The sequence below is a fragment of the Streptomyces massasporeus genome (assembly GCF_014648995.1).
Taxonomy (GTDB): domain Bacteria; phylum Actinomycetota; class Actinomycetes; order Streptomycetales; family Streptomycetaceae; genus Streptomyces; species Streptomyces massasporeus.
Genome location: NZ_BMSE01000006.1, coordinates 111,557 through 225,067, shown reverse-complemented (window position 1 = coordinate 225,067; position 113,511 = coordinate 111,557). Strand labels below are relative to the sequence as shown.

At 71.0% G+C, this 113,511-nt stretch carries 98 protein-coding genes, 4 tRNA genes and 3 pseudogenes (2 of these 105 only partly in view); 54 read left to right on the top strand and 51 right to left on the bottom strand.

All coding sequences use genetic code 11. The features are described from left to right. Together rpsR and rplI are read left to right on the top strand one after the other, a co-directional pair. A protein-coding gene (gene rpsR, locus IE153_RS16785; RefSeq protein WP_003949403.1) for a 30S ribosomal protein S18 crosses the window boundary here: on the top strand, positions 1-161 show its 3' portion. Its footprint begins 76 nt before the window's first position; 161 of the gene's 237 nt are visible here — the last part of the coding sequence; the start codon falls outside the window, past its left edge; its stop codon occupies positions 159-161. Between the two features lie 18 nt (positions 162-179). Then, on the top strand, positions 180-626 hold the full coding sequence (rplI, locus tag IE153_RS16780; RefSeq protein WP_030847101.1) for a 50S ribosomal protein L9: 447 nt from the start codon (positions 180-182) through the stop codon (positions 624-626). 172 nt (positions 627-798) lie between these two features. On the opposite strand, the gene IE153_RS16775 is transcribed toward rplI, so the two are convergent. Further along, entirely contained in the window at positions 799-2,136 is a 1,338-nt protein-coding gene (locus tag IE153_RS16775) for an MATE family efflux transporter (RefSeq protein ID WP_189590489.1), read from the bottom strand. Positions 2,137-2,596: 460 nt separating this feature from the next. Between IE153_RS16775 and dnaB the strand changes: the two genes are divergently transcribed. Together dnaB and IE153_RS16765 are read left to right on the top strand one after the other, a co-directional pair. After that, complete coding sequence (dnaB, locus tag IE153_RS16770) at positions 2,597-4,078, top strand: replicative DNA helicase (RefSeq protein WP_189590488.1); 1,482 nt, start codon at positions 2,597-2,599, stop codon at positions 4,076-4,078. Between the two features lie 73 nt (positions 4,079-4,151). Further along, complete coding sequence (locus tag IE153_RS16765) at positions 4,152-5,537, top strand: serine hydrolase domain-containing protein (RefSeq protein WP_189590487.1); 1,386 nt, start codon at positions 4,152-4,154, stop codon at positions 5,535-5,537. A 57-nt stretch (positions 5,538-5,594) separates the two neighbouring features. Here IE153_RS16765 and IE153_RS16760 read toward each other — a convergent pair whose 3' ends face one another. Beyond that, positions 5,595-6,047 carry a GNAT family N-acetyltransferase gene (locus IE153_RS16760; protein WP_189590486.1) on the bottom strand — a complete coding sequence of 151 codons (453 nt, stop codon included), beginning with the start codon at positions 6,045-6,047 and terminating at the stop codon, positions 5,595-5,597. 58 nt (positions 6,048-6,105) lie between these two features. Next, the gene (locus IE153_RS16755) at positions 6,106-6,570 is read right to left on the bottom strand and encodes a MarR family winged helix-turn-helix transcriptional regulator (protein ID WP_030849956.1); all 465 of its coding nucleotides are present in this window, start codon (positions 6,568-6,570) and stop codon (positions 6,106-6,108) included. A 142-nt stretch (positions 6,571-6,712) separates the two neighbouring features. On the opposite strand from IE153_RS16755, the gene IE153_RS16750 reads away from it, so the two are divergent. Both IE153_RS16750 and IE153_RS16745 read left to right on the top strand, forming a co-directional pair. Then, positions 6,713-7,921 (top strand): MFS transporter, encoded by a 1,209-nt coding sequence (locus tag IE153_RS16750; RefSeq protein WP_189590485.1) that lies wholly within the window; start codon positions 6,713-6,715, stop codon positions 7,919-7,921. 67 nt (positions 7,922-7,988) lie between these two features. Next, entirely contained in the window at positions 7,989-8,411 is a 423-nt protein-coding gene (locus IE153_RS16745) for a GlcG/HbpS family heme-binding protein (RefSeq protein ID WP_189590484.1), read from the top strand. 85 nt (positions 8,412-8,496) lie between these two features. Here the strand turns inward: IE153_RS16745 and IE153_RS16740 are convergent, their stop codons facing one another. Beyond that, positions 8,497-9,360: a GNAT family N-acetyltransferase gene (locus IE153_RS16740; protein WP_189590483.1), complete on the bottom strand. Its 864-nt coding sequence runs from the start codon at positions 9,358-9,360 to the stop codon at positions 8,497-8,499. Positions 9,361-9,953: 593 nt separating this feature from the next. Between IE153_RS16740 and IE153_RS16735 the strand changes: the two genes are divergently transcribed. Further along, positions 9,954-11,558 carry a globin domain-containing protein gene (locus IE153_RS16735; RefSeq protein WP_189590482.1) on the top strand — a complete coding sequence of 535 codons (1,605 nt, stop codon included), beginning with the start codon at positions 9,954-9,956 and terminating at the stop codon, positions 11,556-11,558. An 8-nt stretch (positions 11,559-11,566) separates the two neighbouring features. Here IE153_RS16735 and IE153_RS16730 read toward each other — a convergent pair whose 3' ends face one another. From IE153_RS16730 to IE153_RS16710, 5 genes are all read right to left on the bottom strand, one after another. Further along, positions 11,567-12,049 (bottom strand): NUDIX domain-containing protein, encoded by a 483-nt coding sequence (locus IE153_RS16730; RefSeq protein ID WP_189590481.1) that lies wholly within the window; start codon positions 12,047-12,049, stop codon positions 11,567-11,569. Positions 12,050-12,241: 192 nt separating this feature from the next. Continuing rightward, the gene (locus tag IE153_RS16725; RefSeq protein WP_189590480.1) at positions 12,242-13,147 is read right to left on the bottom strand and encodes a LysR family transcriptional regulator; all 906 of its coding nucleotides are present in this window, start codon (positions 13,145-13,147) and stop codon (positions 12,242-12,244) included. Positions 13,148-13,342: 195 nt separating this feature from the next. Next, complete coding sequence (locus IE153_RS16720) at positions 13,343-14,548, bottom strand: cystathionine gamma-lyase (protein ID WP_229829018.1); 1,206 nt, start codon at positions 14,546-14,548, stop codon at positions 13,343-13,345. Beyond that, entirely contained in the window at positions 14,545-15,036 is a 492-nt protein-coding gene (locus tag IE153_RS16715; protein ID WP_189590479.1) for a low molecular weight protein-tyrosine-phosphatase, read from the bottom strand. The genes IE153_RS16720 and IE153_RS16715 overlap by 4 nt, the downstream gene beginning before the upstream one ends. Positions 15,037-15,042: 6 nt before the next feature. Beyond that, positions 15,043-15,420: a phage holin family protein gene (locus IE153_RS16710; protein WP_189590478.1), complete on the bottom strand. Its 378-nt coding sequence runs from the start codon at positions 15,418-15,420 to the stop codon at positions 15,043-15,045. Between the two features lie 60 nt (positions 15,421-15,480). On the opposite strand from IE153_RS16710, the gene IE153_RS16705 reads away from it, so the two are divergent. The 4 genes from IE153_RS16705 (at position 15,481) to IE153_RS16690 (ending at position 17,765) form a co-directional block, all read left to right on the top strand. Next, positions 15,481-15,798: a cupin domain-containing protein gene (locus tag IE153_RS16705; RefSeq protein ID WP_097217849.1), complete on the top strand. Its 318-nt coding sequence runs from the start codon at positions 15,481-15,483 to the stop codon at positions 15,796-15,798. Positions 15,799-15,963: 165 nt separating this feature from the next. Beyond that, complete coding sequence (locus tag IE153_RS16700; protein ID WP_020271174.1) at positions 15,964-16,176, top strand: DUF5326 family protein; 213 nt, start codon at positions 15,964-15,966, stop codon at positions 16,174-16,176. A gap of 321 nt (positions 16,177-16,497) precedes the next feature. After that, entirely contained in the window at positions 16,498-17,232 is a 735-nt protein-coding gene (locus IE153_RS16695; protein WP_268251810.1) for an IclR family transcriptional regulator, read from the top strand. A 98-nt stretch (positions 17,233-17,330) separates the two neighbouring features. Continuing rightward, positions 17,331-17,765 (top strand): SsgA family sporulation/cell division regulator, encoded by a 435-nt coding sequence (locus IE153_RS16690; RefSeq protein WP_030849994.1) that lies wholly within the window; start codon positions 17,331-17,333, stop codon positions 17,763-17,765. A gap of 118 nt (positions 17,766-17,883) precedes the next feature. Here IE153_RS16690 and IE153_RS16685 read toward each other — a convergent pair whose 3' ends face one another. After that, a complete protein-coding gene (locus IE153_RS16685; RefSeq protein WP_189590477.1) occupies positions 17,884-19,623 on the bottom strand; it encodes a YibE/F family protein in 1,740 nt (579 codons plus the stop codon). 254 nt (positions 19,624-19,877) lie between these two features. On the opposite strand from IE153_RS16685, the gene thiC reads away from it, so the two are divergent. Next, complete coding sequence (gene thiC / locus IE153_RS16680) at positions 19,878-21,680, top strand: phosphomethylpyrimidine synthase ThiC (RefSeq protein ID WP_229829017.1); 1,803 nt, start codon at positions 19,878-19,880, stop codon at positions 21,678-21,680. A gap of 275 nt (positions 21,681-21,955) precedes the next feature. On the opposite strand, the gene IE153_RS16675 is transcribed toward thiC, so the two are convergent. Both IE153_RS16675 and IE153_RS16670 read right to left on the bottom strand, forming a co-directional pair. Further along, a complete protein-coding gene (locus IE153_RS16675) occupies positions 21,956-24,418 on the bottom strand; it encodes a caspase, EACC1-associated type (protein WP_189590476.1) in 2,463 nt (820 codons plus the stop codon). Continuing rightward, positions 24,415-24,771, bottom strand: coding sequence for an effector-associated constant component EACC1 (locus tag IE153_RS16670; protein ID WP_189590475.1), 357 nt, complete (start codon positions 24,769-24,771; stop codon positions 24,415-24,417). The genes IE153_RS16675 and IE153_RS16670 overlap by 4 nt, the downstream gene beginning before the upstream one ends. A 192-nt stretch (positions 24,772-24,963) precedes the next feature. Between IE153_RS16670 and IE153_RS42370 the strand changes: the two are divergent. Next, positions 24,964-25,098: pseudogene (locus tag IE153_RS42370) on the top strand (thiamine biosynthesis protein ThiC); the annotation flags it as partial. Positions 25,099-25,218: 120 nt separating this feature from the next. Here the strand turns inward: IE153_RS42370 and IE153_RS16665 are convergent. From IE153_RS16665 to IE153_RS16655, 3 genes are all read right to left on the bottom strand, one after another. Continuing rightward, positions 25,219-26,085 (bottom strand): hypothetical protein, encoded by an 867-nt coding sequence (locus IE153_RS16665; protein ID WP_189590474.1) that lies wholly within the window; start codon positions 26,083-26,085, stop codon positions 25,219-25,221. Positions 26,086-26,268: 183 nt separating this feature from the next. Continuing rightward, positions 26,269-27,357 carry a metallophosphoesterase gene (locus IE153_RS16660; protein WP_268251802.1) on the bottom strand — a complete coding sequence of 363 codons (1,089 nt, stop codon included), beginning with the start codon at positions 27,355-27,357 and terminating at the stop codon, positions 26,269-26,271. Between the two features lie 299 nt (positions 27,358-27,656). Then, on the bottom strand, positions 27,657-28,769 hold the full coding sequence (locus IE153_RS16655; protein ID WP_189590472.1) for a LacI family DNA-binding transcriptional regulator: 1,113 nt from the start codon (positions 28,767-28,769) through the stop codon (positions 27,657-27,659). A 431-nt stretch (positions 28,770-29,200) separates the two neighbouring features. Here IE153_RS16655 and hisC point away from each other — a divergent pair, with 431 nt between their 5' ends. Next, entirely contained in the window at positions 29,201-30,280 is a 1,080-nt protein-coding gene (gene hisC, locus IE153_RS16650; RefSeq protein WP_031107548.1) for a histidinol-phosphate transaminase, read from the top strand. Between the two features lie 76 nt (positions 30,281-30,356). Here hisC and IE153_RS16645 read toward each other — a convergent pair whose 3' ends face one another. Further along, entirely contained in the window at positions 30,357-30,749 is a 393-nt protein-coding gene (locus tag IE153_RS16645) for a cyclophilin-like fold protein (RefSeq protein ID WP_189590471.1), read from the bottom strand. Between the two features lie 150 nt (positions 30,750-30,899). Here IE153_RS16645 and IE153_RS16640 point away from each other — a divergent pair, with 150 nt between their 5' ends. The 4 genes from IE153_RS16640 to IE153_RS16625 all read left to right on the top strand — a co-directional run bounded on the left by IE153_RS16640 (position 30,900) and on the right by IE153_RS16625 (position 38,280). Beyond that, positions 30,900-32,408: a cytochrome ubiquinol oxidase subunit I gene (locus tag IE153_RS16640; protein ID WP_189590470.1), complete on the top strand. Its 1,509-nt coding sequence runs from the start codon at positions 30,900-30,902 to the stop codon at positions 32,406-32,408. 20 nt (positions 32,409-32,428) lie between these two features. Then, positions 32,429-33,433 carry a cytochrome d ubiquinol oxidase subunit II gene (gene cydB, locus IE153_RS16635; RefSeq protein ID WP_189590469.1) on the top strand — a complete coding sequence of 335 codons (1,005 nt, stop codon included), beginning with the start codon at positions 32,429-32,431 and terminating at the stop codon, positions 33,431-33,433. 12 nt (positions 33,434-33,445) lie between these two features. Next, the gene (cydD, locus tag IE153_RS16630) at positions 33,446-36,934 is read left to right on the top strand and encodes a thiol reductant ABC exporter subunit CydD (RefSeq protein WP_189590468.1); all 3,489 of its coding nucleotides are present in this window, start codon (positions 33,446-33,448) and stop codon (positions 36,932-36,934) included. A gap of 272 nt (positions 36,935-37,206) precedes the next feature. After that, positions 37,207-38,280 carry a M23 family metallopeptidase gene (locus tag IE153_RS16625; protein WP_189590467.1) on the top strand — a complete coding sequence of 358 codons (1,074 nt, stop codon included), beginning with the start codon at positions 37,207-37,209 and terminating at the stop codon, positions 38,278-38,280. Between the two features lie 19 nt (positions 38,281-38,299). On the opposite strand, the gene IE153_RS16620 is transcribed toward IE153_RS16625, so the two are convergent. From IE153_RS16620 to IE153_RS16605, 4 genes are all read right to left on the bottom strand, one after another. Beyond that, complete coding sequence (locus IE153_RS16620; protein WP_229829016.1) at positions 38,300-39,169, bottom strand: HAD hydrolase family protein; 870 nt, start codon at positions 39,167-39,169, stop codon at positions 38,300-38,302. Positions 39,170-39,308: 139 nt separating this feature from the next. After that, positions 39,309-40,211 (bottom strand): LLM class flavin-dependent oxidoreductase, encoded by a 903-nt coding sequence (locus IE153_RS16615; RefSeq protein ID WP_189590465.1) that lies wholly within the window; start codon positions 40,209-40,211, stop codon positions 39,309-39,311. Positions 40,212-40,294: 83 nt separating this feature from the next. Next, positions 40,295-40,843, bottom strand: a complete 549-nt coding sequence (locus IE153_RS16610) for an RNA 2'-phosphotransferase (protein ID WP_189590464.1) — start codon at positions 40,841-40,843, stop codon at positions 40,295-40,297. A gap of 184 nt (positions 40,844-41,027) precedes the next feature. Then, positions 41,028-42,785, bottom strand: a complete 1,758-nt coding sequence (locus IE153_RS16605; protein WP_189590463.1) for an SDR family oxidoreductase — start codon at positions 42,783-42,785, stop codon at positions 41,028-41,030. A gap of 180 nt (positions 42,786-42,965) precedes the next feature. Between IE153_RS16605 and IE153_RS16600 the strand changes: the two genes are divergently transcribed. The 6 genes from IE153_RS16600 (at position 42,966) to IE153_RS16575 (ending at position 47,175) form a co-directional block, all read left to right on the top strand. Next, a complete protein-coding gene (locus IE153_RS16600) occupies positions 42,966-43,934 on the top strand; it encodes an ABC transporter ATP-binding protein (protein ID WP_189590592.1) in 969 nt (322 codons plus the stop codon). Beyond that, entirely contained in the window at positions 43,924-44,841 is a 918-nt protein-coding gene (locus IE153_RS16595) for an ABC transporter permease (protein ID WP_189590462.1), read from the top strand. The genes IE153_RS16600 and IE153_RS16595 overlap by 11 nt, the downstream gene beginning before the upstream one ends. Continuing rightward, entirely contained in the window at positions 44,838-45,749 is a 912-nt protein-coding gene (locus IE153_RS16590) for an ABC transporter ATP-binding protein (protein ID WP_097217810.1), read from the top strand. Before IE153_RS16595 ends, IE153_RS16590 begins: the two co-directional genes overlap by 4 nt. Positions 45,750-45,758: 9 nt before the next feature. Then, the gene (locus IE153_RS16585) at positions 45,759-46,478 is read left to right on the top strand and encodes an ABC transporter permease (RefSeq protein ID WP_189590461.1); all 720 of its coding nucleotides are present in this window, start codon (positions 45,759-45,761) and stop codon (positions 46,476-46,478) included. A 100-nt stretch (positions 46,479-46,578) separates the two neighbouring features. Then, positions 46,579-46,806: an SGM_3592 family protein gene (locus IE153_RS16580; protein ID WP_189590460.1), complete on the top strand. Its 228-nt coding sequence runs from the start codon at positions 46,579-46,581 to the stop codon at positions 46,804-46,806. Positions 46,807-47,088: 282 nt separating this feature from the next. Continuing rightward, positions 47,089-47,175 (top strand) — tRNA-Ser (locus IE153_RS16575). A gap of 78 nt (positions 47,176-47,253) precedes the next feature. On the opposite strand, the gene IE153_RS16570 is transcribed toward IE153_RS16575, so the two are convergent. The 9 genes from IE153_RS16570 to IE153_RS16530 all read right to left on the bottom strand — a co-directional run bounded on the left by IE153_RS16570 (position 47,254) and on the right by IE153_RS16530 (position 57,181). Further along, a complete protein-coding gene (locus tag IE153_RS16570; RefSeq protein ID WP_189590459.1) occupies positions 47,254-48,072 on the bottom strand; it encodes an HAD family hydrolase in 819 nt (272 codons plus the stop codon). Beyond that, the gene (gene serS / locus IE153_RS16565; protein ID WP_185008331.1) at positions 48,069-49,346 is read right to left on the bottom strand and encodes a serine--tRNA ligase; all 1,278 of its coding nucleotides are present in this window, start codon (positions 49,344-49,346) and stop codon (positions 48,069-48,071) included. The genes IE153_RS16570 and serS overlap by 4 nt, the downstream gene beginning before the upstream one ends. 541 nt (positions 49,347-49,887) lie before the next feature. Then, complete coding sequence (gene pheA, locus IE153_RS16560; protein ID WP_189590458.1) at positions 49,888-50,820, bottom strand: prephenate dehydratase; 933 nt, start codon at positions 50,818-50,820, stop codon at positions 49,888-49,890. Positions 50,821-50,882: 62 nt separating this feature from the next. Further along, positions 50,883-52,172 carry an iron uptake transporter deferrochelatase/peroxidase subunit gene (efeB, locus tag IE153_RS16555; protein WP_189590457.1) on the bottom strand — a complete coding sequence of 430 codons (1,290 nt, stop codon included), beginning with the start codon at positions 52,170-52,172 and terminating at the stop codon, positions 50,883-50,885. Between the two features lie 6 nt (positions 52,173-52,178). Further along, positions 52,179-54,215 carry a copper resistance CopC/CopD family protein gene (locus IE153_RS16550; RefSeq protein WP_189590456.1) on the bottom strand — a complete coding sequence of 679 codons (2,037 nt, stop codon included), beginning with the start codon at positions 54,213-54,215 and terminating at the stop codon, positions 52,179-52,181. A gap of 13 nt (positions 54,216-54,228) precedes the next feature. Then, positions 54,229-54,708: a copper chaperone PCu(A)C gene (locus tag IE153_RS16545; protein ID WP_189590455.1), complete on the bottom strand. Its 480-nt coding sequence runs from the start codon at positions 54,706-54,708 to the stop codon at positions 54,229-54,231. Beyond that, positions 54,705-55,358 carry an SCO family protein gene (locus tag IE153_RS16540; protein ID WP_189590454.1) on the bottom strand — a complete coding sequence of 218 codons (654 nt, stop codon included), beginning with the start codon at positions 55,356-55,358 and terminating at the stop codon, positions 54,705-54,707. The genes IE153_RS16545 and IE153_RS16540 overlap by 4 nt, the downstream gene beginning before the upstream one ends. Positions 55,359-55,449: 91 nt before the next feature. Next, on the bottom strand, positions 55,450-56,190 hold the full coding sequence (locus tag IE153_RS16535) for a YcnI family copper-binding membrane protein (protein WP_189590453.1): 741 nt from the start codon (positions 56,188-56,190) through the stop codon (positions 55,450-55,452). Positions 56,191-56,359: 169 nt separating this feature from the next. Then, complete coding sequence (locus tag IE153_RS16530) at positions 56,360-57,181, bottom strand: hypothetical protein (RefSeq protein WP_189590452.1); 822 nt, start codon at positions 57,179-57,181, stop codon at positions 56,360-56,362. A gap of 244 nt (positions 57,182-57,425) precedes the next feature. Here IE153_RS16530 and IE153_RS16525 point away from each other — a divergent pair, with 244 nt between their 5' ends. After that, positions 57,426-57,890 (top strand): ATP-binding protein, encoded by a 465-nt coding sequence (locus IE153_RS16525; RefSeq protein ID WP_189590451.1) that lies wholly within the window; start codon positions 57,426-57,428, stop codon positions 57,888-57,890. Positions 57,891-57,994: 104 nt separating this feature from the next. On the opposite strand, the gene IE153_RS16520 is transcribed toward IE153_RS16525, so the two are convergent. Then, the gene (locus IE153_RS16520; RefSeq protein WP_189590450.1) at positions 57,995-60,988 is read right to left on the bottom strand and encodes a glycine--tRNA ligase; all 2,994 of its coding nucleotides are present in this window, start codon (positions 60,986-60,988) and stop codon (positions 57,995-57,997) included. A gap of 228 nt (positions 60,989-61,216) precedes the next feature. Here IE153_RS16520 and IE153_RS16515 point away from each other — a divergent pair, with 228 nt between their 5' ends. Continuing rightward, a complete protein-coding gene (locus tag IE153_RS16515; protein ID WP_189590449.1) occupies positions 61,217-62,035 on the top strand; it encodes a triphosphoribosyl-dephospho-CoA synthase in 819 nt (272 codons plus the stop codon). 73 nt (positions 62,036-62,108) lie between these two features. Here IE153_RS16515 and IE153_RS16510 read toward each other — a convergent pair whose 3' ends face one another. After that, the gene (locus IE153_RS16510) at positions 62,109-63,572 is read right to left on the bottom strand and encodes an aminopeptidase P family protein (protein WP_189590448.1); all 1,464 of its coding nucleotides are present in this window, start codon (positions 63,570-63,572) and stop codon (positions 62,109-62,111) included. Between the two features lie 76 nt (positions 63,573-63,648). After that, positions 63,649-65,163, bottom strand: coding sequence for a PP2C family protein-serine/threonine phosphatase (locus tag IE153_RS16505; protein WP_189590447.1), 1,515 nt, complete (start codon positions 65,161-65,163; stop codon positions 63,649-63,651). Positions 65,164-65,667: 504 nt separating this feature from the next. Between IE153_RS16505 and IE153_RS16500 the strand changes: the two genes are divergently transcribed. Then, positions 65,668-66,333: a bifunctional DNA primase/polymerase gene (locus IE153_RS16500; RefSeq protein WP_189590446.1), complete on the top strand. Its 666-nt coding sequence runs from the start codon at positions 65,668-65,670 to the stop codon at positions 66,331-66,333. Between the two features lie 55 nt (positions 66,334-66,388). Beyond that, on the top strand, positions 66,389-67,081 hold the full coding sequence (locus tag IE153_RS16495; RefSeq protein ID WP_189590445.1) for a TrbL/VirB6 family protein: 693 nt from the start codon (positions 66,389-66,391) through the stop codon (positions 67,079-67,081). Between the two features lie 232 nt (positions 67,082-67,313). Here IE153_RS16495 and IE153_RS16490 read toward each other — a convergent pair whose 3' ends face one another. The 3 genes from IE153_RS16490 to IE153_RS16480 all read right to left on the bottom strand — a co-directional run bounded on the left by IE153_RS16490 (position 67,314) and on the right by IE153_RS16480 (position 70,158). Then, the gene (locus tag IE153_RS16490) at positions 67,314-68,303 is read right to left on the bottom strand and encodes a DUF5926 family protein (RefSeq protein ID WP_189590444.1); all 990 of its coding nucleotides are present in this window, start codon (positions 68,301-68,303) and stop codon (positions 67,314-67,316) included. Positions 68,304-68,522: 219 nt separating this feature from the next. Continuing rightward, the gene (locus IE153_RS16485; protein WP_097217770.1) at positions 68,523-69,161 is read right to left on the bottom strand and encodes an ATP-binding protein; all 639 of its coding nucleotides are present in this window, start codon (positions 69,159-69,161) and stop codon (positions 68,523-68,525) included. Positions 69,162-69,330: 169 nt separating this feature from the next. Then, entirely contained in the window at positions 69,331-70,158 is an 828-nt protein-coding gene (locus IE153_RS16480) for a glycerophosphodiester phosphodiesterase (RefSeq protein WP_189590443.1), read from the bottom strand. A 288-nt stretch (positions 70,159-70,446) separates the two neighbouring features. On the opposite strand from IE153_RS16480, the gene IE153_RS16475 reads away from it, so the two are divergent. The 4 genes from IE153_RS16475 (at position 70,447) to IE153_RS16460 (ending at position 73,345) form a co-directional block, all read left to right on the top strand. Further along, on the top strand, positions 70,447-71,874 hold the full coding sequence (locus IE153_RS16475) for a S1C family serine protease (RefSeq protein ID WP_189590442.1): 1,428 nt from the start codon (positions 70,447-70,449) through the stop codon (positions 71,872-71,874). A gap of 63 nt (positions 71,875-71,937) precedes the next feature. Then, positions 71,938-72,024: transfer RNA gene (locus tag IE153_RS16470), tRNA-Ser, on the top strand. Positions 72,025-72,153: 129 nt separating this feature from the next. Continuing rightward, positions 72,154-72,534: a hypothetical protein gene (locus IE153_RS16465; protein ID WP_189590441.1), complete on the top strand. Its 381-nt coding sequence runs from the start codon at positions 72,154-72,156 to the stop codon at positions 72,532-72,534. A 40-nt stretch (positions 72,535-72,574) separates the two neighbouring features. Beyond that, positions 72,575-73,345: a glycosyltransferase family 2 protein gene (locus IE153_RS16460; protein ID WP_438817922.1), complete on the top strand. Its 771-nt coding sequence runs from the start codon at positions 72,575-72,577 to the stop codon at positions 73,343-73,345. Here IE153_RS16460 and IE153_RS16455 read toward each other — a convergent pair. The 3 genes and pseudogenes from IE153_RS16455 to IE153_RS16445 form a co-directional block, all read right to left on the bottom strand. Then, a pseudogene (locus IE153_RS16455) lies at positions 73,340-74,102 on the bottom strand (PIG-L deacetylase family protein). The gene IE153_RS16460 and the pseudogene IE153_RS16455 sit on opposite strands and share 6 nt — an antisense overlap. Before the next feature lie 9 nt (positions 74,103-74,111). Further along, positions 74,112-74,339, bottom strand: coding sequence for a ferredoxin (locus IE153_RS16450; protein ID WP_189590440.1), 228 nt, complete (start codon positions 74,337-74,339; stop codon positions 74,112-74,114). A gap of 94 nt (positions 74,340-74,433) precedes the next feature. Continuing rightward, positions 74,434-74,925, bottom strand: coding sequence for a hypothetical protein (locus IE153_RS16445; RefSeq protein ID WP_229829015.1), 492 nt, complete (start codon positions 74,923-74,925; stop codon positions 74,434-74,436). 412 nt (positions 74,926-75,337) lie between these two features. Between IE153_RS16445 and IE153_RS16440 the strand changes: the two genes are divergently transcribed. Then, positions 75,338-79,591, top strand: coding sequence for an nSTAND1 domain-containing NTPase (locus tag IE153_RS16440; protein ID WP_189590438.1), 4,254 nt, complete (start codon positions 75,338-75,340; stop codon positions 79,589-79,591). A gap of 201 nt (positions 79,592-79,792) precedes the next feature. On the opposite strand, the gene IE153_RS16435 is transcribed toward IE153_RS16440, so the two are convergent. The 4 genes from IE153_RS16435 to IE153_RS16420 form a co-directional block, all read right to left on the bottom strand. Further along, on the bottom strand, positions 79,793-80,365 hold the full coding sequence (locus IE153_RS16435; protein ID WP_189590437.1) for a GNAT family N-acetyltransferase: 573 nt from the start codon (positions 80,363-80,365) through the stop codon (positions 79,793-79,795). Between the two features lie 67 nt (positions 80,366-80,432). Then, positions 80,433-80,972 carry a DinB family protein gene (locus tag IE153_RS16430; protein ID WP_189590436.1) on the bottom strand — a complete coding sequence of 180 codons (540 nt, stop codon included), beginning with the start codon at positions 80,970-80,972 and terminating at the stop codon, positions 80,433-80,435. A gap of 9 nt (positions 80,973-80,981) precedes the next feature. Beyond that, positions 80,982-81,476: a hypothetical protein gene (locus tag IE153_RS16425; RefSeq protein WP_189590435.1), complete on the bottom strand. Its 495-nt coding sequence runs from the start codon at positions 81,474-81,476 to the stop codon at positions 80,982-80,984. Positions 81,477-81,513: 37 nt separating this feature from the next. Further along, positions 81,514-82,380: a bifunctional DNA primase/polymerase gene (locus IE153_RS16420; protein WP_189590434.1), complete on the bottom strand. Its 867-nt coding sequence runs from the start codon at positions 82,378-82,380 to the stop codon at positions 81,514-81,516. 333 nt (positions 82,381-82,713) lie between these two features. On the opposite strand from IE153_RS16420, the gene IE153_RS16415 reads away from it, so the two are divergent. The 6 genes from IE153_RS16415 to IE153_RS16390 all read left to right on the top strand — a co-directional run bounded on the left by IE153_RS16415 (position 82,714) and on the right by IE153_RS16390 (position 88,174). Continuing rightward, on the top strand, positions 82,714-83,040 hold the full coding sequence (locus IE153_RS16415) for a hypothetical protein (protein WP_189590433.1): 327 nt from the start codon (positions 82,714-82,716) through the stop codon (positions 83,038-83,040). A gap of 161 nt (positions 83,041-83,201) precedes the next feature. Further along, positions 83,202-84,116, top strand: coding sequence for a bifunctional MaoC family dehydratase N-terminal/OB-fold nucleic acid binding domain-containing protein (locus tag IE153_RS16410; RefSeq protein ID WP_189590432.1), 915 nt, complete (start codon positions 83,202-83,204; stop codon positions 84,114-84,116). Further along, on the top strand, positions 84,113-84,496 hold the full coding sequence (locus IE153_RS16405) for a MaoC family dehydratase (protein WP_189590431.1): 384 nt from the start codon (positions 84,113-84,115) through the stop codon (positions 84,494-84,496). Before IE153_RS16410 ends, IE153_RS16405 begins: the two co-directional genes overlap by 4 nt. After that, positions 84,493-85,665: a lipid-transfer protein gene (locus tag IE153_RS16400; RefSeq protein ID WP_189590430.1), complete on the top strand. Its 1,173-nt coding sequence runs from the start codon at positions 84,493-84,495 to the stop codon at positions 85,663-85,665. The genes IE153_RS16405 and IE153_RS16400 overlap by 4 nt, the downstream gene beginning before the upstream one ends. A 133-nt stretch (positions 85,666-85,798) precedes the next feature. Beyond that, entirely contained in the window at positions 85,799-86,359 is a 561-nt protein-coding gene (locus IE153_RS16395) for a SigE family RNA polymerase sigma factor (RefSeq protein ID WP_031108631.1), read from the top strand. 126 nt (positions 86,360-86,485) lie between these two features. Further along, positions 86,486-88,174, top strand: a complete 1,689-nt coding sequence (locus tag IE153_RS16390; RefSeq protein ID WP_189590429.1) for a long-chain fatty acid--CoA ligase — start codon at positions 86,486-86,488, stop codon at positions 88,172-88,174. An 83-nt stretch (positions 88,175-88,257) separates the two neighbouring features. On the opposite strand, the gene IE153_RS16385 is transcribed toward IE153_RS16390, so the two are convergent. Then, entirely contained in the window at positions 88,258-89,460 is a 1,203-nt protein-coding gene (locus tag IE153_RS16385) for an MFS transporter (RefSeq protein WP_189590428.1), read from the bottom strand. Positions 89,461-89,590: 130 nt separating this feature from the next. Here IE153_RS16385 and IE153_RS16380 point away from each other — a divergent pair, with 130 nt between their 5' ends. After that, positions 89,591-90,169 (top strand): TetR/AcrR family transcriptional regulator, encoded by a 579-nt coding sequence (locus IE153_RS16380; RefSeq protein WP_189590427.1) that lies wholly within the window; start codon positions 89,591-89,593, stop codon positions 90,167-90,169. A gap of 57 nt (positions 90,170-90,226) precedes the next feature. On the opposite strand, the gene IE153_RS16375 is transcribed toward IE153_RS16380, so the two are convergent. Both IE153_RS16375 and IE153_RS16370 read right to left on the bottom strand, forming a co-directional pair. Then, positions 90,227-94,978 carry a hybrid sensor histidine kinase/response regulator gene (locus IE153_RS16375; RefSeq protein WP_189590426.1) on the bottom strand — a complete coding sequence of 1,584 codons (4,752 nt, stop codon included), beginning with the start codon at positions 94,976-94,978 and terminating at the stop codon, positions 90,227-90,229. 586 nt (positions 94,979-95,564) lie between these two features. Further along, positions 95,565-96,083, bottom strand: a complete 519-nt coding sequence (locus tag IE153_RS16370; protein ID WP_438817921.1) for an SSI family serine proteinase inhibitor — start codon at positions 96,081-96,083, stop codon at positions 95,565-95,567. 185 nt (positions 96,084-96,268) lie between these two features. On the opposite strand from IE153_RS16370, the gene IE153_RS16365 reads away from it, so the two are divergent. Beyond that, a tRNA-Ser gene (locus tag IE153_RS16365) sits at positions 96,269-96,359 on the top strand. Between the two features lie 198 nt (positions 96,360-96,557). Next, a tRNA-Arg gene (locus tag IE153_RS16360) sits at positions 96,558-96,630 on the top strand. A gap of 155 nt (positions 96,631-96,785) precedes the next feature. Here IE153_RS16360 and IE153_RS16355 read toward each other — a convergent pair. From IE153_RS16355 to IE153_RS42730, 3 genes and pseudogenes are all read right to left on the bottom strand, one after another. Continuing rightward, positions 96,786-97,085 carry a hypothetical protein gene (locus IE153_RS16355; RefSeq protein ID WP_031102606.1) on the bottom strand — a complete coding sequence of 100 codons (300 nt, stop codon included), beginning with the start codon at positions 97,083-97,085 and terminating at the stop codon, positions 96,786-96,788. A gap of 148 nt (positions 97,086-97,233) precedes the next feature. After that, positions 97,234-97,389, bottom strand: a complete 156-nt coding sequence (locus tag IE153_RS41630) for a hypothetical protein (RefSeq protein WP_229829014.1) — start codon at positions 97,387-97,389, stop codon at positions 97,234-97,236. A gap of 70 nt (positions 97,390-97,459) precedes the next feature. Next, positions 97,460-97,519: pseudogene (locus IE153_RS42730) on the bottom strand (hypothetical protein); the annotation flags it as partial. 947 nt (positions 97,520-98,466) lie between these two features. On the opposite strand from IE153_RS42730, the gene IE153_RS16345 reads away from it, so the two are divergent. The 4 genes from IE153_RS16345 (at position 98,467) to IE153_RS16330 (ending at position 102,254) form a co-directional block, all read left to right on the top strand. Beyond that, positions 98,467-99,681 carry an ice-binding family protein gene (locus tag IE153_RS16345; protein WP_189590424.1) on the top strand — a complete coding sequence of 405 codons (1,215 nt, stop codon included), beginning with the start codon at positions 98,467-98,469 and terminating at the stop codon, positions 99,679-99,681. Between the two features lie 332 nt (positions 99,682-100,013). Further along, complete coding sequence (locus IE153_RS16340) at positions 100,014-100,256, top strand: hypothetical protein (RefSeq protein ID WP_189590423.1); 243 nt, start codon at positions 100,014-100,016, stop codon at positions 100,254-100,256. A 303-nt stretch (positions 100,257-100,559) separates the two neighbouring features. Further along, positions 100,560-101,849 carry a hypothetical protein gene (locus IE153_RS16335; RefSeq protein ID WP_229829013.1) on the top strand — a complete coding sequence of 430 codons (1,290 nt, stop codon included), beginning with the start codon at positions 100,560-100,562 and terminating at the stop codon, positions 101,847-101,849. A 138-nt stretch (positions 101,850-101,987) separates the two neighbouring features. Next, on the top strand, positions 101,988-102,254 hold the full coding sequence (locus IE153_RS16330; protein ID WP_189590421.1) for a hypothetical protein: 267 nt from the start codon (positions 101,988-101,990) through the stop codon (positions 102,252-102,254). Between the two features lie 16 nt (positions 102,255-102,270). Here the strand turns inward: IE153_RS16330 and IE153_RS16325 are convergent, their stop codons facing one another. Further along, positions 102,271-102,747: a MarR family winged helix-turn-helix transcriptional regulator gene (locus IE153_RS16325; protein ID WP_097217696.1), complete on the bottom strand. Its 477-nt coding sequence runs from the start codon at positions 102,745-102,747 to the stop codon at positions 102,271-102,273. Positions 102,748-102,842: 95 nt separating this feature from the next. Here IE153_RS16325 and IE153_RS16320 point away from each other — a divergent pair, with 95 nt between their 5' ends. The 8 genes from IE153_RS16320 (at position 102,843) to IE153_RS16285 (ending at position 112,888) form a co-directional block, all read left to right on the top strand. After that, positions 102,843-103,238, top strand: coding sequence for an HGxxPAAW family protein (locus IE153_RS16320; protein WP_189590420.1), 396 nt, complete (start codon positions 102,843-102,845; stop codon positions 103,236-103,238). 72 nt (positions 103,239-103,310) lie between these two features. Next, positions 103,311-104,183 carry a DUF2797 domain-containing protein gene (locus IE153_RS16315; RefSeq protein ID WP_189590419.1) on the top strand — a complete coding sequence of 291 codons (873 nt, stop codon included), beginning with the start codon at positions 103,311-103,313 and terminating at the stop codon, positions 104,181-104,183. Between the two features lie 106 nt (positions 104,184-104,289). Next, positions 104,290-105,030, top strand: a complete 741-nt coding sequence (locus IE153_RS16310) for a response regulator transcription factor (RefSeq protein WP_189590418.1) — start codon at positions 104,290-104,292, stop codon at positions 105,028-105,030. Then, on the top strand, positions 105,027-106,625 hold the full coding sequence (locus tag IE153_RS16305) for a sensor histidine kinase (protein WP_189590417.1): 1,599 nt from the start codon (positions 105,027-105,029) through the stop codon (positions 106,623-106,625). Before IE153_RS16310 ends, IE153_RS16305 begins: the two co-directional genes overlap by 4 nt. Before the next feature lie 14 nt (positions 106,626-106,639). Continuing rightward, on the top strand, positions 106,640-108,100 hold the full coding sequence (locus IE153_RS16300; protein ID WP_189590416.1) for a bifunctional glycosyltransferase family 2/GtrA family protein: 1,461 nt from the start codon (positions 106,640-106,642) through the stop codon (positions 108,098-108,100). After that, positions 108,097-110,265 carry an ArnT family glycosyltransferase gene (locus tag IE153_RS16295; RefSeq protein ID WP_189590415.1) on the top strand — a complete coding sequence of 723 codons (2,169 nt, stop codon included), beginning with the start codon at positions 108,097-108,099 and terminating at the stop codon, positions 110,263-110,265. Before IE153_RS16300 ends, IE153_RS16295 begins: the two co-directional genes overlap by 4 nt. 116 nt (positions 110,266-110,381) lie before the next feature. Continuing rightward, a complete protein-coding gene (locus tag IE153_RS16290; protein WP_189590414.1) occupies positions 110,382-111,878 on the top strand; it encodes an MFS transporter in 1,497 nt (498 codons plus the stop codon). A gap of 143 nt (positions 111,879-112,021) precedes the next feature. Continuing rightward, complete coding sequence (locus IE153_RS16285; protein ID WP_229829012.1) at positions 112,022-112,888, top strand: TetR/AcrR family transcriptional regulator; 867 nt, start codon at positions 112,022-112,024, stop codon at positions 112,886-112,888. A gap of 1 nt (position 112,889) precedes the next feature. Here IE153_RS16285 and IE153_RS16280 read toward each other — a convergent pair whose 3' ends face one another. Together IE153_RS16280 and IE153_RS16275 are read right to left on the bottom strand one after the other, a co-directional pair. Then, positions 112,890-113,360 carry a PPOX class F420-dependent oxidoreductase gene (locus IE153_RS16280; protein ID WP_184909848.1) on the bottom strand — a complete coding sequence of 157 codons (471 nt, stop codon included), beginning with the start codon at positions 113,358-113,360 and terminating at the stop codon, positions 112,890-112,892. Between the two features lie 10 nt (positions 113,361-113,370). After that, positions 113,371-113,511, bottom strand: partial view of an STAS domain-containing protein gene (locus IE153_RS16275; RefSeq protein WP_229829026.1) — the end only. Its footprint extends 153 nt past the window's final position; 141 of the gene's 294 nt are visible here — the last part of the coding sequence; its start codon lies off the right edge, out of view; the stop codon is at positions 113,371-113,373.

The following is a 113,511-nucleotide window of genomic DNA, read 5'->3' as shown; positions in this document are numbered from 1 at the left end:
ACAAGGACACGAACATGCTGCGGAAGTTCATTTCCGACCGCGGCAAGATCCGTGCCCGCCGCGTGACCGGCAACTGCACGCAGCACCAGCGTGACGTCGCCACGGCTGTGAAGAACAGCCGTGAGATGGCGCTGCTGCCCTACACCTCCACCGCGCGATAAGGGAAGGGTGACCGACTCATGAAGATCATCCTCACCCACGAGGTCTCCGGCCTCGGTGCCGCGGGCGATGTCGTCGACGTCAAGGACGGTTACGCTCGCAACTACCTGATCCCGCGGAAGTTCGCTATCCGCTGGACCAAGGGTGGCGAGAAGGACGTCGAGCAGATCCGTCGGGCTCGCAAGATCCACGAGATCCAGACCATCGAGCAGGCCAACGCTGTGAAGGCCCAGCTCGAGGGTGTCAAGGTCCGTCTGGCCGTTCGCTCCGGCGACGCCGGTCGTCTCTTCGGTTCCGTCACGCCGGCCGACGTCGCTTCCGCGATCAAGGCCTCCGGTGGCCCCGAGGTCGACAAGCGCCGCATCGAGCTCGGCTCGCCGATCAAGACGCTGGGCGCTCACGAGACGTCCGTGCGTCTGCACCCCGAGGTTGCCGCCAAGGTCAACATCGAGGTCGTCGCGGCCTGAGTGCCGCGTCTGCTGCAGCAGTAAGCGAAGGGGCCGCACCCTGGAGGGTGCGGCCCCTTTCGTGTCCGTTGGGCGCCTGCATACCGAGGGGCGTCCTTGTTTCACGTGAAACGCCGCGTTCGTGGAGCGCGCCGTGTTTCACGTGAAACAGGCAGCGTTTCACGTGAAACGGTCAGCGGGTCGCGCCTGTGACGATCCAGCGCCCCGAACGTGCACGGATCCACAGCGTCAGCATCCGCACGGTCATCATCAGCGTCATCGTCGCCCAGAGGGCAGTGAGCCCACCGCCCAGTACGGGGACCAGCAAGGCCACCGGCGTGAACACCGCCAGCGTGAGCAGCATGGCCCAGGCGAGGTACGGACCGTCACCGGCGCCCATCAGGACTCCGTCCAGCACGAAGACGATGCCGGAGATCGGCTGGGAGAGGGCGACGATGATCAGGGCGGGCAGCGCCACATCCTTGACCCACGGGTCACTGGTGAACAGCGGCAGGAATGCTGGTCGGGTGATGACCACCAGTACGCCGAGGACGACCCCGACGGCGATGCCCCACTCCACCATGCGCCGGCACGCGTCCCGGGCGCCCTGGGAGTCACCGGCTCCGAGGTACCGACCGATGATGGCCTGCCCCGCGATGGCGATGGCGTCGAGGGCGAAGGCCAGCAGGTTCCACAGGGAGAGGATGATCTGGTGGGCGGCGATGTCGGCGTCCCCGAGGCGGGCGGCGACCGCCGTGGCGATCATCAGGATCGCCCGCAGGGAGAGGGTGCGCACCAGCAGAGGCACACCGGCTTGTGCAGACGCCCTGATCCCGGCGGCATCCGGGCGCAGCGAGGCGCCGTGCTTTCGCGCTCCTCGCAGAACGACCGCGAGGTAGACCGCGGCCATGCCGCACTGGGCGATGACGGTGCCCCACGCGGAACCGGTGATCCCCAGACCGGCGCCGTAGACAAGCCCGGCGTTGAGGGCGCCGTTGGCGACGAAGCCGGCGATGGCGACGTAGAGCGGGGTCTTTGTGTCTTGCAGGCCGCGCAGGACGCCGGTCGCCGCGAGGACGACGAGCATGGCCGGTATGCCGAGCACGGAGATACGCAGATACGTGATCGCGTAGGGGGTTGCCGCGTCCGAGGCGCCGAAGAGGTCCACGAGGTGGGGTGCCGTCGGCAGTGCGACGGCGGCGACGGCGGCGCCGAGGAGCAGAGCCAGCCAAATACCGTCCATGCCTTGTCGGATGGCGGCTTGCAGGTCGCCCGCTCCGACACGACGGGCAACCGCCGCTGTTGTGGCGTAGGCGAGGAAGACGAAGACGCTCACGGCGGTCATCAGCAGGGCCGAGGCGATGCCGAGGCCGGCGAGTTGGGCCGTGCCCAGATGGCCGACGATGGCGGTGTCGGTCATGAGGAAGAGGGGCTCGGCGACGAGGGCGCCGAAGGCCGGAAGGGCCAGTGCGACGATCTCGCGGTCGTGCTGTCTCCGGCCGGCTCGGCGGCGCACGGGGGCCTGTGTCATGTGCACCAATCTAATCGTCCACAGGTAAGAGATGCAAAGCTTTTACGACCCTTACGTTCCGTCCTGGGGTGCGCACTGCTGTGCACTGTTCGAGGCGATCTTGGTCCGGTTGGGGAAGTTTTTCTTCTGCACAGCCCGTGGACGGCGAAGTCGCAGGTCAGGATGGTTCCTCTCGGGAAGGGCGTCGCTTGTTCACAGGCCTGTCCACCGGGTCGTGCACAGGTTTCGCGGAGTTCTCCACAGCATCTGGGCCGTCGTCCACATGGCCTGTGGATAACCAGATTGGCTGACGGTGCCGAGGGGCCTACGGTAGTCCGGCGCCCGCTCCGTCCGCCGGTTCTCGAAACGCTACAAAACCGGCGCGTGCCAACCGGAGTTGGGCCTCTTATTTGTCAGTGCCGTGCCGTAGAACAGAGGGGCACGGCTAGGTCTGCTTCGGCGGACGGGAGGAGGTGGCTCGGTGAGCATTTCCGAGCCCTTGGACGACCCGTGGGCCGACAGCGGGCCCAGCGATCGTCTACCCGCTTCCCGTCGGCGGGGTGACGGAGCCCGGGGCCGCGACGAACAGCACGAGCGCGGCAGGGACAACGGGGCGTGGGACGGCGGATCGGCCCCGTCGTTCGAGCGGGTTCCCCCGCAGGACATCGACGCCGAGCAGTCCGTCCTCGGCGGCATGCTCCTGTCCAAGGACGCCATCGCCGACGTCGTCGAGATCCTCAAGGGCCACGACTTCTACAAACCGGCCCACGAGACGATCTACCAGGCCGTTCTCGACGTCTACGCCAAGGGCGAGCCGGCCGACCCCATCACGATCGCGGCCGAGCTCACCAAGCGCGGCGAGATCAACAAGGTCGGCGGGGCCTCGTACCTGCACACCCTCGTCCAGACGGTGCCCACGGCGGCCAACGCGGCGTACTACGCGGAGATCGTCCACGAGCGGGCCGTCCTGCGCCGCCTGGTCGAGGCCGGAACCCGCATCACGCAGATGGGATACGCGGCCGACGACGACGTCGACGAGATCGTCAACCGTGCCCAGGCAGAGGTCTACGCGGTCACCGAGCAGCGCACGAGCGAGGACTACCTGCCGCTCGGCGACATCATGGAGGGCGCGCTCGACGAGATCGAGGCCATCGGCTCGCGCAGCGGCGAGATGACCGGCGTGCCCACCGGGTTCACCGACTTCGACTCGCTCACCAACGGTCTGCACCCCGGGCAGATGATCGTCATCGCGGCCCGTCCCGCCATGGGCAAGTCGACGCTGGCCCTGGACTTCGCCCGGGCCGCGTCGATCAAGCACAACCTACCCAGCGTCATCTTCTCCCTGGAGATGGGGCGCAACGAGATCGCGATGCGTTTGCTGTCCGCAGAGGCCCGCGTCGCCCTTCACCACATGCGGTCCGGCACCATGACGGACGACGACTGGACACGTCTGGCGCGCCGGATGCCCGAGGTCTCGTCCGCACCCCTCTACATCGACGACTCTCCGAACCTGTCGATGATGGAGATCCGTGCGAAGTGCCGTCGGCTGAAGCAGCGCAACGACATCCGGCTCGTGATCATCGACTATCTCCAGTTGATGCAGGCCGGGGGCTCCAAGCGCTCCGAGAGCCGTCAGCAGGAGGTCTCGGACATGTCCCGGAACCTCAAGCTCCTGGCCAAGGAGCTGGAGGTTCCGGTGATCGCGCTCTCCCAGCTCAACCGTGGTCCCGAGCAGCGCACGGACAAGAAGCCGATGGTGTCCGACCTGCGTGAGTCGGGCTCCATCGAGCAGGACGCCGACATGGTGATCCTTCTGCACCGCGAGGACGCGTACGAGAAGGAGTCGCCCCGCGCGGGCGAGGCGGACATCATCGTGGGCAAGCACCGAAACGGCCCGACGGCGACGATCACCGTCGCCTTCCAGGGCCACTACTCGCGGTTCGTGGACATGGCGCAGACCTGATCCGCCCCGACCTCACCGGCCCTGCCCCCGAATGTGCTCGACGAGGGGATGTCGGGCCAGGTGGACTGGGCCCATGACGACATCTCAGGGAGAACTGCTTCCCGGCACGCGTCGCGCTCTGCTGCACCGTATCGCCGTCGCACAGGCCGAAGGGCGGGCCCCATCGCTCGTCGCGGCCGTCGTGCGGGACGGGACGACGGTGTGGACCGGCGCACGGACCTCGGTGGACGGGCACGCGCCGGACGAGAACGTGCAGTACAGGATCGGTTCGATCACCAAGACCTTCACGGCTGTTCTCGTGCTGCGGCTGCGCGACGAGGGCGCACTGGATCTCGGGGACCCACTCGAGAAGCATCTGCCGGGCACCGGTGTGGGGGAGGCGACCGTCGCCGAGCTCCTCGCGCACACAGGCGGGCTGGCGGCCGAGACGCCGGGGCCCTGGTGGGAGCGCAGTCCCGGATCCCTGCGGCCCGAGCTCGCCGACGTGCTGGGCGAGCGGCCTCTGCTGACCTCGCCGGGCCGCCGGTTCCACTACTCGAACCCGGGCTATGCCCTGCTCGGCGCGCTCATCGAGAAGCTCCGCGGGGCTCCCTGGGAGGACGTGCTTCGGCGTGAAGTACTCGAACCCCTGGGGCTGCATCGCACGAGCACACGACCGCAGGCACCCCATGCGGGCGGCTGGGCCGTTCATCCCTGGGCCGATGTGATGCTTCCCGAACCCACCGAGGATCTGGGTCGCATGGCTCCGGCAGGTCAACTCTGGTCGACGACGGGTGACTTGGCGCGGTTCGCGGTCTTCCTGGTCAACGGCGACGAGCGGGTGCTGAGTGCCGAGTCGCTGCGGGAAATGAGGACACCGGCCGCGCCTCACGAGGCGGCGGACGTGGCGAGCGGCTACGCCTACTGCCTGGGCATGGAGATCCGGCGACGGAACGGACGGTCCCTCGTCGGACACACCGGTTCGCTGCCCGGTTTCCTCGCGTGCCTCATGATCAGCGTCGAGGACGACGTTGCGGCGATCGCCCTGGCCAACTCCACGTCGGGACCGCTGCTGTTCTCCGTGGCCGCCGACCTGGTCCGTATCGTCGCCGAGGCGGAGCCGCGTATCCCGGCACCGTGGAAGCCGCTGCGTGAGGTCGACCCGTCGTTGCTGGAGCTGACGGGGCAGTGGTACTGGGGGACGCACGCCTTCGCGCTGCGGCTGACGGCCGACGGGCTGGTCTCGCTCGGGCCGCTGACCGGCGCCGGCCGTCGCTCGCGGTTCCGCCCGAACGGTGACGGCGCATGGACGGGACTGGAGGGCTACTACGCCGGCGAGCTCCTGAAGGCCGTACGGCGGCCGGACGGGTCCGTGAGTCATCTGGACCTCGGCTCGTTCGTATTCACGCGTCAGCCGTACGACGAGGGGGCTCCTGTGCCGGGTGGTGTCGATCCCGAGGGATGGCGCGGCATCAGTTAGGTGGTGAGATGCGTGGGCGCCCTGTTTCACGTGAAACAGGGCGCCCACGCACACCAGTCACAACTGGAGTTTGAAGCCTGTGTGGGAGGCCGTGAACCCGAGCCGCTCGTAGAAGCGGTGAGCGTCGGCGCGGGTCTTGTCGGAGGTCAGCTGGACCAACTGGCACCCCTGGCCCCGGGATTCTTCGATCGCCCACTCGATGAGCTCGGTTCCCAGGCCGCTGCCGCGCTCGTCCGCGTGGATGCGCACCCCTTCGACGATCGACCTGGTCGCGCCGCGTCGGGAGAGTCCGGGAACGATCGTGAGCTGGAGCGTGCCGACGACCCTGCCCTCCCTGACCGCCACCACCAGGCGCTGGTTCGGGTCGGCGCTGAGCCGCTCCAGCGCGGACAGGTACGGGGCGAGGTCGTCCGGTGACTCGCGCTGTGCGCCCAGTGGGTCGTCCGCGAGCATTCCGACGATCGCCGGCACGTCGTCAGCGACGGCGGCACGTATTTCAAGATCTCCCATGGCCGCACCCTACGCAGAGACAGTCGCGTGCGGAGAGGTGATCACGCAGGGGCGTGTTCTAGGCGGGCACCGGAGCCTTCAGTGTCTCCACGACCCGGACCAGAGGGGCCAGCTCGGGGTTCTTCGCCGCTTCGTCGAGGGCCTCGCGCAGGGCGGCGTCATTGGTCGGCCGGGCCGCTTCCAGCAGCTCAAGACCTGCCGCGGTGACGTTCGTGTAGATGCCCCGGCGGTCGGTGGGGCACAGGTAGCGCTCCAGGAGACCGCGGTCTTCCAGCCGGGTGACCAGGCGTGTGGTGGCGCTCTGACTGAGGACGACCGCGTCGGCGACCTGCTTCATCTGCAGATGCCCGCCGTCTCCGTCGTGCTGCCTGCTCAGCACATCCAGCAGGGAGTACTCCCGCGCGCTGAGGTCGTGCCCGGCCTGCAGGGCGCGCTCGATGTGGGCCTCGATCCTCCCGTGGAGCAGGGAGAGGGCGCACCAGCTCTGGGCGAGAGCGGTGAGCGCGGGGTCCGTCGCTGTCATTGGCGTTTCCTCCGTCCCGGAGCGGCTGCCACCCAGGATAGAGCACGACCGCAATTGACGGCGGTTGCCTATAGCCCGCGTGTGCAACTATTGTGGACGCACGCAAAGCGCTCCTGCAATCGTCTGGGAAGGTAACCCCTCCATGCCTCTCGCGCTTCTGGCCCTCGCGATCGGGGCCTTCGGGATCGGAACGACGGAATTCGTGATCATGGGCTTGCTGCCCGAGGTCGCCGGCGACTACGGGGTCTCCATCCCCACGGCCGGATACCTGGTGACCGGCTACGCGCTCGGCGTCATGTTCGGCGCCCCGCTGATGACCGTGCTCGGCACCAAGATCTCCCGCAAGCGGATGCTGATGCTGCTGATGGGCCTGTTCATCGTCGGCAACCTGCTCTCGGCATTCGCCCCGGCCTTCTCCGTCATGCTGATCGGGCGGATTGTCGCCTCGCTGGCCCACGGCGCCTTCTTCGGCATCGGCTCGGTCGTCGCGGCCGACCTCGTCGCCCCGGACAAGAGGGCCGGAGCCATCGCGATGATGTTCACCGGTCTGACCGTCGCCAACGTGGTGGGCGTTCCGCTGGGCACGCTGGTCGGGCAGTCCGTCGGCTGGCGGGTGACCTTCGGCCTCGTCGCCGCCCTCGGTGTCATCGGTCTGGCCGGCATCGCCCGGCTCGTCCCCGACATGCCCAAGCCCGAGGGCGTGCACCTGCGGCACGAGCTGGCCGCGTTCAAGAACGTGCAGGTCCTGCTCGCGATGGCCATGACCGTCCTCGGCTTCGGCGGAGTCTTCGCGGCCATCACCTACATCGCGCCGATGATGACCCACGTCGCAGGCTTCGCGGACGGCTCCGTCACCTGGCTGCTGGTCCTCTTCGGCCTCGGCATGGTCGGCGGCAACCTCGTCGGCGGCAAGTTCGCCGACCGTGCCCTGATGCCCATGCTGTACGTCTCCCTGGGCGCCCTGGCCGTCGTCCTGGCGCTGTTCACCCTCACCGCCCACGACAAGCTGCTGTCGGCGATCACCGTCGTGCTGATCGGCGCCCTGGGCTTCGCCACCGTCCCGCCGCTCCAGAAGCGGGTCCTCGACCAGGCGCACGGTGCCCCGACGCTGGCCTCCGCCGTGAACATCGGCGCCTTCAACCTCGGCAACGCGCTGTCCGCATGGCTCGGCGGCCTCGTGATCGCGGCCGGCCTCGGCTACACCGCCCCCAACTGGGTCGGTGCCGCCCTGGCAGCCGGGGCACTGGTCCTGGCGCTGCTCTCGGCCGCCCTGGAGCGTCGTGCCGCTGGCTCCAGCACCGTCGTCACGGGGTCCGCGCCGGCCGAGCGGCGGGCCGCTGCCCACCACTGAGCAACCGGATCGCCCGACGCACCCCACGATCCGGCCCTACCAGCAAGTCCTCCAGGAGAACCCCCTCATGAGCACCACCACCGCTGTCGCCCCGCTGTCCACCCAGGACGCTGACGCCCTCGTCACCGCTGCCCACCGTGCCGCGGAGGCCGCAGGCGTCACCGTCAGCGTCACCGTCCTGGACGCGGGCGGCCATCTGCTCGCCTTCCGGCGGGACGACCGCGCCGTACTGATCTCCGGCGAGACCAGCACCCGCAAGGCCTACACGGCCCACCAGCTGAACGCGCCCACTGCCGACCTGGTCGACGCGGTACAGCCCGGTGGTCTCTTCCACACGCTGCCGACCGCGCTCGACCGCCCCCTGCTGTTCATCGCGGGCGGTGTGCCGGTGCAACGCGATGGCCGCCTGATCGGCGCGATCGGCGTCGGCGGCGGTGCCCCGGAGCAGGACCACGGCTTTGCCACGGCCGCCGTGGAGGCCCTCGCCTGACCGGGCTCTTTCAGCGCGAGGCCCCTCAGTGCGGCGACGCCGGCTCCCCGATCCCGGGGAGCCGGCGTCGCCGTATCGAGACGCGTCAGCCCGCCGCGACCGTGACCGGCGCGAACCGCCGGGTCCAGTCTCCGGGCAGCTCGGTGATTCCGTACGACATCACCGAGTTGAAGGCGACGGACTCCAGGCCGCGGTCCTTCACCCACGCGAGGAGCTCCTCGTGGCGCACGTCGATGTCGGTGCGCAGGGGGCGGTCGGTGTGGGCGGCGAGGGAGGCGATCAGCGCTTGGGCCACCGGCGTGTCGCGTGCGATGAGCGGGCCGACGACGTGGGTGTCCATGTTGGGCCAGGCGGCCGCGTACCCGATGATCCGCCCGCCCTCCTCGGCCACCCGCAACTGATCGGCGAAAGCGGGGAGTCGGGTGACGATGTGCGTGCGGTCGGCCCCGAACACCTGCTCGTCGAGGCGGAGGATCGCGGTGAGGTCCTCGGCAGTGGCGGCCCGGGTGGCGACCCTCGGCTCCGGTCCACCGGGAGTGAAACGCCCGGTGACCATCTCGGCCCGTCCGGTGACCTTGAACCCCAGTTCCTCGTAGAGGGGGCGGCCGTTCGGCGTCGCGTGCAGGGTGAGGGGCGTGGTGCCCCTGGCGGAGACGACGTGACGCATCAGGCGACGTCCCACACCCTGCCGTGCGTGCCGTCCGGCGACCAGGACCATGCCGATCGCGGCGAGGGAGGGGTTCTGGGGCCCGTACTCGGTGACGACGCAGGCGCTCACGAGACCGCCGTCGGGGTCATCGATGCCGTAGCCCGTCCCGGCCGTGAGGAGGAAGCCCCACTTGTGCTCCTCCCGTGGCCACCCCCGGTCCTCGGACAAGTCGGCGCAGGCGGCTTGATCGCGGAGCGTCAAACGGCGGATGGGCAATGAGACAAGGGAAGGAGTCGACACGCAGGTCAGGCTGTCTGACCCGGGCCCCTGGCGTCCACCTCTTTCAGAGGAGTCATGCGAGCTTTTGGCCAGTTGTCACCGCCCGCACACGTCGCGGACCACCGCTGCGTGTTTCACGTGAAACACGTGAGAACACCGGATGTCCGATCGAGGCGTTGAACGGGGTCTTCTTGTCCAATATTTGACGGACTTGAAGATTCGCCGCGTGCCCGTATTCGTGACGAGGAGAGGGGGGACTTGTGTGCGAGGCGGTGGCCGGTAGGGTCGACTCCGGTTCGCATCCGGGATGGGACGCCCCGCCCCGTGTGGGCCGAGCGCAGGGCAAAGCAGCCTAACGGGACGGAGAGATCGAAGACCCGCGTTTCCGGGTATGCGACGGAAACGTCCTGACGAGTGGGAAGCTCGATGAGAGTTACTGCGGCCAATGTCACACTCTCGCCTTACTTGTCCGTACGGAGCCGTAATACGGGTTGAATGTGGCCGCATTGGCCGCGACAAGGATGGGAACGCAGACCGTCCACGGGGGAAAGCAGGCACCTTCCGACTGGGGAAGTGCGCAGACCGACCGAAAGATGCTCGAGGCGAGGCACACCATGGACGCTCCGACCACCACGTCGGCCGACAACGGCACTTCTGGCGGCGGGGGCGGCTGGTTCACACCCCGCAAGAACCCGACGACGGCGCCGGACAGCGACGCCGGAACCGCAGACAGGCCGGCAGAAGGGCGTCGACCGGCCGCGATACGCCCGGTGGGCAGGCCCGGGGCCGCCCCGGAAGCACCGGCGGACGACACCCCCACGGCCCCCGCCGGCGCGAGCACCGGTGCGCCGGACCAAGGGCGTGAAGCTCCGGAGTCGATACCCCGGTCCGCCCCTCCCGCCGCACAGCACGCCCCGACCCCCGCGGCATCGAGCCTTGCCACCGACACGTCGCCGGGCCCCGTACCGACAGCGCTCACCCCGACGCCCTTCGCCTCCACCGTGGCTCCGCCGCCCACGACTGCCGCCGAGGAGCATGTTCCCGCCCAGCGGCCCGACCCGGTGCCGCCCGCAGAAGAGGCCACCCCCACGCCGGCCGAAGCGGGGTCCCCGGACGCTGTCCTCATTCGCCGCGCCATGGCCGAGGTCGCCCCGGTCTCCGACAAGGTGACGTCGTACTTCTACGCCCTGCTCTTCGTCCGCCACCCCGATCTGCGGTCGCTGTTCCCGGCCGCGATGGACACCCAGCGGGACCGGCTGCTCAGGGCGCTGCTCACGGCCGCCGAACACATCGACAACAAGGACGTCCTCGTCGACTACCTGCAGAACCTCGGCCGGGGCCACCGGAAGTACGGCACCCGGGCCGAGCACTATCCGGCCGTCGGCGAGTGCCTGATCGGCGCACTGAGCAAGTACGCCGCCGGGGTCTGGAACCCTGAGATGGAGGCGGCCTGGGTCCGCGCCTACACCACGATCTCCCAGGTCATGATCGACGCGGCGGCCGCGGACGCACTGCGCGCCCCGGCCTGGTGGTACGCCGAGATCGTCACGCACGACATGAGAACTCCGGACGTCGCGGTCGTCACCGTCCGACCCGACCAGCCGTACCCCTTCCTCGCCGGGCAGTACACCAGCCTGGAGACGCCCTGGTGGCCCCGGATCTGGCGGCACTACTCCTTCGCCTCGGCGCCCCGCTCCGACGGTCTGCTGTCGTTCCACGTGAAGGCCGTCCCGGCGGGCTGGGTCTCCAACGCCCTGGTGCACCGCGCCCGCCCCGGCGACATCATCCGGCTCGGTCCGCCCGCGGGTTCCATGACTGTGGACCACACCACCGACAGCGGCCTGCTCTGCGTGGGCGGTGGCACGGGCATAGCGCCCATCAAGGCCTTGGTGGAGGACGTCGCCGAGCACGGCGAACGCAGGTCCGTCGAGGTCTTCTACGGGGCCCGCACCGACCACGACCTGTACGACATCGACACCATGCTCCGCCTCCAGCAGACCCATCCGTGGCTCTCGGTCAGAGCGATCATCGACCAGCAGGCGAACCAGCAGTTGCCGGACGCCGTACGCGCCTACGGGCCGTGGAACGAGTTCGACGCCTACCTCTCGGGCCCGCCCGGGATGATCCGCAGCGGTGTGAACGCCCTGCGGGACAGCGGCATCCCGTCGGACCGCATACGGCACGACTCCGTAGAGGAACTGGTCGCTGCCGGAAGCTGACCCGCGTCTCAGCCCAGGTCGGGCGCATGCATCGCCAGGACGCCCTCGATGTTGCCGTCCAGGTAGTGCCGCAGCGACAGCGGGACGAGATGGACGGACGCGATCCCGACCCGGGTGAAGGGCACGCGCACGATCTCGTACTCGCCGACCGGCGCGTCGACTTCGGGGCCGTGGCGCAGGGACGGGTCCATGGACTCCAGACGGCAGACGAAGAAGTGCTGCACCTTCACGCCGGTCGCGCCGCCGTCCTCCCCGATGTGCTCCATGGTGTCCACGAAGCAGGGCACCACATCGGTGATCTTCGCGCCGAGTTCCTCGTACACCTCGCGGTGCAGGGCGTCGACGACGGTCGAGTCGCTGGGTTCGACTCCACCGCCAGGGGTGATCCAGTAGGGATCCACACCCGGCTTGGTGCGCTTGATCAGGATCAGGTCGGCACCGTCCAGCAGAATGGCGCGGGCGGTGCGCTTGACCACGGGTCGGACGGTCATGAGTGAAATGTGGCCCGGCTGGTTCCACGTGAAACATCGCGAAATGTCACCGGCCGAGCTCCCAGAGTGAAGTGCGCTCCCGAGCGCCCCGGCCGGTCGGTCGAAGCCGCCCCTGAGGGCCCCTGCGCGAGTCGGCCGAGGTCGCGCCTTGGGGGCCTCAGCACCAGTCGCCCCCAGCCACGCCTGGGGGCCTCAGCACCAGTCGGCCGAAGCCTGCTGCAACCACTCGTGAGCCCGCGCGATATGGGGCATGGCGAGCGTCCCGGTGCGGACCACCAGGAAGTACGTGCGCAGCGGTGGCACGGCCGGTTCGTACAGGGCGACGACATCGCCCCGCTCCAGCGCCGCGGCGCAGAGGTAGCGGGGCAGAACCGCCAGCCCGGCGCCCGCGACCACGCAGGTCAGGACCGCACGCAGGTCGGGGACGATCACGGTGCCCGGGACGGCCGGAGGCGAGTCGAAGACGGAGGCCCAGTAGCGGGAGACGAACGGCAGCGACTCGTGCACCTCCACCACAGGCATCTTCTCGAGGGCCGGTTCCGGCCTGCGGTCCGGCTCACCGGTGCCGGTCTGCTCGGCCCAGCGCGGGGCGGCGACCAGGACGTGCTCCTCGTCGCAGAGCGCAGTCGCCGTGAGCAGGGCGCCGCGCGGCTGGGCCGTACTGATGGCCAGATCATGATGCCCGGCGGAGAGCCCCTCCAGTGTTTCCTCGGCGGTCCCGAAGGACGCGCGCAAGGCGAAGCCCTGTCCGTCCTCGCCGGTCAGCTCGGTGAGGGCGGGCAGGGCTCGTTCTGCCGTGAACTCCGGTGGACCTGCGAGGTGCAGCGTCCGTAAGGAGGAGTCGACGTCGAGGCCGGTCTCGGTGATCTCCACCAGGGCGTCGAGATGGGGTGCGGCCTTGTGAGCGAGTTCGTCGCCGATGCTCGTCGGGGTCACGCCTCGGGCCTGTCGCAGGAACAGGGGGCGGCCCAGCTGCCGCTCCAGCGTCCGTATCTGCGAGGTGACGGCAGGTTGGGAGAGACCGAGCAGTGCGGCGGCGCGGGTGAAGGAGCCGGCCCGGTGCACGGTCACGAAGGTCCGCAGCAAGGCCAGATCCACCGCACACACTCCCTCTTCGGCCCCCGCTCCGGTACCCGGCCGCGCTCAACTATAAATAAGTCGATAGGTCTCTGTCGCTACTGTGATTGGACACTGACAGAGAGTCAACTAGCCTTGGTCGCGCGGTTCTTGCGCGCGGAACCGGGGGACGGTCCGAGCCACGAGGGGGGAGGCTCGGACCGTCCGTGACGATGGTCAGGCGGTCGACGTGTCCAGCGCCCGCAGCACATCCGCCACCAGGTCCTCCGGATCCTCGGCACCGACCGACAGGCGGATGAAGCCCTCCGGCACCGCGTCCCCGCCCCAGCGTCCACGCCGTTCGGCGGTGGACCGCACCCCGCCGAAGCTCGTCGCGTCGTCCACGAGCCGCAGCGCGTCGAGGAAGCGGTCGGCACGCTCGCGTGTGGGCAGCGTGAACGACACCACGCACCCGAAGCGCCGCATCTGGCGCGCGGCGATCTCGTGCGAGGGGTCGTCGGGAAGCCCCGGGTATCGCAGTCCCGTCACCTCGGGCCGCTCGCGCAGCGCCTCGGCGACCGCCAGGGCCGTTGCGCTCTGCCGGTCGACCCGCATCTGGAGCGTCGCGATCGACCGGTGCGCGAGCCAGGCCTCCATGGGCCCGGGAATCGCGCCGACGATCTTGCGCCAGCGACGCACGGCGGCCATGGCCTCGGCGTTCCGGCCGACGACATAGCCCAGGAGGACGTCACCGTGACCGGTGAGCTGCTTGGTGCCACTGGCCACCGAGAAGTCGGCGCCGAGCTCCAGCGGACGCTGGCCGAGCGGTGTAGCGAGGGTGTTGTCGACGGCCACCAGGGCACCACGCGCGTGTGCCGCATCGGCGAGCCGCCTGATGTCGCACACGTCGAGCCCGGGGTTCGACGGGGTCTCGATCCACAGCAGCCGTGCACCGTCGAGGACGTCCAGCTGGGCGTCGCCGCCCGTCGGCGCGGTGCGCACCTCGATGCCGTACGCCTCCAGCTGCGCGCGGACCAGCGGCAGCGCCTGGTAGCCGTCGTCGGGCAGGACGCACACGTCGCCGGTGCGCAGCTGGGAGAAGAGCACCGCCGAGATCGCGGCCATGCCGGAGGCGAAGACGAGCGTCTCGACACCGTCCTCGCCGGGCGCCTCCAGCTCCCCGACGGCGTGTTCCAGCAGCGTCCAGGTCGGGTTCTCGTCGCGGCCGTAGGTGTAAGGGCCGGTCGGGTCTCCCGGCAGGTGGAAGTGGGCGGCGAACACCGGGCCGGGCAGCGTGGGCTCGTGCTTGACCGGCTCGGGCAGCCCGGCCCGCACCGCGCGCGTACCGTCTCCGCCGCCCACGGCCGACTGGCCCGCGGCGCCCGCCACCTCGTCAGCGGCGCCCGCCACCTTGTCCGCGGCGCCCCTTGCGGAATCCCTCATGCCGCCTGTCCCTCCACGTCCTCGCGCACTGCGGCGAGCAGACCGACGCTCGCCGCCTCCACCATCTCAAGACACTCCTCGAAGCCGTCCATGCCCCCGTAGTAGGGGTCCGGTACGTCGAGGTCGTCGCCGGCGGCGGGGTCGTACGAGCGCAGCAGCCGCACCTTCTCCGCGTCCTCCTCCGTCGGCGCGAGCCGGCGCAGGGCCCCGAGGTGGCCGGAGTCGAGGGCGATCACCAGGTCGAGGCGGGAGAACCAGGACGACCGGAACTGCCGGGCCGTGTGGCCGCCGTCATAGCCGTTGTCCTCCAGGACGGCCACCGTACGCGGGTCGGCCCCGTCGCCCTCGTGCCAGCCACCCGTGCCGGCGCTGTCGACCTCCACCAGCTCGTCGAGACCCGCCTCCGCCACCCGCGCGCGGAAGACGATCTCGGCCATCGGGGAACGGCAGATGTTGCCCGTGCAGACGAAGCAGACCCGGTACGTCATGTCCGCTCAGTCCCCGTCGGGCAGCACGACGTGCAGCGCCCAGGAGACGACCGAGATGATCAGACCGCCCACGACGGCCGTCCAGAAGCCCTCCACGTGGAAGCTCAGGTCGAGGTTGTCCGCCAGCCACGAGGTGAGCAGCAGCATCAGCGCGTTGACGACCAGCGTGAACAGACCGAGCGTCAATATCAGCAGTGGCAGGCTCAGGAGCTTGACGACCGGCTTGACCAGAAAGTTCACCAGACCGAAGAGCAGCGCCACGATGAGCAGGGTGCCGATCTCCTTGCCCGTGCTGTCGCCGGTCAGGGTGATCTTGTCGAGCAGCCACACGGCGACCGCCAGGGCGCCCGCGTTGGCGATCGTCTTGACTAGGAAATTCATCATGTGTCTGATCGTGGCAGACCTGATCGGACGCGGGCACAAGAGGCAGGGGCGGACAAGGCGATGAAGGCATTCCGGCTGGATGAACTGGAGGCGGAGCGCGCCGCCAACGAAGGCGCCTACCTGCAGTTTCTGCGGGAGCAGAACATGTCGGTCGGCTTGTACGCCCTCGACGCGGGCGAGCAGGATCCACAGAAGCCGCACAATCAGGACGAGGTCTACTTCATCGTGAGCGGCCGTGCGGCGATCACCGTCGGTCTGGAGACGACCCAGGTGGCGCGCGGCAGCGTGATCTACGTGCCGGCGGGCGTCGCCCACAAGTTCCACCACATCACCGAGGACCTGAGGGTGCTGGTGGTGTTCTCTCCGCCCGAGAGGTGACGGGCCGCCTCAGGGTTCCCTAGGGGTTCGGTCAGGGGAGGACAAGGGGTGCGAGGCGCCCGTTCGACCCCCTCCCGGACCTAGCATCGAGTGCAGGACATCAGAGATCCAGAAGGACCGACAGGACCCGGCACTCGAACGGGCGGAGAGGTAAGGACGAGGGCGATGCGAGAGATCTTCACGGGGCTGCCGTGGTGGGTGAAGTGGATCGCGGTGCCGGTCATCGCCCTGGTCGTGTTCGGCGGGCTGATCGCCAGTGTGGTCGGGTTCGTCATCGGACTGCTCTTCAAGGTGCTGGTCTTCGTGGCGCTGGTCGGCGGACTGATCTACGTCGTACGGAAGTTCACGTCGAGTTCCTCGTCGCGCAGCGACTGGTGAGACGCGTGGGAAACCGGTGGGGGTAGCGGGAAACGCCTGGAATCACCGGTTCCCTCGGGCGAGGGAAGTTTTCCGGCGGGGCCGTCTGTACGCGGTGACAGGCGAATAGAGTCCGGAACTCGACGCGGGGACTTCCCCGCGAGCGGCATTCACCCCCACCCGTGTTCCTCCGCACGGGCTGCCCCCTCGCGCTTCGGGAGAGCCCCCTTGGTCCCGGCTGACACCGCCCCCGTCCACCTCCGTACCGTCCCCGCGCAACCTCGCTCGGCGGCACCTTCCGGGCCACCACCCTCCTCCGCACCACCGCCTCCGCCGACTCTCATCGGATCCGTGCAGCGCGCGATGCGCCTGCTGGAGACCGTCGCCGGGCACGAGTACGGTGCTCCCGCCAAGCAACTGGCCCGCGAGACCGGGCTGGCACTGCCCACCACGTACCACCTGTTGCGCACGCTCGTGCACGAGGGCTATCTGCGCCGGGACAAGGGCCTGTTCTTCCTCGGTGCGGCCGCCGAGCGGCTGAGCAGCAGCGGAGCGCGGCAGAAACGTCGCAGCACGGTCGTCGACGCGCTCGCCCACTGGCGGGACGTCCTGGGCGTGCCCGTGTACTACGCGGTCTACCGCGAGGGCGAGATCGAGGTCATGTGCGTCTCCGACAGTCCGGGCACCCCGGCGGTCGAGGAGTGGGCCGACTTCCGGGAGACCGGGCACGCGCACGCCATCGGCCAGTGCCTGCTGTCCCAGCTGGACGAGGAGGCCCGCCGGGACCACCTCGACCGCTACCCGGTGCAGCCCCTCACGCCGTACACGGTGCGCGACAACCACAGCCTGCTCCGGCGCCTGGAGCGGATCCGGCGCATGGAACCGGTGACCGAGCGTCAGGAGTACGCCCTGGGCACGGTCTGCGCCGCGATTCCGCTCACGCTCGGCACCACGGCAGCGACGATGGCGATCTCACTCCCCGCACACCAGGCCGATCGGTTGCTGCCCGCGGCCCGGCAGTTGCAGGCCGAGATCGGGGCACGGCTCGGCTCGCTCGCGCTCTGTATCAGTATGTGAAAACTCACTCCTTGTGATCTGCTGTGTACGTTCAGCAAGATTCCACCAAGTGTCAGAGGTTCGTTCCCGGCCAGTCACGGCGAATGACGGGGTTATCGATGCGCGAGTCCGTACAAGCAGAGGTCATGATGAGCTTTCTCGTGTCCGAGGAGCTCTCCTTCCGCATTCCGGTGGAGCTGCGCTATGAGTCCAGTGATCCCTATGCCGTTCGGCTGACGTTCCATTTGCCCGGTGATGCCCCAGTTACATGGGCTTTCGGGCGGGAGTTGCTGATCGACGGTGTGGGCCGGCCGTGCGGGGAGGGCGATGTGCGGGTCACGCCCGTCGACCCCGACGCGCTGGGCGAGGTGTTGATCCGGCTTCAGGTGGGCAGTGACCAGGCGTTGTTCCGGTCGTCGACGGCACCGCTCGTCGCTTTTCTCGACCGCACGGACAAGCTGGTGCCGCTGGGACAGGAGGGCTCGCTCGCCGACTTCGACGCGCACCTCGACGAGGCGCTGGACCGCATCCTCGCCGAGCAGGGCGCTGGTTGAGACATGGGCCCGGCGGCACGGTGGAGTAACGCTTCACCGGATGCCGCCGAACCGTGCAGGAACGCTTCTTCCTGCGATCTTCGTATGACCGGGCGATCTTCTCGCGGGTTGGGCGACCTCAGCGCTTGCGGCGCCGGCCCCTTCCCCCGCGCGCGGTGACGGCAGAGGCTTCCACAGCCGGCTCCGTGCCGGGGCGGTCGGCGGAGACCACCAGCGCCGCCAGAGCCGTGGTGACCGGCACCGAGGCGACCAGGCCGATCGAACCGACCAGCGTGCGCACGATCTCCTCCGCGACCAGCTCGCTGTTGGCGACCGTCCCCACACTGCTCTGCGCGATCGAGAACAGCAGCAGGAGCGGCAGCGCGGCACCCGCGTAGGCGAGGACGAGCGTGTTGACGACCGAGGCGATGTGGTCGCGGCCGATCCGGATGCCCGCGCGGTAGAGCCCGCGCCAGCCCATCGAGGGGTTGGCCTCGTGCAGCTCCCAGACCGCCGAGGTCTGCGTGACCGTCACGTCGTCGAGCACGCCCAGCGAGCCGATGATGACGCCGGCGAGCAGCAGACCGCTCATGTCGATCGTCGGGTAGAGGCCGTGGATCAGCCCGGTGTTGTCGTCGGTGTTGCCGGTCAGGGCCGCCCAGTCGATGAACACCGAGCCGAGGACGCCGATCAGCAGCAGCGAGATGAGGGTGCCCAGCACGGCCACCGATGTCCGGGCGGACAGGCCGTGGCACAGGTACAGGGCGATGAGCATGATGGCGCTGGCGCCCACCACGGCCACGACGAGCGGGTTCGAGCCCTCCAGGATCGCCGGCAGGATGAAGAAGTTCAGCACCATGAAGCTGATCGCCAGCGCGACCAGGGCCATGACGCCCCGCAGCCGTCCGACGACCACGACGGCGATCGCGAAGATGCCGGCCAGCAGCCCCATGGGCAGACGGCGGTTGATGTCGGTGACCGAGTACTGCAGGTCCTTCGGCGCCGAGGGCTCGTAGGCGACCACGACCTCCTGGCCCTCGTGCAGCTGGCGGGACTGGTCGGGCTGGACGATCTCGGTGAACGTGCGGCCCTTGTCGTCGCCGCTGTCGACCCGGATCGTCGCCCGCTTGCAGGTGCCCTTCTCCTGCTGCACCGCGGAGGAACCCTCGGCGGTGGAGGTGTCGCCGGTTGGCGGGACGCCCGAAGCGCCGGCCTCCTTGCAGCTCACCTCGACCACCTTGGTGACCGTGGCGTCCTGAGTCTGCCGGTCGAAGCCGACGCCGGTGCGCTCGTGCGACGGAGCGCCGCCCGGCCACAGCACGGCGAGACCGACCAGGACCGCCGCGGCGAACGGGATCAGGATCGCCGCGATGACCTTGCGCAGATGCCGGGAGACGGGCGTGGCCGGACCGTGGTTGTGGCTGTGGGAGTGCCCGTGCCCGCCACCCGGGGCGGGACCGGGTCCGTTCCCGTCACCCGGGGCGGGACCGGGTCCGTGCCCGTGTCCGTCGTCCCCGCCGTGACCGTGTCCGTCGCCCCCGCCGTGACCGTGCCCGCCACCTCCACGGGGCCCTGAACCGTACCCGCCACCGGGGCCCTGGCCGGGCCCCTGCCCACCGGCGGGACCGCCAGAGCCACCGTGGCCACCGGACGGCCCGGCACCCTGGCCTCCGCCGGAGTCCGGCCCGTACTCACCACCGGAGCCGGGACCGAAACCCGCGTCACGCCCGTACCCCAGCCCGGGGCTCTGCCCTCTGCTCGGCCCGTGCCCGGCCGGGGCGGCGAAATCATGGCCGTCACCACGGTCGTTGCCGCTTCCGGCGCCGGATCCGCGGGGCGGCTCGGGCGGTGGGTAGGGGGGACGCTGCGTCGTGGTCACCGCCCGATCATCGCAAGAACGAGGGGGGCCCTCTGTTCACCGCGCCAGAATTGCCGCTAGCGTGGAGGCACCTTTTGTACACGCGGGAGCTCGGAGCACCGGGCTGAGAGGGCGCTGACCTCCGTCCCAGCGATGTTTCACATGAAACATCGCCGGACTCGAGTGATGTTTCACACGAAACGTCGCCGGACGGAAATCGCTGCGTCGACCGCCGAACCTGTTACCGGGTAATGCCGGCGTAGGGAGTAGGTCTCATGACCAGCAAGGACGCACGCACGCCTGCCTCCGTTCAGGACGAGAAGTCCGAGGAGGCCGGGAAGTCCATCGGCTGGCACAAGGCGTATGTCGAGGGCACCCGCCCCGACCTGCGCGTGCCGGTCCGTCAGGTGCACCTCACCAACGGCCAGTCGGTCACGCTGTACGACACGTCGGGCCCGTACACCGATCCGCTCGTCGACACCGACGTCCGCAGGGGACTGTCGCCGCTGCGCGAGAACTGGATCATCGCCCGCGGCGACACCGAGGAGTACGCGGGCCGTCCCGTCCGTCCCGAGGACGACGGCATCAAGCACACCTCGCCCCGGGGCGGCCTGCGCAACCTGGACGCGGTCTTCCCTGGCCGGCCGCGCCAGCCGCGACGCGGTAGGACCGGACAGGCGGTCACGCAACTCGCGTACGCCCGCCGCGGCGAGATCACCCCCGAGATGGAGTACGTCGCCATCCGGGAGAACGTGGCGCCGGAGGTCGTGCGGGACGAGATCGCAGCGGGCCGGGCCGTGCTGCCGGCCAACGTCAACCACCCGGAGATCGAGCCGATGATCATCGGCAAGCGGTTCCTGGTGAAGGTCAACGCCAACATCGGCAACTCGGCGGTGACGTCCTCCATCGAGGAGGAGGTCGAGAAGATGACCTGGGCGACCCGCTGGGGCGCCGACACGGTCATGGACCTGTCCACCGGCCGCAACATCCACACCACGCGCGAGTGGGTGCTGCGCAACTCCCCCGTCCCCATCGGCACCGTGCCGCTCTACCAGGCTCTGGAGAAGGTCGACGGCCGGGCGGAGGAGCTGACCTGGGAGATCTACAAGGACACGGTCATCGAACAGGCCGAGCAGGGCGTGGACTACATGACGGTCCACGCGGGTGTGCGCCTGGCGTACGTGCCGCTGACGGCGAACCGCAAGACCGGCATCGTCTCCCGCGGCGGCTCGATCATGGCCGCCTGGTGCCTCGCGCACCACAAGGAGTCATTCCTGTACGAGAACTTCGAGGAGCTCTGCGAGATCCTCGCCGCGTACGACGTCACCTACTCGCTCGGGGACGGCCTCCGGCCCGGATCGATCGCGGACGCCAACGACGAGGCGCAGTTCGCGGAACTGCGCACCCTCGGGGAACTCAACCGGATCGCGAAGCGTTTCAACGTACAGACCATGATCGAGGGCCCGGGCCACGTCCCGATGCACAAGATCAAGGAGAACATCGACCTTCAGCAGGAGATCTGCGATGAAGCTCCGTTCTATACGCTCGGCCCGCTGACCACGGACGTCGCACCGGCGTACGACCACATCACCTCCGGCATCGGTGCCGCGATGATCGCCTGGTGGGGCACGGCGATGCTGTGTTACGTCACGCCCAAGGAGCACCTGGGCCTGCCGAACCGTGACGATGTCAAGACCGGCGTCATCACGTACAAGATCGCCGCCCACGCAGCCGACCTCGCCAAGGGGCACCCGGGTGCGCAGGAGTGGGACGACGCGCTGTCCGACGCCCGTTTCGAGTTCCGGTGGGAGGACCAGTTCAACCTGGCCCTCGACCCGGACACGGCACGGGAGTTCCACGACGAGACCCTGCCTGCCGAGCCGGCCAAGACGGCTCACTTCTGCTCGATGTGCGGTCCCAAGTTCTGCAGCATGAAGATTAGCCAAAGCATCACAGAGCGGTTCGGTGGCGCGACGGCTGAGGGGGCGGCGGCTGAGGAGGTCGCCGAGGGGATGCTCCAGAAGTCGAAGGAGTTCGCGGCGAGCGGTAACCGGGTGTACTTGCCAATCGCAGAGTGACACGCAGGAAGGCGCCGTTCCGGGATGGCTCCGGTTCCCGGGACGGTGCTTTGTCGCGTGGGCCATGGGAGGAGCGACAGGGCTACTGAGGAAGTCGCGAGGCTTGACGCCAGACGCGCGAAGGTACTGAGCGTGAATGAGGCTTTGTGGCGTGCTCCTGATCCCTAGGCGGTTGCTGGCGAGTACCGCGGCGTCCTGGGCAAAGCCAGGCCCGCGCCGTTGTAGTAATAGCGGCCGGCAATATAGATGCCGGGCGGTTATGGCGGTGTGGCGAGCTATGCGTCGAGACCGAGCTCATCGAGAGCCTGCTGACTGAGAGTGGCCCACTGAGTCATGCCTATCTCGGCGTATAGGTCCCTTGCTGCGCGGAAGTTTTCGTTGGCCTCGTCGTACTGGTCTTGTGCTTGGTGGATGTCGCCTAGGCCTTTGGTGGCGTTGGCTTGGCCGCGGCGGTTGCCGATGCTTTCGTAGATGGTCAGGGCGGTCTGGTAGGCGGTGGCTGCTTCGTCGTACCGGCCCTGCGCCTGGTGGATGTCGCCCAGGCCCTGGGTGGCATCGGCTTGGCCGAGGCGGTCGCCGATGCTCTTGTAGATGGTCAGGGCGGTCTGGTAGGCGGTGGCTGCCTCGTCGTACCGGCCCTGCACCTGGTGGATGTCGCCCACGCGGCAGGTGGCGTCCGCATGGCTAACCGATTCGGGGGCTGTGGTGGTAAGGACGGCCTGGAAGAGTTGCTCGGCTTCGATGTACCGGTCGTCGAGGTAAAGAGACGTGCCGAGAGCCCATAGGAACTCGGGGGTTCCCGGCCAGTTGTCTGTGAGGGCTGTGCGTGCGGCGGCCTGGAGTTCCTGTGCGTGTGTGTGGAGCCACTGGCGCGGGCGGCGTATTTTCTGGTCACAGTCAGCCCCGTTGAATGCATCCACAGCCAGATCGAGTCCAGTGTGCAGATGGTCATAGAGACGCTGCCTGCTGGCGCGTTCCTCGCCTTGCGTAGCGTGGTGCGCAGCTGTCTTGTGGGCGTACGTGAGGCTGAGGTCGTGGAGGCTGTAGCGGCCATTCTTGCGGATCAGCAGTTGTTCGATCTCCGTCAGCCGGACCTCTACTTCATGTTCGGGGCGCTGAGCCATGGCTGCCAGGGAGCCGGGGCTGAAATCGGGGCCTGGGTGCCAGGCGCAGTGATGGATCAGGCTACGTAGGTCGGCGTCGAGAGCCGTGTAGGCCGCGGTGAAGGCGGCGCGTTCGGCGTCATCGAGGCTGGGGAAGGCAGCGTAGCGGTCTGGGCCGGTCAGGGAGGCAAGGACAGCGGCTGGGGAGGCGCCGCGCAGCAGGGAGGTGCCGATCGGGCCCAATGCCAGGGGCTTGTGGTTGATGCGCTCGGCAATCTCACCGAGATGGCTCGTGTCTTGGGGAATGCCCATCTTGTGCCAGGCGGCGATGCAATCGTCGGCAGGCAGCGGTGGCAGTTCGCAACGCCAGTGGGCGTTCAGCTCGGGCAGTTCGGAGCGACTGGAGATCACGACCATGCAGGGTGAGTCGGCGGAGGGCAGTAGAGGGCCCAGTTGCCTGGCGTCGCGGGCGTTGTCCAGCAGGAGCAGTACGGGACGGTGTTTCAGGAACAGGCGCCAGGTTTCGGTGCGTGCAGTCACGTCTGCGGGGATGTGCTCGGGGCCGTAACCCATGTGATGGAGTTGCTCGGCGATGACCATGTGAGGGTCACGGGGTTGCTCGTTGGGTGTCCAGCCGCGCAGGTCGACCTCCAGACAGCCGCCGGGGTAATGACGCGCCATGCGGGCGGCTGCGGCCCGGAGCAGCTCGGTTTTGCCCTGGCCGCCGCGCCCGTGCACGACGCACAAAGCGGCGGGCTGCCCTGCCATTTGCTCCAGTGCCGCGATCTGATCTTGGCGGCCGGTGAAGTACCGGCTGGTCGGATAGACGGTGTGCACAGGGGCGCGGGTGGTGTGGCCTGGGGTGTGTGGGGTGTGAGCGCGGTTGGCGGCAAGAGGGATGCGGTGGCCGCTGTCACGGGTGCTCATCCGGGGCACTGGCACCTGATGGCCCTCTACCGTACGACGCGCTAGTCGCCCACATAGGGCCTCGTGGATGTCGGCCATGGTGAGCGCAGACAAGTGCTCTCCGCGTCGTCCGTCGGACATTTCGCCGTCTAGGCCGTCGCGAAGGATGTGGATCAGTTCCCGTGTGAAGAGGCTTCCGTCGGGCAGACACAAGGAGCGCTCGGTTTCGGCGGCCGAAGTCAACACGCAGGCGCCGCTGATCTCGAAATCCGGCGAGGCCATACTGCCTGGCTGCCCGTCCATGTGCAGAGCAGCACCGCTGAAACAGCAGTCCACGATGACGACCTTGTGCCGGGCTGGGGAGTGGGCCACGATGGCCCGTATCTCGTCATAAGCCACCGAGCGGTGTGGCCGGTCCGACCGCGAAGCTTCGGTGCCCAGCAACAGGCTTCGGCCGTCACGGCCGAAGTGCCCATGGCCGGCGTAGTACACGACCAGCAGTTCACGCGCGTGGTCCGCAGCGTCCTGCACGGCGTCCAGCAGATCCTGCGGTGTGCTGTTGGCAGGCACCGCCACACAGTGTTCGCCGGAAAAACCGCCCGCGTCATCCGCGATCAGTAGATCCCGCAGGGCAGGTACGTTGTGGCGTACCCCGTCCAGGTTGGCAAGATGCTGGTAGGCATGGACGCCGAACAGCACGGCGCGGGATCCGGATTGGTCCAGCGTCATTCCGACGTTCCGGAGTCGGAGCTGTCACCGTCCAAACGGCGCAGCAGATCAGCCAGTTCTTCCGGGGACAGATGGCCGATGTCGACCGTGCTGTTCCCATGGACCATGGTCCGCGCACCGCTGGTCGGCCCTGTTGGCCTTGTGGTGCGCCACGTGGCGTAGGCCACGGCAAAGCTCGCAATGTTCGTGGCGTTGCCGAGAACCACATCCAGTGCTTCCAGCACCCCCATGGTCGGCCCATCGCCGGTCATCGGCTCAACCGGAAGCCCGGCTGCCTCCGGGTCACGGCTTAGCCATGAACGAAGATCCGTCAGCGCCTGTTCATCGCCCTCGGCTAACACTCGGATGCGCATATCCCACCGTTTTCGACCTGTATCGCTTCCCCGTAATGTGCTCAGGGTAGCGGCGACTCGACGCTCAGGAACCGGATCGCCAGGATGAAGTCCAAAGCGCCGATCAGCCGTGCCCAACGGCCGTTGTTGCGATGCTCGAGAGATGCGCGACCCAACCGCCTCATCGCCACATGTGACTCGTGTCTGATGTCGTCGAGCATGAAGATCTCGCAGGACATCCGTCGTGAACACGGCGGCACCCGGAACGAGATCGAGGAGGGCATGGCCCTGAAGTCGAAGGAGTTCGCGGCGAGCGGGAACCGTGTGTACCTGCCCATCGCGGACTGACCCGGCCGCGCACAGGCTCGGGGGCCGTTGGTCCCCCGGCCTGTGGGTCCGTCCACTCGGGTCCGCCCACGCTCGGGTCGGCCCACTCGGATGCGCCCCCTCGGACGGGCTCGACGGGTGCTACTCCGGCTGGTGCTCCGGACCTCCGAAGTCCGGGCTGCTGTAGTCCGGACTGCTGAAGCTGGGGCGTGAGCCGCGGTCGCCGTCGTCCGGGCTGGTGAATCCCGGGCGGTCGTAGCCGAGGTGGGGCATGCGGCTGACCGGCGTCGACGACGGCGTGTGGTGCAGCGCGGCGGCCGCGCCGGGGTCGACGAGTGCCTCCCGCAGGAAGGGCAGGATGCCGCGTTCCAGCAGGGCCTCGTGCCAGGCCTCCTTGGCCTGGGCCACCTCGCCCCGCAGTTCGCCGTACGACCCGCCTTCGGCCGTGGGCTTGTTGCGCAGGGCGGTGAGCAGCAGCCCCACGGCGGCGACGAGGATCGCGACCGCGGTCACCGCGCCGAACACCCAGCCCGTGGTGAGCATGGTCCGGGCGAACCCCTGCTCGGGGTCGAGCATCCGCAGGATGTAGCCGACGAGCAGGAAGATCGCCGCGGCGGTTCCGGCCAGGACGGGTGCGAGCACGGCGACGACGGCGACGGCGCCCGCGCCGGCGGTCTCGGCGACCCCTCCCACGGTCGCGGCGAGCCCCGAGGCGCCCGTACCCGGTTCGGAGGAACCGGATTCACGCAGGGCCGGTGATCCGGCCGACGCCGGTTGACGCAGTTCGTCGCGGACCTTGACGTAGTGCTGGTACTCGGTCGACGCGGCTGCCGTGATGAGTGCGGTGGCGTTCAGCGCCATGGTGCGCAGCTGTTCGGGGTTGAGGCGCTGTCCTACAGCGGCCAGTTCCGGACGGTGTGGTGCGGAGCGCAGCGCCTCATCGAGGATCCGCTCGTATTCCTGGCGGTCCTCGCTCAGCAGGTGCTGCGGAACGCTGTTCATGTGCATCCCCCGATGCTCCGTAGGGCTTGGGGCTCGGCATGCTGACGAGCCGTCGGGCAGAAACGGAGGGGAGCCTGCTACGGATAAGCCGATGGTAGAGCGGCGACGGTATGCGGTGACAGGGGGTTTACCGAAATTGGCCCCTCACCGGCCCGGTCCTCCGACCGGGAGCGCCTGCCCGGTGAACGTTCACGTATCCAGCGGCAGTTGCTGGACCAGCAGCTTTCCGGCCATGGTCACGCCGCCGTCCATGGCGATGGCGAGTCCGTCGGCGTAGACGTGCGGTCCCTCGATCACGGGGTCGCGGTTGTCCTCGTCGTCCTCGGAGCCGACTTCGCCCAGCAGATACGGAATCGGGCTGTGCCCGTGAACGATGCGGGCGCCGCCGTACGTATCGAGCAGGGAGCGCACGGCGTCGGCGCCACCCTCGTCGCGGAAGGAGAACCGCTTGGTGAACTTGCGGAACAGGTCCCAGACCTCGTCCGCGTCGTTGCGGGTGATCGTCTCGCGGACGGTGTCGTTGACCTCTTCGATGGAGCGGCCGTAGTCGAGGTAGGCGGTGGTGTCGGAGTGGACGAGCAGGTGGCCGTCGACCTCCTCGACGGCGTCCAGGCGGGACATCCACTGCAGGTGGTGGTCCTGGAGGCGGTCCATGTCGGTCTTCTGGCCGCCGTTGAGCAGCCAGGCCGCCTGGAAGGTGGCGGTGCCCGCGCCGGAGTTGACGGGGGTGTCGCCGAACCGCTTCGCGCCCAGCAGCAGCAGCTCGTGGTTGCCCATGAGCGCCTTGCAGTAGCCGCCGGCCGCGGCGGCCTCGGCGGACAGCCGCATCACCAGGTCGATGACGCCGATGCCGTCGGGGCCGCGGTCGGTGAAGTCGCCGAGGAACCACAGCCGGGCGGTGCCTGCGCACCAGCTGCCGGCGGCGTCGAGCAGGCCCTTCTCCTGGAGGGCCGACACCAGCTGGTCGAGGTAGCCGTGCACGTCACCCACGACGTACAGCGGGCCCTGCCCGGTGGAGGCCTGCGGGGCGGCGGTCTCGGGGTCCACGGTCACCTGGACAGTGTCACCCCGGTTGACGACGGGAAGGTCGCGCTGGGTCGGCGTGTACCCCTCGGGGTAGGTCTCCTCGGGGGGCGGGGCGACCTCGCCGGGGTGGACGCTGTGAATGTGCGGACCGGCCTCGTGGACGTACGCGGGCACCCGGAAGTCGCGCAACGTCGCCGTCCGCTCCACCTCGGGTCCCTGACCGGCCCCCTGAGTCATCGACCCCTCCACCATCGCGCCGCATTGCACCGCATCGGACTGCCTGGTCGTAGCGGCCCGCGGGTGTCGTGGGCCCATCATAGGAATGCGGATCGCGCCATGTGATGACCCAGGGGTGGTGAATCAGAGCAAGAGTCCAGTTCGCCGCGGCTTTCGCCCCGATTGCGCCGGGCTTTGACCACCGTGTGACCGTCCTCGCTCTTCTTCTCTTCGCGAGAACGATCCCTTCTCTCCGGGGGACCGGCCCTGTTTCTCCCCAGGAGTACGACCTTCCATTGACTCGGGTGCGGGCCTGAAGGACCGCACCCGGGGGCCTACGTCCCCTCGGGTGACCGCGGCGGGCTGACCGTCGTGCGCGGCGGGCGTCGCTGGGACGAGGTGCGCACGATCAGCTCCGTCGGTATCACCTGCTCCACCGGGTGGTCGGAGTCCACTCCCTCGATGGCATCGATGAGGAGCTGGACCACCGCCGTGCCGATGCGGCGCGGTTTCAGGGAGAGCGTGGTGATGGGCGGCTCTGTGTTGGCGTACACCGTGGACTCGCTGCAGCAGACCAGCAGCAGGTCCTCGGGGACGCGCAGGCCGTAGCGGCGGGCGGCGGCGAGCAGGTCGGTGCCGTTCGGGTCGAACAGTCCGTAGACCGCGTCGGGCCGGTCGGGCCGGGCGAGGAGCCGGTCGGCGGCGACGGCGCCCGCGCAGGGATCGTGCGCCGGGTAGGCCTCGTACACCGGATCCTGGCCGACGCGCTCGCACCAGCGCAGGTACGCGGTGGTCGACAGGTGGGTGTACGTGTCCGTGGTCGTGCCGGTCAGCAGGCCGATGCGGCGGGCGCCGGCGTCGGCCAGGTGGTCGAGGATGCCGAGGACGGCGGCCTCGTGGTCGTTGTCGACCCAGGCCGTGACCGGCAGCGCACCGGCCGGCCGGCCGTCGGAGACGACCGGCAGTCCTTGCCGGACGAGTTCGCTGACGACCGGGTCCTGGTCGGAGGGGTCGATGACGACCGTGCCGTCCAGGGCGACGTTCGACCACACGTCGTGGCGGGACGTCGCGGGCAGGATGACGAGGGCGTAGCCGCGGGCGAGCGCGGCGGAGGTGGCGGCCCGCGCCATCTCGGCGAAGTACGCGAACTCCGTGAAGGTGAAAGGTTCATCCCCGTACGTGGTCACGGTCAGGCCGATGAGTCCCGACTTGCCGGTACGAAGGGTCCGGGCCGCGGCCGAGGGCCGGTAGCCCAGCCGGTCGGCGACTTCCCGGACATGGCGCCGGGTGGTGTCCGGGAGCCGACCCTTGCCGTTGAGGGCGTCGGAGACGGTCGTGATGGAGACTCCGGCGGCGGCGGCCACGTCTCTGATGCCGGCCCGACCCGGCCGACTGCCTCGCCGTGAGGTTTCCGCGCGGCTCACCTGGTGCTTCCCTGCTGCTGTCATGGCGAGCCGATAGTAGGGCTCTTGCGGTGGGGTAGTGCGGACGCATATGCACACGTTGACAGGCACGTTTCTGCATGATCATTTAACCCCAATTGCTTGGGAAACCAAGGGTGTTGAGCGCTCTCAAGCCAGTACGTGTCTTGTCGGCACGCACAGGCCTGTCGAGGGGGTGATGTTGCGAAGAGGTCTCAACTCACCTGCACGGGGGATGCGCGCCACGGCGTGCACCACCGGCGCATAGATATATGTGCAGCGCGCCCCCGGATTCGTACGCCTTGGTGTGGTGATGCCCCTGATGCCGGTGGGACGGACGAGGTCGGAGCCGGCCGCTGGGTCGTGGCTATACGCAGCGGCGCTGAATCCTCATAAGGTGAGCAGTATTGGATGTCGGCGGCGGTCATGGGCCGCCGGTCTTCACGAGGAGGACTGCGGTGAGCGAGACGAGCCCCAAGCTGCGCGCCGAGCTGGAGGGGATCCCCACCTACAAACCGGGCAAGCCCGCCGCGGCAGGTGGTCCGGTGGCCTACAAGCTGTCCTCCAACGAGAACCCGTATCCGCCGCTGCCGGGCGTGATGGAGAGCGTGACGGCGGCGGCCGGCAACTTCAACCGCTACCCGGACATGGCCTGCACGGGGCTGATGAACGAGCTGTCCGAGCGGTTCGGAGTGCCCCTCTCCCATCTGGCCACCGGCACCGGTTCGGTCGGCGTCGCCCAGCAGCTGATCCAGGCCACCGCAGGCCCCGGTGACGAGGTCATGTACGCCTGGCGGTCCTTCGAGGCGTACCCGATCATCACGCAGATCAGCGGCGCGACGTCGGTCCAGGTGCCGCTGACGCCCGGGGATGTGCACGACCTCGACGCGATGGCAGACGCGATCACCGACCGCACGCGCCTGATCTTCGTCTGCAACCCCAACAACCCGACCGGCACGGTGGTACGGCGGGCGGAGCTGGAGCGCTTCCTCGACCGGGTCCCGAGCGATGTGCTGGTGGTCCTCGACGAGGCCTACCGCGAGTTCATCCGCGACCCCGAGGTGCCGGACGGCCGTGAGATCTACCGCGACCGGCCCAACGTCTGCGTCCTGCGGACCTTCTCCAAGGCGTACGGCCTCGCCGGCCTGCGCGTCGGTTTCGCCATCGCCCACGAACCGGTGGCCGCGGCGCTGCGCAAGACGGCGGTGCCGTTCGGCGTGAGCCAGCTCGCGCAGGAGGCGGCGATCGCCTCACTGCGGGCCGAGGACGAACTGTTCGGCCGGGTCGGCTCGCTGGTGTGCGAGCGCACGCGCGTGGTCGACGGGCTGCGCTCGCAGGGCTGGACGGTGCCCGAGACCCAGGCCAACTTCGTGTGGCTGCGGCTGGGGGAGCGCACGGTCGCGTTCGCGCAGGCGTGCGAGCAGGCGGGTGTGGTGATCCGGCCGTTCCCGGGCGAGGGTGTGCGGGTGACGGTCGGGGAGGCCGAGGCGAACGACATCTTCCTGAAGGTGTCGGAAGGGTTCCGCAAGGAGCTGTAGAGCTCAGGCAGTTGCGGTGGAGGGCCCGCGAGGAGCGGTGAGGCTCCGCAGGAAGCGGCAGGGCTCCGCAGCCAGGTCAGGCGTCCAGGAGTTCCACGCGCACAGGGTCGCCGTCCCGCACGGTCGCAAGCAGGCCCGGGTCGCCGTCGAGGCGGCCCAGGACATTGCACGGGCCGGCGAGGCGGCACTCGTCGCCCCGTGAGATCGGCGTGGGTCCGTAGGGGAGGGCGAGGGCGTCGCCGTCGGTCCAGAAGGCGAGGGTGCCCGGCTCTACGACCTCCCGGGCGCCTGTTTCACGTGAAACCGACACCCCCGTGTCGAAGTACACCTCCTCGCCCCAGGTGCGGGCGGTGGAGACGAGGGGCAGCGCCTTGACCAGGGCCTGGCTGGTTGGAGTGTCGTCGAGCGACGCGTCGAGATGGCCCGCGGGCCAGGAGATCCGTATCTGAACCGATGTCGGTGTCTGCATGCCGTTGATTCAACAATATGTTGAAGTTCGGGCCAAGAGGTCGATTGTGACGGGGGAGACAGGGGGGCCCCCTCCAGGGCTCGAAAGTCCGTGCTGCATAATGGCTTGTGAATGTGAACGCTTTCACAAGCGTAGGTAAGGAGCGGCGACGTGGACCTGGCTCTGGCGCCGGAGACCCTGGCGCGATGGCAGTTCGGCATCACCACCGTCTACCACTTTCTGTTCGTCCCCCTGACGATCTCGCTGGCCGCGCTCACGGCCGGTCTGCAGACGGCCTGGGTGCGGACGGAGAAGGAGAAGTACCTCCAGGCGACGAAGTTCTGGGGCAAGCTCTTCCTGATCAACATCGCGATGGGCGTGGTCACCGGCATCGTGCAGGAGTTCCAGTTCGGCATGAACTGGTCCGACTACTCGCGCTTCGTCGGTGACGTCTTCGGTGCGCCGCTGGCCTTCGAGGCCCTGATCGCCTTCTTCTTCGAGTCGACCTTCATCGGTCTGTGGATCTTCGGCTGGGACAAGCTGCCGAAGAAGATCCATCTGGCCTGTATATGGATGGTCTCGATCGGCACGATCCTGTCGGCCTACTTCATCCTCGCGGCCAACTCCTGGATGCAGCACCCGGTGGGCTACAAGATCAACGAGGCGAAGGGCCGGGCCGAGCTCACCGACTTCTGGCTGGTGCTCACCCAGAACACCGCGCTGGCCCAGGTCTTCCACACGCTCACCGCGGCGTTCCTGACCGGCGGCGCCTTCATGGTCGGCATCGCCGCCTTCCACCTGGTCCGCAAGAAGCACGTCCCCGTGATGAAGACCTCGCTGCGGCTGGGCCTGGTCACCGTCGTGATCGGCGGTCTCCTCACCGCGATCAGCGGCGATGTGCTCGGCAAGATCATGTACCAGCAGCAGCCCATGAAGATGGCCGCGGCCGAGGCGCTGTGGGACGGCGAGAAGCCGGCCCCCTTCTCGATCTTCGCCGTCGGCGACGTCGACAAGGGCCACAACAAGGTCGCCATCGAGATCCCCGGCCTGCTCTCCTTCCTCGCGAAGGACGACTTCACCTCGTACGTGCCCGGCATCAACGACGTCAACAAGGCCGAGCAGGAGAAGTACGGGCCCGGCGACTACCGGCCCAACATCCCCGTGGCCTACTGGGGCTTCCGGTGGATGATCGGCTTCGGCATGACGTCGTTCGCCATCGGCCTGGCCGGGCTCTGGCTGACCCGCAAGAAGTTCATGCTGCCGCAGCACCTGAGGGTGGGCGACGACGAAGTGCCGCATCTCGTGCTGCTGCCGAAGAAGGCGCTCGGCCCGACCCTCACCAAGTGGTACTGGCGCATCGCGATCCTCACCCTGGGCTTCCCACTGATCGCCAGCTCCTGGGGCTGGATCTTCACCGAGATGGGCCGCCAGCCGTGGGTGGTCTACGGCCTCTTCCAGACCCGCGACGCGGTCTCCCCCGGTGTCTCCCAGGCCGAGGTCATCACCTCGATGGTCGTCTTCACCACGCTGTACGCGATCCTCGCCGTCATCGAGGTCAAGCTGCTGGTCAAGTACGTCAAGGCGGGCCCGCCGGAGCTCACCGAGGCCGACCTCAACCCGCCCACGAAGATCGGCGGCGACTCCCGTGACGCCGACAAGCCGATGGCCTTCTCGTACTAGGCCGAGGGAGCTGCACAGTCATGGAACTGCACGACGTCTGGTTCGTCCTGATCGCCGTCCTGTGGACCGGCTACTTCTTCCTGGAGGGCTTCGACTTCGGGGTCGGGGTGCTCACGAAGCTGCTCGCCCGCAACCGGCCCGAGAAGCGGGTGCTGATCAACACCATCGGACCCGTCTGGGACGGCAACGAGGTGTGGCTGCTCTCGGCGGGCGGCGCGACCTTCGCCGCCTTCCCCGAGTGGTACGCGACGCTCTTCTCCGGCTTCTACCTGCCCCTGCTGCTCATCCTGGTCTGCCTGATCGTCCGCGGTGTGGCCTTCGAGTACCGGGTGAAGCGGCCCGAGGAGAACTGGCAGCGCAACTGGGAGACGGCGATCTTCTGGGCCTCGCTGCTGCCCGCGTTCCTGTGGGGAGTGGCCTTCGCCAACATCGTGCGGGGTGTGAAGATCGACCAGGACTTCAACTACGCCGGCGGCGTCCTGGATCTGCTCAACCCGTACGCGCTGCTGGGCGGTCTGGTCACGCTGTCGCTGTTCACCTTCCACGGGACGGTGTTCGTCGGGCTCAAGACCGTCGGGGAGATCCGGGAGCGGGCGCGGAAGCTGGCGCTGCGCGTCGGGCTGGTGACCGCCCTGCTGGCGCTCGCCTTCCTGCTGTGGACACAGTCCGACCGGGGTGACGGTGCGTCGCTCGTGGCGATGGTCGTGGCCGTGGCATCGCTCCTCGTGGCCCTGGTCGCGGCCCGGTCCGGGCGTGAGGGCTGGGCGTTCGCGTGGTCGGGACTCACCATCGTGGCCGCGGTGGCGATGCTCTTCCTGACGCTGTTCCCGAACGTCATGCCGTCGACGCTGAACCCGGACTGGAGCCTGACGGTCACCAACGCCTCGTCCAGCCCGTACACGCTGAAGATCATGACCTGGTGTGCCGGGATCGCCACCCCGGTCGTCCTGCTCTACCAGGGCTGGACGTACTGGGTGTTCCGCAAGCGGATCGGTACGCAGCACATCGCCGAGACCGTGCACTGAGGTGTGTTTCACGTGAAACCAATCGATCCGCGTCTGCTCCGGTACGCCCGTGCCACCCGGGTCTTCCTGGTGGCGGTCGTGGCCCTGGGAGCCGTAGGGGCGGGGCTGGTCATCGCGCAGGCGATGCTCATCGCCGAGGTGGTGGTCGGAGCGTTCCAGCACCGCATGGCGGTGTCCGACCTCGGCACTCCCCTGCTGCTGTTGGCCGCCGTCGCGGTCGGACGGGCGCTGGTCGGCTGGCTCACGGAGCTCGCCGCGCACCGTGCCAGCGCGGCCGTGAAGTCCGAGCTGCGGGGACGGCTGCTGGAGCGTTCCGCCGAGCTGGGGCCGGGCTGGCTGAGCGGGCAGCGGACCGGTTCGCTGGTCGCCCTGGCCACCCGGGGCGTCGACGCCCTCGACGACTACTTCTCGCGGTACCTGCCGCAGTTGGGTCTCGCGGTGGTCGTGCCGGTGGCGGTCCTGGCGCGGATCGTCACCGAGGACTGGGTGTCGGCGGCCATCATCGTCGGCACCCTGCCGCTCATCCCGGTCTTCATGGTGCTGATCGGCTGGGCGACCCAGTCCCGGATGGACCGTCAGTGGCGGCTGCTGTCGCGGCTGTCCGGGCACTTCCTGGACGTCGTCGCCGGGCTGCCGACGCTGAAGGTCTTCGGGCGGGCCAAGGCGCAGGCCGAGTCCATCCGACGCATCACCGGCGAGTACCGGCAGGCGACCATGCGGACCCTGCGGATCGCCTTCATCTCCTCCTTCGCCCTGGAACTGCTCGCGACGATCTCGGTGGCGCTGGTCGCCGTGACGATCGGCATGCGGCTGGTGCACGGCGAGATGGACCTGTACGTCGGCCTCGTCATCCTGGTCCTCGCGCCCGAGGCGTATCTGCCGTTGCGCCAGGTCGGGGCGCAGTACCACGCGGCGGCGGAGGGGCTCGCCGCCGCCGAGGAGATCTTCGAGGTCCTGGAGACACCCGTCCCGGCGTCCGGATCCGCGGCCGTACCGGAGGGTGCGCTGTCGTTCGAGGGCGTGACCGTCCGGTACCCGGGGCGGTCGACGGACGCCGTCTCGAACGTGTCCTTCGGTGTCGAGCCCGGGGAGACCGTCGCGCTGGTGGGGCCGAGCGGCGCCGGCAAGTCGACGCTGCTGAGCGTCCTGCTGGGGTTCGTGCGCCCGGCCGAGGGTCGGGTGCGGGTCGGGGAGGTCGACCTCGCCGATGCCGACCTCCAGCAGTGGCGCTCCCGGATCGCGTGGGTGCCGCAGCGCCCGCATCTGTACGCCGGGACGATCGCCGAGAACGTACGGCTGGCGCGGCCCGGCGCCGACGACGACTCCGTACGGCGGGCTCTGCGGGACGCCGGGGCACTGGACTTCGTCGACGCGCTGCCCGAGGGCGTCGACACCGCGCTCGGCGAGGACGGCGCGGGCCTGTCCGCCGGGCAGCGGCAGCGGCTCGCGCTGGCCAGGGCGTTCCTCGCGGACCGGCCCGTGCTGCTGCTCGACGAACCGACGGCGGCGCTGGACGGGGCCACCGAGGCCGAGGTCGTGGCCGCGGTGCGGCGCCTCGCGGCCGGACGGACGGTCCTGCTGGTGGTGCACCGGCCGGCGCTGCTGGAGGTCGCGGACCGGGTGGTGCGGCTCGAGGAGCCCGAGCCCTCCGCTGCCTTGCCCGCGGCGCCCGCCGTGGCCCGGGGGGCCGGGACGCGGTCCGACGAGATCGAGCTGCGCGCTCCGGCTGAGCCCGTCGAAGAGCAGGCCTCAGGCGATGTCCTCGCACGCGTCCGCGCCATGTCCGGCGCCCGGCGAGGACGCCTGGGACTCGCGCTGCTGCTCGGGAGCCTCGCGCTGGGGAGTGCCGTGGGGCTCATGGCCACCTCCGGGTGGCTGATCTCGCGGGCCTCGCAGCACCCGCCCGTGCTGTATTTGATGATGGCCGTCACCGCCACGCGGGCGTTCGGGATCGGGCGTGCCGTCTTCCGGTACGCCGAGCGGTTGGTGTCGCACGACGCCGTGCTGCGGATGCTGGCGGACACCCGGGTCGCGGTGTTCCGCAGGCTGGAGCGGCTGGCGCCGGCCGGGCTGCGCCGGGTCCGCCGGGGGGATCTGCTCTCCCGGCTGGTCGCGGACGTGGACGCGCTGCAGGACTACTGGCTGCGGTGGCTGCTGCCGGCCGGGGCGGCCGTCGTCGTGTCGGCCGCGTCGGTCGGCTTCACGGCATGGCTGCTGCCCGAGGCCGGGGCGGTGCTCGCGACCGGGCTCCTGGCGGCGGGGATCGGCGTGCCGTTGATCACCGGCGCGGTGGCCCGGCGGGCCGAACACAGGCTGGCGCCCGCCCGCGGCGTGCTCGCGACGCGGGTGACCGACCTGCTCACCGGCACCGCGGAACTGACCGTTGCCGGTGCGCTGCCCGCGCGGGCCGCCCGGACGCGCGAGGCCGACGGGGTACTCACCCGGGTCGCCTCGCGTGCCGCCACCGCCACGGCCCTGGGCGACGGCCTCACCGCGCTGATCTCCGGACTGACCGTCACGGCCGCCGCCCTGGTCGGCGCGCAGGCGGTCGCCGCCGGGCGGCTCGACGGCGTGACCATGGCCGTCGTCGTCCTCACCCCGCTCGCCGCCTTCGAGGCCGTGCTCGGGCTGCCGCTCGCCGTGCAGTACCGGCAGCGCGTGCGCCGGAGCGCGGAGCGGGTGTACGAAGTGCTGGACGCCCCGGAGCCCGTGCGGGAGCCGGAGCGGCCCCGGCAGGCGCCCGCGTCGCCGTTCCCGCTCGTCGTCGCGGGGCTGACCGCCCGGCACGCCGGGCAGGGCCGGGACGCGCTCGCCGGGCTCGACCTGACCCTCGAGGAGGGTCGCCGGATCGCCGTGGTCGGCCCTTCCGGCTCCGGCAAGACCACGCTCGCGCAGGTGCTGCTGCGGTTCCTGGACGCTCAGGAGGGCTCGTACACGCTGGCGGGTGTGGACGCGTACGGGCTGCGCAGCGACGACGTCCGGGGCCTCGTCGGGCTGTGTGCGCAGGACGCGCACCTCTTCGACAGCTCGCTGCGCGAGAACCTGCTGCTCGCCCGGAAGGACGCCGGCGAGGAGCACCTGCGCGCCGCGCTCGGCCGCGCCCGGCTGCTGGACTGGGCCGACAGCCTGCCTGACGGACTCGACACGCTCGTCGGCGAACACGGGGCGCGGCTGTCGGGAGGGCAGCGGCAGAGGCTGGCGCTGGCCCGGGCACTCCTCGCCGACTTCCCCGTCCTGGTGCTGGACGAGCCCGCCGAACACCTCGACCTGCCGACCGCCGACGCGCTCACCGCCGATCTGCTGGCCGCCACCACGGGCCGCACGACGCTGCTCATCACGCACCGGCTGGCGGGCCTCGAAGCGGTCGACGAGGTGATCGTGCTGGACGAGGGACGGGTGGTGCAGCGCGGACCGTACGCCGAGCTGCTGGCGGCGGACGGGCAGCTGCGGGGGATGGCGGAGCGGGAGGCGGCGGCGGAGTCGCTGGTGGGGGCGCGGTAGGCCCTCGACCCCGGCGCCTTGACCTCTGCGCCCTTGACCCTGGCGCCTTGAACTCGGTGTCATCGCCTCTGCGCCCTTGACCCCGGCGCCTTGACCTCCGTGCCCTCGACCTCGGCGCCTTGGCCCCGGCGCCCTCGACCCCGGCGCCCTCGCCTCGGCGCTCTCGGCCGGCGGTCGGAGACGGTGCGCACTGGGCCGTTCGGCGCAGCCGGTCCCCCGGCCGTACGACGTGAACAGGACCGGGTCGGCAGTGTTGGGCGACGATCGCTGACATGCGCTCATATCGCCGTCATCGGCTGCTCGTTCCGGTCCTGCTGTGCGCGCTGGCCGTGCTCGCGGCGCGGCCGACGGCGGCCGGCAAGGACCCCGGGAGCGACACCGGCACCGGCATCGGCCCGGCCACCGGCCTCAGCGCCGAGGTCGTGCGGCTGTACGAGGAGGCCGCGGTGGCGACGCAGCAGTACGAGGCCGGGCGCAAGGAGGCCGAGGGCCAGCGGGCCGAAGCCCAGAGGGCGGAGGCCCTCCTGGACGCGCAGCGGCGGCACATCGCCGCCCTGCACGAGGATCTGGGCCGGATCGCGCGGGCGCAGTACCGCAGCAGTGGGGGGCTGCCGGTGGCCGCCCACATGATCCTGGCCGACAGTCCCGAGGGCCTGATGCGAGGTCAGCACGCCTTCTCGCAGGCGGATCTCGCGGTGAACAACGCGATCTCCAAGAACAAGCGGGCCGAGGCCCGGCTCGCGGCGGACGAGGCCAGGGCCGCGGCCCAGTGGCAGGCGCTGGAGAAGCGCAACGTCCAACTCGCCGCTCTGAAGACGGACATCGAGCAGAAGCTGGAGACGGCCCGCTCGGAGCTCCAGGGACAGGCGGACGCGGCGGTCGCTGCCGGTGCGTGCCGCGGGGCCGTCCGGCTGGACCAGCCGGAGACGGGCTTCACCGACGGCGACTGGGTCGCGCCGGTCGAGACGTACGAACTGTCGGCGTCCTACGGCAGTGGCGGTGCGCGGTGGTCGAACCGGCACACCGGTCAGGACTTCGCGGTACCGATCGGCACTCCGGTGCGGGCGGTGGGGGCCGGACGGGTCGTGAAGGTGTCCTGCGGCGGTCCCTTCGGCATGGAGATCGTGCTCAAGCACGCAGGCGGCTACTACACGCAGTACGCCCATCTCGCTTCCATGGCGGTCGACCAGGGAGAGCGCGTCAGCCCCGGGCAGTGGATCGGCCAGTCGGGCACCACGGGCAACTCCACCGGGCCGCACCTGCACTTCGAGGCCCGGGTCACACCGGAGTCGGGCTCGGCGGTGAACCCGGTGTCGTGGCTGTCGGCGCGCGGGGTGTCCCTCTGAGACACCCCGGCCGCGGCGGCTACGGCAGTTCCGTCAGCAACTGCTCGATCACGACGGCCACCCCGTCGTCGTTGTTCGCGACCGTCCGGCCCGAGGCGGCGGCGATCACGTCCGGGTGCGCGTTGCCCATCGCGTACGACCGGCCCGCCCAGGTCAGCATCTCCACGTCGTTCGGCATGTCGCCGAAGGCCACGACCTGCTCGTGCGAGATGCCGCGCTCGGCACAGCACAGGGCGAGGGTGCTGGCCTTCGACACCCCGGGGCCGCTGATCTCGAGCAGGGCACTGGGGCTGGAGCGGGTGACGTTGGCGCGATCGCCGATGGCGAGGCGGGCCACGGTCAGGAAGGCGTCGGGGTCGATCTCGGGGTGGTAGGCGAGGATTTTCAGCACCGGCTCCGCGGCGGCCGGATGGTCCGGGCCCAGCAGCTCCTCGGCCGGGGCGAGGCTGTCCGGTATCTCCATGTGGAGCTTCGGGTAAGCCGGCTCCTGGTAGAAGCCGTAGGTCTGCTCCACCGCGTACACCGTGCCCGGCGCCGCGTCGCGCAGCAGCCGTACGGCGTCCAGGGCGTTCTCCCGGGCCAGCTCCCGCACCTTCACGAACCGGTGGGCGCCGGGTCCGCCGTGCAGGTCGACCACGGCGGCGCCGTTGCCGCAGATCGCCAGGCCGTGGCCGTGCACGTGGTCGCTGACGACGTCCATCCAGCGGGCCGGGCGGCCCGTGACGAAGAAGACCTCGACGCCCGCCTCCTCGGCGGCGGCCAGCGCGGCGACGGTGCGCGGCGACACCGACTTGTCGTCGCGCAGCAGGGTGCCGTCGAGGTCGGTGGCGATCAGCCGCGGCGGGAGGGTCTCGGCCGCGGTCTCGGGCTGTCGGGTCGCTGAGGTCACCCGGCCATTGTCCCGCACATGCCCGCACGGGCGTGCAGGGCTCCGCACAGGTGAGTGGATACCGCCCTCACCAGGAGCCCTCGCCAGGGGTTCTTCACCAGGAGCCCTCACCAGAGGCCCCCGGCACATCCCTCCACGCTCAGCGCAGCTGCGCCGGCGCCTCCATCGCGATCTGCTCGAAGACCTTCTGATCGGCTGCGAACGGCGAGTCGGGGATCGGCCAGTGGATCACGATCTCTGTGAAGCCCAGCTCCACATGCCGCCCGGCGAAGTCCACGAACGCGTTCAGGGACTGGAGCGGGGCGACACGGTCCGGCGTAAAGCCGGTGAGCAGGACCCGGTCGAGGTCGGTCATGTCCCGCCCGACCTCGGCGCAGATGTCGTCGAGCCTCTCCGCCTGGCCGCGAATGGCCTGAATCGACTGTCCGGGCGTGCCGTTCTCGTACAGCTTGGGGTCGCCGGTGGTCACCCACGCCTGCCCGAACCGGGCGGCGAGCCGCATCCCTCGCGGCCCGGTGGCGGCCACCGCGAACGGCAGCCTGGGGCGCTGCACACAGCCGGGGATGTTCCGCGCCTCGTGGGCGGAGTAGAAGTCACCCTCGTAGGAGACGGCGTCCTCGCTGAGCAGGCGGTCGAGCAGCGGAACGAATTCGGCGAAGCGGTCGGCACGCTCGCGCGGCGTCCACGGTTCCTGGCCGAGCGCGGTGGCGTCGAAGCCGGAGCCGCCCGCGCCGATCCCCAGCGTGACCCGCCCACCGGAGATGTCGTCGAGGGAGATCAGCTCCTTGGCGAGGGTCACGGGGTGCCGGAAGTTCGGCGAGGTCACCAGGGTGCCGAGCCGCAGCCGGTCGGTGACGCCCGCGGCCGCCGTGAGGGTCGGTACAGCGCCGAACCACGGGCCGTCCCGGAAGGTGCGCCAGGACAGGTGGTCGTAGGTGTACGCGGTGTGGAAGCCGAGCTGCTCGGCGCGCGTCCAGGCCGAACGGCCACCTTCGTGCCAGCGGCGGTACGGGAGGATCACGGTGCTCAGACGCAGACTCATGGCATCGAGCGTAAGGGAGCGCCGAGGGTGCCCTGTGTTTCACGTGAAACAGTCACCGTGCGCGGTCGGCCGGATGCGGCAGGTCAGTGCCCCTCGGGGAAGCGCAGATACCGGGCCGGGACGGCTTCGGTCAGCCACACCCCGTTCGCGCTCACGTGGAAGACATGGCCGTCGCGGTGCATGGCGTCCGCGTCCACCGTCAGCACGACCGGCCGGCCCCGGCGGGCGCCGACACGGGTCGCCGTCTCCTGGTCGGGCGAGAGGTGCACGGCGTGCCGGTTCATCGGACGGAGCCCCTCGGCCCGGATGGCGCTGAGACTGCGAGCGACGGTGCCGTGGTAGAGGCGGACGGGCGGGGTGGCCGGCGCCAGCCCGAGGTCGACCTCCACGCTGTGGCCCTGGCTGGCGCGGATCCGGGTGCCTTCGACGGCGAAACGCCGCTTGTCGTTGGTGGCGACGACCTGGTCCAGTTCGTCGCGGGTGAATCGGAAGCCGTGGGCGGTGGCCGCGGCGATCAGCGTGTCGATCTCGACCCAGCCGGCCTCGTCGAGCGTGAGCCCGATGCGCTCCGGCTGGTGGCGCAGATGCTTCGACAGGTACTTCGACACCTTCACGGTGCGTCTCTCGTCCATCCCACCAGAGTGCGTGAGAGACGGGAATCACGCGATCGAGTTTCACTTCCGAGGTTTGGTCCACAACCAAGTGTGGTTATCCACAGGGGAATTGGCGGTTCTGTGGACAACTGGCGCTCACTCCACGGGTTTTGGGCCCTCGGCCTCACACCGGCGGCACGCCCTCAGTTCCACGCCCTCGCCCTCATACCGGCGGCTTCACCCGCGCGAGGCCCCTCAGCGCCCCTGGCGCCCACCGCGACAGCCAGCGCGCACCCCGCGCCTCCGGAGTCACCGGCACCACCGCCTCGTTGCGCGTCACCGCCCGCATGATCGCGCGGGCGACCTTCTCCGGCGGATAGTTCCGCAGCCCGTACAGGCGGGCGGTGCGCTTCTGCAGCCGCTTCTCCTCCAGGGCGTCGACCCCGGCGAAACGCGCCGTCGACGTGATGGCGGTGTTCACGATGCCCGGGCACACCGCCGTCACGCCGATCCCCTGCCCGGCGAGCTCCGCCCGCAGGCATTCGCTGAGCATCAGCACGGCCGCCTTGGAGGTGCTGTACGCGGGCAGCGCCCGGGACGGCTGGTACGCCGCGGCCGACGCCACGTTGACGATGTGGCCGCCCTGCCCGCGCTCGGCCATCCGCCGGCCGAAGAGCCGGCAGCCGTGGATGACCCCCCACAGATTGACGTCGAGGACCTTCTTCCAGTCCTCCGGTGTGGTGTCGAAGAAGGAGCCGGACAGCCCGATCCCGGCGTTGTTCACGAGGACGTCCACCACTCCGTACTCCGTGGTGACCTTGTCGGCGAGCTTCTCCATGGCCTGTTCGTCGGAGACGTCGGCCGTCTCCGCCCAGGCGTCGGTGGCGCCCAGCAGGCGGGACGACTCGGCGGTGCGAGCCGCGGCCTCCGCGTTCCGGTCGACGGCCACCACCCGCGCACCGGCCTCGGCGAACGCGAGCGCCGTCGCCCGCCCGATACCGCTGCCCGCCCCGGTGACCAGCACGAGCTGCCCGCCGAACCGCTCGGCGTGCTCCCCGTTCACCGGCGCCGGGGACCGCCCGCTCTCGACAGACGTCACGAACTCCTCGATCCAGGAGGCCAGCCGGTCCGGGCGGGTCCGCGGGATCCAGTGCCCTGCCTGGATCGTCCTGCGGGTCAACTGCGGAACCCACTGCTCCAGTTCGTCGTGGAGCCGCTCCGAGAGGAACCGGTCCTCCAGGGGCGTGACGATCTGCACGGGCGCGTGGGCGTGCGCGTCCGTGCGCGGCGCGCGCAGCCGGGGCCGGACGTTGTCCCGGTACAACCAGGCCCCATGCGCCGCGTCCGACGGCAGGGACGCGGTGGGGTAGTCGCCCCGGGGCACCTTCTCGACGCGCTCCAGCACCCGCGGCCAGCGCTTGCCGAGCGGGCCACGCCAGGCCAGCTCGGGCAGGACGGGCGTGTGCAGCAGGTACACGTACCAGGACCGGGCGCCCTGCCCGAGGAGCTGCCCGACCCGGCGCGGGGTGGGCCGCTGCACCCGCTTGCCGATCCAGTGGCCGAAGTGGTCGAGGGACGGCCCGGACATCGAGGTGAAGGAGGCGATGCGTCCCTCGGTACGCCGGACGGTGGTGAACTCCCAGGCCTGCACCGAACCCCAGTCGTGCCCGACCAGGTGCACCGGCGCGTCCGGACTCACCGCGTCCGCGACGGCCAGGAAGTCGTCCGTCAGCTTCTCCAGCGTGAACCCGCCCCGCAGCGGCCGCGGGGCCGTCGACCGGCCGTGGCCGCGGACGTCGTACGCCACGACGTGGAAGCGTCCGGCGAGCCGCTCGGCGACCTCGGACCACACCTCCTTGCTGTCGGGGTAGCCATGGACCAGGACGACCGTGGGCCGCCCGGGATCCCCCATCTCGGCCACGCACAGCTCGACTTCGCCGGTCCGCACCCTGCGCTCGCGCGCACCCGTCAGCAACGTCATCCGGCGAATCTGGCAGTTGTTAGAGAGTTCGTCAATAGGGCGCTGCCCCGGCCCCCACCCCGCGTGGTAACTCTCGAGAACCAGCTCCCCTAGGGGCCCGTAATACTCAGGGCTGATCCGAAGACAGCTCTGCGGAGTGATGCCCGCCACGCGCCCGGCCCCTAACTTCGAAGGGTGACTGTGATCGCGACCGAAAGCCTGAGCAAGCGGTTCCCCCGGGTGACCGCGCTTGACCGGCTCTCCGTGGACGTCGGACCCGGTGTGACCGGACTCGTCGGAGCCAACGGAGCCGGCAAGTCCACACTGATCAAGATCCTGCTGGGTCTGTCCCCCGCCACCGAGGGCCGCGCCGAAGTGCTCGGTCTCGACGTCGCCACCAAGGGCGGCGCCATCCGCGAGCGGGTCGGCTACATGCCCGAGCACGACTGCCTGCCGCCGGACGTCTCGGCCACCGAGTTCGTCGTCCACATGGCGCGCATGTCCGGTCTGCCGCCCACGGCAGCGCGCGAGCGCACGGCCGACACCCTGCGCCACGTCGGGCTGTACGAGGAGCGCTACCGCCCCATCGGCGGCTACTCGACCGGCATGAAGCAGCGCGTCAAACTCGCGCAGGCCCTCGTCCACGACCCTCAGCTGGTCCTCCTGGACGAGCCCACCAACGGCCTCGACCCGGTCGGCCGCGACGAGATGCTCGGCCTCATCCGCCGGATCCACACCGACTTCGGCATCTCGGTCCTGGTCACCTCCCACCTGCTGGGCGAACTGGAGCGCACCTGCGACCACGTCGTCGTCATCGACGGCGGCAAACTCCTGCGCTCCAGCTCCACCACGGACTTCACACAGATCACCACCACCCTCGCGATCGAGGTCACGGACACCGACGAGCACCCGGACGGCACCCGCGCGGTCCGCGAGGCGCTGCATGCGCGCGGGGTGAGCGTCGAGGACGGCAGCGGCCTGCCGGGCGCCGGCCACGTCCTGCTGCTCACCGCGCAGGGTGAGGAGACATACGACGTGGTCCGGGACGTGATCGCGGACCTCGGACTCGGCCTGGTGCGCATGGAGCAGCGCCGGCACCACATCTCCGAGGTCTTCACCAGCACCGACGAGCGCGAGCAGCGGAAGGAGGCGGTCGGCCATGGCGGTTGAGCACTCCACGGGGACAGCCGCCCCGGCACCGGGTGACCAGACCCGCATCCACAACATCGGCTACCGCAAGTACGACGGTCCCCGCCTCGGCCGCGCCTACGCCCGGCGCTCCCTGTACTCGCAGTCCCTGCGCGGCTCCTACGGCCTCGGCCGCTCGGTGAAGTCCAAGGTGCTGCCGATGCTGCTCTTCGTGGTGATGTGCGTGCCCGCGGCCATCATGGTCGCCGTCGCGGTCGCCACCAAGGCCAACGCCCTGCCCGTCGACTACACGCGCTACGCGATCATCATGCAGGCGGTCATCAGCCTCTACGTCGCCTCGCAGGCACCCCAGTCCGTCTCACGCGACCTGCGCTTCAAGACGGTGCCGCTGTACTTCTCGCGGCCCATCGAGACCGCCGACTACGTCCGTGCCAAGTTCGCGGCGCTGGCCTCGGCACTCTTCATCCTCACCGCCGGCCCCCTGCTCCTGCTCTACGTGGGTGCGCTGCTGGCCAAGCTCGACTTCGCCGACCAGACCAAGGGATTCGCACAGGGACTCGTCTCGGTGGCACTGCTCTCACTGCTCTTCGCCGGCATCGGCCTCGTCATCGCGTCCTTCACCCCGCGCCGCGGCTTCGGTATCGCGGCCGTGATCGCCGTGCTGACCATCACCTACGGCGCGGTCTCCACCCTCCAGGCCATCGCCGACGCGCAGGGCAGCGGCGACGCCGTGCCGTGGATCGGGCTGTTCTCCCCGATCACGATCATTGACGGTGTGCAGTCCGCGTTCCTGGGCGCGACGTCCGCCTCCCCCAGCGGGGTGGGCCCGAGCACCGCCGAGGGCGTCGTCTACGTCGTCGTCGCCCTGGGCCTGATCGCGGCGAGCTACGGCCTCCTGATGCGCCGCTACAAGAAGGTGGGACTGTGACCACGCTCAACATCGACCACGTCTCTCGCTGGTTCGGCAACGTGGTCGCCGTCAACGACATCACGATGACCATCGGCCCCGGCGTCACGGGCCTGCTCGGCCCCAACGGCGCCGGAAAGTCCACCCTCATCAACATGATGGGCGGCTTCCTGGCCCCCTCCACCGGCACGGTCACCCTCGACGGCCAGGCCGTGTGGCGCAACGAGCAGATCTACAAGCACATCGGCGTCGTTCCCGAGCGGGAGGCGATGTACGACTTCCTCACCGGCAAGGAGTTCGTCCTCGCCAACGCCGAACTCCACGGCCTGGGTGCCAAGGCGGCGCAGAAGGCCCTGGCCACGGTCGAGATGGAGTACGCGCAGGACCGTAAGATCCAGACGTACTCCAAGGGCATGCGCCAGCGCGTGAAGATGGCGAGCGCTCTGGTCCACGACCCGTCGCTGCTGCTGCTCGACGAGCCCTTCAACGGCATGGACCCCCGTCAGCGCATGCAGCTGATGGACCTGCTGCGCCGCATGGGCGATGAGGGCCGCACGGTGCTGTTCTCGTCCCACATCCTCGAAGAGGTCGAGCAACTCGCCTGGCACATCGAGGTCGTCGTCGCCGGCCGGCACGCCGCCAGCGGTGACTTCCGCAAGATCCGCCGCCTGATGACCGACCGGCCGCACCGCTACCTGGTGCGTTCCAGCGACGACCGCGCCCTCGCGGCCGCGCTGATCGCCGACCCGTCGACGGCCGGCATCGAGGTCGACCTCGCCGAGGGCGCGCTGCGCATCCAGGCCGTCGACTTCGGCCGCTTCACGGCCCTGCTGCCGCGAGTGGCCAGGGACCACGGCATCCGGCTGCTCACGGTCTCGCCGTCCGACGAGTCCCTCGAGTCCGTCTTCTCGTACCTCGTCGCGGCGTAGGAGGCCCTGATGTACGACCCCACAGTCGCCCGGCTCACGTACCGGGCCCTGCTCGGCCGGCGCCGGGCCCTCATTCTCGGCGCCCTGCCGATGCTGCTGATCGTGATCGCCGTGGCGGTGCGCGGCCTGGCCGGGGCGGACGACCAGACCGCGGCCGACCTGCTGGGCGGCCTCGCCCTCGCCACGATGGTGCCGATCATCGGCGTCATCGCCGGAACGGGCGCGATCGGGCCGGAGATCGACGACGGCTCGGTGGTGTACCTGCTGTCGAAGCCGATCAAGCGGCCGACGATCATCTTCACCAAGCTGATCGTCGCGGTCGCGGTGACCATGGTGTTCTCCGCGGTGCCGACGCTCATCGCCGGCTTCATCCTGAACGGCAACGGCCAGCAGGTCGCCGTCGCCTACACGGTGGCCGCGTTGGTCGCGTCCATCGCCTACGCGGCCCTGTTCCTGCTGCTCGGCACGGTCTCACGGCACGCGGTGGTGTTCGGTCTCGTCTACGCGCTGGTCTGGGAGGCCCTGTTCGGCTCCCTGGTGCCCGGTGCGCGCACGCTGAGCGTCCAGCAGTGGTCGCTGGCGGTGGCCCAGAAGGTCTCCGGAGGGGACCTGGTCTCCTCGGACGTGGGTCTGACCACGGCGACGGTGCTGCTGCTGGCCGTCACGGTGCTGGCCACCTGGTTCGCCGGACAGAAGCTGCGCTCCCTCACCCTCGCCGGCGAGGAGTGACGTGCCCCGGCCCTGACGGAGGCTTCACCTCTGTCAGGGCACACTGGGCGAATCAGATGTAGGGGAATCGCACGGGAGTTGGACGACTGGGAGGACGGGGATGGCGGACGAGAGGGCTCAGGACGAGACCCGGGACGACCTCGACGGGGTCGTCCTGGACGAGGACTTCATACGCTCCGCCGGGACCACCGAGCCGTCCGCCCGTGCCCGGATGCTCGCCGCGCAGTGGCGCCGTGAGGAACCGGAGCCGCAGCCCTGGCGCTCCGACGAGCCGCCCGCGGGCTGGTTCTTCAGCAAGGTCCGGCGGCGCAGGTGGCGCAGGAAGTAGCCGGCCGCACCGCCGGACCGGCAGCCGATTTAATCAGTGGCGTCCAATTCGCCCGGCGGGCACAGTGGTTGTCATCACGGCCGGGCGGAGAGCCCGGCGCCGCGTTCTGGGAGAGGAGCGGGACGATGTCCATGCACGGCAGTACGTCCAGCTCCCTTCAGGGCAGCCCGCGGCGGGATCCGGAGTAGCCACTACCCCTCCGTCGAACCCGCCCCACACGGGGAGCTGCCCGGGGCGGCCGCTTCGAGCACGCGAATCGCACATCGCGTGGGCCGCCCACCCGGAGGATTGGCCGAGTGGTAAGGCACCGGTTTGCTAAACCGTGGTCGGGTCGAAAGGCCCGCGCACGTTCGATCCGTGCATCCTCCGCCGAGCACCATCGAGCCCTGAGTACCGGGCCTCGAGTACCAGCCTTGAGTATCAGGCTCCGGCCACCGGACCCGACGCTCAGCCCAGCAACCGCTCCAGCACCACCGCGATGCCGTCCTCGTCATGGGAGGACGTCACCTCGTCGGCCACCGCCTTCAGTTCCTCGTGGGCGTCCGCCATGGCGACGCCGTAGGAGGCCCAGGCGAACATCGGTATGTCGTTGGGCATGTCGCCGAAGGCGATCGTGTCCGCCGCCTTCATCCCGAGCCGGCGGGCCGCCAGGGACAGGCCCGTCGCCTTGGACAGGCCCAGGGGGAGGAGCTCGACGATGCCCTCGCCCGCCATCGTGACCGTGACGAAACCGCCGGCGGTCCGCGTGGCCGCCTCGCACAGCTCGTCGTCCGACAGGGTCGGGTGCTGGATGTACAGCTTGTTCAGGGGCGCGGTCCACAGGTCCGACGCGTTTGTGAAGGGCGTGGCGGGCAGGGTGCCCTGGACCGCGTAGCCCGGGCCGACCAGCACCTCGCCGTCGAGGCCGTCGCGGCTCGCCGCCAGGTACAGCGGGCCGACCTCCGCCTCGATCTTGGCCAGCGCCACCCCGGCCAGCTGCCGGTCCAGCGTCACCGATGTGAGCAGGCGGTGCGCGCCGGCGTCGTAGACCTGCGCGCCCTGGCCGCAGACGGCCAGGCCCTGGTAGCCGAGGTCGTCGAGGATGTGCCGGGTCCACGGGACCGCACGGCCGGTGACGACGATGTGCGCGGCGCCCGCCGCGGTGGCCGCGGCGAGCGCGTCACGGGTGCGCTGCGACACCGTGTCGTCGGAGCGCAGCAGCGTCCCGTCGAGATCGGTGGCGACGAGCCGGTACGGGAAGCCGCCCGGGGAAGCCGTGTCGCTCACTTGGCCACCGGCTCCAGGACCTCCCGGCCGCCCAGGTACGGGCGCAGCACCTCGGGCACGCGCACCGAGCCGTCGGCCTGCTGGTGGTTCTCCAGGATCGCCACGATCGTGCGGGGAACGGCGCACAGCGTGCCGTTGAGCGTGGCCAGCGGCTTGACCTGCTTGCCGTCACGGACGCGGATCGACAGGCGGCGGGACTGGAACTCGGTGCAGTCCGAGGTCGAGGTCAGCTCGCGGTACTTGCCCTGGGTCGGGATCCACGCCTCGCAGTCGAACTTGCGGGAGGCCGAGGCGCCCAGGTCGGCGCTCGCCACGTCGATCACGCGGTACGGCAGCTCCAGCGAGGTCAGCCACTGCTTCTCCCACTCCAGCAGGCGCTGGTGCTCGGCCTGCGAGTCCTCGGGAGCGACGTAGGAGAACATCTCGACCTTGTCGAACTGGTGCACGCGGAAGATGCCCCGGGTGTCCTTGCCGTGCGAGCCGGCCTCGCGGCGGAAGCAGGGCGAGAAGCCCGCGTAGCGCAGGGGCAGGCGGTCGGCGTCGAGGATCTCGTCCATGTGGTACGCCGCGAGCGGCACCTCGGACGTGCCGACCAGGTAGAGGTCGTCGTCGGCGAGGTGGTAGACGTCCTGGGCCGCCTGGCCCAGGAAGCCGGTGCCCGCCATGGACTGCGGACGCACCAGCGCGGGGGTCAGCATCGGGGTGAATCCGGCCGCGGTGGCCTGCGCCATCGCCGCGTTCACCAGGGCGAGCTCCAGGAGGGCGCCCACGCCGGTCAGGAAGTAGAAGCGCGAGCCGGAGACCTTGGCGCCCCGCTCGACGTCGATCGCGCCGAGGATCTGGCCGAGCGCCAGGTGGTCCTTGGGCTCGAAGCCCTCGGCGGCGAAGTCGCGGATCGTGCCGTGCTTCTCGAGGGTGACGAAGTCCTCCTCGCCGCCCACGGGCACGTCCGGGTGGACGAGGTTGCCGAGCCTCTGGAGCAGCTCCTGGGTCTCGGTCGCGGCGGCGTCCCGCTCGGCGTCGGCCGCCTTGACGTCGGCGGCGAGCTGGCCCGCCTTCTTCAGCAGCTCGGACTTCTCGTCGCCGGCCGCCTTGGGGATGAGCTTGCCGAGCGCCTTCTGCTCGGCGCGCAGCTCGTCGAAGCGGACGCCGGACGACCTGCGCCTCTCGTCGGCAGACAGGAGGGCGTCGACGAGCGCGACGTCCTCTCCACGGGCGCGCTGCGACGCGCGCACACGGTCGGGGTCCTCACGGAGCAGGCGAAGGTCAATCACGCGCCCAAGGCTACCGGTGCGGGGTGACCGCCCACGACTCACTATTCCGATAGCGACTTACGTACCGTTATGAGGGAATTGCGCACAGTGTCAATAAAGGAGATGCCTCTCCCCGGAACGAGGCATCCGACGGACGCCGCCTTGACTCGAATCCCTTGCGGGAGCCGGGACTTGGGCTTCGGTTGTCCACAGGGATCCACACCCTGGCAAAAGTTATCCACAGGCTGTGTGCAAGATCTGTGGACTTCGGAATTGATCACTCCAGGCAGCTCGACCACCCCATGAATTCCCTCCGCAAACCCGCTCTACCCTCACTTTCGAGTGGAAAGAGGTCACCCCGAAGAGTTATGGAAGGGGAAACGGTGGACGAAGGGTGACCTGCCCGGTGATGGACGCATCGGGGGGCTGTAGAGCGATTTGTCGACTGACTCACGCTTCGTTGTCGACTTGTCCCCAGGTCGAGAAGCGGACCTGTGGATAACTTCTGTGGATAACGACTATCAGCAGGTACGACGGGCCGGGGAACAGGCTCGGAACCCGGTCAGAAACGCCCGTCCTGGCACCGCGCGACCCAGTCCGCCGCCCCCGCGAACTCCTCGTCGGAGGTCCCCAGCCGCGGCGGCTGCACGTCCCCCGGCCGCAGGTCCGCGCGCGGGTAGGAGCCGAGGTAGCGCACCTGGAGACAGATCCGCTTCAGGCCCATCAGGGCGTCGGCCATCCGGCGGTCGGAGATGTGGCCCTCGGCGTCGATGCAGAAGCAGTAGTTGCCGATGCCCGCGCCGGTGGGCCGGGACTGGAGCAGCATCAGGTTGATGCCGCGGGTGGCGAACTCGCCGAGCAGGTCGCGCAGGCCGCCGGGGTGGTCGTCGCGCTGCCACAGCACGATCGAGGTCTTGTCCGCGCCGGTCGGCGCGGCGGGCCGGGCCGGACGGCCCACCAGCACGAACCGCGTCTGGGCGTTCTCCGCGTCGTGGATCCCGGTCTCCAGGGCCTCCAGGCCGTAGCGGGCGGCCGCGAACTCACCCGCGAAGGCCGCGTCGTACTGGCCCTCCTGGACCAGGCGGGCGGCGTCCGCGTTCGAGGCGGCGGACTCCCAGTGGGCGTCCGGGAGGTGCTTCTTCAGCCAGTTGCGCACCTGCGGCTGCGCGGCCGGGTGGGCCGAGACGGTCTTGATGTCCGACAGCTTCGTGCCCGGGCGGACCAGCAGCGCGAAGGTGATCGACAGCAGCACCTCGCGGTAGATCATCAGCGGCGCGCCGGCGACCAGCTCGTCGAGGGTGGTGGTGATGCCGCCCTCGACGGAGTTCTCGATCGGCACGAACGCGGCCTCGGCCTCGCCGGCGCGTACCGCGTCGAGCGCGGACTGGACCGACACGTACGGGATCAGCTCCCGGGTGGCGGCCTCGGGAAGCGTGCGCAGGGCGACTTCGGTGAACGTGCCCTCAGGACCGAGATACGCATAGCTCGCTGGCATGACCTCACCCTAATGGGCCCGCGGAAGCGCTATCCCCCACAAGCCCGTACAGGGGTGAACTCTCACCCCTCCAGCAACTTCTGCCCCACGTACTCGCCCTCCGCCGCCCCGCCCGGCACCGCGAACAGTCCGCTCGACTCGTGGCGGATGAACTGCGACAGGGCGTCGCCGCGGTCGAGCTTGCGCTGCACCGGCACGAACCCGCGCAGGGGATCGGCCTGCCAGCAGACGAAGAGCAGGCCCGCGTCGGGCACCCCGTCGGCGTCGATGCCGTCATGGAAGGAGAACGGGCGGCGGAGCATGGCCGCGCCGCCGTTCTGGTCGGGCCGGGTGATGCGGGCGTGGGCGTTGATCGGGACCACCAGGTTGCCCTTGGCGTCCGTCTTCTCCAGGTCCATCGCGGTCGTCTCCGTGCCCCCGGACAGCGCCGCCCCGTCGGACTTGCGGCGCCCGATCACGTCCTCCTGCGCCTTGACGGAGAGCTTCTCCCAGTCGTCGAGGAGCATGCGGATCCGGCGCACGACGGCGTAGGAGCCGTTCGCCATCCAGGCCGGTTCGGCCTTCTCGGGGACGAAGATGCGCTGGTCGAAGTCGCTCTCGCCCGGCTTCGGGTTGCGGGTGCCGTCGATCTGGCCCATGAGGTTGCGGGCCGTCATGGGGTGAGTGGTGGCGCCCGGGGAGCGGTTGAAGCCGTTCATCTGCCAGCGGACCCTGGCCGCCCGGCCCGCGTCCTTCTGGATCGCGCGCAGGGCGTGGAAGGCGACCAGGGCGTCGTTGGCGCCGATCTGCACCCACAGATCGCCGTTGCTGCGGTTCTTGTCGAGGTGGTCGGAGGAGAACTCGGGCAGCGGGTCCAGCGCGGTGGGGCGTTGCTTCTCCAGTCCCGTCCGGGCGAAGAAGCTGTGACCGAAGCCGAAGGTGAGCGTCAGCGAGGAGGGGCCGGCGTCGCGGGCCACGTCGGTGTCGTCGTGGCCGCCCGGCTCGCCTGCCATCAGCCGCCGGGCCGTCTCCGACCAGCGGCGGAGCAGGGCCGCGGCCTCCTTGCGGCCGGCGCCCGCCGCCAGGTCGAAGGCCACGAGGTGGCCGCGTGCCTGGAGGCCGTCGGTGATGCCGGGCTGATGTTTCCCGTGAAACATCGCCCGGTCCGTGCCGAGCGAGGTGAGCGGAGCGGCCGCCTCGGAGGGGGCGGCGGCGTAGCCCACGGCGGCACCCGCCGTGCCGAGGACGAGCCCGGTGGCACCCGCGGTGCCGAGCAGCCGTCGCCGTGAGAAGCCCTCGTGGGCGGGGGCCGCGTCGCTCTGCGCCGTGGTGGCCTCGGGGGTGCGGGCCTTCGGAAGGGACTGGTCAGGCATGGTCGTTCAGCCGATCTGCGCGTTCTTGGAGACGGTCACCTCGTCGATGTCGGAGGTCCGCACGGTCACGTCGACCTGCCAGTCCCCGGCCATGGGGATCTGCACTCCGTTCGCCGACCAGTGTCCGGTGGCGATGTGGTCGGGGACGACGGGCAGGGGCCCGATGTCCTTGGCTTTCAGGGTGAACTCGACCTTCACCTCGGGGATGTCGAAGGCCCGGCCGTTGGGGCGTTCCACGTAGACGTGCATCTCGTTGCCGCCCACGCGGGCGGGGTCGACGTCGATGGTGACGATGCCCTTGCCGTCCTCGCCGCCGGTGTCGAACGGCATGTTCAGGGTCAGCGCCCCGGACGCGCCCTCGTCGGCGGAGGAGGACGCGGAGGCCGCGGTGGCCGCCTTGGCCTCCTGCTCGGTGCGTCCCGGCTCGGTCTGCGTCAGGACGGTGGTCACGGCGAGCAAGACGACCGCGATACCGGCCTCGGCCAGCACGGAGCGGCGCAGCCCGAAGCGGTTGGGGTCCGCGTCCCGCATCCGCTTCCGCTGGGCCGCGTCCCGGGCGGCCTGCTGCCGGGCGAGCTGCGCGGCGCGTTCGGAGTCGGCGGGCTCGGAGTCGGCGGGCTCGGGGCGGGCGGGCTCGGTGCCGGGCTGCTCGTCGGTGTCGAGGCCGGTATCGCCCTCGCCCTCCGCAGGGGCGTCCCCGTCGCCGACGACCGCGGTCTCCCCGGCGCCGGCGACCGCGGTCTCCCCGGTGCCGTCCGCCCTCGCGCCGACCCGCTCCTTCTCCCGTACCGCCGATGCCTCCACCGGCACCGTCTCCGCCAGTCGCCCCGTCCAGCGGCGCGAGATCCACGCGACGCCGACCAGGACGACCACGAGGGCGATCTTCGCCAGGAGGAGCTGGCCGTAACGGGTGTCGGTGAAGGCCGACCAGGAGCCGAGCTGGCGCCAGGACTGGTACGTCCCGGTCGCGATCAGGGCGAGGACGCTACCGAAGGCGACCTGGGAGAAGCGGTGTACGGCCGGTGCGTCGACGGGCGTGTCGGCGGGCGCGCGGTACAAGGCGACCAGCAGCGCGCCCAGCCCGCCGAGCCAGGCGGCGACGGCCAGCAGATGCAGCACGTCGACCGGCATGGCGATGCCCGCCTGGAGGCCGACCGAGGCGTGCTCGGACATCGCCCAGCTCGCGGCGAGCCCGGCCGCCACCACGATGCCGCCGATCGAGAGCCCGAAGGTCAGGTCCCGCTTCTCCTCGGCGTCCTCACGCTTGTCGTACGCGCCGAACAGCACGGCGATGAAGAGCGCCGCCGCGGCGAGCAGCAGCAGCCGGGACACCAGGGCCGCACCGCTCTTGGTCTGCAGCACCTGCCCGAGCAGGGACAGGTCGAAGATGTCGGAGACCTTCCCGGAGCCCGTGAAGGAGCCGCGCAGAAGCAGCAGGGCGAGGGTCGACGCGGTGAGCGCGACCCATCCGGAGACGACGAACCGTTGCACGGGCCGCACCCCGGAACCGCGCCGCCAGCAGGCGAGCACGAAGGCGGCACCACCGGCCATCACGATGAACCCGGCATACGACACATACCGTCCGAAGCCGTACAGCCATCCCACGACCCCGTCGTCGGTCGACTGCCCGGAGACCGACACGGACGTCTTGGAAGGGGCGCCGATGGAGAAGGTGTAGGCGCCGGCGACGGGGTGGCTGTCCGCCGAGACGACCTGGTAGGCCACCGTGTACGTGCCGTCGGGCAGGCCCGAGTGCAGGGGCACGGCGTACGTCGTGCCGCTGACGGTGGCCGGTTTGGCCGTATCGACGCGCTTGCCCTCGGGGTCGAGCACGCGCAGCGAGTCGTCGGACAACGCGACCTGTTCGGAGAAGGTGAGCGTGATCCGGGCCGGGGCCTTGTCGACCACCGCCCCCTGCCCGGGGTCGCTGCCGGTCACCGCGGCGTGCGCGGAGGCCGGGCCGGCTCCGGCGAGGAGTGCGCAGGCCGCGGCCAGGAGCAGCAGCACCACTGTCCGGACGCGGGGGGCGATGGTCTGCGTCACAGGGGTCCCTCCCTCAGTGTCCGGTCTTCGGGGTGTAGGTCGCCGGCTTCACCGGCATCTCGACCTTCATGGGGCCGGAGTGGGCGAAGTGCAGTTCGACGGAGACCGTCTGACCTTCCTTCGGCTTGCTCTTCAGCTGTTCGAACATCAGGTGGTCGCCGCCGCTCTTCAGCTCCAGCCGGCCGCCCGCGGGGATCTTGAGGCTCTTGACCTCCTGCATCGCCCCGTCGACGGTCTCGTGCACGGTGACCTGCCCGGCGATGTCGCTGGTGACCGAGGTCAGCTCATCGGGGGCACCGCCCTTGTTGGTGACGGTGAGGAAGCCGGCCGCCATGTCGTCGGACACCGGCTGCGGCATGTACGCGGTACCGGCGGAGAGTTCCGCCTTCGCGGAGCCGCTGTCGCCGGAGTCGCCCGAGTCCGAGCCGCCGCAGCCCGCCAGGGCCAGCGCTCCGGCTAGGGCCAGGGCCGCCGGCCCGAGCCGCCGCCTCACGGGTTCTCCCCCTTGATGATCTTGGGGAGGTCCTTGATGTAGTCGTCGACCTTGGCGTTCTCGCCGTAGAGCACATAGCCGCCGTCGGTCTTAGGGGAGAACGCGATGACCTGGGTGCCGTGCTCGGAGATGAGCTTGCCATTCTTGTCCTTCCGCGTCGGCTCGATGCTGATGCCGAGGGTGCGGGCGCCGGCCTGGATGGTCGCGAAGTCGCCGGTGAGACCGACGAACTCGGTGTCGATGCCCTTGAGCCACTTGCCGAGCTCGGCCGAGGTGTCGCGCTTGGGGTCGGTGGTGACGAACACCACGCGCAGCTCGTCCTGTTCGGCCTCGGGCAGCTGCTTCTTGGCGACGGCGATGTTGTTCATCGTCAGCGGGCAGACGTCAGGGCAGTGGGTGTAGCCGAAGTAGATCAGCGTGGGCTTGCCCGCGGTCTCCTTGCGGAGGTCGTACTTCTTGCCCTGCGTGTCGGTGAGGACCAGGTCCGGCTTCTCGAACGGCTTGTCGAGGACGGTGGCGGCCTTGTCGGTGCCGGCCTCCTCCGACACCACGGCGACGGGCTTGTTGCTGTCGTCGCCGCTGCCGCAGGCGGTCAGGGTCAGGGAGGCGGCGGCGAGGAGTGCGGCCGCGGCGAAGGTTTTGGTGCGCATAGAAAAATGTCCCAGATGTCGGTGACCCGGCGCGCACCGGGAGCCTCCGCAGGGGGCGGGGATCCGGTGCGCGCCGTCAACGGAAGCGGCCTCAGGCGTTGGACCGCCGGCGCCCGGCGAGCACGCCGTAGGCGACGCCCGCGGCGCCGACCACGATGCCGACGATGCCCAGCACGCGGGCGGTGGTGTCGGTGCCGTCGGAGGAGGCGGAGTCGTCGGCGGTGTGCGTGGAGGCCTTCTCGGCCGACTTGGCGTCGGAGTCGTCATCGGCCGCCGCGCCGTGGTGCCCGTCCTCGGAGGCGGCGGACAGCTCCAGCACCGGGGCCGGGTTGTCGGGCTCCTCCTTGCCCTTCTGCGGGACCTCGATCCAGCGGACGACCTCCTTGTTGGAGTACGTCTGCAGGGCCTTGAAGGCCAGCTGGTCGGTGTCCTCGGGGAGCTGGCCGACGGAGAGCGGGAACTTCTCGAAGTAGCCGGGCTCGATCCCCTTGCCGTCGGCGGTCCAGGTGACCTTGCTGACGGCCTCGGTGATCTTCTCGCCGTGCATCTCCAGCGGCTTGGCCAGCTTGGACTTGGTGACCTCGATCTTCCAGCCGGGCATGGGCTCCGGCATGACGGAGGCGAGCGGGTGGTCGGTGGGGAAGTTGACCTCGATCTTGGTGGTCGAGGCGTCGTCGCGCTCGTTGGGGACCTTGAAGTCGATGACCGCGTAGCCGCCCTTGGCGGCCGTGCCCTCGGGCTGCACGGAGACGTGCGCGAAGGCGGGGGCGGACAGGGCGAGAACGGTGACACCGGCGGCGGCACCGGCCGCGACGATTCGGGAAGCCTTCATGGAAGGAGCACTCCGCTGTGAGTCGGTCTGGATGAGGAAGGAGGGATGCGCGCCCACGCGCGTGCCGCACGACGGCGGCCCCTCCTCCGCGGGATCCAGGAATCCGGAGCTCCGAAAAGGAGGTCCCGGGGCATCCGAGGAGAGCGGAAGTGGTGGTGGTCGCGTCGTGTCAGGCGGCGAGGGCGAGTGCGGCTGCGGAAGCCGGGGTGGCCGGCGGACCGCGCCGGATCACCGAGTGCTGGAGTGCCATGGTGCGCGGCATCGGGGGCGCGGGCCGAGCGGTGTGCGCCGGGCGCGGGTGGGCCTCCGGGGCTCCCGGAAGTCCGGCGCGCAGGGCGCGTACCAGCGCGAGAGCGGCCCGCAGGGAGCGCACCAGCGCTCCCTCGGCGACTCCCTGCGCCGACAGTTCGGTGAGACGCAGCAGCGCCAGGTCGCCGTGGCGCAGCAGCCAGCCGGCGGCGAGCGCCGCGAGGAGGTGTCCGAGCAGCATCGGCAGGGACGGCCACAGCGAGGCGGCGGAACCGGGCAAGGCGTCCGCGGCCAGATGCGTGTGGGTCCCGGATGGCGGCTGGATCCGGGCGTCGGCGAGGATCTTCTGCGCCTGCACCGGGCTGATCGCCGCCGCCGTCGTGCCGCACACGAATTGCGCGGCCTGCCGGACCAGCGCGGCGTCGCTCCCGCCCGCGGGCACCGAGGACGTGACGGCGGCCGTACCGTGCTGGCCGAGGCCGAACAGGGTGTGCAGCACCGTCTGACCGGCCGCGAGCAGCACCGTGATCCCCGCCAGCGAGCGCACGCGCCCGGCGAGCGGAGCCGCCACAGCGGCCACCCCGAGGAACCCGGCGCCCAGCGTCCACAGCGGGATGCCGTCGCAGGAGGCGAGTGCGTGACCTGCCCCGGCCAGCACGACACAGACCGCGGCGAACACCGCGGCCCGCAGGATCCGGAGCGAGTGTCCGGAGCGCGTCGCGCGCGCGTAGGGGGCAGTCATGGCGGGCTCATCATCGCACTGGCCCCGTACGCCCCGTGCGGCAGGTCCACAAGATGCCGTACGACCGGAACGTCACGCTCTGGCCCCGCGCGCCCCTGGATGCGCCGAAGTCTGCCCCCACATACACCGATCAGGACCAGCACGCATCCGCCGTATGGGCGGCGTCACGTCAACTTCACGCTTACACAGGGGCACGGAGGGCAATACGTAACGGTATGTCGAGCCGCAGCCAGGAGGCTGGAGCATGAGCATCTGGTGGTCACTCCATCTGCGGCGCGAAGCTGCGAGCGTGCCGCTCGCCCGCCGCCTGCTGATCGGCACGATGGAGACCGCGGGCGTCGACCCCGACATCTCCTACGACCTTTCCGTCGCCCTCAGCGAGGCGTGCGCGAACGCCGTGGAGCACGGCGGGGACACGGGGCGCGGCCCCGGCTCGGAGGCGTACCGGGTCACCGCGTACCTCGACGGCGAGAAGTGCCGGATCGAGGTCGCCGATGCCGGCCCGGGCTTCCCCGCGGCGTCCGCCGGCCGGCCCCGCCCGCCGATCCGCCCCGCGCACTCCGACGCGGAGAACGGCAGGGGGCTGGGCCTCATCGAGGAGCTCGCCGACCACGTCCACATCGGTAACAAGCCGGGCCGGGGCGGAGCCGTGGTGAGCTTCGACAAGGTCCTGAAGTGGCGTTCCGGCGCACCGCTGATGGCGGTCTGACTTCTCCGGCGGGGCGGTGTTTCACGTGAAACGCCGCCCGTGACCGGCTGGGTGAAGCACTGGCTGCGAGCGGCCGTGTGGATCACCGCCCGTGACCGGTCGCCCTAAAGCGCGCCCCAGTCCAGCGTCGTACGCGCCAGCCCCGCCACCTCCGTCAGCAGAGCCAGCCGCGCCGCCCGGACCGCCGGGTCGGGGTCCATCACCAGTACCTCGTCGAAGAACACGCCGATCGCGTCGACCAGCGGGGCGGAGACCTCGATCAGCGCGCCGAGATCGTCCTCGCGACCCTGCAACGCCTGGTGTACGGCCTGCGCGCTCCCGGCGAGACGCAGTTCGGCGGGGGCGGTCAGCAGCGACGCGTCCGCCGCCTCGACACCCCCCTCGGGCAGGATGCGCACCACTCGCTGGAACGCGGCAGCGAGCGCCTCGAACGCCTCGCTTCCGACATGCCGCTCCAGCGTGGCCAGCGTGCGATCGCCATGGGCGGGCCGGTCGGCCCAGACCAGGACGGCCTGGACGAGCCGGTGCTCGTGCCCGGCGTCCGTGAGCTGCTGCTCATAGCGCCGGGTGATGAGCTCGGCGGCCTCGGCGACCCGCTCGGCGGGCACCTCGACGCCCTGCGCGGCATACCGAACGGCCGCCGCGCGCAGTCCCTCGCTCACTCGCACGCCGGCCACGGCGGGCAGGCTCCGCAGCACGTTGAGCAGCCCGATCGCGGCCCGGCGCACCCCGTACGGGTCGGAGCTCCCGGTGGGTGCGGCGCCGATCAGGAACATGCCCGTCACCAGGTCGAACCGGTCGGCGAGGGACAGCACGGCCCCCGCGTCACCGGCGGGCAGGGCGCCACCGGCGGACCGGGGCAGCTCCATCTCGGCCAGCGCCCGGGCGACCTCCGGGGACTCACCGGCCCGGCGGGCGTACTCCTCCGCCATGACCCCGGCCAGCCCGGAGAACTCGATCACCATCTGCGAGGCCAGGTCGAACTTGGCCAGCGCACCGGCCCGCCGAACGACCTCCACCGACTCCTCCGGGAGCCCGGCCCGTCCGGCCAGGTCCTGGGCGAGGGAGGCGAGCCGGACGGCGCGGTCGGCGACCGTGCCCAGCCGGTCCTCGAAGGTCAGCTTGTCCAGCCGCCGCCGGAACTCCTCCGGCGCCACCTTCAGGTCCGCCCGCCAGAAGAACGCGGCGTCCTCGTAACGGGCCCGCAGCACGGCCTCGTTGCCCGCCCGCACCACGTCGTCGTCGCACAGGGCGTTGGCGAAGGTCACGAAGTGCGGCATGAGCCGCTCGCCGTCCAGCACCGGCAGATAGCGCTGGTGCTTGCGCATCACGGTGGTCAGGACGCTCGCGGGCAGTTCGAGGTAGCGCTCGTCGAACGACCCCCGCACGGCGTACGGGAACTCCAGGATGTCGGTGATCTCGTCGATCAGCCCGGCCTGGCCCTCGACGTCGATGCGCCCGCCCACCTCGGCGGCGGCCTCCAGGGCCCCACGCACGACCGCGCCGCGCCGGGCGTCCCGGTCGAGCAGGATGCCGTGCATGTGCAGGAAGTGCGGGTAGCCCTCGGCCGATGTCACCCGGACCTCCGGGTAGGGGGCCTGCCGCTGCACCCGCGTGGTGTCGCCGGCCGACAGCGAGGAGACCACCACGGGCAGGGGAGTACGGCCCAGCAACGCGAGCAGCCAGCGCACGGGACGCGAGAACGACAGCCCGGGGTCGCTCCAGCGCATGTTGCGCCCGGCCCGCAGCCCGGAGACGACCTCGGCCAGCAGATCGCTGAGCACCTCGACGGCCGGGCGGCCCTCCTCGTGCCGGGTCAGGGCCACGTACTCGACCCCGTTTGCCTCGACGATCCGCACGTCCGTCGGTTCGGCGCCCTGGCTGCGGGCGAAGCCCTGCAACGCGGGGGTGGGAGCGCCGTCCTTGAAGGCGGCGGCGACCTTCGGCCCGCGCACGGTCTTCATGGTGTCCCGCTCGCGCGGCTGCACACCGTCGACGGTGATCACGATCCGGCGCGGGGTGGCCAGCACGTTGATCGCGCCATGCCCCAGCCGGGTCGCGGCGAGCTTGGCGGTGACCGACTCACGCACCGCTTCGGTGGTCGCGGGGACGTCGGCGTAGGGCAGCTCCTCCACGCCGATCTCGAAGAGCAGCGTCTCGACGCCGGGCACCTTGGGCAGCGTGGCCCGCTCGGCCGGAGCGGGCGCCGCCGCCCGCCCGAGCGGATGCTCCAGCGCGGCCCGCCGCCGCTCCCACAGCTTGGCCGTCTCGTGGGTCAGGCCCCGCATCAGCGAGAACGCCTTGGCCCGCTCGGTGGTGCTGATCGCACCGCGCGCGTCGAGCACGTTGAAGGTGTGGCTGCACTTGAGCACGTAGGTGTATGCGGGGACCGGCAGCTCCAGGTCCAGCAGGCGCCGGGCCTCGGCCGCGTACGACTCGAACAGCCGGTGGTTGGTGTCGATGTCGGCGTCGTCGAGGTAGTAGCGGCTCATCTCGTACTCGTTCTGCCCGAACACCTCGCCGTAGGTGATGCCCGGCGCGTACGCGATGTCCTTGAAGTGGGACACGCCCTGGAGGTTCATCAGGATGCGTTCGAGGCCGTATGTGATCTCCACCGACACCGGGTCCAGGGCGACGCCGCCGACCTGCTGGAAGTAGGTGAACTGGGTGATCTCCATGCCGTCCAGCCAGACCTCCCAGCCCAGCCCCCAGGCGCCGAGGGCGGGCGAGGCCCAGTTGTCCTCGACGAACCGCACGTCGTGCGCGTTCAGGTCGACGCCCAGGGCGCGCAGGCTGCCCAGGTAGAGCTCCTGCGGGTTGCCCGGGTCGGGCTTGAGGATCACCTGGAACTGGGTGTGGGTCTGGAGCCGGTTGGGGTTCTCGCCGTAGCGCGAGTCGTCCGGCCGTACGCTCGGCTCCACGTAGGCGACGCTCCACGGCTCGGGACCGAGCACCCGCAGCGCCGTGGCCGGGTTGGCCGTACCGGCTCCGACCTCGGTGTTCAGCGGCTGCGTGATCATGCAGCCGTTGTCGCTCCAGTACTTCTGGAGGGTGAGGATGGCGTCCTGCATGGTCAGCGCCGTCGATACGTTCTTCATGATGATCGCGCCTGTTCCCCGAGTCGGACCGGCAAGGTCGGCCATGATCTCATACGTCAACTACCGCTGACCTGCTGTTTCTTGACCGACCGGTCGGACGCGTGTGGGGACGGGCCGCCGCGCCCCTTCGGGGCGCGACCCCCAGCCGACCCCCAGGGGGGCGATACACAGGGGGCCCACAGCCGGGACCCATCCGTCTGATGGGTGGCACCCCTACATTCCCGTCCCATGACGGGAACGCAGTACGGGAACGGCGGTGAGGACGAGGCACTCGCGCAGACCGCCGTCGACGCCCTGGTCGGCCAGCTGGCCCTGGCGCCCAAGCCGGGGCTGCCCGACCCGCGGGAGCGCACAGCCCGGGATCACAGCGCCCTGCGGTGGTCCGCCAGGGCCCTGCTCCCCGGCCTTACCGCGATGGCCGCCGCAGCCCGCCGTACGGGCGAGCCCGGTTCCCGCCTCCGTACGGACCTGGGCGCGATCGGCCGCTCCACGGAACACACGGTGGCGTTGGCGGGCGGTGGCCATCGAGGCGCGCTGTGGACACTCGGGCTGCTGGTGGCGGCAGCGGCACTGCGACCGGGAGCCGGACCGGCCGACACCACGGCCCTGGCCAAACAGCTGGCCGCCCACCCGGACCGCCGCGCCCCGCGCCGCCCCTCGCGCGGCTCCACGGTGTCGGCCCGCTACGGCGCGGCCGGCGCGAGGGGAGAGGCCAGGGCGGGATTCCCGCACGTCCGCCGCGCCCTGACCGCCCTCACCACGGCCCGCGGTCAGGGCGCCACCGAGCCCCAGGCCCGGCTGGACGCCCTGCTCACGGTGATGTCCACGCTCCAGGACACCGAGCTGCTCTACACGGCGGGGCCGATGGGCCTGCGGCAGGTCCAGGCGGGAGCGCGCGGTGTGCTGGAGGCGGGCGGTACGTCAACGGAGCGGGGCGCGGCAGCGCTGCGAGCCCTGGACACGAACCTGACGTCCCACGCATGGGCTCCAAGGGGGAGCGGGGCGCTCCTCACCGGCGCCCTGTTCTTGGACGCCCTGAGTTCTTAGGGGTGCGGGGCTCAGTCACTGTGCGGCTCCGCCGCGAGGGCGCGACGAGCCACAGATCACCCGCACCCGAACCTCAGCCCTTGAGCGACGCCATCCACGCCTCGACTTCATCCGAACGCCGAGGCAGCGCCGCACTCAGATTCCGGTTCCCGTCCTCCGTCACGAGGATGTCGTCCTCGATCCGGACCCCGATGCCCCGGTACTCCTCCGGCACCGTCAGGTCGTCGGCCTGGAAGTACAGCCCGGGCTCCACGGTCAGGCACATCCCCGGCTCCAGCGTGCCGTCGACATACGCCTCGACCCGCGCGGCAGCGCAGTCGTGCACGTCCATGCCGAGCATGTGCCCGGTGCCGTGCAGCGTCCAGCGCCGCTGCAGCCCGAGCTCCAGCACCCGCTCCACGGGCCCCTCGACGAGACCCCACTCGACGAGCTTCTCGGCCAGCACCCGCTGCGCGGCGTCGTGGAAGTCGCGGTACTTCGCGCCGGGCTTCACCGCCGCGATCCCGGCCTCCTGGGCCTCGTACACGGCGTCGTAGATCTTGCGCTGAAGATCGCTGAACCGTCCGTTGATCGGCAGCGTGCGCGTCACGTCGGCCGTGTAGTACGTGTGCGTCTCCACACCCGCGTCGAGCAGCAGCAGCTCGCCCGAGCGGACCGCTCCGTCGTTGCGCACCCAGTGCAGCGTGCACGCGTGCGGCCCGGCTGCGGCGATCGTGCCGTAGCCGACGTCGTTGCCCTCGACGCGCGCGCGGAGGAAGAACGTGCCCTCGATGTACCGCTCGGAGGTCGCCTCGGCCTTGTCGAGGACCTTCACCACGTCCTCGAAGCCGCGCACGGTCGAGTCGACCGCCTTCTGCAGCTCGCCGACCTCGAACTCGTCCTTGACCAGGCGCGCCTCGGAGAGGAAGACCCGCAGCTCCTCGTCGCGCTCGGCGGTGACCTTGTCGGTCAGGGCCGTCTCGATGCCGGCGTCGTAGCCGCGCACGACCCGCACCGGCCCGGTGGCCTCGCGCAGGGCCCCGGCCAGCTCGCGCACGTCGGAGGCGGGGATGCCGTACAGCGTCCCGGCCTCGGTGAGGGAGTGCCGGCGGCCGACCCACAGTTCGCCCTGGCCGTCCAGCCAGAACTCGCCGTTCTCCCGGTCGGAACGCGGCAGGAGGTAGATCGTCGCCTCGTGGCCCTCACCCTTGGGCTCCAGGACCAGGACGCCGTCCTCCGTCTGGTTGCCGGTGAGGTAGGCGTACTCGACGGAGGCGCGGAAGGCGTACTCGGTGTCGTTCGAGCGGGTCTTCAGGTTGCCCGCGGGGATCACCAGACGCTCACCCGGGAAGCGCGCGGAGAGCGCGGCCCGGCGGGCGGCGGTCTCGGCGGCCTGGGGGATGGGCTCGAGGTCGCGCAGCTCGGTGTCGGCCCAGCCGCTCTTCATGTTCTCGGCAAGCTCGTCGGACACGCCGGGGTACAGTCCGTTCTTCCGCTGCTTGATCGGCTCTTCGCTCTCGTCCGGGGTCTCCGGGATGAGCTCCTCCGCCACGGTCATCCTCCTCGATACGGCACTGGACCGTCCTCCACTGTACGGCGGCGCGGAAGCGGCCCCGGGGCGATGACGAGGAGCGTTACTCGAATCGCACCGCCAGCAGGACGACGTCCTCCGCGCCCTCCGCCGCGTCCAGCCCGTCCGGCAGCACGCTTCGCAGGACGTGGTCGGCGATCGCGCCGGGGTCGCCGCGCAGGGCCCGGGGCACGGAGGCCGCCGCCGTGTGCAGCCGGGCGAAGGCGCGGTCGGTGGCCTCGCCGGTGCGGTGCAGCAGCCCGTCGGTGTAGAGCAGAACCGTCTCTCCGGGTTCGGCGAGGATCTCCACGCTCGGCGCCTCCCAGCAGGCGAGCATGCCCAGCGGGGCGGAGACGGACGTCTCGACGAACTCGGTGCGGCGCTGTCCGATCAGCAGTGGCGGGCTGTGGCCGGCACCGGCCAGCGTGATCTTGCGCGCGGCCGGTTCGCAGTAGCCGAACAGGGCGGTGGCCGAGCGGGCCGGTTCGGTCAGCCGCAGCAGCAGCTCCAGGTCGGACAGGACCGCGACCGGGTCCTCCCCCTCCATCACGGCGTAGGCGCGCAGCGACGCCCGCAGGCGTCCCATCGCGGCGACGGCGCTGGGACCCGAGCCGGTGACGGATCCCACGGCGAGGCCGAGGGCGGCGTCGGGCAGCGGCAGGGCGTCGTACCAGTCGCCTCCGCCGCGCGGGCCGGTGCGGTGCCGGGCGGCGAGCTGGACGCCGGCGACCCGGGGCAGCCGCGCGGGCAGCAGCTCGTCGGACATCGTGGCCATGGACGTACGCGTGCGTTCCAGTTCGAGGAGCCGGGCCAGGTGCTCGGCGGCGTAGCGCACGTAGAGGCCGGCGAGGTGGCGCTGCCGCTCGCCCGGTTCGGCGGGCTCGTCGTAGAGCCACACGGCGGCGCCGAGGCGGCCGGCGGTGTCGGTGGCCAGGGGGAGGGCGTAGCTGGCGGCGTAGCCGAGGCGGGCGGCGACCTCGCGGTGGCGGGGGTCGAGCCCCTCTTCCGCGAACAGATCGGGCACGGCGATGCCGCCCTCGCCGCCCGGCAGGCCTTCGAGGATCCGGCCGTAGGACAGGGCGCTGCGCGGCACCGTCTCGATGTGGCCGAGGTCGGCGCGGGCGAGACCCAGGCCGATGGTGGTGTCCGGGCCCAGCCCGTCGCCCGGTTCGAGGACGACGAGGCCGCGCCGGGCACCCACCAGGGCGGCGCCGGCCCTCAGCAGTTCCTGGAGCGCCTCGTCGAGCGTGGTCGTGCGGGCCAGGCGTTCGGTGAGCTCGTGCAGGGTAGTGAGGTCGGAGACCCAGCCGGCGAGGCGGTCCTGGAGCACCGCGCCGGGAGGGGCCGGGGGAGGTGCGGGGGTGGCCGGGGACGAACCCGCCGCCACGGGCGCGACAGTGTGTGCGGGCGCCGGAACCGTTGAATCGATTCCAGCCACTTTCGGAGGGTGCGGAGCGTTCATGGCGTCCGGCCTTCCAACCGGTACGTACTGCTCAAAAGCATCGCAAACCCCCATGTCATTCTGCGTCGCTAGCAGTGTCTCCACATGTACACGCACTCGTGAGGAGATGTCCAGCATTGTCCTGCCGGGATTCCTGGTGTCCGTGAGGTGCGAGGGAACAACTCCCCTTCCTCTTGCGGAAATGCAAAGTTGGCTTAAAACTGCCTCAGGGGACGGCTTATTGCGGTCGACTGGGCTTGCTCGACGGAGCGTCACAACGGTCGTGATGGGTACGTACTCGGTAAAGGCCAGGGGTGGTTGGGAACCACCCGGAACCTGGTGACGGAACCGGGCGTCCTATCCACCGACGACCGTGCCCCATCCTCCCGTGGCGGAGGCGGAGAGAAATACGCGCGACGGCAAACGCCATACTTCGCCACCCCTGCGCCACGCCCGTGCTTTCGACAGACGCAGTATGGGCGGTACGGCCGCGGAGGCAGCCCAAAGCTCGACCCATAGGGGTTCCCCTTGCTTCAAGCAGGGGTGTGATGCGCCAACAGGTACGCACAGTGAAGTGATCGACACATGATGTGACGTGGACCACGGTGTTGCCAGGCGTGCAACGGAAAGGAACGAGCGCTCATGCGCGAGATCCTCGGAAGGCGACGCAGGCTCTTGTCCCAGCGCAGCGACGGGAAGCCTGAGCTGATCGACGCGGCCCTGACCTATGCGACGCAGTGGCGGTGGCCCGTACTCCCGGGCGTGGCGGCGGACCCGCAGGGGCACTCCCGCTGCAGCTGCCCCGACCCCGACTGCACGGTGCCCGCGGCGCACCCCTTCGACCCCGGCCTCCTCGCGGCCACCACCGACGGACGCATGGTGCGCTGGTGGTGGGGCAACCGGCCGACGGCGCCGATCGTCCTGGCCACCGGCGGCCACGCCCCCTGCGCGGTCTCCCTGCCGGCCCTGCCGGCCGCCCGCGCCCTCAAGGCGCTCGACCAGATGGGCATGCGGCTCGGCCCGGTCGTCGCCTCCCCCGCCCGCTGGGCGATCCTCGTGAAGCCGTACTCCATGGAGCAGCTCGGCGAACTGCTCTACGCCAAGGACTTCGTGCCCGGCTCCCTCCGCTTCCACAGCGAGGGCGGGTACCTGGCCCTGCCCCCGTCCGAGACCGGTGGTGGCGAGATCCGCTGGGAGCGCGCCCCGCTGCCCGGCTCGGCCTCCCCGTGGGTGCCCGATGTCGAGGCCGTGGTGGACGCCGTGGTCGAAGCCCTCACTCGTACGGGTGTGAGCGCGCCCGAGTTCTAGGGCTGTCGGGCGCGCCGGGCCCGGTGCCGGCCCCGGCGCGTTAAGTTCCGGAACCATGCGGCGACACGCCCGGGGCCGCTCCCGGGACTCCCGAAAGACCAGATTCCTCGCCCTGGCGGGCGTCGTGGCGGCGTGCGCGATCGCACTGCCGCTGGCGGCGGCGTCCGCGGGGTCCAGCGGTTCCGCGGGGCCCAAAGGCGCGGCGGGTTCCAAGAGGGCTGTGGGTTCGGCGGGTTCCAAGGGAGCCGTGGGTTCGGTGGGTGCTGCGGATTCGATGGGTGCCGACGCCCGCGCGTCCGGTTCCGGTGCCCCACGGCCTTCCGCGCGCGCCGACGACAAGGCGCCCGGGGCCCCGGAGCCCTCCGCCGTCGCCGCGCTCCCCGCGCTCGGCCAGGGACTGTCGACCGCCGTGCGGTGCGGCCCCGAACTCACCTCCCCCGACGGCATCGAGGCGCAGACCTGTGTGGTGACGCAGGGTGCCCAGACCTGGGCGCGGACCTACTACCGCAATGCGACGGGCGAGCCGCTGGACGCCGTGCTGAGCCTGATGGGTCCTGATGACCGGAACGTGCGCATGACGTGCGCCGTGGGGGCGGAGGACGAGCCGGGGACCTGTGAGACGCCCCGGGAGCCCGCACGTGGGAATCCGGCGGCGTACACGGCCGTCGCGGAGTTCGCCGAGCGGGGCGGGCTGGGGCCGCTGCTGCTGCGCTCGGGGAGCAACTCACCTGTGGGAACGGGCAGTTGACGAACTACTGCGTTCGGTGAACGGAAGCGGAGACGCAAAGACCCGGTTGCTGGCGACGGGGGATGCACCAGCAACCGGGCTACAGGAACGGTAACAAGAGATCGGCGGTTCGCAAATTCGAACTCGCCTTTCCAGTCACCGACTGGCTTGTCCCCGACGGGAGTTGTGATCCGTCGAGGGCGCGACACCCCGGCCGGCCGGTGGTCCGGCCGACCGGGTGCCGAGGCGGGCGTCAGCTGAGCGTGACCTGCCGGTTGGTGAGGCCGCCGCGGGCTCGGCGCTCGTCCGGGGTGAGCGGCGCGTCCGTCGCCAGGGCGGTGGCGAGGCGCTCGGCGAACTCCGCCGCCGGCTTCTCGACGTCCTCGGCCGTGACCCCGCTGGGCAGGTCCCACACCGGCACCGTGAGTCCGTGAGCGCGGAAGGAGCCCACCAGGCGGGTGCCCTCGCCGAGGCTGGAGCGGCCCGCGGCGTGCAGCCGCGCGAGCGCGTCCAGAAGCAGCTCCTCGGCGTGCGGCATGACCCACCGCAGATGGTTCTTCTCCGGCGTCTCGCACCAGTACGCGGCGTCCACGCCCTGGAGCTTGACGGTCGGGATGGCCGCGGCGTTGGCCCGCTCCAGGGAGGCGGTCACGTCGGGCGTGGCGTTCTCCGGGTCCGGCACCCAGAACTCGAAGCCGCTGTGCACTTCTGGCTCGAACGCGCCCTCGGGGGCGAGCAGGTCCTGCAGCCGCGGGCTGTCGGCCGGGGCGCGGCGACCCTGGACGGGCGTGCCCGGCTTGGCTTCCAGGGCGCGCTGGAGGGTGTCGGCGAGGTCGCGGCTGATGTCGCCGGACGAGGTGTCGTTCTGCAGGCCGATCAGGACCGAGCCGTCGTCGCGGCGCAGCGCCGGCCAGGCCATGGGGAGGACCGTGGCCAGGGTGACCGCCGGGACGCCCTCGGGCAGGCCGTCCTTGAGGGTCAGCTCGACCGTGGCCGCCGGGACCAGCTCGCGCAGGGCCACCCAGTCGCACTCGCCGGGCAGGCCCTCGAAGGGGCGGTGCACCAGCTCGGTCGCGGCGTGCGAGGCCGCCCGGCCGTGGCAGGCCTTGTAGCGGCGGCCGCTGCCGCAGGGGCAGGGTTCACGAGCGCCGACGACCGGAACGTCTCCATCGGCACCTGCGGTGCGGGCTCCGCCCGTGGTCTGCGGGCGCTTGGCCTTCGTCTGGGGTCGCTTCTTGGCCATCGATGGGTCTCCCGGTTACGGCTCGTCTCGTACGGTCGCGAGCCTAGCCGTTCGTGCCCGGGGCGACGGGGTCCTGTGGACAACACTCGGTCCAGCGCGGCGTACGCGCTCGGTCCGTGCCGTTCTCGGTCCGTGGTGTTCTCAGCGCCTGTGGTTCTGAACCGCGTGGTTCTGAGCCCTCGTGGTTCTGAGCCCTCGTGGTTCTGAACCGCGTGGTTCTCAGTCCATGTCGTCGAAGGCGTCCGCGAAGTCGAGCCCGGGTATCTGGGAGACCGCGGGGGCGATGACGCGCGTGGCGAAGTCGTCGCGGCGGTGGCCCGCGTCCGGGTCGTGGACGTCGTCGTGGACGATGACCCACACGGTGACCTCGCCGCGGATGTCGTCCCGCACGCCCCAGTCGTCGGCGAGCGCGGTGATGATGTTCAGCCCGCGGCCGCCGTGCGCCGTGACCGACGGGGTCGCGGGGGCGGGGCGGGTCGGGCCGCCGCCGTCCGTGACCTCGACGACGAGCCGGCCGGCCGGTTCCACGCGCCATGCGGCACGGACATCACCGTCACCGGCGAGCGCGTCGCCCAGCGGCCTGCCGTGCTTGCACGCGTTGCTCAAAAGTTCGGAAAGGATCAGTACGGCGTCGTCGATGACCGATTCCGCGACTCCACCTCTGCGCAGCTGTGTACGCATCCGGTGTCGCGCTTCCCCCACGCCCGCAGGGCCATGGGGTACGGCCATGCTCGACGACGTGGGCACCTCCTGTGCCACCACCAACGCCACCCCCGAGACCTCCTTCGCCCCACGCCACGGTGTGGATGCCCCATTGGCCTGTACCGGAAACCGGCCAATCCACGTCCGGTGACGCATTCACCATGAGCGAATACGGACCGAACGCGCCGGAGCACTCCCTGTAATCGCATGGCTGGAATTCATCGGTGTGGCCGAGAAGGGAGGATCCCGCCCGTCGAGGCGCGGGGTCAAGAGGTGTGCGTGGTTCTGGTGTGACTTGAGAGGTTGGGCGCGCGGGAGCCGGACGTCAGCGGCCGAGCTGGTCCAGCACCGCGCGCGGGCGGTTGGTGATGATGGCGTCGACGCCCAGTCCGACGCAGTGGTCCACGTCCCCGGGCTCGTTCACGGTCCACACGTGCACCTGGTGTCCGGCCTGCTTCAGGCGCTCGATGTACGTGGGGTGGTTGCGCACGATCCGGATGGAGGGCCCGGCGATCCGTACGCCCGGGGGCAGCCGTCCGTCGCGCAGCCGGGGTGAGAGGAACTGCGTCAGATAGACCGTCGGAAGGGTCGGCGAGGCGGCACGCACGCGGTGCAGTGAGCGGGCGGAGAAGCTCATGACCCGTACCTGTGACTCCTCCGCGGAGGCCGGGGCGTCGAGGCCGAACCGCCTCAGCAGGACCAGCAGCCGGTCCTCGACCTGGCCCGCCCAGCGTGTGGGGTGCTTGGTCTCGATGGCCAGTTCCACACGGCGCCCGGCGTCGGCGACGAGTTCCAGCAGCCGTTCCAGGGTGAGGACGGAGGTCGCCTCGCGGTCCTCCGGACGGTGCTCCCAGTCGGGTTCCTCGTCGCGTCCCTTCCAGGCCTCGCCCGTCTTCCAGGAGCCGAAGTCCAGAGCGGCGAGGTCGGCGAGCTCCAGCGCGGAGACCGCTCCGCGGCCGTTGGACGTACGGTTGATCCGGCGGTCGTGTACACACACCAGGTGGCCGTCGGCGGTGAGGCGCACATCGCATTCGAGGGCGTCAGCGCCGTCCTCGATCGCCTTGGTGTACGCGGCCAGGGTGTGTTCCGGGGCGTCCTCGGAGGCTCCGCGGTGGGCGACGACTTGAATCACGTGCTGTCGTGCGTGGGTCACCGCGTCATGGTGCCACCGAGTGCGGGTACGCGTCCGGTCGGACGGACTCGACGGTGGGACAGGTCCGGACGGAGGCATTGGGATTGCATCCTTTTCGCCGGTAATGACCTATATAAAGAATGGCTGCGGACGCACAGGCACCGCTTATGGTGCTCTGACGGCCTGTGGGAAAAGCTGACGGCATACAAAGGGACAAGCACAACTGCAGCGCGCCGGACCCGTCGACCGGCGTGGAAAAGCGTGACCGAGTGCGACCCGGAAAACAGCCGTGGATCTAGGAGAGAAGCTGTGAGCACCGAGAACGAGGGCACCGCGGTACCCCCCGCCCCGTCCGCACCCCCCGTGCCGGTGGACGCTCCCGCTGCTCCGGCGCCCCAGGCACAGGCCCCCCAGGGGCCGTACGGGCAGGACGCCCAGGGGCAGGCCCCCCAGGGGCAGGGCGCATCCGGTGACGCCGGCCACCCCGGCGCCTCCTCTTCCGCCCCCGACCCGTCCTGGCCCCCGCCCCCGCCGCCGACCGCCCCCTACGGCGACGGCGGTTCCGGGTCCGGCCCGGGCGGCTGGGGCTCGTCGTACCAGCAGCCGGCGCCGAAGTCCGGCCGCGGTCGCGGTGGCCTGGTCGCCGCGGTCCTGGTGGCCGCCCTGGTGGCGGGCGGCCTCGGAGGCGGGCTCGGCTATGTGCTGGCGAAGGACAACGACGAGAGCACCGGCTCGACGACGGTCTCGGCCTCCGCGAACGGCGGTGACGTCAAGCGCGACCCGGGCACGACCGCGGGTGTCGCCGCCAAGGCGCTGCCGAGCACGGTCACGATCGAGGCCGAGAGCACCAGCGGCGAGGGCGGCACCGGCACGGGCTTCGTCTTCGACAAGCAGGGCCACATCGTCACCAACAACCACGTGGTGGCGGACGCGGTGGACGGCGGCAAGCTCACGGCGACCTTCCCGACCGGCAAGAAGTACGACGCCGAGGTCGTCGGTCACGCGCAGGGCTACGACGTGGCGGTCATCAAGCTCAAGGACGCCCCCTCCGACCTGAAGCCGCTCACCCTCGGCGACTCGGACAAGGTGGCCGTCGGCGACTCGACCATCGCGATCGGCGCCCCGTTCGGCCTGTCCGACACGGTGACGACGGGCATCATCAGCGCCAAGAACCGCCCGGTGGCCTCCAGCGACGGCAGCGGCAGCCAGGCGTCGTACATGAGCGCCCTGCAGACCGACGCCTCGATCAACCCGGGCAACTCCGGCGGTCCGCTGCTGGACGCGCAGGGCAATGTCATCGGCATCAACTCCGCGATCCAGTCCACCGGCAACGGCGGCTTCGGCACCGGTCAGTCGGGCTCGATCGGCCTGGGCTTCGCCATCCCGATCAACCAGGCCAAGTACGTGGCCCAGGAGCTGATCAAGAACGGCAAGCCGGTGTACGCGAAGATCGGCGCGTCCGTCTCCCTGGACGACAGCTCCGAGGGCGCGCAGATCACCGACCAGGGCGCGGGCGGCGCGGCACCGGTCGAGCCGGGCGGCCCGGCCGCCAAGGCGGGCCTCAAGCCGGGCGACGTCATCACCAAGCTCGACGACCGGGTGATCGACTCCGGCCCCACGCTGATCGGCGAGATCTGGACCCACCAGCCCGGTGACAAGGTCACGATCACCTACGAGCGCGGCGGCAAGCAGCACACGGTCGACGTCACGCTCGGCTCCCGCGTCGGCGACAACTGACCCCCACCCGCCCGCACCGACCCGTTACCCTTGTCCCCGCGCCGCCGATCACGGCCGGCGCGGGGAGGCGTGCCCGAGCGGCCGAAGGGAACGGTCTTGAAAACCGTCGTGGCAGCGATGTCACCGTGGGTTCAAATCCCACCGCCTCCGCGCAGGTCATAGATGTGGCAGTACGGAAGGGGCGCCTCTCGCCGAGAGGCGCCCCTTACGCGTGGGGCAACGGCGGCGGGCTCTGCGCCGTCTTCAGGCGTGAGCCCCCCCCACGACGCCAGGAGTGCCATGACGAACACCAAGGCCCGGACCGCCGCGATGATCACCCCCGTCGGGCAGGAGGCCCAGGACGAGGCGAGAGGGCTGGCGCGGGACGGGCGGGCGGGCAGGGCCGTGCGGCGGTTGCGCAAGGACTCGTGGCTCAAGCGGGGACCGGCTCGGGAGGCCCTGGAGTTGCTGGTCGACGGGCAGGAGCTGCCCACGAGCAGCGGTCAGGCGCTGGAGGCCCTGCGTCGGCTCGATGCTCCACTGGTCGGGGAGCTGACCGCGCTGCTCGACAGCGGCCGGCAGATCGCCGCGGTCAAGCTGCTGCGCGAGCGGACCGGGATCGACCTGGCCGGCGGCTATCACCTCGTCGTGGAACTGGGCAGCCGGCCGGGCACGCCCTGAGCACTACGATCACCAGGGCGTGCCGGTCGGAGAAGGGTGGGTGAGCGTCGCCGTGAGTCGGCGCATCGTCGTCGTCACCGCCGTGCACGGCCCCCATGCCCGGTTCCTGCCGGAGGCCTACGCGTCGTTGTGCGCGCAGCGGCTTCCCGAGGACTGGGAGTGGCACTGGGTCGTGCAGGAGGACGGGGAGAGCAAGGACGTCGGGCCGTACGTGCCGAGGGACGCTCGTGTGACGTTCCGGCAGGGGCGGGCCGGGGGGCCCGGCGTCGCGAGGACCATGGCGCTGGCCCACGGGGACGGGGCGTACGTGAAGGTCCTCGACGCCGACGACCAGTTGGCGCCGGGCGTGCTCACGCGGGATCTCGCCGTGCTGGAAGGGGACCCGGACCTCGGATGGGCCACGTCCCGGGTGCTCGACCTCCTGCCCGACGGGTCGACCGTCGGGTTCCCGGGCGATCCGGACCAGGGGCCGATCGAGCGCGGGGCGGTGCTCGCGCACTGGAAGGCGAACGGCTTCCTCGCGCCGGTGCATCCCGCCTCGCTGTTCGTGCGACGGGAGTTGCTGCTCGCCCTGGGCGGCTGGATGGCGCTGCCCGCCTCGGAGGACACGGGGCTGTTGCTGGCGCTGAACGCGGTGAGCCGGGGCTGGTTCTCGGGGGAGGTGGGCCTGCTGTACCGGAAGTGGGACGGGCAGGTGACCGGCCAGGCGGCCCATGTGGACCGGGCCGAGCGCGAGGTACGGATGGCTGTCGTGGAGGCCAGGGCCAGGGCGCTGTCCCGACTTCGGTGGGGGGCCTCGGCCGCTCTATGAGAGCAGCTCGGTCTGCGCCGTGGCCGTCGGCGTCAGGTCGTGGCGGGTGTAGTACTCCGTGCCCAGCAGCCGTTCCCGCTCGGGCGCGGGGAGGGCGGCGACGAGGCCCGGCGCGGCTCCCCGCGTCACCTCCGTGCGGTGGGCCAGGATCGCCGCGACCTTCCGGTCCAGCCAGGGGGTGACGTCGACGGTGGCGGTGACGCGTTCACCGGGGACCGTGCGCAGGGCCTTCCCGACGGCGACGAGGTGTCCGCCCCATGCCTCGACCGCCGCGTGGGGGTGCGTGGACAGGTACAGGGCGCTCGGCTGCCAGGGCTTTCCCGCGTCCGGATAGAGGCGTTCCAGGCCGGCGGCATGGACCGCGAGCGCGGTCACGCGGTGGGTGTGCACATGGTCCTCGTGGCCGGTCGGGCCGCCGTGGGCGTCATGGGTGACGACGATCTCCGGGCGGAAGTCCCGGAGGTGTGCGACCAGTTCCCCCACCGTCTGGTCCAGCGGGGCGGCGCACCAGGGGGGGCCTGCCTTGAGCCGAGTGCGGGACCCGGGAGTCGGCGTAGCCCAGCATGCGCGGGGTGCCCGCGCCCAGGATGCGGAGCGCCTCGGCCAGTTCCGCGGCGCGCTGGGTGTCCGCCGACCAGGTCGCCGTGACGACCGCCGTGCGCGCACCCTCGGACGCGTGACGGGCGAGGACACCGCCCGCCGACAGGGACTCGTCGTCGGGATGGGCGAAGACCGCGAGCAGGCTCGGTGTCGGCATCCGTACTCGCTACGGCCTGTCCGGTGCCGGTGGCGGTGCCTGGGTGATGCTGATCGCCTGGCTCGGGCACTTCTCGACCGCCTCCAGGACCGACGGGTCCTCGCCCGTCTCCTCGCCCGTCTCCTCGCGGCCCGGGCGGACGACGCCGAAGCCGTCGACGAAGTCGAAGACCGCCGGGGCCCGGTGGGCGCACTCGGCGGAGCCGTAGCAGAGGTCGCGGTCCACGAAGACCCTCATGCCCCTTTGTCCCCCTCCTGACGGCATCGGGGCCAGGAACGCCATGGCCGTCGGGAGTTGACTGCCCAGTGGGACGCGGCCTGAACCGGGCCGGTCACCGCGTGCCTCCGGCGGTCGCCAGCCAGTGGGCGACCCGTCGTACGGCGGCCTCGTCGAGTCGTTCGACCAGGGCCTGGACGGTCGTGTCGTCCTCGGGGGAGAGGTCGTAGAGGCCCGCCTTGGTCAGGCCGGCCATGAGGACCTGGTGGCGGCGGCCGGTCATCCGTTCCGCCAGCTTGGCCGGTTCGCCGGGGGAGCGCTCGGGGGCGGGCTCGGGAATCAGCTCGGGAATGGGCTGAGAAGTGGTGGTCCGGTGCTGCGGGGTGTCGAAGCGGTGCCATGCGCCGTCCCTCGGTCCCCAGAGGGCGACCGTCACCTCGTCGCCCCGTGCGCGCAGGGTCTGGGTCATCTCGCCGAGGGCGTACAGCACGGGCGTGCGGTGGGGCGATTGCGCGGCCGTCCGCCAGGAGCCCGTGGCCGGACGGTAGAACATCGCGACCCAGCGCGGAGCACCCTGCGGTCGTGGGCTCTCGGGACGTGACTCCACTGCGCTCACCCCTGTACATCGCTCCAAAAGCGGTACGGCAGGGCGACCATAGCTGACGGGTCGTCAGTTATCCAGGGTCGGTCGACCGGGTTCGTCGGTGCGAGAACAGGGTCCGCCGGGGTGGCGGAGCGGGACCTGTCGGGGTTGCGGGGCGGGGTCCGCCGAGGAGGCTCACCACGTCGTCCGGCACCGGTCCCTCCCCTCGTGGGGACCGGTACCGAACGGTGGAGCTGCCGTCGTCCGACTCGGACGGAAGCTGACCGGATGGGTGCTCTGCTGCGTCCGGATCCTGCCATTTCCGGCCACGGAGGAGGAGGTTCCGGCACCTGGCGGACGGTATTGCCGCAGGTCAGCCATATAGAGTGAGTTTTCCGGTCCGGACGTCCAGGCGTGGAAGTAAGGAGCTGAGACCTTGAGTTCCGACTCGGGGGCACGCACCGCCTTCGCGGAACGCCTCGCACTGCTGTACAAGGAAGCCGGAAACCCTCCCCTCAAGCGGGTGTCCGAGGCGGTCGTCCGGCTTCAGCGCGTCGACGAACGCGGTCGGCCCGTGCGGGTGTCCGCCCAGCGCATCAGCGACTGGCGCCGGGCCCGGAACGTGCCCGCCCAGTTCCCCGCCCTGGCTGCGGTGCTGCACGTGCTGATCCCCGACGCGCGGCGCTCGCGGCCGACTCCGGTCTCCCCCGGTCTGTACGACCTCGGCCAGTGGCAGCGGCTGTGGGAGAGCGCGGTGGCCGACCCGGTCGGCGAGCGTCCCGCGGGGTCCGCGTCCGCCGCCGAGGACGGGCAGCGGTCCGCGGACGAGACCGCGTCCGCGCCCGGCGGGGTGTGCCCGTACCGGGGGCTGGCCTCCTACCGACGCGAGGACGCCCGGTGGTTCTTCGGCCGGGAGCGGAGCACGGACGCGCTCGTCACCCAGCTGGGGGCCGTCGCGGGGGCCGGCGGGCTGGTCATGCTCGTGGGCGCGTCGGGGGCGGGGAAGTCCTCGCTGCTGAACGCCGGTCTGGTGCCCGCCCTGCGGGAGGGCGCGCTGCGAGGTGACGACGGCGACGGCGATGGGAGCGGCCATGGGAACGCCGACGGGGGCGGGCGGGCGCGAGAGGTCGTGCAGCTCGTACCGGGCGGCGATCCGCTGGCGGAACTGAGCCGGTGCATCCCCGAGCTGGCGGCCGTCGTCCCGGCCTCGATCCCGACCGGGAAAGCCCCGGCGCGGCCCGAGGCAGTGGGATCCGACGCCACCCCCGCAGAGCGACCCGGATCTTCCGGGGCCTCCCTCGCGGAGCGACCCCGGCCTTCCCCCACGGAGCGTCCGGGGCCCTCCCCCACAGGCGACCTAGCCCCGCAGCAGCCCGGACACCCAACCGCCCCGGAACCCGACGCCCCTCCCTCCACCAACGAGTCGCCCTTCACCACCGTCCCGCCCTCCCCCGAAGCCGTCCGCGTCGCCGTCTCCGCCTGGGCCCGACGCGTGGACCCCTCCGGAGCCCGGCCGGTCGTCATCGTGGACCAGTTCGAGGAGACGTTCACCCTCTGCCCCGACGAGGCGGACCGGCGTACCTTCGTCGAGGTCCTGCACGCCGCCTGCTCGCCCCCCGGCCCAGGCGAACCGGCCCCGGCGATCGTGGTGCTGGGCATACGCGCCGACTTCTACGACCGCTGCCTGCGGTACCCCGAGCTGGCCGACGCGCTCCAGCACCGGCACATGGTGCTCGGGCCGCTGACCACCACGGAACTGCGCGAGGCGGTGACCGGCCCGGCCAAGGCCGTCGGCCTGGAGCTGGAACCGGGGCTCGCGGAGCTGATCGTCCGGGAGGTCAGCACCGACGGCCCACGCGGGGCGCACGACGCCGGCGTGCTGCCGCTGCTCTCGCACGCCCTGCTCGCCACCTGGCAGCGACGGAAGGCGGGCCGGCTCACGCTGGCCGGCTACCGCGCGGCCGGTGGCATCCAGGGCGCGGTCGCGGCGACCGCCGAACGGGCCTGGACCGGCCTCGACCCGGCCGCGCGCACCGCGGCCCGGCTGCTCCTGCTCCGCCTGGTCCGGCTGGGCGAGGACACCCAGGCCACGCGCCGCCGCGGGACCCGGCGTCAGCTGGCCGAGGAGTCGACCGACCCGGGCAAGACAGAGGAGTCCCTCGAAGCGCTGGTCCGCGCCCGGCTGGTGACGCTCGACGCGGAGACCGTGGAGATCACCCACGAGGCGCTGCTGCACGCCTGGCCGCGCCTGCGCGACTGGATCGACGAGGACCGGCAGGGCAATCTGCTGCGCCAGCGCCTGGAGGAGGACGGCCGGGCCTGGGAGGAGTCGAACCGCGACGCCTCACTGCTCTACCGGGGCTCCCGGCTGGAGCAGGCCCACGGCTGGGCGAGGAGCGCCGGGGACACGTTCCTGACCCGCAGCGCCGTGGAGTTCCTGGCCGCGTCGGTGCGGCTGCGCAGGCGGATCATCTGGATCAGCCGGGGCGCGGTGGCGACGCTCGTCGTCCTGGCGATGGTGGCCGTCGGGTCGGCCGTCGTCGCCTGGAAGCAGCGGGACGAGGCCGTCTTCGAGCAGGTGCTCGCGCAGTCCGACCGAGTGCAGGACACCGATCCGTCGCTGTCCGCGCAGCTCGACCTGGTCGCGCACGGTCTGCGGCCGGACGACAAGGGCGCGAACAGCCGCCTGATCTCCATCGTGAACGCCCCGCTCTCCACGCCCCTCAGCGGCCACACGGGCGCCGTCTACCTCACGACCTTCAGCCCGAACGGACGGATCCTGGCCACCGCCAGCTACGACCGGACCGTGCGCCTGTGGGACGTCGCCGACCCCAAGCGCCCCAAGCCGCTCGGCAAGCCCCTGACCGGACACACGAGCTGGGTGAGCAGCGCGGTCTTCAGCCCGGACGGCCGGACGCTCGCCAGCGCCTCCGACGACGGCACCGTACGGCTGTGGGACGTGTCCGACCCCGGGCACCCGAAGTCGCTGGGCAAGCCTCTGACCGGGCATGACGGCACGATCTACCTGATCGCCTTCAGCCCGGACGGGCGCACGCTGGCCTCCGCGGGCGACGACCACACCGTCCGGCTGTGGAGCACGGCCGACCCGCGCCGGCCGCGGGCCCTGGGCGAGCCCCTGACCGGGCACACGGCCGCCGTGCGCTCGGTGGCGTTCGGCCCGGACGGGCGGACGCTGGCCGCGGGGGGCGACGACGGCACGATCCGGCTGTGGGACGTCTCCGACCCCGGGCGCCCGGTTCCCGCCGGGACGCCGCTGACCGGGCACACGGCCACCGTGCACTCCGTGGCCTTCGGCCCCGACGGCCGCACCCTCGCCAGCGGCAGCGCGGACGGCACCGTACAGCTGTGGAACATGGCCGGCCCCGGCCGCCCGGCCGCGATCGGCGCGCCGCTGACCGGTCACACCGGTCCGGTCTGGTCGGTGGCCTTCAGCCCCGACGGGAACATGCTCGCCGCGGCCAGCGCGGACAGCACCGCGAGCCTGTGGAAGGTCAGCGACCCGGAGTACCCGTCGCAGGTCGGCGGGCCCCTCGCGGGCAGCAGCGGCGAGATGTACGCGCTCGGCTTCAGCCCCGACGGGCGCACCCTCGCCACCGGGGCGGGGGACAACAAGGTCCGTCTGTGGTCGCTGCCGACGTCGGACATGACCGGGCGGACCGGGGTGTTCCGGCCGGACGGGCGGCTGCTCGCGACGGCGGCGCGGGACGGGCGGATCCGGCTGTGGGACGTGCGCAGGCCCGGCAGGCCGGTGCGGCTGGGCGAGCCGTTCCGCCCGGGCAAGGGCGACGTGCGCTCCCTGGAGTTCTCCCCGGACGGCCGCACCCTCGCGGTCGTGACGGGCGACCGGGTGGTCGAGCTGTGGAATCTCGGCGACCCCGAACGCCCGGTCCGCCACGGCTCTCCCGCCCCCCTGCACATCCGGTACGCCGACCCCCTGGCCTTCAGCCCGGACGGGCAGGTCCTGGCCACCGCCTACGACGACCGCACCATCCAGCTGTGGAACGTGGGTGACCCGGCCCGCCCGCGCCCGCTCGGCAAGCCCCTCGCCGGCCACAAGGGCTATGTCAACCACCTCGTGTTCAGCCCGGACGGCAGGACGCTCGCCAGCGGCAGCGCGGACGGCACGATCCGGCTGTGGAACGTGACCGCCCCCGGCCGGACGGCCCTGATCGGGAAGCCGCTGCGAGGTCACCTCGGAGCGGTCAACGCGCTCGCCTACAGCCGCGACGGCCGCACGCTGGCCAGCGCCGGTGACGACAACTCGGTCCGCCTGTGGGACATCTCGGACCCCGCCGAGGCCTCCCAGCAGGCGCGGCTCACGGGCCACACGGAGGCGGTCGTGTCGCTGACGTTCAGCCGGGACGGCCGCACCCTGGCCAGTGGCGGCAACGACAGCACCGTCCGGCTGTGGAACGTCTCCGACCCCTCGCACGCCACCGCGATCGGCCAGTCGATGAGCCCCAACTCCAAGACCGGCACCTTCCTGGCCTTCAGCCCGAACAGCCACATGCTGGGGGTGTCGAGCGGCGCGGACACCATCCGGCTCTGGAATCTCGACGTCGGCACGGCCGTGCGCCGCATCTGCTCGATGACCCGGGGTGTGCTGACGCAGGACACCTGGCGGGAGTACCTGCCCCGGCTCTCCTACGATCCGCCGTGCGACAGCTGACGAGAGCGTCGCGCCCAACGGGTCCGGCAATCAGGGCAGTTGCGTGATACGAGTCACAACCAGGCCTTCGGGACGGCCAGTCGGCTCGTGGTGGGCAAGCGCTTGTTACCCTTGGCCATAGCTCGACCGCTGGTGCATCCCCCGTCGCCAGCGGTCGAGCCTTTTTCAACGCCCTGTTCGGTGCCGGCCGAGGCGCGTCTCTCAGCGCAGGTCGAGGCGCATCAGGATCCGGGGATGACCGGCCAGGACCGACGTCGTGTCCGCCGCGTGGACGAAGCCGGCGCGCTCGAAGTTCTTCCGCAGACCCGCGTAGGCCATCGTCAGGTCGACCTTGGCGTCGCCGTTGTCCAGGGGATACGCCTCGATCACCGGCGCGCCCCGGTCCCGGGCGAACTCGACGGCGCCGGCGATGAGGGCGTGCGAGATGCCCTGCTTGCGGTGGCCGGGGCGGACCCGGACGCACCAGAGCGACCACACCGGCAGGTCGTCGACGTGCGGGATCTTGCGGTTGCGGGCGAACGAGGTGTCCGCACGCGGTGCGACGGCGGCCCAGCCGACCGGTTCGTCACCGTCGTGGGCGAGCACGCCCGGGGGCGGCTCCGCGCGGCACAGCTCGGCGACGTACTCGCCGCGGGCCGGGCCGCGCAGTTCGTTGTTGAGCCGGGAGGGGATCCGGTAGCTCAGGCACCAGCAGACGTTGGCCCCGGGCGACTTCGGCCCGAGCACGGCACGGACGTCCTCGAAGTCCCCGGCCGGCCGGACGACGATGCTCATGCCCCCACGATGCCACGCACGGGGCGGTCGCGCCCCGGGAGACGGGGCCCGACCGGGCCGAACGCGTTCACCGCGTCTCGCCCTGTGCGGACGCCGCCCGCAGCAGCCGCAGTTGGCCGATCTCGGCCACGTTCTTCATCAGCTCCGCGTTCACCCAGGCCAGCATGTGGGCGACGGTGTACTCGGGGTCGTCCGGCAAGGGGAACGAGGCCGCGGCGTCCAGGTCCGGGTCGGTGAGGCCGTCCAGGACCTTGAGCCACTCGGTGCGCAGGCCGCGCAGCCACTCCACCGTGGGGGCGCCCTCGCCGGGCCAGGCGATGTCCTCGCGGTCGCGGGGCGGGTGGCCCCGGACGTGGTCGAGGGCGACGCTCCACCACCATCCGAGGTGCCAGCTCACCCAGCCGAGGGTGGGGACGGGCACCGGGTCGGGTTCGGTGTCCGCCCAGTCCGGGACCCAGGTGCCGTCGGATCCCCGGCGCATCGTCCAGCAGTGCGCCGCGGGCTCCCACAGGAAGTCCTCCGGCTCCAGCCGCTCCAGGTGGTACTCGAACAGCGACCAGGTCAACTCGAACTGGCGGCGCAGCAGTTCCGTACGGGAAGCGCTCATCGGACGACCCTACGCACGCGCCGGGGCGTCCCGGGCCAGAACCGGCCAGTCGAGGTCGCGCAGCGCGGGCTCGGCGTCGCAGTCCGAGGGCAGGCGCGGCGTGGACTGGAACCAGACGACGGTCAGGCGCGAGCGGTAGGCGACCGGGTCGCGGGCCGGGTCCAGGGCCGCGGAGTGGAACGTGCCGAGGCAGGCCACGGCGGGCAGCACCTCGACCGGTCCGAGGCCGCCCGCGTACTGGTCGGGGTACTCGCGCCGGGGCGGGACGAGGTGCACCGGTGTGCCCGGGCGGGACCGCTCGGCGGCCCGCAGGAGGTCCCGGATCCGCAGGTCGTTCAGTGGCTTGCAGGGGTAGCCGTCCTGGAGGTCGCCGTAGGTCGAGGAGAAGTGCAGCTCGGCGAGGTCCACCGGGCGGCCGGAGGCCAGAACGAGGCGGGCGAGGGCCAGGGCGGGTGTTCTCGCGTGGTGGGGCGCCGGGGCCGGCGATGGTGCGTGGTGGTGCATCGACGTCTTCCGGTGGGGGTCATGGGCGGGGCCTTGCTCACGGCCGGTGCCCCGTCAGCCGTGCCGCCGAGGCGATGGTCGTCCGGGCCTCCCGCTCGGACAGGCCGGTGTGGAGCGCCGCGTCGACCAGGGGGGTCACGAGCGCCGCGCCGATGCCGTCCTCGTAGGCGCGGCAGGCCGCCCAGAACAGGCGGGTGTTGCGCTGGCCCTCGTGCGCGGCCAGGACGAACTGGACCAGGCCCTGGCCGTGCCCGCCGGCCGCCGTGGACACCGGGTGGTGGGCGCGCGGTGGCGGGAGCAGCAGCCGCAGCAGGGACCGGGGGCAGGGGGCGGGGGCGAGGTGCGCGGTGCCGGGGGCGGCGGCGTACACACCCTGGCCCGCGCGGGAGCCGGGGCCGACCAGGTAGCCGCCCGCACCCCGGATGTCGATGCCGGGGGCGAGCCGGCCCGCCGAGTTGGGGACGACCACCTCGGGCGGGCCGCTCAGCCACAGGTGCCGCCCGCCGGAGGGGGTCACGACGACCACGGTCGGCGGGATCGTGAACAGGTGCCGCAGCGCCAGCTCGCGCAGGGCGGCCGAGGAGTCCGTGCCGGTCTTCACGTCCAGGTCGAGGCCGATCAGATGGTGCGGGGGCAGCCCGCAGGCGATGCCGTAGCCGGTCGCCCGGGGCGCGGCGGCGAACAGCTCGCGGATGCGGTCCGGGTCGCTGGAGGCGTCGTAGACCCCGTGCCCGAGTCGACCGCACGCGCCGTGGCAGGGGGAGGGGGCGGGGTCGTCGCGGTGCGGGGAACGCAGTGCCGGGAGCTTGGAGCGGGACAGGGGGATGACGGCCAGTCCGCGTTCGGCGGCTGACAGGGCGTGTGCGAGGGCCAGCGTCGTGGCCTGCCGGTCGGTGGTGGCCATGACTCTAGTTTCGTACGTACGTTCGAAAAAGGAAAGGGGAATCGGGTACGACGCGCCGGGGCCGGGCGGCGGCCGGGGAAGGTGCTGGAACGCTTCGTCCCTTGCGGCACCCGGGTTCGAACGCCCCCTTTCGCTCCCGTCCGGTACGGAAGTGACGGGTAGGGGTTTATCGACATGTCCTCACGCTTGCGTGCGAATAGTGGCTTCCGGGGTGGTTCGCCGGGGATTCGGTGGGCAACTCTGGACTCGCGACGTCGAGCAACGGACCAGGGCGGTCGGCCAACTCCCCTGGTGACAGCAGTACTTCACGCACGTCCTGGAGGGACAAGAAATATGGCAAGCATCCGTACCGTCCGCGTCATCGCAGCCGTCTCCGCCCTTCCGCTCGCAGTCGCCCTCTTCGCCGGTGTCGCGACGGCGGACAACGGCGCCTTCGCGGACAACGGATCCATCGCGTCCGTCACGGAGGACGAGCAGGGCCTCCTCGGCAGCGGCGTCGGCGGCGACAACTTCGGCAACGCGGCCACCACCCAGCAGCAGGCCGTCGGTGACGGCGCCTTGAACCAGAGCAACACCGCCCAGGTCAACGGCACGGAGCCCACGGCCGTCATCCAGGGCAACGACAACACCGCCGTCAGCTTCACCCCCCTGTGGTGGTGAGCTGAGCGGGCCGGTGCGGCGGCGCCGGCCCGGGTGTCGTGGGGATGCGCTTCGTGGGGGTCACAAACGTCTGAGCGGCGGTACTCCGGTACCGCCGCTCAGGCGTTTTCGCGTCTGCGGGGTCTTGACGCGCCCGCGTATCTGACGGACAGTCAGAAACCGTGAGTGGTGAGCCGGAGGTCCACGAGGAGTTCGAGGCGCGCCTGAAGGCCTACGAGGGCCGGCCGGCCGCCGCCACCGGGGTCGGCCGCGACCCGGTCAACGAGCCGATGATCAGGCACTGGTGCGAGGCCATGGGCGACACCAGCCCCGCGTACACGGGACCGGACGCCGTCGCGCCGCCCACCATGCTCCAGGCGTGGACGATGGCCGGCCTCACCCGCCGCCCGGAACGCACGGCCGCCTACGACGAACTCCTCACCCTGCTCGACGAGTCGGGCCACGACGCGGTCGTCGCCACCGACTGCGAACAGGAGTATCTGCGCCCGCTGCGTCCGGGCGACGAGATCACGTTCGACTCGGTGATCGAGTCGGTGTCCGGCCGCAAGACCACGAAGCTCGGGGCGGGTTACTTCATCACGACCCGCACCGACGTCCGCGCGGGCGGCGAGCCGGCCGGCACCCACCGTTTCCGCATCCTCAAGTACGCCCCCGCACACCGGCCTTCGAAACCGGCCGAACGCCGCCCCCGCCCCGTCGTCAACCGCGACAACTCAGGCTTCTGGGAGGGCGTCGCCCGCCACGCGCTCCTCATCCAGCGCTGCACCGCCTGCACCACCCTGCGTTTCCCCTGGCTGCCGGGCTGCACCAGCTGCGGCTCCCCCGACTGGGACACCGTCGAGGCGCGCGGCGAGGGCACCGTCCACTCCTACGTCGTCATGCACCACCCGCCCTTCCCGGCCTTCGAACCGCCGTACGCGGTAGGGCTGATCGAGCTCGCCGAGGGGGTGCGGATCGTCAGCAACGTGGTGGGCGTGCCGTACGACAAGGTGCGGATCGGCATGCCGGTGCGGCTGGAGTTCCGGCGCTACGACGACGAACTGGTGCTGCCCGTCTTCCAGGGGGTGACACCGTGAAGCCCGGCGACCGGCTCCCGCCGCTGGAGATCCCCATCACCCGCACCCTGATCGTCGCCGGGGCGATCGCCTCCCGCGACTACCAGGACGTCCACCACGACCCGGACCTGGCGCGGCAGAAGGGCTCCCCCGACATCTTCATGAACATCCTGACGACCAACGGCCTGGTCGGCCGCTACATCACCGACCACTTCGGCCCGCGGGCGGAGCTGCGCCGGGTCGCCATCCGGCTCGGCGCGCCCAACCACCCCGGCGACACGATGGTGCTGACCGGCACGGTCGAGGAGGTCGACGGTGACACGGCGACCGTCCGGGTCGTCGGCGCGAACGGCCTCGGCGAGCACGTCACCGGCACCGTGACGGTGAGGGTCCCGGTATGAGTCTCGCAGGGCGGGACGGACTCGGCGGGCGCGCGGCCGTCGTCGGTGTGGGTGCCACCGCGTTCTCCAAGGACTCGGGCCGCAGCGAACTGCGCCTCGCCGTCGAGGCGGTGCGGGCGGCCCTCGCGGACGCGGGGCTGACCCCCGCCGACGTCGACGGAATGGTCACCTTCACCATGGACACCAGCCCCGAGATCACCGTCGCCCAGGCGGCGGGCATCGGGGAGCTCTCCTTCTTCTCCCGGATCCACTACGGCGGCGGCGCGGCCTGCGCCACCGTCCAGCAGGCCGCCCTGGCGATCGCCGCGGGCGTGGCCGACGTGGTCGTCTGCTACCGGGCGTTCAACGAGCGCTCGGGCCGCCGTTTCGGCTCCGGGGTGCGGCACCGGGAACCCTCGGCGGAGGGCGCGGCCCTCGGCTGGTCGCTGCCGTTCGGCCTGCTCACCCCGGCCTCCTGGGTGGCGATGGCCGCCCAGCGCTACCTGCACACCTACGGGCTGACCCCGGAGGCGTTCGGGCACGTGGCGGTCGTCGACCGGAAGTACGCGGCGACCAACCCGGCGGCCCACTTCCACGGCCGCCCCATCACCCTCGCCGACCACGCCGCCTCGCGCTGGATCGTCGAACCGCTGCGGCTGCTGGACTGCTGCCAGGAGACGGACGGCGGCCAGGCCCTCGTCGTCACCTCCGTCGAACGGGCCCGCGACCTGCCCCACCCGCCCGCCGTGATCGCCGCGGCGGCCCAGGGCGCCGGACGCGCCCAAGAGCAGATGACGAGCTTCTACCGCGACGACCTGACCGGCCTGCCCGAGGCGGCGGTCGTCGCCCGGCAGCTGTGGCGCACCTCGGGTCTCGCCCCGGCCGACATCGACGTCGGGATCCTCTACGACCACTTCACGCCGTTCGTGCTGACGCAGCTGGAGGAGTTCGGCTTCTGCGGCCCCGGAGAGGCGGCGGACTTCGTGGCCGAGGAGCACCTGCCCCTCAACACGCACGGCGGGCAGCTGGGGGAGGCGTACCTGCACGGCATGAACGGCATCGCGGAGGCCGTCCGGCAGATCAGGGGCACCGCGGCGAATCAGGTGCCCGGAGCGGAGCGGGTCCTGGTGACGGCGGGGACGGGCGTACCCACGTCGGGACTCGTCCTCACCGCCGACCCGCAGGGGTGAACCCGCAGTACCCCGGGGCCGGCGCTCCACCTGTAGGAGGTGCAGCGGGCCCTACCCCTACAACCTGAGGGGGACCCCGCTTCGGGACCTGCGGCCGATCCGCTCGCGGTGCTCCCGCTCATAGCGTTGAGCCATGACCACACTCGTCTGCACGAGCGCTTCGAAGGCGGCCGGACCAGCGGCGCAGACCCTTCCCTACCCGTCGTTCTCGTCGTACGTCAGGGCCCGCCAGCCGGTGCTGCTGCGTACCGCCCGCTCGCTCACCGGCAACCCGAGCGACGCGGAGGACCTGCTGCAGACCGCCCTCACCAAGACGTACGTCGCCTGGGAGCGCATCGAGGACCACCGTGCCCTCGACGGCTATGTGCGTCGGGCCCTGCTGAACACCCGGACCTCGCAGTGGCGCAAGCGCAAGGTCGACGAGTTCGCCTGCGAGGAGCTGCCCGAGCCGGACCCGGTTCCGGGCGGTGACGACCCGGCCGAGCAGCAGGCACTGCGTGACGCGATGTGGCGGGCGATCATGCGGCTGCCCGCCCGGCAGCGGGCGATGGTGGTCCTCAGGTACTACGAGGACCTCAGCGAGGTGCAGACGGCCGAGGTGCTCGGCGTTTCGGTGGGTACGGTGAAGTCGGCCGTCTCCCGGGCGCTCGGCAAGCTCCGCGAGGACGCTGAGCTGGGGCTCGTCCGCCAGTGAAAAGCCGTTCCGCCCGGCTGTGAGCTGTTCCTCCGGCATGGCGTGATGTGATCGATCGCCCGGTCCTAGTGACATACCGCGCGGTATGTGCGCAGAATCAGCGCAACCTTTACCACCGCGTAGGCAATGTCGCCCCGGGAGGACGCCGTGCTGAGCACGATGCAGGACGTACCGCTGCTGATCTCGAGGATCCTGACCCACGGGTCGACGATCCACGGGACATCGCAGGTGACCACCTGGACCGGCGAGGACGAGCCGCACCGCCGCTCCTTCGCGGAGATCGGCGCCCGCGCGGCCCAGCTGGCCCACGCGCTGCGGGAGGACCTCGGCGTCACCGGCGACGAGCGCGTCGCGACCCTCGCCTGGAACAACGCGGAGCATGTCGAGGCCTACTTCGCGATCCCGTCCATGGGCGCGGTCCTGCACACCCTGAACCTCCGCCTCCCGCCCGAGCAGCTCGCCTGGATCGTCAACCACGCCGCCGACCGCGTGATCATCGCCAACGGTTCGCTCCTGCCCCTGCTCGCCCCGCTGCTGCCGCACCTCAAGCCGGTCGAGCACGTGGTCGTCACGGGCCCCGGAGACCGCTCCCTCCTCGCCGACGCGGCCGTCGGTCACATCCACGTTCACGAGTACGAGGACCTGATCGCCGGCAAGCCGACCTCGTACGACTGGCCCGAGCTGGACGAACGCCAGGCCGCCGCCATGTGCTACACCTCCGGCACCACCGGCGACCCCAAGGGCGTGGTCTACAGCCACCGCTCCATCTACCTGCACTCCATGCAGGTCAACATGGCCCAGTCGATGGGCCTGACCGACGAGGACACCTCGCTGGTCGTGGTCCCCCAGTTCCACGTGAACGCCTGGGGCCTGCCGCACGCGACCTTCATGACCGGCGTGAACATGCTGATGCCGGACCGCTTCCTCCAGCCGGCCCCCCTCGCCGCCATGATCGAGGGCGAGCGGCCGACCCACGCCGCCGCCGTCCCCACCATCTGGCAGGGCCTGCTCGCCGAACTGACGGCGAACCCCCGCGACGTCTCCTCCCTCGGCCAGGTCACCATCGGCGGCTCGGCCTGTCCGCCCGCGCTGATGGAGGCCTTCGACAAGCTGGGCATGCGGGTCTGCCACGCCTGGGGCATGACGGAGACGTCCCCGCTCGGCACCATCGCCCGTCCGCCGGCCGGTGTGACCGGCACGGAGGAGGAGTTCGCCTACCGCCTCACCCAGGGCCGCTTCCCGGCCGGCGTCGAGGCCCGCCTGACCGGCCCCGGCGGCGAACGCCTCCCCTGGGACGGCGAGTCCGCCGGTGAGCTGGAGGTGCGCGGCCCCTGGATCGCGGGCGCCTACTACAACGGCCCCGACGCCGAACCGCTGCGTCCCGCCGACAAGTTCAGCGAGGACGGCTGGCTCAAGACCGGCGACGTCGGCACCATCTCCGCCGACGGCTTCCTCACCCTCACCGACCGCGCCAAGGACGTCATCAAGTCCGGCGGCGAGTGGATCTCGTCGGTGGAGCTGGAGAACGCGCTGATGTCCCACCCGGACGTCGCCGAGGCGGCCGTCGTGGCCGTCCCCGACGAAAAGTGGGGCGAGCGCCCCCTGGCCACGGTCGTCCTCAAGGAGGGCTCCACCGCCACCTTCGAGACCCTGCGCGCCTTCCTCGCCGACGAGGGCCACATCGCCAAGTGGCAGCTCCCGGAGCGCTGGACGGTCATCGCGGCGGTCCCGAAGACGAGCGTAGGAAAGTTCGACAAGAAGGTGCTGCGCAGGCAGTACGCCCAGGGGGAGCTGGACGTCACGTCCCTCGGCTGACGGGCCGGCCAGAGGAGCCCCCGGCTGGGTCCGGGGGCTCTTTCGTATCCGCACGCCGGGCACGCGCGTGCCGCAGGACTGCTTCACCGCCGTATGGAGGTCAGCCCCCACCCCAGCACCAGCCACACACCCGCGACCGCGCACACCCCGCCCCACCCGAAGTGGCTGAAGGCAACCCCCGCGAGAGCCGAGGCCGCCGCGCCGCCCGCGAAACCGGCGACCACGTAGGCGGTGTTGGCCGTGGCGGGGGTGGAGGTCGCCGTCAGGGCGAGGGTCTGGTTGGCGACGTGGGAGGCCACCAGCGCGGCGTGCACGGCGATCGCGGCGGCGAACAGCGCCCCCAGCACGTGCCCGCCCAGCCAGAAGAGCGGTACGGACACGGCGGCGATCAGATAGGCCGACCGCACGACCCGCGCCGCCCCGAACCGGTCCACCAGTCCGCCCGCCAGCGGCGCCACCGCACTCGCGGTCAGGCCGAACAGGCCGAACAGCCCGGCGGTCGCGGTGGACAGCCCGTACTCCGGCCCGGTCAGCAGCAGGGCCAGCGAGGTCCACAGTGCGCTCCACGCACCGAACATCCCGGCCTGCCGGACGCACGCCCGCCACAGCTCCGGCGAGCCCCGCAGCACCGACGGCAGCGCGACGAGCCCCGCGAACAGCGGGCCTTCCCGGCGCCGCCGCGACGGCAGGACCAGCGCGGTCGCGAGCCCCAGGGCGAGGGTGAGCACGGCCGCGCCGGCGAACACCCAGCGCCAGCCGAAGGCCTGCCCGGCCAGTCCGCCCAGCACCCGGGCCCCGACGATGCCGGTGAAGAGCCCCGCGATGACCGCCGCGACATGCCGGGCACGCCGCTCGGCGGGAGCCCGCTCGGCCACCAGGGGGACGAGCAGCTGGGGGATGACGGTCGCCGCAGAGGCGACGAACATCGCGACCGCGAGGGCGGCTGCGCCCGGGGCGGCCGCACTGGCCCCGAGCGCGAGAGCGGTGACGAGCGTGAGTCCGGCGACCAGCCGGCGCCGGTTCGCACTGTCGCCGAGCGGGGCGAAGAACAGCAGCCCGACCGCGTAGCCGAGCTGGGCGACCGAGGCGATCCAGGCGATGGCCGAGGGCGCCGAGCCGAAGTCCCGGGCCATGAGCGGGAGCAGCGGCGCGGCGAGGTAGATGTTGGCGGCGGTGACCGCGCTGCACACGGCGAGCAGGGTGAGGAAGAGCCCGGGGGCGGGCTCACGGGACTGCCGCACCGGGGTCGTGGCCCGGGCGGGGGCGGTGGTGGTCGCTGATGGCATGGGAGGGGACTCCTTGGAGTCGGCTCTAGCAACTAACTGGTTGGTTGGCTGGTGAGGGAACAGTCTGAGCCGCCCCTCCATTCCCTGTCAACCAAACAGTTGGTTACCCTGGCGCGCTACCCTCTCCCCCATGGCAGCAAGGGACCCCGAGGCCACCAAGGCCCGGATCTTCGAGGCGGCGGTCGCCGAGTTCGCCCGGCACGGCATCGCCGGCGCCCGCATCGACCGCATCGCCGGCGAGGCGAAGGCGAACAAGCAGCTCATCTACGCCTACTTCGGCAACAAGGCCGAGCTGTTCGCGATCGTCCTCGAGAAGAAGATGCTCCACCTCGCCGAGGCCGTCCCCGTCGACCCGGACGACATCGAGAGCTGGATCGACCGCCTGATGGACTACCACGCCGCCCACCCGGAGCTGCTGCGCCTGCTCTTCTGGGAGGGCCTGGAGTACGGCAGCACCGAACTGCCCCACGAGTCCGACCGCCAGGAGCACTACGCCCGCAAGGTCGCCGCCCTCCGGGAGGGGCAGCGGCGCGGAGCCGTCACGGACGCGATCCCGGCGGCCGACCTGCTGTTCCTGCTGACCGCCCTGGCCAACTGGACCGCCGTCGTCCCGCAGATGCGGCGCATCCTCGTCGGCGAGGGGGAGCCGGACCGGGACCGCCTGCGCGCGTCCGTGAAGGAGGCGGCACGCCGGCTGACGGCACGCTAGCCCACCCGGACGGCAGGCCAGGGGCGGCTGGTTGGTGCCGTGGCCGGCCAGGGGTCGCTAGTTGGTGCCGATCCGGCTGAGCAGTTCGACGATCCTGGTCTGCACCTCGGGGCTGGTGGACCGCTCCGCGAGGAACAGCACCGTTTCCCCGGAGGCCAGCCGCGGCAGGTCGGCCTGGTCGACGGCGGCGGTGTAGACGACGAGCGGGGTGCGGTTGAGCTGCCCGTTCGCCCGCAGCCAGTCGACGATCCCGGCGAACCCCTCCTGCCGCCGTTGCACCTGCAGCAGGTCCATCACGACCAGGTTCGGCCGGAACTGCCCCGCCAGCGTCACCGCGTCCGCGTCACTCGCGGCCCGCGCGACCTGCATCCCGCGCCGCTCCAGCGTCGCCGTCAGCGCCAGCGCGATCTCCGCGTGCTCCTCGATCAGCAGCACCCGCGGCGGGTGCTGCTCAGTGTCGCGCGGTGCCAGCGCCTTCAGCAGCACGGCGGGATCGGCGCCGTACGCCGCGTCCCGCGAGGCCTGGCCGAGCCCGGCCGTGACGAGGACGGGCACCTCGGCGGCCACGGCGGCCTGTCGCAGCGACTGCAGCGCCGTACGCGTGATCGGCCCGGTCAGCGGGTCGACGAACAGCGCGGCGGGGAAGGCCGCGATCTGCGCGTCGACCTCCTCACGCGAGTTCACGATCACCGGCCGGTAGCCGCGGTCGCTCAGCGCCTGCTGGGTGCTGACGTCCGGCGCCGGCCACACCAGCAGCCGCCGCGGGTTGTCCAGCGGCTCGGGCGGCAACTCGTCGTCCATCGGCTGCGGCCGCGGCGGATCGGCCACCTCGACGGCCCCACCGGGCCCGTCCAGCGGCTCGGGCCCCTCGGCGGCGTTCTCGTCCGGTGCGCCTATGGCGTACGACCGTCCGCCACCCTCGGTCAGATGCGCGAGGCGCGACTGACCGGCGAGGGACGGCTGCGCCGGGACCGGTGCGGTGGCCGGGGCGGGGATCTGCGTGGCGACGGGCGGCGGCGTGTGCTCGGCGCCCGGATGCGGGCGCGCGCCCTGCTCCGGACGGGGCGCCTGGTCGGCCGGACGCGGCTGCCCCTGCTCGGAGCGGGCCGCCTGGTCCGTACGCGTCGCCGGGTCGGGCGGCGTGCCCAGCTTGCGGCGCCGGCCCGATCCGCCCGGCTGGTGCGGGGGAGGCGTCGCCGACTGCTGCGGGACGGAATGCGGGACGGGCATGGCCGACGGCTGCTGCACCTGGGCCGCCTGCCGGGTGAACGGCACGCCCTGGCCCAGCGTGCGCACGCTGATCGCCCGCCCCTGCGTCGAGTTCGGATCGACGGGGGGCGCCGCGGCCTCCGCGGGCAGCGGCTGAGCCGCCCGCGGCGCGCCTTCCGGCGGCAGCGGGGTGCCCGGGGCGGGGGTGTTCTGCTGCACGGGCCGGGGCGGCGTGCCGTTGGGCGGCGCGGGGTGCGCGGCACCGGCCCCGGACGTCTCGTCGGCGGCGGGCCAGGGCTGGGCCGCGGGGGTGCCGCCGGGCGGCGGGGTTCCGTGGGTGTTCACGCCCTGGGCGTTCGTGTCCTGAGCAGGCGTGCCCTGGGGCGGGGTGCCCTGCCCGGGTGCGGCCTCCGCGGGGAGCGGCCGGCCGGCGGACTGCTGCTGAACCGGTGCGGCGATGCCCTGCTGCGGCAAGGTCTGGGCCGGGGCGGGAGGCTGGAGACCCTGCCCCGGGAGAGCGGCCTGCACACTCTGCCCGAGCCCGCCCTGAGCGGGGACGGACACACCCTGCGGTGCGGCCACCTGAGGGGCGTTCCCCTGCGGAGGAACGGTGTTGCCCTGCGGAGGCACCGTGTTCCCCTGCGCGGCAATCGGCACGCCCTGCGGCGGCACGGCGGTACCCGGCGCGACGGGGGGAGCGGCCACACCGGCCTGGACCGGCACGCCCTGCGGCGGCACGGCCTGCGCGGGAGCGGCGGATGCGGATGCGGCAGGTGCAGAACCCGCAGGAACGGGACCGGCTGCCGGTGCGGCACCGGGAGGCACAGGACCGGCTGCGGGTACGGCGCCCGGGGGCACGGGGCCCACCTGGCCGGCACTCCCCGGCACCTGCGCTCCGGCCGCCTCCGTCGCCTCGGCCGGATGCGGGGCCGCGACGGCCCGTCGCCGACGACCGGTCGGCGCGCTGGTCGGATGCGGCTGCGGCGGCGTGTGGTCGGCGGACTGGTCGTGCGGAACGGCGTCGTGCCGGCCCTCCTCGACCGCACCCGCACCGGCAGCAACCGCTCCGGGAACAGCCGTTCCGGGAACAGCCACGGCCCCCTGCCCCTGAGGGGGCACCACACCCGGAGCACCCGCGGGACCGCCGGGACCACCGGCGACCTGCTGCCCCTGCCCGGCCTGAGCCTCCTGCTGAGCAGGGGTCGGGGCCTGGGCCCGGGCCTGGGCCGGAGCCTGATCGGCCTCGGCCGGCGGCAGCGCGAACACCGGACGCGGCCCGGCGGCGGCCTCCTGCGCGGCCGCGGCCCGCTCATTGGCGGCGGCCAGCGCACGCCGCCGACGCCCGGTCGGCTGCTGGGCCTGCCCCTGATCCGCGTCGGCCGAACCAGCGGCCTCACCACCGGAGGGCGCCGCGGGCAGCGCCGGCGGCAGCGCGGCCTGCTCACCGGGTTCACGCCGGGCGCGCCGCCCGGACGGCCCGGGCACACCCTGCGGCGGTACGGTCCCGCCCAGCCCCGTGTTCGAGGCGGCGGCACCCGCCGCATGCTCGGCGGCCGTCACCACGGCCCCCTCGGCCACACCCTGGACGGCACTGCCGACGCCGTCCGCACCGGCGTTCTCGGCCGCGCGCCGCCGCCGCCCGGTGCCGCCCGACGCGGAGTCCTCACCGGACGCCTGCGCCGGCAGGGCCGCCTGCTCCCCGCCGGCCCGGCGCCTGCGCCGCCCGGTGGGCACGGCCCCGTCGGCTGTGGCACCACCGGGCGCGTCGGCTCCGGGACCACCGGCCCCGTCGCCCGCACCGCCCGTGACGTCGCCGTCGAGGAAGGCGTCGGTGGTGGCTCGACGTGCCCGGCGCCGCCCTCCACCGGAGGTCTGATCCGCGGGTTCGACGAGGGCGAGCGCGGCGGAGTCGTCCACCGGCTGGGCGGCGACGGCTCCGGCCCCGCCCCCGATCGGCACCTCGAGGACGTAGGCGCTCCCGCTCATCCCCGGCACGTCATGCGTCTGCAGCACACCGCCGTGGGCCCGGACGATCCCGCGCACGATCGGCTCGTGCACGGTGTCGCCACCGGCGTACGGCCCGCGCACCTCGATGCGTACGACCTCGCCGCGCTGCGCCGCCGCCACGACGACGGTGTTGTCCAGATAACCGCCCGCCGACACGGGCGTGTTGCCGGTCGCGTCGACCCCCGCGACGTCGGCGACGAGATGCGCGAGGGCGGTCGCGAGCAGCCGGGGATCGACCTCGGCCTCGATGGGCGGCGCGTGCACGGCGAACTGCACCCGCCCGGGCCCGATCAGCTCGACGGCCCCGTCGACCCCGGCGGCGACGACGGCGTCCAGCATCACCTTCGTACGGGAGACGCTCTCACTGCCGGTGTCGAGCCGCTGGTACCCGAGGACGTTGTCGATCAGCGTCGTGATGCGCGAGTAGCCGGCCGACAGGTGGTGCAGCACCTGGTTGGCCTCGGGCCACAGTTGCCCGGCGTCGTCGGCGGCCAGGGCGGCCAGCTCGCGGCGCAGTTCCTCCAGGGGTCCGCGCAGCGACCGGCCGAGCAGGGTCAGCAACTGCTCGTGCCGGGCGGCGAGCGCCTCGAACCGGTCCTTCTCGCGCTCCCCGAGCGCGGCGTAGCGGTCCTCGTTCGCGGCGAGTTCCTCGGCGTGCCGCTCGGTCAGCTCCTCCAGCTCGGTGACGTGCTGCTGGCGCAGCGCGGTGAGCTCGGAGGCGTGCTCCTCGGCGATCCGCTCCAGTTCCTCGGCGTGCCGCTTCTCCGCGGCCTCCTTCTCCTCGACGACGGCGTCGTACGGCCGCCGGTCGGTGAAGGTCATCACGGCACCGACGAGCTGGTCGCCGTCGCGCACGGGCGCGGTCGTCAGGTCGACCGGCACCTTGCCGCCGTCCTTGGAGTACAGCACCTGCCCGCGCACCCGGTGCTTGCGCCCGGAGCGCAGGGTGTCGGCGAGCGGCGAGTCCTCGTAGGGGAAGGGCGAGCCGTCGGCGCGCGAGTGCAGGACGAGGTTGTGCAGTTCGCGTCCGCCGAGGTCGCTGGCCCGGAATCCCAGTATCTGGGCGGCGGCCGGGTTGACGAGCACGATGCGCCCGTCGGTGTCCGTCCCGACGACGCCCTCGGACGCGGCCCGCAGGATCATCTCGGTCTGCCGCTGGGACCGGGCGAGCTCGGCCTCGGTGTCCACGGTCCCGGACAGGTCGCGCACGACGAGCATGAGCAGCTCGTCGCCGGTGTAGCCGTAACCGTCGTAGGCCTGCTGGCCGTTCTCGAGATTCGCACTGGTGACCTCGACGGGGAACTCGGTCCCGTCGGTCCTGCGCGCGATCATCCGGGTGGGCTTGGTCCGGGCGTGCGGATCGAGGTGCTCCGGCCGGCGCATGGAGCCGGGGATGAGCTTGGAGTCGAACTGCGGCAGCAGATCGAGCAGCCCACGCCCCACCAGAGCGGTGCCCGGAGTCTCGAAGGCCTCCAGGGCGATGGTGTTGGCGTTGACGACCGTGCCGTTGGCGTTGACCAGCACCAACGCGTCAGGAAGGGCGTCCAGTATGGCTGCGAGGCGAGCAGCGCCTCGGGATGGCCTGCTGCTCACGAGACGCTTCCTCCCTGTTACCGCACCTTGCCGACCGCTCGGGCCATCTTGCCAACCGTCCCGCGGCGTGTCACGCGAGGGAGTCTAAGGGCTGCGGTTGCGCTCGCGACGCCGGATGAGAGCGAGGTCGCACGAGGAAGTGACCCCGAACTGACGACCGAGTAACCGTCAAACGCCCGCCCTCCTGCGACGACGTCGCGGGACCTTCGCGGGACCTTTACGACGACGGCGTTTCTGTACCTTTTGGCCGGACTGGCGTGATGGGGGCGGAGAGTGGCGCAAATGGGGTGGGGGGGGCGGGGTGTGCCGGGGGTTGGGGGGCCGGGCCGGGCTGGGTGCGGAGTGTCTGGGTGCTGGGTGCTGGGTGCTGGGTGCTGGGTGCCGGGTGCGGGTGTCCGGGTGCGGGTGTCCGGGTGCGGGTGTCCGGGTGCGGGGCGCCGGCCCACGGGTCGACGCCCCACCGGCCCGACGCCCCACCGGCTCGAGGTGCCACCGGCTCGAGGTGCCACCGGCTCGACGCCCCGACGCCCCGACGCCCCGACGCCCCGAGGCCGCGACGCCGCGGCTCGGCGCCCGGGCGGCCCGCTCAGGCCTTGGCGCCCCGGTCGCCCCCCACCCTCGGCAGAAGCGGCACGAGCCGGTCCCAGCGGGAGATCTGGCAGCCGTCGCGGCGGTCGTACGTGGCGTCGACGGGTCGTCCGGCCCAGGTTCCCGTGACGTGCGCGGTGGCCGGCCCGCCGTACTGCATGGTGCAGAAGCCGCCCTCCGGCGCGGGCGCGAAGACGTCCTGGCCCCACCGCGTGTCCCGCTCCAGTGCGGCGCAGGCGCCGCTGGGGTCGGGGTGGCTGCCGCCGACGGGTTCGCAGTAGAGCTCGAAGGTTCCGTCGGCCCCGTCGCCGGCGTTCCGCACGGTGACGGTGAGGTGATCGCGGTCCGGACCGCCTCCGGGCCGGATCGAGGACAGCAGGTCGGCCCCGCCGGCCTGGGCATACGCGGCCGGGGGCGCCGCGGTCAGCGACCCGGCGGCGGCGACGGAGGCGGCGGCACCGACGAGGAGGCGCCGCAGGACGGGGCGGGCGGTGGCCCGGGGAGTGGCACGCATCATGCCCTGCCTAACGCGGCGCGGCCCCGGATGTTGCGCGCGCCCGCCCGGGCGGGGACCCGCAGGGGCCTGACAAGGGCTTTGCCCTGCGCCCTGCCCGCCTAGTACCGTGGGGGTCGATTGGTGACAGCACGCTCGACTGTGTCATCATCGGCACGCACCGCTCGCGCTCGCGCGGGAGTGATGCTGGAGGCGTCGCCTAGTCCGGTCTATGGCGCCGCACTGCTAATGCGGTTTGGGCCTTAAAGCCCATCGAGGGTTCAAATCCCTCCGCCTCCGCACTCGATCACGAAGCCCCGGTCATCCGACCGGGGCTTCGTTGTCGTCGCATCCCCCGAAGTGCGGCCTGAAGTGCCGTTTCCGCAGCTCACAAGGGGTGCGGCTAACGGATTTCACATGGCGGCGGCAGTCATGTAATGTTCTTCCTGTCGCCGCGAGCGAGCCGGAAGGCCCGAGAGCGGCGAAAAAACAGAACAAGCACTCGTAGCTTAACGGATAGAGCATCTGACTACGGATCAGAAGGTTGCAGGTTCGAATCCTGCCGAGTGCACAGCAGACCAGAGGCCCTGTGGATCACTCCACAGGGCCTCTGGCTTATGCCTTGACGGCAGCGTTTGACGGCCACCGCATCAGAAGGCGCGGAGTGCTCTTGCTGCGCACCGCTTGAAGAAGCAGGGAATTCTGTGCGCGACCGGAGCGTGGGTCTCAGACGGTCGCGGCCAGCCAGCCGATGGTTTCGGTGGTGTGCTTCCCATCGCTCTTGGTGGCGCCGGCGTACACCTCGTTCAGGCGGATCAGGAAGCCCGTGTTGGTGACGTCATGGACGCGGATCCCCGGCGTCTCCGGGCCGTTGAAGGTCTGGGTCAGCGGGAGGACGACGACGTTGGCACCCGCCGGGAACGGGGTGGGGAACGTGACGCGTGTGAAGGTCGAGGTGTTACCGCCGCTCGTCTCGATCGGGTTGTCAGACCTCAGGTCGATCTTGCCGGTCTGGATGAAGCTCATCGTCGACTTCCTTCGGAGTGGGGGGTGATTGCTCGACCGCCCTCGGCAGCCGACGGGAGCCTTGTCACGAAATCGGCACCGTATGCCGAAGTCCCGCAAACGAGTGAGCGCCTTTCGGACAGCGGGAGACCATGGGCTTCCTGGCTGGTCAACAGGCCAAGGGCGTCTGGACAGCTACGAGGACACCGGCCGCGCCGCCGTCATCGTCCGGATCCTTGCCGTCACCCCTCAGTGCGTCCCCGACGCGGTCGAAGGCGCACCGCTGGGAGTAGAGCCGTACGAAGGTGTAGATGTCCATGGTCACGCGAATCGAGCCTGTGGCCCAGGACTTCCATGATCATGCGGGCGTCGGCGCCCTGTTCGTGGAGTAGCGAGGCGCACGTGTGGCGCAGGTCGTAGAAGCGGACCTTGCGGACGCCGGCGCGGACGCACAACGCCTCGAAGGAGCGGTTCAGGTTGCGCGGCTCGATGGGGGTGCCGTTCTTCGTGGGGAATCAAGGCCCTGGGCCGTCCCCTTCCAGTTCGAGCCAGCGGCGCCTTCCGGTCGGTGAGCTGCTGGGCGCGCTGAGCGCGAAGCGCAGTCACGCACACGGACGGCAGGGCCACGCGGCGGGCCGAGGGCTGAGTCTTCGGCGCGACGATCAGCAGCTCGCCACCGACCCGCTGTGGAGCTTGCCGGAGGTGAAGAAGCCTTACGGCGTGCTGGAGGGCGGCCCGCAGGAGCACCAGCAGGAAGCGCACGGTTCGGTTACGCACGCCCTCCCAACGGCCGTCTTTTCGCTGGTAGATGGTGCCCTCGTTGGTGGCGTTCTTCTTCGGCTCGGCCAGCAGGCGGCTTCCTGTTCGATGCGGAGGGAACAGTGGGGGCGCCCCACAAGGGACACCCCCACGAGTCGGTTGGAGTGGATGGCCTTGGACGGCGAGCTGTGGTCCGCCCGCCGCTCATCTCGGGTGGGAAGACGCCGGAGGTTGGCTGCGACGGTGCGCTGGGCTCAGGTGACGTATCGGGTTGCCGGTGGGTATCCAGCGCGGTTCTCGCCCTCCAAATAAGTGAGAACGGCTGCCGGCCCCGTTTTCGCAGGATCCGAGATGCTGACGCAGCTTCGCCCCGTGTCCTTCACGCTGGGGGATCGCGATTTCGGGTGACGTTTCTCAGTCGCCCGTACGGGGGAGAGCAGGCAACGCCATCCTGCCCATTAGTCATCATTAAGCATTTCGCTATTGGTTGGTCAATTTCGGCGAAGGTCCTCGGGGTAACCGGAAATCGATTGCTTCCTCGAATAATATGCCACCGTCAGAACCGCCGAAGAAGGCATCACCCCTCACAGGAATTGGCCCCTCGATGACACTGAATATCCCTGGTGCGTCACGATGGCGCTCCATGTCGCTTTTGATCACTGCGGTTGTGGCTGCGGTGATCGCAGCTGCTGTGGTCGCGATGTCGCCGACACGCGCAGAAGCCGTTGCCACGCCTGTTCCTCTGGGTACGGCAGGCAATTTCGGAGTACTGGCGGGTTCGACAGTCACCAACACCGGCCCGACGACGGTCGAGCGAAACGTCGGGGTGAGTCCGGGTACGGCGGTCGTGGGGTTCCCGCCCGGCGCAGTGGTGCCGCCCGGAACTATTCACGCTGCCAACTCCGTGGCCCTTCAGGCTCAGAACGATCTGACCACGGCGTACAACCAGGCCGCCGGGCAGGCGCCTGACGTCACGTACACCGGAGATCCCGTTGAGCTCGGTGGCCAGACGCTGGTTCCGGGCGTCTACAAGGTGCCCGTCAGCGCTCAGCTCACCGGCACCCTCACCCTGAACGGCCAGGGCAACCCCAACGCCGTCTGGGTGTTCCAGGTCGGTTCGACGCTGACGACAGCCTCCGCGAGCGAGGTGCTTTTCACCAACGGCGCCAACCCGTGCAATGTGTACTGGCAGATCGGCAGCTCGGCCACTCTCGGTACCGGCACCAGGTTCGTGGGCAACGTCCTCGCCTTGAGCTCGATCACTGCCAACACGAATACGACCGTCAACGGCCGGCTGCTGGCCCGCAACGGCGCCGTGACGCTGGACTCCAACACGATTTTCCAGGGTGAATGCGGGACCAGCCCGACGGGTACCGCTTCGCCGACTCCGACGGGCACTGCTTCGCCGACTCCGACGGGCACTGCTTCGCCGACTCCGACGGGCACTGCTTCGCCGACCCCCACGGGCACTGCCTCGCCGACCCCCACGGGTACCGCTTCGCCGACCCCCACGGGCACTGCTTCGCCGACTCCGACGGGCACTGCTTCGCCGACCCCGACGGGTACCGCTTCGCCGACTCCGACGGGTACCGCTTCGCCGACCCCGACGGGTACCGCTTCACCCACCGCAACTGCCAGCCCCACGGACGGCGGCCACCACGAGGGGAACGGCCACCACGATGAGGGCAAGAAGCACGAGGGGAACGACCACCACGATGAGGGCAAGAAGCACGAGGGGAACGACCACCACGATGAGGGCAAGAAGCACGAGGGGAACGGCCACCACGACGAGGGCAAGAAGCACGATGAGCACGACAGCCATGGCTGGGCAGACGTACCGTCGTGGTCCGGGCGGTAGCTGACCTGGCCATGTGCCTAGGAGGGATTGCCTGACTTCTCGTGTGGGAGCCAGTGCAGCAAACGGCGCGCGGCGGATCGCCATTCGATTCCGTCGCGCGCCGTAGGCCGTTCTGGGGGCGTGAGACCCGGACCGCTTCTTCGACCCTTGTCGGCGTGTGGTCCTGGGTGGATCAAGCAGGGAGCCCCTCCCCCTTTCGGCCGAAGGGGCCGCACGCTTTCTCGGGTATTCGGGTGATAAGGATGATAATCCGCGACTCGGCGGGGGAAGTATGAGACTGCCGAGCCTTCGCCGATTGCATCGGCGTCCACCCGCGTCAAGGAGACAGAAAAATGCGTCGAAGCGCCAGCGTGCTCATCGCATCAGCGGCTCTTGTTACTGTTCTTGGATCCCCGGCAATCGCCGACGATCAAGTCATCGCTCTGATTCCCGTTAACTTGGAAAATACTACTAGCATTCTGAACAACCCGAGCGTTGCGAACAACCCCAGCGTTCTGAACAACCCGAGCGTTCTGAACAACCCCAGCGTTCTGAACAACGCTGACGTTCTGGATGACAACGCTGACGTTGACTGACCCAGCGTTACAGGTCGGTGCCCTCGGCTTCGTCGGGGGCACCGCAGCATCAACGAATGGACCAGGTTGCAGGTTCGAATCCTGCCGAGTGCACACAGATCAAAGGCCCCCGGGATCATCCCGGGGGCCTTTGGCGTCAACCGAACTGAGGGGAGTCGCCCCGCTGCCCGGCCGTGATCACGACGGGCAAGGGCTTCTGCACGCCCAACGACTTCTCGACCGTCAACTCCACCGCGACTCGCGCCAGTTCGCATTACGATCACGTGGCCGCTGCTGAGCAGGACATCGCGAGGGGACACGGGCGTGAGGAGAACAGAGGACCACGGAGGCCGCCGGTGGGGCGGGGGCACAGCGGCATTGGTTGTCGCCACGGTGCTGCTTCCGCTGGTCGCGGGGTGTGGCGGGGGACAGGACGACTCCGGCCCCGACGCCAAGGGCACCACGGCCACCGCCGGTCGGCAGGGTGGGTCCAAGGATGCGGACCGAGGGAGCGGGGCCTTCCCGGACAGAGGTGTGATCGTCACCGCCTCGTGTTCCGTACCCGCGAGCAATCCGGCCGCCGTGACGGTCACGGGCTGGGATCCGACTACGTGGAAACGGACCGTCTCCCGGACCTTCACCGTCCCGGCCGAGGCCGTGGTCGCGGAGGCCGACGATGTCGCCTCCCCGCTCGTGGAACTGTGCGCTGACAACTTCCCCGGCGTCGGCACGTCCGAGGACGGGCCGCGCGCTGTCGCCACCACCCGGCTGCGGCAACTCTTCGACAAGGACTTCTCCCGGATGGCCGTCGTCCTCATCGATCGAGAGACCGAGGCGACAGGGGTGGGCTACGTCGACACCAAGGGCAAGCTGACCAAGCTGTCCGGTGAACAGAGCGACGACTTCGACGACACGCCCAAAGAGGAGAACGCCGTCTTCGCCCAGGACGGCAGTGCTGTCTGGTTCACCGAGACCGACTCCTCGGATCGTGTGCGGATCGCCAGCCGTTCCGTCGCGGGGGATCACGCGGTGACCGAACAGGCAGGCGGTGATGGCGATTACATGGACGAGGCCGGCCTTGCGCTCGCGGGTGACCCGGCGCGCGGGCTCTTCGGCAAGGAAGTCCGGGTCAGTCCCGACGGGCGTAAGGCGACGGCCTTCATCACCTGGCAGGGCTACAACGTGGCCGACGTGCCACAGCGCAGTGCGCTGCTCAAGGTCGGCGGTGTGAAGGCAGCCGGGATTCCCTCCGACGCCGACTGCCGGCCCTACGGCTGGGTCGACGACAGGACCGTGCTGTGCGGCCCCCGACTCGGCGCGGCCAAGGACCCGAAGCGGAAGAACTCCTTCTGGACGCTCGACACTTCTCGGCTCGACGGCACGGCGGATCTCCCGAAGGGTGCCCTGGGTGATCCGATCATCCCGGCGACGGATCGGAAGAACACAGTGCGGGCCATGTCGCAGAACGGCAAGCAGATGATCTTCGCCTCGCTCCAGGGCACGCGGCTCGAGTGCTTCGTCTCCGCCATCACTCCCGGCGCAACCCCGAAGAAGATCACAGCAGGGGGTGCGGACAGGGCGCTGAGCGTGGGTGACGTCCTGGAGTGGCGGTAGGGGCCGCGACGCTTACGACGTTCGCCGGTCTTGGTCGCACGACGGTATGCGGTGACCGCAGCGGCGACGGTTGCCATGGCGGGACGCTCGGGGGAAGGGGACGCTGGAGGCGGGGGCAATGTGATGGAGAGGTGCTCCATGGCTCAGCCCAGCCCGGACCACAAGGCGCGCCAGCCGTTCCTCGCCCGACCCGGCGTCCGCCGCTTCGCGCCGTTCGTTCTGATCACCGCGGTCGCCCTGATCTTCATCTTCGAGAACCGCTCGGACATCGAGATCCGCCTTCTCGTGCCGATCGTGACCATGCCGCTGTGGGGAGCCCTTCTGATCGCCTGGGCGCTCGGCATGCTCGCCTGTGTCTTCACCGTGCGCCGACGGGCGAGCCGGCACTCACGTCAGCCCAAGTAGTGACGGTGGCCCCGGTTCAGTCGGGGCGGCAGTGCTCCTCCAGGTAGGTCGCCGCCAGTGTGCTCGCGCGAGTGAACCAGTCGTGCAGGACCGCGATCTCGTCCGGGGAGTAGTCCGCGAAGAGGTGGGTGAGGCGGGCGTAGTACGGCTCGTAGACCTCTCGGACGCGGGCGACCGCGTCGGGCTGGGCCGCCACGCGGATGCGGCGGCGGTCCTCGGGGTCGGGGCGGCGGGTGATGTAGCCGGCGCGCTCCAGGCGGTTGAGGATGCCGGTGACCGCGCCGGTCGTGACATGGACGCGGGCCGCCAGGTCACCTGCCGTGGGGAGGTTCTCGCCGGCCTCGATGACGTAGGCGAAGCAGGTGAGGTCCGTCACACTCAGGCCCACCTGCTGGGCGATCTCGTGCTGTCCGACCAGGTGGGTCGCGATGAGCTGGTCCATCGCCGACAGCGCCTGCTCCGGTGTGGCGGCCGGACGAGGCTTGGCTTGCATTCCCAGATCCCTTAGTTCGTGAGATGTTTGGGCTGTAAAAGTCTTAGCAGATGAGGGGTTCGGGCTCGGAGTCCTCGGGTGCGAGGGAGTGACACGTGAGTGCACATCAGTATGACCACGGGCACACGGTTGCGGGCTGGGTCGGATTCGGCATCGCCACCGTCGGGGCCGGGGTGGCGGGGCTGGGGGTCTGCACCGTCTCCGCCGCGCTGATCGCGGGCGGGGTGGCGATCGGGGTCGTGAGTCTGCTCGTCACGTGGGCCCTGCATCTCTCCGGATGGGGCAAGGGGCCGGGCGTGCGGCCCCGGGCGGAGTGGGGATGGCGGGTGCGGGACTCGGCGGCGCCGGGCGGGCACGCGGAGTGCCTCGGGTGCCGGCTGGCCGGACGGGGGCGGCGGCGTGGCGCGGGTGCGGTGGAGCCGGTCATGCCGGCTCAGCGCGAGAGCGAGCCGGAAACCGTGGCCGCCGCCGGGGCAGACTCCGTGCGCTGAGGCCGCTCCCCACCGGCCACCCCACACCGGCCACACCCCCGTTGTCAGTGGTGCCCCCTACTCTCGGCAGAGATGGCACAGGCATGGAAGTGCTCGGGGCTGCGGTGGTCGGCGGATGGTCCCGTGCTGGTGTGGGACGGCGGGCGGCGCAGCGCGCTGACCTGGGGGAAACGCGTCGCCTTCGCGGTCGCGGAAGGGGGCGTGCGCACCTGCGTGGGGGCTCGGGGGCACGCGTGCCCCGTGGGTGCGGCCGTGCCGGGGCGGAGTACGGGGGCGCGGTGCGAGGAATGCGCGCGGCTGGACCGGGCGCACTCCGTGGCGGCGGACACCATCGCCGACGACCCACGGCCGTACCACGTCTATCTGGCGTGGTTCGGGCCCGGCATGGTCAAGGTCGGGATCACCGCCGAGGAGCGGGGCTCCGCCCGGCTGCTCGAGCAGGGCGCCGTCTGCTTCAGCTGGCTCGGCGTCGGTCCTCTCATGGCCGCGCGGCGTATGGAGGAGCTGCTCAGGGCCGCCCTGCGGGTGCCCGACCGCATTCCGTACGCCGAGAAGCGGGCGGTTCGGGCCGCGCTGCCGGAGACCGCCGCGGACCGGGCCCGTGAGGTCACCGAACTGCATGGCAGGGCGGTGCGGCTTCCCGCCTGGCCGGAGTCGCTCGTGCGGGAACCGCTGCGGGTCGTCGATCACGTGGGGGTGTTCGGGCTGGCGGACGCGCCCGTCGCCGTGGGCGGCGTGAGCGAACTCGTCGCCGGGGGCGTGGTCGGCGGAGAGCTGGTCGCGGCCGCCGGGCCCGATCTGCATCTGGCCACCGGGGGCGGGGTCGTGGTGCTCGACACGCGGCTGATGACCGGGTGGGGGCTGGTTCCCGCCGCGGGAGACGAACTGACCGTGCCAGTGCGGCAGTTCAGGGACGCGGCAGGCGTGCAGGACGGCTTGTTCTGACCCGCGGGGCCTTCCCAGGTGTTCCCTGAGAGGCACCTGTGTGTTTCTCAGGGAAATCACAGGTTGTCGAAAGCATGCTCTCAGAGGTCCTCGACATCGTGTTCACATGACCACGACCTCGCCCCAGGGGCGCACCGAACTGCTGAGGCCGGACGGGAGCCCCGTCCGCGTGCTTGTGGTGGACGACGAGCTGTCGATCACCGAGCTGCTGTCCATGGCCCTGCGCTACGAGGGGTGGCAGATCCGGAGTGCCGGTGACGGCACGGGTGCGATCCAGACCGCCCGCGACTTCCGGCCCGACGCCGTCGTCCTCGACATGATGCTGCCCGACATGGACGGGCTGGCCGTGCTCGGGCGGCTGCGCCGGGAACTGCCGGACGTGCCGGTGCTGTTCCTCACCGCCAAGGACGCCGTCGAGGACCGGATCGCCGGGCTGACGGCGGGCGGGGACGACTACGTCACCAAGCCCTTCAGTCTGGAGGAGGTCGTGGCGCGGCTGCGCGGGCTGATACGCCGCTCCGGCGCCGCCGACCGGCGCTCGGACTCCATGCTGGTCGTCGGCGACCTCACCCTCGACGAGGACAGCCACGAGGTGACCCGGGCCGGGGACGACATCCACCTGACCGCGACCGAGTTCGAGCTGCTGCGGTTCCTGATGCGCAACCCGCGGCGCGTGCTCAGCAAGGCGCAGATCCTCGACCGGGTGTGGTCGTACGACTTCGGCGGCCAGGCCAACGTCGTCGAGCTCTACATCTCCTATCTACGACGGAAGATCGACGCCGGACGCGAGCCGATGATCCACACGCGGCGCGGTGCCGGGTACCTGATCAAGCCCGCGGTGTCATGAGCGGACGACGACGGCCGCGTACGCAGCAGCGGGCAGGCGGGCAGCGACTGGGCAAGCCGCGCACACTGCGGACGCGGCTCGTCGTCGCGTCCGTGGTGCTGATCGCGGTGGTGTGCGCGGTGATCGGGACGGTGACGACGCTGGCGCTCAGGTCCCACCTGTACGAGCAGTTGGACGGCCAGGTCGAGGACACCGGCAAGCGCCTGTCGGGACCCATGAAGCCCGGGGGCGGAGACGACGCCGACGCGACGGACCGGATCACCGGCTTCATCAAGGGACCGGCGCAGCCCGGGACCGTCGCCGCCGAGGTCGGCGCAGACGGCAGCGTCACTCAGGGGGTCCTCGCCGAAGACTCCGAGGAGAACGGCCCCTTCCAGCGGAACACGCCCATCGACCTCACCGACGAACAGAAGGCCGCCCTCGCCGAGGTGCCGGTCACGGGCACGCACACCGTCGAGATTCCCGGCCTCGGCGAGTACCGCGTGCAGTACGTCAACGGACTCGACGGCGGCACCTACTACGTCGCCCTGCCCACCGAGTCGGTCACCACCACCATCAGCACCCTCGTCATCGTCGAGGTCAGCGTCACCGGCGCCGGACTGGTCGCCGCCGCCATCGCCGGTTCCGTCCTCATCGGCGTGGCGACCCGCCCCCTGCGTCGCGTCGCCGCCACCGCCACCCGGGTGTCCGAACTGCCCCTGCACACCGGCGAGGTGAACCTCAGCGAGCGGGTCCCCGACTCCGAGACCGACCCGCACACCGAGGTCGGGCAGGTCGGCGCCGCGCTGAACCGGATGCTCGACCACGTCCACGGGGCGCTGCACGCACGGCAGCAGAGCGAGACCCGCGTCAGACAGTTCGTCGCCGACGCCAGCCACGAGCTGCGCACGCCCCTTGCCTCCATCCGCGGCTACGCCGAGCTCACCCGGCGCGGCAGGGAGCAGGTCGGGCCCGACACCCGGCACGCCCTGGGCCGGATCGAGTCCGAGGCCGGCCGGATGACCCTCCTCGTCGAGGATCTGCTGCTGCTCGCCCGGCTCGACGCCGGGCGGCCGCTCCAGTTCGAGCAGACCGACCTCGTCCCTCTCGTCGTGGACACCATCAGCGACGCCCGGGCGGCCGGCCAGGACCACAACTGGCGGCTCGACCTGCCCGACGAGCCCGCGCTCGTGTCGGCGGACGCGGCCCGGCTGCAACAGGTCCTCGTCAACCTCCTCGGCAACGCGCGCAGTCACACGCCACCCGGTACGACCGTCACCGCCCGCGTCCAGCGGCGCGGACCCTGGCTGTGCGTGGACGTCGAGGACGACGGGCAGGGCATCCCGGCCGAGTTGCTGCCGCACGTCTTCGAACGGTTCGCGCGGGGCGACTCCGCGCGTTCCCGCGCCCACGGCTCGACCGGTCTCGGTCTCGCCATCGTGCAGGCCGTGGCGACCGCGCACGGCGGTGCCGTGACCGTCGACAGCGTGCCCGGGCGGACCGTGTTCACGGTGCACCTGCCCGCGCTGCCGCCCGAGCCACAGCCGGACATGAGCTGGCAGCCGCACTCACAGGCACGCCACAGCGTCACCACATGGGCACAACAGGGCGCCTGACGAGAGTCGGTTCCATGCGAACCGACTCTTCTCCCGGCACCCTGCCGGCGCGGGAGCACCTCCCGGCCGCACCAGCCGGTACGCCTGTCCTGGACGTAGTGATCCCCGTCTACAACGAGGAGAAGGACCTCCAGCCGTGCGTCCGCAGACTGCACGAGCACCTCGACCGGACGTTCCCGTACGCGTTCCGCATCACGATCGCGGACAACGCCTCCACGGACACCACCCCGCAGGTGGCCGGGCGGCTGGCGGCGGAGATCCCCGAGGTCACGACCTACCGCCTGGAGCAGAAGGGGCGCGGCCGGGCCCTGCGGGCCGTCTGGTCGGCCTCGGACGCCCCGGTCCTCGCCTACATGGACGTGGACCTGTCCACCGACCTCAACGCCCTGCTCCCGCTGGTGGCGCCGCTGATCTCCGGCCACTCGGACCTCGCGATCGGCTCCCGGCTGGCCCGTAGTTCGCGGGTGGTGCGCGGCCCCAAGCGCGAGTTCATCAGCCGGGCCTACAACCTGATCCTGCGCGGCTCGCTCCAGGCGCGGTTCTCCGACGCCCAGTGCGGCTTCAAGGCGATCCGCCGGGACGTGGCGCAGGTGCTGCTGCCGCTCGTCGAGGACACCGGCTGGTTCTTCGACACCGAGATGCTGGTGCTCGCCGAGCGCGCCGGGCTGCGGATCCACGAGGTGCCGGTCGACTGGGTCGACGACCCCGACTCGACCGTGCACATCGTCAGGACCGCGACCGAGGACCTCAAGGGCGTGTGGCGGGTCGGCAAAGCCCTGGCCACCGGTTCGCTGCCGCTGGACCGGATCGCCCGGCCGTTCGGCGACGACCCGCGCGACCGTGACATCAAGGACGTGCCCAAGGGACTCGCCCGCCAGCTGGTCGGATTCTGCGTGGTCGGCGCCCTGTCCACCCTCTTCTACCTGCTGCTCTACAGCGGCTTCCGGGTCTTCTCCGGTTCCCAGATCGCCAACGCCCTCGCCCTGCTGGTCTCGGCGGTCGCCAACACCGCGGCCAACCGGCGGCTCACCTTCGGGGTGCGCGGGCGTGGCGGGGCCGTACGGCACCAGGCGCAGGGCCTGGTCGTCTTCGGCATCGGACTCGCCCTGACCAGCGGCTCGCTCGCGGCGCTCAACGCGGCCACGTCCGAGCCCGCGCACTCCACGGAACTGGCGGTGCTCATCGCTGCCAACCTCGCGGCGACCGTGCTGCGCTTCCTGCTCTTCCGGGCGTGGGTCTTCCCGGACCGGCGCGAGGACGACTCGCCGGCGCCCGCCCCGTACGACACCGCCCCGTACGACACCACGCCATACGACGCGGCCCCGCACGGCACCGCCCCCTTCCACGCCGGTCAAACCCCGTACGACACCGCCCCCTTCCGCGCCGGTGCAGCCGCGGACGGCACCTGGCCGGACGCCACCCTGCAGCTGCTGCCGGTGCGCCCGCACGACTCCGATTCGAGGGACCCGCGATGACCGTCCACTTCGACCAGCCGACCACCGGCAGAGACACGGGCCCCGGAAACCGGACCCGCCCCCCGGCCCCCGCACCGGCCGAAGCCTCCGGTGCCTCCGGCGCCACCGAGCGGCCCTTCGTGCAACGGCTCGGGCGCGGCCGCCCCGAGGACCCCCGCTGGGCCCGCCCGGCCTTCCTCGCCCTGCTGCTGGCGACGGCCGTCCTCTACCTCTACAACCTGAGCGCCTCCGGCTACGCCAACTCCTTCTACTCGGCGGCCGTACAGGCCGGCAGCCAGTCCTGGAAGGCGTTCTTCTTCGGCTCGCTCGACGCGGCCAACGCCATCACCGTCGACAAGCCCCCGGCCGCCCTGTGGCCCATGGCCCTCTCCGTGCGGCTCTTCGGCCTCAGCTCCTGGGCGATCCTCGCGCCCGAGGTCCTCATGGGCGTCGGCACGGTGGCCGTCGTGTACGCGGCCGTGCGCCGCCGGTTCAGCCCCGCGGCCGGTCTGATCGCGGGTGCGGTGCTCGCGCTCACCCCCGTCGCGGCGCTGATGTTCCGCTTCAACAACCCGGACGCGATGCTGGCGCTGCTGATGGCGGCGGCCTGCTGGTTCGTCATCCGCGCCCTGGAGGACGGCCGCACGAAGTGGCTGCTGTGGGCCGGTGCCGCGATCGGCTTCGCCTTCCTCGCCAAGACGCTCCAGGCCTTCCTGATCCTGCCGCCGCTCGCCCTCGTGTACGGCGTCTGCGCCCCGGTGACGGTGAGGAAGCGCATCGGTCAGCTCGCCGCGGGTCTCGCCGCGATCGTCGTCTCCGGCGGCTGGTGGGTCGCGATCGTCGAGCTGTGGCCCGCGTCCTCCCGCCCGTACATCGGCGGCTCGCAGAACAACAGCTTCCTGAACCTGACCTTCGGCTACAACGGCCTGGGCCGCCTCAACGGCGACGAGACCGGCAGCGTCGGCGGCGGTGGCCGGGGCGGCAACGGCGGTGGAGCCTGGGGCGAGACCGGCTGGGACCGGCTGTTCAGTTCCTCCATCGGCGGCCAGATCTCCTGGCTGATCCCGGCCGCGCTGATCCTGCTCGTCGCGGGCCTGGTGGCCACGCGCAAGAACCGCCGGACCTCCGCGACCCGGGGCGCGTTCCTGGTGTGGGGCGGCGCGCTGCTCACCACGATGCTGGTCTTCAGCTACATGCAGGGCATCTTCCACGAGTACTACACGGTCGCCCTCGCCCCCTACATCGCACCGCTGGTCGGTATGGGCGCGGCGCTGCTCTGGGAGAAGCGGGACAAGGCGTGGGCGTCGCTGACCCTGGCGGCCGCCATGACCGCGACCGCGGCCTGGGGGTACGTCCTGCTCAACCGCTCCTCCGACTACCTGCTCTGGCTCAAGTGGCTGGTCCTGGTCGGCGGTCTGACGGCGGCCCTCGGCCTGATCTTCGCCGGCCGGCTGGGACGCCGGCTGGCCCTGGGAGCGGCCGGGCTGGGCCTCGTCGCCGCGCTGGCCGGTCCGGCGGCGTACACCCTCACCACCGTGAACGAGGGGCACACCGGCTCGATCGTCACGGCGGGCCCGGCGGTCGCGGGCGGCCGAGGCGGCCCGGGCGGCGGCGGCGCTCCCGGCGGAGGCGGCTTCCCGGGCGGAGGCCAGAACCAGCAGGGCCGGAACCAGCAGAACGGCAACGGCAACGCCCAGGGGCAGCAGGGCAACGGCTTCCCCGGCGGCGGCCAGAACCAGCAGGGCCAGGGCCAGAACCAGCCGAACGGCGACGGCGGCCGGATGGGCGGCATGGGCGGCGGCGGTGGCGTCGGCGGCCTGCTCAACGGCGCCAGCGTCAGCTCCGAGGCCAAGAAGCTGCTGGAGACCGACGCCGACCAGTACACCTGGGCCGCCGCGGCCATCGGCGCCCAGAACGCGGCCAGTTACCAGCTGTCCACCGGCGACCCGGTGATGGCCATCGGCGGCTTCAACGGGACCGACCCGTCCCCGACCCTGGCCCAGTTCAAGAAGTACGTGGCGGACGGAAAGATCCACTACTTCATCGCCTCGGGCAGCATGGGCGGCATGGGCGGCAGCAGCGACGGCGCCTCCTCCCAGATCACGTCCTGGATCGAGGCCACCTTCAAGAAGGTCACGGTCGGTTCGACCACGTTCTACGACCTCACGCAGAAGGCGAGCGGCTGACAGGACCTGACCGGACCTGGCCGGACGAAGGGCGGTGGCCGAAAAGCCACCGCCCTTCGCCGTCCCCGCCGAAACTGCGTTGTACGCCGTATAGGAACTGTTCTACGGTGTACAGCATGACGACGTCCCCCCAGGAAACGGCCCTGCCGCACACCGCACCGGGCGGCCACCCCCAGCGCTGGCTGATCCTCGGTGTCATCTGCCTCGCGCAGCTCACCGTGCTGCTCGACAACACGATCCTCAACGTGGCCATCCCCTCGCTCACCCGCGAGATGAACGCCTCGACCGCCGACATCCAGTGGATGATGAACGCGTACGCGCTGGTGCAGTCCGGCCTGCTGCTCACCGCCGGGAACGCCGCCGACCGCTACGGCCGCAAGCTGCTGCTGATGTCCGGTCTCGCGATCTTCGGCCTGGGCTCGCTCGCGGCCGGACTGTCCCAGAGCCCGGGCCAGCTGATCGCGGCACGGGCGGGCATGGGCGTCGGCGGGGCGCTGCTGATGACCACCATCCTCGCCGTGGTCGTGCAGATCTTCGACGACCAGGAGCGCGTGAAGGCCATCGCGCTCTGGTCGACGGTCAGTTCGCTCGGTTTCGCGGCCGGACCCCTGATCGGCGGCGTGATGCTGAACCACTTCTGGTGGGGCGCGATCTTCCTGATCAACATTCCGGTCGCCCTGCTCGGCCTGGTCGCGGTCGCCGCGCTGGTGCCGGAGTCCAAGCACAAGGCCGGGGACCGGCCCGACCTGGTCGGCGCGGTGCTGTCGACCATCGGCATGACGGCCGTGGTGTACGCGATCATCACCGGGCCCGAGCACGGCTGGACCTCCGCGCAGGTCCTGGTCTCGGCGTTGATCGGCGTGGTCGTGCTCGGCCTGTTCGTGCTGTGGGAGCTGCGGACCGAGCACCCGATGCTCGACATGCACTTCTTCCGCAACCAGAAGTTCGTGGGCGCGGTCGCCGGCGCGATCCTCGTGGCGTTCGGCATGACGGGGTCGCTGTTCCTGCTCACGCAGCACCTCCAGTTCGTGCTTGGGTACGAGCCGCTGGACGCCGGGCTGCGGACGGCGCCGTTGGCGCTGACCGTCGTCGCGCTCAACTTCACGGGGGTCGGGGCGAAGCTGGTGCTGAAGGCGGGGACGCCGGCGGCGATCGCGCTCGGCATGACCCTGGTGTCCGCCGGGCTCGCGGCGATCGCGCTGCTCGGGGGCCACGGGTACGAAGGCATGCTGCTCGGGCTGATCGTTATGGGCGCGGGTGTGGCCCTGTCCATGCCGGCGATGGCCAACGCGATCATGGGCGCGATACCGCCGGAGAAGGCGGGCGTCGGAGCGGGGATCAACGGCACGCTCGCGGAGTTCGGCAACGGGCTGGGTGTCGCCGTCCTCGGAGCCGTGCTCAACTCCCGGTTCGCGTCGCTGGTCGCCGTGTCCGCGGCGTCGTTGCCGGCGGCGCTGGCGGCGGCGGACTCGGCCGAGGAGAAGGCCAGGATCTCCGACGCGTTCGCCTCCGGGCTGGAGACCAGTCAGCTGGTGGGTGCGGTTGCCGTGCTGGCCGGTGGACTGGTCGCGGCGGCGTTGCTTCGACGTGCTGAGCGGGCAGAGTCCGCCTAGGAGGTCGGGCGGCTGGGGCGGTGGGCGGCTGCGGACCGTTGTGGTCGATCGCGCCCACGCGGCGGAGCCGCACAATGAGACGGCCCCGCGCCCCTCGAGGGCGCCTAGCATGATCGGCAATAAGAGGTCGAGGAAGGTGCGCCATGGCGAAGGCAGCCGAGAAGGCCGCGCGGTCCAGCGTCTGGCTGGACGGCAAGGCGCACCGGCGGCGCGGTGGCGGGCAGCCCTCGGGACTGGACCGGGACCGGATCATCGAGGTCACCGTGCGGCTGCTGGACGCCGAGGGCCTGGCCAAGTTCTCCATGCGAAGGCTCGCCGGCGAGCTGAACGTCACGGCGATGTCCGTCTACTGGTACGTCGACACCAAGGACGACCTGCTCGAACTGGCCCTGGACGCGGCCATGGGCGAGATGGCCCTGCCCGATCCGGAGACCGCCGACGCGGACTGGCGCGACCAGATGCGGGCGCTGGCCCTTGAGTACCGGACCCTGCTGGTGCGTCACCCCTGGGTGTCCGCGCTGGTCGGCACCTTCCTCAACATCGGCCCGAACAACCTGGCCTTCTCCAGGGTCGTACAGCGCGTCATGCGCAGGACGGGGCTGCCCGCGAAACGGCTGACGAGCGGGATCTCGGCCGTCTTCCAGTTCGTCTACGGCTACGGCACGCTCGAGGGCCACCTCTCCACCCGGTCCGCCGCCGCCGGCATGACCATGGACGAGTATTTCCAGGACGCCGTGAGCACGGTGACCGAGGCCCCGCAGGCCGCGGACGTCATGCGGGAGTCGCGGAAGCTCATGGAGGCGCGCGGCGGCGACACGGTCGCCGAGATGCTGGAGCGCGACTTCGAGTTCGCGCTGGAACTGCTGATCGCCGGCATCGAGGCGATGGTCGCCCGCGAGGGCGGAGCCCCCGGTGAGGAGGAAACCCCAGGGGAGGAAGAAGCCCCAGGGGAGGAAGCCCCAGGGGAGGAAGAGGCCTCCGGGGAGGCAGAAGCCCCCGGGGAGAGCTGACCTACTCCCCTTCCACCAGCCGCGCCGGGAACCCCCCGGTCGCCACCGGCCCCCACCGCTCCGGCGTGATCCGGATGATCGACTTGCCCTGCTTGAGCATGGCCGCGCGGTACTCGTCCCAGTCGGGGTGCTCCCCGGCGATGTTCCGGTAGTACTCCACGAGCGGTTCGACGGAGTCGGGGGAGTCGATGATCTCGGCCGTGCCGTCGATCTGCACCCAGGGGCCGTTCCAGTCGTCGCTGAGCACGAGCAGGCTCACGCGCGGGTCCCGCTTGGCGTTGCGGGTCTTGGCGCGCTCCGGGTAGGTGGAGACCACGATCCGGCCGGAGTCGTCGACACCGCAGGTCAGCGGGGAGCCCTGGGGACCGCCGTCGGTCCGCCGGGTCAGCAGGATCGCGTGGTGCCGGGGGCGTACGAAGTCGAGCAACTCGTCCAGGGAGACGCGGGTGTTCGTCGCGATGTTCGGTGCCATGTGCCGCAGCCTACGACGCCAGGGCCTCGGCGAGGTTGTCGTACACGGGGACGTCCCGGCGCAGGCCCGTCACCTCCAGGACGCGGCTCGTGGTCCCCTCCGGCCGGGCCACCAGGCGCACCGCTGCCCCGGGGCGCAGCCGACGCCGTAC

Bases quoted from the DNA above. Each gene is read 5' to 3' on its own strand.
- rplI (WP_030847101.1), top strand. From the start codon at position 180: ATGAAGATCATCCTCACCCACGAGGTCTCCGGCCTCGGTGCCGCGGGC.
- IE153_RS16775 (WP_189590489.1), bottom strand. From the start codon at position 2,136: ATGACACAGGCCCCCGTGCGCCGCCGAGCCGGCCGGAGACAGCACGAC.
- IE153_RS16765 (WP_189590487.1), top strand. From the start codon at position 4,152: ATGACGACATCTCAGGGAGAACTGCTTCCCGGCACGCGTCGCGCTCTG.
- IE153_RS16760 (WP_189590486.1), bottom strand. From the start codon at position 6,047: ATGGGAGATCTTGAAATACGTGCCGCCGTCGCTGACGACGTGCCGGCG.
- IE153_RS16755 (WP_030849956.1), bottom strand. From the start codon at position 6,570: ATGACAGCGACGGACCCCGCGCTCACCGCTCTCGCCCAGAGCTGGTGC.
- IE153_RS16750 (WP_189590485.1), top strand. From the start codon at position 6,713: ATGCCTCTCGCGCTTCTGGCCCTCGCGATCGGGGCCTTCGGGATCGGA.
- IE153_RS16745 (WP_189590484.1), top strand. From the start codon at position 7,989: ATGAGCACCACCACCGCTGTCGCCCCGCTGTCCACCCAGGACGCTGAC.
- IE153_RS16735 (WP_189590482.1), top strand. From the start codon at position 9,954: ATGGACGCTCCGACCACCACGTCGGCCGACAACGGCACTTCTGGCGGC.
- IE153_RS16730 (WP_189590481.1), bottom strand. From the start codon at position 12,049: ATGACCGTCCGACCCGTGGTCAAGCGCACCGCCCGCGCCATTCTGCTG.
- IE153_RS16720 (WP_229829018.1), bottom strand. From the start codon at position 14,548: ATGAGGGATTCCGCAAGGGGCGCCGCGGACAAGGTGGCGGGCGCCGCT.
- IE153_RS16715 (WP_189590479.1), bottom strand. From the start codon at position 15,036: ATGACGTACCGGGTCTGCTTCGTCTGCACGGGCAACATCTGCCGTTCC.
- IE153_RS16710 (WP_189590478.1), bottom strand. From the start codon at position 15,420: ATGATGAATTTCCTAGTCAAGACGATCGCCAACGCGGGCGCCCTGGCG.
- IE153_RS16705 (WP_097217849.1), top strand. From the start codon at position 15,481: ATGAAGGCATTCCGGCTGGATGAACTGGAGGCGGAGCGCGCCGCCAAC.
- IE153_RS16700 (WP_020271174.1), top strand. From the start codon at position 15,964: ATGCGAGAGATCTTCACGGGGCTGCCGTGGTGGGTGAAGTGGATCGCG.
- IE153_RS16690 (WP_030849994.1), top strand. From the start codon at position 17,331: ATGCGCGAGTCCGTACAAGCAGAGGTCATGATGAGCTTTCTCGTGTCC.
- thiC (WP_229829017.1), top strand. From the start codon at position 19,878: ATGACCAGCAAGGACGCACGCACGCCTGCCTCCGTTCAGGACGAGAAG.
- IE153_RS16675 (WP_189590476.1), bottom strand. From the start codon at position 24,418: ATGACGCTGGACCAATCCGGATCCCGCGCCGTGCTGTTCGGCGTCCAT.
- IE153_RS16670 (WP_189590475.1), bottom strand. From the start codon at position 24,771: ATGCGCATCCGAGTGTTAGCCGAGGGCGATGAACAGGCGCTGACGGAT.
- IE153_RS16665 (WP_189590474.1), bottom strand. From the start codon at position 26,085: ATGCACATGAACAGCGTTCCGCAGCACCTGCTGAGCGAGGACCGCCAG.
- IE153_RS16660 (WP_268251802.1), bottom strand. From the start codon at position 27,357: ATGGTGGAGGGGTCGATGACTCAGGGGGCCGGTCAGGGACCCGAGGTG.
- IE153_RS16655 (WP_189590472.1), bottom strand. From the start codon at position 28,769: ATGACAGCAGCAGGGAAGCACCAGGTGAGCCGCGCGGAAACCTCACGG.
- IE153_RS16645 (WP_189590471.1), bottom strand. From the start codon at position 30,749: ATGCAGACACCGACATCGGTTCAGATACGGATCTCCTGGCCCGCGGGC.
- cydB (WP_189590469.1), top strand. From the start codon at position 32,429: ATGGAACTGCACGACGTCTGGTTCGTCCTGATCGCCGTCCTGTGGACC.
- IE153_RS16625 (WP_189590467.1), top strand. From the start codon at position 37,207: ATGCGCTCATATCGCCGTCATCGGCTGCTCGTTCCGGTCCTGCTGTGC.
- IE153_RS16615 (WP_189590465.1), bottom strand. From the start codon at position 40,211: ATGAGTCTGCGTCTGAGCACCGTGATCCTCCCGTACCGCCGCTGGCAC.
- IE153_RS16610 (WP_189590464.1), bottom strand. From the start codon at position 40,843: ATGGACGAGAGACGCACCGTGAAGGTGTCGAAGTACCTGTCGAAGCAT.
- IE153_RS16605 (WP_189590463.1), bottom strand. From the start codon at position 42,785: ATGACGTTGCTGACGGGTGCGCGCGAGCGCAGGGTGCGGACCGGCGAA.
- IE153_RS16595 (WP_189590462.1), top strand. From the start codon at position 43,924: ATGGCGGTTGAGCACTCCACGGGGACAGCCGCCCCGGCACCGGGTGAC.
- IE153_RS16585 (WP_189590461.1), top strand. From the start codon at position 45,759: ATGTACGACCCCACAGTCGCCCGGCTCACGTACCGGGCCCTGCTCGGC.
- IE153_RS16580 (WP_189590460.1), top strand. From the start codon at position 46,579: ATGGCGGACGAGAGGGCTCAGGACGAGACCCGGGACGACCTCGACGGG.
- pheA (WP_189590458.1), bottom strand. From the start codon at position 50,820: ATGCCAGCGAGCTATGCGTATCTCGGTCCTGAGGGCACGTTCACCGAA.
- efeB (WP_189590457.1), bottom strand. From the start codon at position 52,172: ATGCCTGACCAGTCCCTTCCGAAGGCCCGCACCCCCGAGGCCACCACG.
- IE153_RS16540 (WP_189590454.1), bottom strand. From the start codon at position 55,358: ATGCGCACCAAAACCTTCGCCGCGGCCGCACTCCTCGCCGCCGCCTCC.
- IE153_RS16535 (WP_189590453.1), bottom strand. From the start codon at position 56,190: ATGAAGGCTTCCCGAATCGTCGCGGCCGGTGCCGCCGCCGGTGTCACC.
- IE153_RS16530 (WP_189590452.1), bottom strand. From the start codon at position 57,181: ATGACTGCCCCCTACGCGCGCGCGACGCGCTCCGGACACTCGCTCCGG.
- IE153_RS16525 (WP_189590451.1), top strand. From the start codon at position 57,426: ATGAGCATCTGGTGGTCACTCCATCTGCGGCGCGAAGCTGCGAGCGTG.
- IE153_RS16520 (WP_189590450.1), bottom strand. From the start codon at position 60,988: ATGAAGAACGTATCGACGGCGCTGACCATGCAGGACGCCATCCTCACC.
- IE153_RS16515 (WP_189590449.1), top strand. From the start codon at position 61,217: ATGACGGGAACGCAGTACGGGAACGGCGGTGAGGACGAGGCACTCGCG.
- IE153_RS16510 (WP_189590448.1), bottom strand. From the start codon at position 63,572: ATGACCGTGGCGGAGGAGCTCATCCCGGAGACCCCGGACGAGAGCGAA.
- IE153_RS16505 (WP_189590447.1), bottom strand. From the start codon at position 65,163: ATGCTGGACATCTCCTCACGAGTGCGTGTACATGTGGAGACACTGCTA.
- IE153_RS16500 (WP_189590446.1), top strand. From the start codon at position 65,668: ATGCGCGAGATCCTCGGAAGGCGACGCAGGCTCTTGTCCCAGCGCAGC.
- IE153_RS16495 (WP_189590445.1), top strand. From the start codon at position 66,389: ATGCGGCGACACGCCCGGGGCCGCTCCCGGGACTCCCGAAAGACCAGA.
- IE153_RS16490 (WP_189590444.1), bottom strand. From the start codon at position 68,303: ATGGCCAAGAAGCGACCCCAGACGAAGGCCAAGCGCCCGCAGACCACG.
- IE153_RS16485 (WP_097217770.1), bottom strand. From the start codon at position 69,161: ATGCGTCACCGGACGTGGATTGGCCGGTTTCCGGTACAGGCCAATGGG.
- IE153_RS16465 (WP_189590441.1), top strand. From the start codon at position 72,154: ATGACGAACACCAAGGCCCGGACCGCCGCGATGATCACCCCCGTCGGG.
- IE153_RS16450 (WP_189590440.1), bottom strand. From the start codon at position 74,339: ATGAGGGTCTTCGTGGACCGCGACCTCTGCTACGGCTCCGCCGAGTGC.
- IE153_RS16435 (WP_189590437.1), bottom strand. From the start codon at position 80,365: ATGAGCATCGTCGTCCGGCCGGCCGGGGACTTCGAGGACGTCCGTGCC.
- IE153_RS16430 (WP_189590436.1), bottom strand. From the start codon at position 80,972: ATGAGCGCTTCCCGTACGGAACTGCTGCGCCGCCAGTTCGAGTTGACC.
- IE153_RS16425 (WP_189590435.1), bottom strand. From the start codon at position 81,476: ATGCACCACCACGCACCATCGCCGGCCCCGGCGCCCCACCACGCGAGA.
- IE153_RS16420 (WP_189590434.1), bottom strand. From the start codon at position 82,380: ATGGCCACCACCGACCGGCAGGCCACGACGCTGGCCCTCGCACACGCC.
- IE153_RS16415 (WP_189590433.1), top strand. From the start codon at position 82,714: ATGGCAAGCATCCGTACCGTCCGCGTCATCGCAGCCGTCTCCGCCCTT.
- IE153_RS16400 (WP_189590430.1), top strand. From the start codon at position 84,493: ATGAGTCTCGCAGGGCGGGACGGACTCGGCGGGCGCGCGGCCGTCGTC.
- IE153_RS16395 (WP_031108631.1), top strand. From the start codon at position 85,799: ATGACCACACTCGTCTGCACGAGCGCTTCGAAGGCGGCCGGACCAGCG.
- IE153_RS16390 (WP_189590429.1), top strand. From the start codon at position 86,486: ATGTCGCCCCGGGAGGACGCCGTGCTGAGCACGATGCAGGACGTACCG.
- IE153_RS16385 (WP_189590428.1), bottom strand. From the start codon at position 89,460: ATGCCATCAGCGACCACCACCGCCCCCGCCCGGGCCACGACCCCGGTG.
- IE153_RS16380 (WP_189590427.1), top strand. From the start codon at position 89,591: ATGGCAGCAAGGGACCCCGAGGCCACCAAGGCCCGGATCTTCGAGGCG.
- IE153_RS16370 (WP_438817921.1), bottom strand. From the start codon at position 96,083: ATGATGCGTGCCACTCCCCGGGCCACCGCCCGCCCCGTCCTGCGGCGC.
- IE153_RS16355 (WP_031102606.1), bottom strand. From the start codon at position 97,085: ATGAGCTTCATCCAGACCGGCAAGATCGACCTGAGGTCTGACAACCCG.
- IE153_RS16345 (WP_189590424.1), top strand. From the start codon at position 98,467: ATGTCGCTTTTGATCACTGCGGTTGTGGCTGCGGTGATCGCAGCTGCT.
- IE153_RS16340 (WP_189590423.1), top strand. From the start codon at position 100,014: ATGCGTCGAAGCGCCAGCGTGCTCATCGCATCAGCGGCTCTTGTTACT.
- IE153_RS16330 (WP_189590421.1), top strand. From the start codon at position 101,988: ATGGCTCAGCCCAGCCCGGACCACAAGGCGCGCCAGCCGTTCCTCGCC.
- IE153_RS16325 (WP_097217696.1), bottom strand. From the start codon at position 102,747: ATGCAAGCCAAGCCTCGTCCGGCCGCCACACCGGAGCAGGCGCTGTCG.
- IE153_RS16315 (WP_189590419.1), top strand. From the start codon at position 103,311: ATGGCACAGGCATGGAAGTGCTCGGGGCTGCGGTGGTCGGCGGATGGT.
- IE153_RS16310 (WP_189590418.1), top strand. From the start codon at position 104,290: ATGACCACGACCTCGCCCCAGGGGCGCACCGAACTGCTGAGGCCGGAC.
- IE153_RS16305 (WP_189590417.1), top strand. From the start codon at position 105,027: ATGAGCGGACGACGACGGCCGCGTACGCAGCAGCGGGCAGGCGGGCAG.
- IE153_RS16300 (WP_189590416.1), top strand. From the start codon at position 106,640: ATGCGAACCGACTCTTCTCCCGGCACCCTGCCGGCGCGGGAGCACCTC.
- IE153_RS16295 (WP_189590415.1), top strand. From the start codon at position 108,097: ATGACCGTCCACTTCGACCAGCCGACCACCGGCAGAGACACGGGCCCC.
- IE153_RS16290 (WP_189590414.1), top strand. From the start codon at position 110,382: ATGACGACGTCCCCCCAGGAAACGGCCCTGCCGCACACCGCACCGGGC.
- IE153_RS16285 (WP_229829012.1), top strand. From the start codon at position 112,022: ATGGCGAAGGCAGCCGAGAAGGCCGCGCGGTCCAGCGTCTGGCTGGAC.
- IE153_RS16280 (WP_184909848.1), bottom strand. From the start codon at position 113,360: ATGGCACCGAACATCGCGACGAACACCCGCGTCTCCCTGGACGAGTTG.